Origin of the sequence: Lentzea roselyniae, assembly GCF_039537795.1 — a bacterium.
GTDB lineage: Bacteria > Actinomycetota > Actinomycetes > Mycobacteriales > Pseudonocardiaceae > Lentzea > Lentzea atacamensis.
This window is the reverse complement of the sequence record NZ_BAABBE010000035.1, coordinates 1-87,268: the sequence shown is the minus strand read 5'-3', so window position 1 is coordinate 87,268 and position 87,268 is coordinate 1. Positions and strand designations below refer to the sequence as shown.

The 87,268-nt window shown below is 69.3% G+C and carries 88 protein-coding genes, 1 tRNA gene and 3 pseudogenes; 34 read left to right on the top strand and 58 right to left on the bottom strand.

The features are described 5' to 3' along the window. Window positions 1-129: 129 nt before the first annotated feature. From ABFX45_RS39305 to ABFX45_RS39275, 7 genes are read right to left on the bottom strand one after another with little or no spacing between them, the layout of a single operon-like run. On the bottom strand, window positions 130-522 hold the full coding sequence (locus tag ABFX45_RS39305) for a hypothetical protein (RefSeq protein ID WP_109641346.1): 393 nt from the start codon (window positions 520-522) through the stop codon (window positions 130-132). A 43-nt stretch (window positions 523-565) separates the two neighbouring features. Continuing rightward, window positions 566-751, bottom strand: a complete 186-nt coding sequence (locus tag ABFX45_RS39300) for a zinc transporter Slc39a7 (RefSeq protein WP_112225614.1) — start codon at window positions 749-751, stop codon at window positions 566-568. Between the two features lie 56 nt (window positions 752-807). After that, window positions 808-1,332 carry a class F sortase gene (locus ABFX45_RS39295; protein WP_346135858.1) on the bottom strand — a complete coding sequence of 175 codons (525 nt, stop codon included), beginning with the start codon at window positions 1,330-1,332 and terminating at the stop codon, window positions 808-810. A gap of 1 nt (window position 1,333) precedes the next feature. Beyond that, window positions 1,334-2,077, bottom strand: coding sequence for a DUF4397 domain-containing protein (locus ABFX45_RS39290; RefSeq protein WP_346135856.1), 744 nt, complete (start codon window positions 2,075-2,077; stop codon window positions 1,334-1,336). Between the two features lie 43 nt (window positions 2,078-2,120). Further along, window positions 2,121-2,984, bottom strand: coding sequence for a PfkB family carbohydrate kinase (locus tag ABFX45_RS39285; RefSeq protein ID WP_346135855.1), 864 nt, complete (start codon window positions 2,982-2,984; stop codon window positions 2,121-2,123). Window positions 2,985-3,018: 34 nt separating this feature from the next. Then, on the bottom strand, window positions 3,019-3,768 hold the full coding sequence (locus tag ABFX45_RS39280; RefSeq protein WP_346135853.1) for a hypothetical protein: 750 nt from the start codon (window positions 3,766-3,768) through the stop codon (window positions 3,019-3,021). Window positions 3,769-3,791: 23 nt separating this feature from the next. Then, window positions 3,792-4,946 carry a GAF domain-containing protein gene (locus ABFX45_RS39275; protein ID WP_109641352.1) on the bottom strand — a complete coding sequence of 385 codons (1,155 nt, stop codon included), beginning with the start codon at window positions 4,944-4,946 and terminating at the stop codon, window positions 3,792-3,794. Window positions 4,947-5,033: 87 nt separating this feature from the next. Between ABFX45_RS39275 and adh the strand changes: the two genes are divergently transcribed. Genes adh through ABFX45_RS39260 form a run of 3 tightly spaced genes read left to right on the top strand, consistent with a single transcriptional unit; the run spans window position 5,034 to window position 7,792 of the window. Next, entirely contained in the window at window positions 5,034-6,557 is a 1,524-nt protein-coding gene (gene adh, locus ABFX45_RS39270) for an aldehyde dehydrogenase (RefSeq protein ID WP_346135850.1), read from the top strand. Continuing rightward, window positions 6,557-6,907, top strand: coding sequence for a DUF779 domain-containing protein (locus tag ABFX45_RS39265; protein ID WP_170155295.1), 351 nt, complete (start codon window positions 6,557-6,559; stop codon window positions 6,905-6,907). Before adh ends, ABFX45_RS39265 begins: the two co-directional genes overlap by 1 nt. Before the next feature lie 9 nt (window positions 6,908-6,916). Next, window positions 6,917-7,792, top strand: a complete 876-nt coding sequence (locus tag ABFX45_RS39260) for a hypothetical protein (protein ID WP_109641354.1) — start codon at window positions 6,917-6,919, stop codon at window positions 7,790-7,792. On the opposite strand, the gene ABFX45_RS39255 is transcribed toward ABFX45_RS39260, so the two are convergent. After that, window positions 7,770-8,351 (bottom strand): acetoacetate decarboxylase family protein, encoded by a 582-nt coding sequence (locus tag ABFX45_RS39255; protein WP_109641355.1) that lies wholly within the window; start codon window positions 8,349-8,351, stop codon window positions 7,770-7,772. The two genes, ABFX45_RS39260 and ABFX45_RS39255, sit on opposite strands and share 23 nt — an antisense overlap. Before the next feature lie 122 nt (window positions 8,352-8,473). On the opposite strand from ABFX45_RS39255, the gene ABFX45_RS39250 reads away from it, so the two are divergent. Continuing rightward, window positions 8,474-9,745 (top strand): alpha/beta hydrolase, encoded by a 1,272-nt coding sequence (locus ABFX45_RS39250; protein ID WP_346135847.1) that lies wholly within the window; start codon window positions 8,474-8,476, stop codon window positions 9,743-9,745. Here ABFX45_RS39250 and ABFX45_RS39245 read toward each other — a convergent pair. Further along, a complete protein-coding gene (locus ABFX45_RS39245; protein ID WP_346135845.1) occupies window positions 9,722-10,558 on the bottom strand; it encodes an alpha/beta fold hydrolase in 837 nt (278 codons plus the stop codon). The two genes, ABFX45_RS39250 and ABFX45_RS39245, sit on opposite strands and share 24 nt — an antisense overlap. Window positions 10,559-10,649: 91 nt before the next feature. On the opposite strand from ABFX45_RS39245, the gene ABFX45_RS39240 reads away from it, so the two are divergent. Next, complete coding sequence (locus ABFX45_RS39240) at window positions 10,650-11,036, top strand: SgcJ/EcaC family oxidoreductase (protein ID WP_346135843.1); 387 nt, start codon at window positions 10,650-10,652, stop codon at window positions 11,034-11,036. On the opposite strand, the gene ABFX45_RS39235 is transcribed toward ABFX45_RS39240, so the two are convergent. Beyond that, window positions 11,033-12,067 carry a chitinase gene (locus ABFX45_RS39235; RefSeq protein WP_346135841.1) on the bottom strand — a complete coding sequence of 345 codons (1,035 nt, stop codon included), beginning with the start codon at window positions 12,065-12,067 and terminating at the stop codon, window positions 11,033-11,035. The genes ABFX45_RS39240 and ABFX45_RS39235 overlap by 4 nt on opposite strands. Before the next feature lie 111 nt (window positions 12,068-12,178). On the opposite strand from ABFX45_RS39235, the gene ABFX45_RS39230 reads away from it, so the two are divergent. Continuing rightward, window positions 12,179-12,610 carry an undecaprenyl-diphosphate phosphatase gene (locus tag ABFX45_RS39230; RefSeq protein ID WP_346135839.1) on the top strand — a complete coding sequence of 144 codons (432 nt, stop codon included), beginning with the start codon at window positions 12,179-12,181 and terminating at the stop codon, window positions 12,608-12,610. A gap of 29 nt (window positions 12,611-12,639) precedes the next feature. Here ABFX45_RS39230 and ABFX45_RS39225 read toward each other — a convergent pair whose 3' ends face one another. Together ABFX45_RS39225 and ABFX45_RS39220 are read right to left on the bottom strand one after the other, a co-directional pair. Further along, entirely contained in the window at window positions 12,640-13,569 is a 930-nt protein-coding gene (locus tag ABFX45_RS39225; RefSeq protein ID WP_346135837.1) for an SDR family NAD(P)-dependent oxidoreductase, read from the bottom strand. Continuing rightward, window positions 13,566-14,519, bottom strand: coding sequence for an SDR family NAD(P)-dependent oxidoreductase (locus ABFX45_RS39220; RefSeq protein ID WP_346135835.1), 954 nt, complete (start codon window positions 14,517-14,519; stop codon window positions 13,566-13,568). Before ABFX45_RS39220 ends, ABFX45_RS39225 begins: the two co-directional genes overlap by 4 nt. A 111-nt stretch (window positions 14,520-14,630) precedes the next feature. Between ABFX45_RS39220 and ABFX45_RS39215 the strand changes: the two genes are divergently transcribed. Then, window positions 14,631-15,161: a TetR/AcrR family transcriptional regulator gene (locus tag ABFX45_RS39215; RefSeq protein WP_346135833.1), complete on the top strand. Its 531-nt coding sequence runs from the start codon at window positions 14,631-14,633 to the stop codon at window positions 15,159-15,161. Here ABFX45_RS39215 and ABFX45_RS39210 read toward each other — a convergent pair. Next, a complete protein-coding gene (locus ABFX45_RS39210) occupies window positions 15,118-15,600 on the bottom strand; it encodes a GbsR/MarR family transcriptional regulator (RefSeq protein ID WP_346135831.1) in 483 nt (160 codons plus the stop codon). The genes ABFX45_RS39215 and ABFX45_RS39210 overlap by 44 nt on opposite strands. Before the next feature lie 69 nt (window positions 15,601-15,669). Between ABFX45_RS39210 and ABFX45_RS39205 the strand changes: the two genes are divergently transcribed. Genes ABFX45_RS39205 through ABFX45_RS39195 form a run of 3 tightly spaced genes read left to right on the top strand, consistent with a single transcriptional unit; the run spans window position 15,670 to window position 18,832 of the window. After that, window positions 15,670-16,188 (top strand): FAD-dependent oxidoreductase, encoded by a 519-nt coding sequence (locus tag ABFX45_RS39205; protein ID WP_346135829.1) that lies wholly within the window; start codon window positions 15,670-15,672, stop codon window positions 16,186-16,188. Between the two features lie 11 nt (window positions 16,189-16,199). Next, window positions 16,200-17,714: an alkaline phosphatase D family protein gene (locus ABFX45_RS39200; protein WP_346135827.1), complete on the top strand. Its 1,515-nt coding sequence runs from the start codon at window positions 16,200-16,202 to the stop codon at window positions 17,712-17,714. Next, on the top strand, window positions 17,711-18,832 hold the full coding sequence (locus ABFX45_RS39195) for a hypothetical protein (protein ID WP_346135824.1): 1,122 nt from the start codon (window positions 17,711-17,713) through the stop codon (window positions 18,830-18,832). The genes ABFX45_RS39200 and ABFX45_RS39195 overlap by 4 nt, the downstream gene beginning before the upstream one ends. Before the next feature lie 15 nt (window positions 18,833-18,847). Here the strand turns inward: ABFX45_RS39195 and ABFX45_RS39190 are convergent, their stop codons facing one another. Next, a complete protein-coding gene (locus ABFX45_RS39190; protein ID WP_112226262.1) occupies window positions 18,848-19,882 on the bottom strand; it encodes an aldo/keto reductase in 1,035 nt (344 codons plus the stop codon). 61 nt (window positions 19,883-19,943) lie between these two features. On the opposite strand from ABFX45_RS39190, the gene ABFX45_RS39185 reads away from it, so the two are divergent. Together ABFX45_RS39185 and ABFX45_RS39180 are read left to right on the top strand one after the other, a co-directional pair. Then, a complete protein-coding gene (locus tag ABFX45_RS39185; RefSeq protein ID WP_109641367.1) occupies window positions 19,944-20,333 on the top strand; it encodes a MerR family transcriptional regulator in 390 nt (129 codons plus the stop codon). Between the two features lie 10 nt (window positions 20,334-20,343). After that, entirely contained in the window at window positions 20,344-21,012 is a 669-nt protein-coding gene (locus ABFX45_RS39180; RefSeq protein WP_346135822.1) for an MOSC domain-containing protein, read from the top strand. Between the two features lie 48 nt (window positions 21,013-21,060). Here ABFX45_RS39180 and ABFX45_RS39175 read toward each other — a convergent pair whose 3' ends face one another. The 3 genes from ABFX45_RS39175 to ABFX45_RS39165 are packed head-to-tail and all read right to left on the bottom strand — an operon-like array spanning window position 21,061 to window position 22,308. Then, a complete protein-coding gene (locus ABFX45_RS39175) occupies window positions 21,061-21,462 on the bottom strand; it encodes a protein-tyrosine phosphatase family protein (RefSeq protein ID WP_215732242.1) in 402 nt (133 codons plus the stop codon). Window positions 21,463-21,517: 55 nt separating this feature from the next. Then, entirely contained in the window at window positions 21,518-21,907 is a 390-nt protein-coding gene (locus tag ABFX45_RS39170; protein ID WP_112225628.1) for a DUF1304 family protein, read from the bottom strand. Continuing rightward, window positions 21,904-22,308, bottom strand: coding sequence for a cupin domain-containing protein (locus ABFX45_RS39165; protein ID WP_170166302.1), 405 nt, complete (start codon window positions 22,306-22,308; stop codon window positions 21,904-21,906). Before ABFX45_RS39165 ends, ABFX45_RS39170 begins: the two co-directional genes overlap by 4 nt. Before the next feature lie 90 nt (window positions 22,309-22,398). Between ABFX45_RS39165 and ABFX45_RS39160 the strand changes: the two genes are divergently transcribed. Then, a complete protein-coding gene (locus tag ABFX45_RS39160) occupies window positions 22,399-23,385 on the top strand; it encodes a response regulator transcription factor (RefSeq protein WP_112225629.1) in 987 nt (328 codons plus the stop codon). A 74-nt stretch (window positions 23,386-23,459) separates the two neighbouring features. Then, the gene (locus ABFX45_RS39155; RefSeq protein ID WP_346135819.1) at window positions 23,460-24,791 is read left to right on the top strand and encodes an FAD-dependent oxidoreductase; all 1,332 of its coding nucleotides are present in this window, start codon (window positions 23,460-23,462) and stop codon (window positions 24,789-24,791) included. Here ABFX45_RS39155 and ABFX45_RS39150 read toward each other — a convergent pair. Continuing rightward, the gene (locus ABFX45_RS39150) at window positions 24,757-25,227 is read right to left on the bottom strand and encodes a hypothetical protein (protein WP_346135817.1); all 471 of its coding nucleotides are present in this window, start codon (window positions 25,225-25,227) and stop codon (window positions 24,757-24,759) included. The two genes, ABFX45_RS39155 and ABFX45_RS39150, sit on opposite strands and share 35 nt — an antisense overlap. Before the next feature lie 67 nt (window positions 25,228-25,294). After that, window positions 25,295-25,708: a VOC family protein gene (locus ABFX45_RS39145; protein ID WP_233441895.1), complete on the bottom strand. Its 414-nt coding sequence runs from the start codon at window positions 25,706-25,708 to the stop codon at window positions 25,295-25,297. Window positions 25,709-25,813: 105 nt separating this feature from the next. Between ABFX45_RS39145 and ABFX45_RS39140 the strand changes: the two genes are divergently transcribed. Further along, entirely contained in the window at window positions 25,814-26,782 is a 969-nt protein-coding gene (locus tag ABFX45_RS39140) for a helix-turn-helix transcriptional regulator (RefSeq protein ID WP_346135814.1), read from the top strand. On the opposite strand, the gene ABFX45_RS39135 is transcribed toward ABFX45_RS39140, so the two are convergent. Next, entirely contained in the window at window positions 26,736-27,386 is a 651-nt protein-coding gene (locus ABFX45_RS39135; RefSeq protein ID WP_346135812.1) for a Clp protease N-terminal domain-containing protein, read from the bottom strand. The genes ABFX45_RS39140 and ABFX45_RS39135 overlap by 47 nt on opposite strands. Window positions 27,387-27,452: 66 nt before the next feature. On the opposite strand from ABFX45_RS39135, the gene ABFX45_RS39130 reads away from it, so the two are divergent. From ABFX45_RS39130 to ABFX45_RS39110, 5 genes are all read left to right on the top strand, one after another. Further along, entirely contained in the window at window positions 27,453-29,186 is a 1,734-nt protein-coding gene (locus tag ABFX45_RS39130; RefSeq protein ID WP_346135810.1) for a protein kinase domain-containing protein, read from the top strand. Then, on the top strand, window positions 29,183-29,920 hold the full coding sequence (locus tag ABFX45_RS39125) for an SDR family NAD(P)-dependent oxidoreductase (RefSeq protein ID WP_346135808.1): 738 nt from the start codon (window positions 29,183-29,185) through the stop codon (window positions 29,918-29,920). Before ABFX45_RS39130 ends, ABFX45_RS39125 begins: the two co-directional genes overlap by 4 nt. 113 nt (window positions 29,921-30,033) lie before the next feature. Then, window positions 30,034-31,368: a glycosyl hydrolase family 18 protein gene (locus ABFX45_RS39120; protein ID WP_346135806.1), complete on the top strand. Its 1,335-nt coding sequence runs from the start codon at window positions 30,034-30,036 to the stop codon at window positions 31,366-31,368. 67 nt (window positions 31,369-31,435) lie between these two features. Continuing rightward, entirely contained in the window at window positions 31,436-32,311 is an 876-nt protein-coding gene (locus tag ABFX45_RS39115; RefSeq protein ID WP_346135804.1) for a 5'-nucleotidase, read from the top strand. A gap of 59 nt (window positions 32,312-32,370) precedes the next feature. After that, window positions 32,371-32,667 (top strand): YiaA/YiaB family inner membrane protein, encoded by a 297-nt coding sequence (locus tag ABFX45_RS39110; protein WP_109641380.1) that lies wholly within the window; start codon window positions 32,371-32,373, stop codon window positions 32,665-32,667. A gap of 76 nt (window positions 32,668-32,743) precedes the next feature. On the opposite strand, the gene ABFX45_RS39105 is transcribed toward ABFX45_RS39110, so the two are convergent. The 5 genes from ABFX45_RS39105 to ABFX45_RS39085 all read right to left on the bottom strand — a co-directional run bounded on the left by ABFX45_RS39105 (window position 32,744) and on the right by ABFX45_RS39085 (window position 40,686). Next, complete coding sequence (locus ABFX45_RS39105; protein WP_346135803.1) at window positions 32,744-33,013, bottom strand: DUF2625 family protein; 270 nt, start codon at window positions 33,011-33,013, stop codon at window positions 32,744-32,746. Between the two features lie 162 nt (window positions 33,014-33,175). Further along, window positions 33,176-38,641, bottom strand: coding sequence for an ATP-binding protein (locus tag ABFX45_RS39100; RefSeq protein ID WP_346135801.1), 5,466 nt, complete (start codon window positions 38,639-38,641; stop codon window positions 33,176-33,178). Between the two features lie 160 nt (window positions 38,642-38,801). Continuing rightward, window positions 38,802-40,025 carry an MFS transporter gene (locus tag ABFX45_RS39095; RefSeq protein WP_109641382.1) on the bottom strand — a complete coding sequence of 408 codons (1,224 nt, stop codon included), beginning with the start codon at window positions 40,023-40,025 and terminating at the stop codon, window positions 38,802-38,804. A 4-nt stretch (window positions 40,026-40,029) separates the two neighbouring features. Continuing rightward, a complete protein-coding gene (locus ABFX45_RS39090) occupies window positions 40,030-40,521 on the bottom strand; it encodes a Gmad2 immunoglobulin-like domain-containing protein (protein WP_109641383.1) in 492 nt (163 codons plus the stop codon). A gap of 82 nt (window positions 40,522-40,603) precedes the next feature. After that, window positions 40,604-40,686 (bottom strand) — tRNA-Tyr (locus tag ABFX45_RS39085). A gap of 122 nt (window positions 40,687-40,808) precedes the next feature. Between ABFX45_RS39085 and ABFX45_RS39080 the strand changes: the two genes are divergently transcribed. Genes ABFX45_RS39080 through ABFX45_RS39070 form a run of 3 tightly spaced genes read left to right on the top strand, consistent with a single transcriptional unit; the run spans window position 40,809 to window position 44,149 of the window. Further along, window positions 40,809-43,379 carry an ATP-binding protein gene (locus tag ABFX45_RS39080; protein ID WP_346135798.1) on the top strand — a complete coding sequence of 857 codons (2,571 nt, stop codon included), beginning with the start codon at window positions 40,809-40,811 and terminating at the stop codon, window positions 43,377-43,379. Window positions 43,380-43,429: 50 nt separating this feature from the next. Further along, window positions 43,430-43,711: a hypothetical protein gene (locus tag ABFX45_RS39075; protein ID WP_109641385.1), complete on the top strand. Its 282-nt coding sequence runs from the start codon at window positions 43,430-43,432 to the stop codon at window positions 43,709-43,711. Between the two features lie 9 nt (window positions 43,712-43,720). Beyond that, the gene (locus tag ABFX45_RS39070; protein WP_109641386.1) at window positions 43,721-44,149 is read left to right on the top strand and encodes a DUF4383 domain-containing protein; all 429 of its coding nucleotides are present in this window, start codon (window positions 43,721-43,723) and stop codon (window positions 44,147-44,149) included. Here ABFX45_RS39070 and ABFX45_RS39065 read toward each other — a convergent pair. The 4 genes from ABFX45_RS39065 to lnt all read right to left on the bottom strand — a co-directional run bounded on the left by ABFX45_RS39065 (window position 44,142) and on the right by lnt (window position 47,938). After that, window positions 44,142-44,678 (bottom strand): TspO/MBR family protein, encoded by a 537-nt coding sequence (locus tag ABFX45_RS39065; RefSeq protein ID WP_346135796.1) that lies wholly within the window; start codon window positions 44,676-44,678, stop codon window positions 44,142-44,144. The two genes, ABFX45_RS39070 and ABFX45_RS39065, sit on opposite strands and share 8 nt — an antisense overlap. Before the next feature lie 10 nt (window positions 44,679-44,688). Beyond that, window positions 44,689-45,471 (bottom strand): MerR family transcriptional regulator, encoded by a 783-nt coding sequence (locus tag ABFX45_RS39060; RefSeq protein ID WP_346135794.1) that lies wholly within the window; start codon window positions 45,469-45,471, stop codon window positions 44,689-44,691. Window positions 45,472-45,639: 168 nt separating this feature from the next. Then, window positions 45,640-46,407, bottom strand: coding sequence for a polyprenol monophosphomannose synthase (locus ABFX45_RS39055; protein ID WP_109641388.1), 768 nt, complete (start codon window positions 46,405-46,407; stop codon window positions 45,640-45,642). Continuing rightward, window positions 46,391-47,938: an apolipoprotein N-acyltransferase gene (gene lnt / locus ABFX45_RS39050; protein WP_233440182.1), complete on the bottom strand. Its 1,548-nt coding sequence runs from the start codon at window positions 47,936-47,938 to the stop codon at window positions 46,391-46,393. The genes ABFX45_RS39055 and lnt overlap by 17 nt, the downstream gene beginning before the upstream one ends. Before the next feature lie 169 nt (window positions 47,939-48,107). Here lnt and ABFX45_RS39045 point away from each other — a divergent pair, with 169 nt between their 5' ends. Continuing rightward, entirely contained in the window at window positions 48,108-48,713 is a 606-nt protein-coding gene (locus ABFX45_RS39045; protein WP_109641389.1) for a TetR/AcrR family transcriptional regulator, read from the top strand. Here the strand turns inward: ABFX45_RS39045 and ABFX45_RS39040 are convergent. Beyond that, window positions 48,617-49,873, bottom strand: coding sequence for a hypothetical protein (locus ABFX45_RS39040; protein ID WP_146231853.1), 1,257 nt, complete (start codon window positions 49,871-49,873; stop codon window positions 48,617-48,619). The two genes, ABFX45_RS39045 and ABFX45_RS39040, sit on opposite strands and share 97 nt — an antisense overlap. A gap of 134 nt (window positions 49,874-50,007) precedes the next feature. Here ABFX45_RS39040 and ABFX45_RS39035 point away from each other — a divergent pair, with 134 nt between their 5' ends. Continuing rightward, window positions 50,008-50,202, top strand: coding sequence for a PspC domain-containing protein (locus tag ABFX45_RS39035; RefSeq protein ID WP_109641433.1), 195 nt, complete (start codon window positions 50,008-50,010; stop codon window positions 50,200-50,202). A 72-nt stretch (window positions 50,203-50,274) separates the two neighbouring features. On the opposite strand, the pseudogene ABFX45_RS46665 reads toward ABFX45_RS39035, so the two are convergent. Both ABFX45_RS46665 and ABFX45_RS39030 read right to left on the bottom strand, forming a co-directional pair. After that, window positions 50,275-50,451 (bottom strand): annotated as a pseudogene (locus ABFX45_RS46665) (Scr1 family TA system antitoxin-like transcriptional regulator); the annotation flags it as partial. A 69-nt stretch (window positions 50,452-50,520) separates the two neighbouring features. Further along, on the bottom strand, window positions 50,521-50,850 hold the full coding sequence (locus ABFX45_RS39030) for a hypothetical protein (RefSeq protein WP_346135790.1): 330 nt from the start codon (window positions 50,848-50,850) through the stop codon (window positions 50,521-50,523). A gap of 70 nt (window positions 50,851-50,920) precedes the next feature. Between ABFX45_RS39030 and ABFX45_RS39025 the strand changes: the two genes are divergently transcribed. From ABFX45_RS39025 to ABFX45_RS39010, 4 genes are read left to right on the top strand one after another with little or no spacing between them, the layout of a single operon-like run. Beyond that, window positions 50,921-52,132 (top strand): COG1361 family protein, encoded by a 1,212-nt coding sequence (locus tag ABFX45_RS39025; protein WP_346135788.1) that lies wholly within the window; start codon window positions 50,921-50,923, stop codon window positions 52,130-52,132. Between the two features lie 44 nt (window positions 52,133-52,176). Then, on the top strand, window positions 52,177-52,731 hold the full coding sequence (locus ABFX45_RS39020; RefSeq protein ID WP_346135786.1) for an EF-hand domain-containing protein: 555 nt from the start codon (window positions 52,177-52,179) through the stop codon (window positions 52,729-52,731). A gap of 1 nt (window position 52,732) precedes the next feature. Next, a complete protein-coding gene (locus ABFX45_RS39015; protein WP_346135784.1) occupies window positions 52,733-53,506 on the top strand; it encodes a GNAT family N-acetyltransferase in 774 nt (257 codons plus the stop codon). Further along, complete coding sequence (locus ABFX45_RS39010) at window positions 53,503-55,899, top strand: ATP-binding cassette domain-containing protein (protein WP_346135782.1); 2,397 nt, start codon at window positions 53,503-53,505, stop codon at window positions 55,897-55,899. The genes ABFX45_RS39015 and ABFX45_RS39010 overlap by 4 nt, the downstream gene beginning before the upstream one ends. On the opposite strand, the gene ABFX45_RS39005 is transcribed toward ABFX45_RS39010, so the two are convergent. From ABFX45_RS39005 to ABFX45_RS38990, 4 genes are all read right to left on the bottom strand, one after another. Beyond that, complete coding sequence (locus ABFX45_RS39005) at window positions 55,896-56,480, bottom strand: DUF1062 domain-containing protein (RefSeq protein ID WP_346135780.1); 585 nt, start codon at window positions 56,478-56,480, stop codon at window positions 55,896-55,898. The genes ABFX45_RS39010 and ABFX45_RS39005 overlap by 4 nt on opposite strands. A 147-nt stretch (window positions 56,481-56,627) precedes the next feature. Further along, window positions 56,628-56,957 (bottom strand): hypothetical protein, encoded by a 330-nt coding sequence (locus tag ABFX45_RS39000; RefSeq protein ID WP_346135778.1) that lies wholly within the window; start codon window positions 56,955-56,957, stop codon window positions 56,628-56,630. A 5-nt stretch (window positions 56,958-56,962) separates the two neighbouring features. Continuing rightward, complete coding sequence (locus tag ABFX45_RS38995) at window positions 56,963-57,466, bottom strand: hypothetical protein (RefSeq protein WP_346135776.1); 504 nt, start codon at window positions 57,464-57,466, stop codon at window positions 56,963-56,965. 68 nt (window positions 57,467-57,534) lie between these two features. Continuing rightward, a complete protein-coding gene (locus tag ABFX45_RS38990) occupies window positions 57,535-58,665 on the bottom strand; it encodes a Glu/Leu/Phe/Val dehydrogenase dimerization domain-containing protein (protein WP_346135774.1) in 1,131 nt (376 codons plus the stop codon). Between the two features lie 92 nt (window positions 58,666-58,757). On the opposite strand from ABFX45_RS38990, the gene ABFX45_RS38985 reads away from it, so the two are divergent. Further along, window positions 58,758-60,254 carry an APC family permease gene (locus tag ABFX45_RS38985; protein ID WP_346135772.1) on the top strand — a complete coding sequence of 499 codons (1,497 nt, stop codon included), beginning with the start codon at window positions 58,758-58,760 and terminating at the stop codon, window positions 60,252-60,254. Here the strand turns inward: ABFX45_RS38985 and rho are convergent. The 6 genes and pseudogenes from rho to ABFX45_RS38955 all read right to left on the bottom strand — a co-directional run. After that, a pseudogene (gene rho, locus ABFX45_RS38980) lies at window positions 60,235-61,251 on the bottom strand (transcription termination factor Rho); the annotation flags it as partial. The gene ABFX45_RS38985 and the pseudogene rho sit on opposite strands and share 20 nt — an antisense overlap. Before the next feature lie 269 nt (window positions 61,252-61,520). Then, window positions 61,521-62,084, bottom strand: coding sequence for a DUF4360 domain-containing protein (locus ABFX45_RS38975; protein ID WP_346135770.1), 564 nt, complete (start codon window positions 62,082-62,084; stop codon window positions 61,521-61,523). 575 nt (window positions 62,085-62,659) lie between these two features. Further along, on the bottom strand, window positions 62,660-63,805 hold the full coding sequence (locus tag ABFX45_RS38970) for a thiamine pyrophosphate-dependent enzyme (protein ID WP_346135768.1): 1,146 nt from the start codon (window positions 63,803-63,805) through the stop codon (window positions 62,660-62,662). Then, window positions 63,802-64,266 carry a thiamine pyrophosphate-binding protein gene (locus ABFX45_RS38965; RefSeq protein ID WP_346135766.1) on the bottom strand — a complete coding sequence of 155 codons (465 nt, stop codon included), beginning with the start codon at window positions 64,264-64,266 and terminating at the stop codon, window positions 63,802-63,804. The genes ABFX45_RS38970 and ABFX45_RS38965 overlap by 4 nt, the downstream gene beginning before the upstream one ends. Continuing rightward, complete coding sequence (locus ABFX45_RS38960) at window positions 64,263-66,314, bottom strand: acetate--CoA ligase family protein (protein WP_346135765.1); 2,052 nt, start codon at window positions 66,312-66,314, stop codon at window positions 64,263-64,265. The genes ABFX45_RS38965 and ABFX45_RS38960 overlap by 4 nt, the downstream gene beginning before the upstream one ends. Continuing rightward, complete coding sequence (locus tag ABFX45_RS38955; protein WP_109641404.1) at window positions 66,311-67,477, bottom strand: acyl-CoA dehydrogenase family protein; 1,167 nt, start codon at window positions 67,475-67,477, stop codon at window positions 66,311-66,313. The genes ABFX45_RS38960 and ABFX45_RS38955 overlap by 4 nt, the downstream gene beginning before the upstream one ends. A 246-nt stretch (window positions 67,478-67,723) precedes the next feature. On the opposite strand from ABFX45_RS38955, the pseudogene ABFX45_RS46660 reads away from it, so the two are divergent. Both ABFX45_RS46660 and ABFX45_RS38950 read left to right on the top strand, forming a co-directional pair. Then, window positions 67,724-67,843 (top strand): annotated as a pseudogene (locus ABFX45_RS46660) (nSTAND1 domain-containing NTPase); the annotation flags it as partial. After that, entirely contained in the window at window positions 67,843-68,121 is a 279-nt protein-coding gene (locus ABFX45_RS38950; RefSeq protein WP_346135763.1) for a hypothetical protein, read from the top strand. The pseudogene ABFX45_RS46660 and the gene ABFX45_RS38950, both read left to right, overlap by 1 nt. A gap of 386 nt (window positions 68,122-68,507) precedes the next feature. On the opposite strand, the gene ABFX45_RS38945 is transcribed toward ABFX45_RS38950, so the two are convergent. The 14 genes from ABFX45_RS38945 to ABFX45_RS38880 all read right to left on the bottom strand — a co-directional run bounded on the left by ABFX45_RS38945 (window position 68,508) and on the right by ABFX45_RS38880 (window position 83,715). Then, window positions 68,508-69,557: a hypothetical protein gene (locus ABFX45_RS38945; protein WP_346135761.1), complete on the bottom strand. Its 1,050-nt coding sequence runs from the start codon at window positions 69,555-69,557 to the stop codon at window positions 68,508-68,510. A gap of 475 nt (window positions 69,558-70,032) precedes the next feature. Further along, window positions 70,033-71,286, bottom strand: a complete 1,254-nt coding sequence (locus tag ABFX45_RS38940; RefSeq protein ID WP_346135759.1) for a M48 family metalloprotease — start codon at window positions 71,284-71,286, stop codon at window positions 70,033-70,035. A 90-nt stretch (window positions 71,287-71,376) separates the two neighbouring features. Further along, the gene (locus ABFX45_RS38935; protein ID WP_109641406.1) at window positions 71,377-71,730 is read right to left on the bottom strand and encodes a GntR family transcriptional regulator; all 354 of its coding nucleotides are present in this window, start codon (window positions 71,728-71,730) and stop codon (window positions 71,377-71,379) included. Window positions 71,731-71,806: 76 nt separating this feature from the next. Then, the gene (locus ABFX45_RS38930) at window positions 71,807-72,112 is read right to left on the bottom strand and encodes a hypothetical protein (protein WP_109641407.1); all 306 of its coding nucleotides are present in this window, start codon (window positions 72,110-72,112) and stop codon (window positions 71,807-71,809) included. Window positions 72,113-72,127: 15 nt separating this feature from the next. Continuing rightward, window positions 72,128-73,465: a nickel/cobalt transporter gene (locus ABFX45_RS38925; protein WP_346135756.1), complete on the bottom strand. Its 1,338-nt coding sequence runs from the start codon at window positions 73,463-73,465 to the stop codon at window positions 72,128-72,130. Beyond that, a complete protein-coding gene (locus ABFX45_RS38920; protein WP_346135754.1) occupies window positions 73,416-74,447 on the bottom strand; it encodes a tetratricopeptide repeat protein in 1,032 nt (343 codons plus the stop codon). Before ABFX45_RS38920 ends, ABFX45_RS38925 begins: the two co-directional genes overlap by 50 nt. A 15-nt stretch (window positions 74,448-74,462) precedes the next feature. Next, on the bottom strand, window positions 74,463-75,872 hold the full coding sequence (locus tag ABFX45_RS38915; RefSeq protein WP_346135752.1) for a DUF4331 domain-containing protein: 1,410 nt from the start codon (window positions 75,870-75,872) through the stop codon (window positions 74,463-74,465). Window positions 75,873-75,929: 57 nt separating this feature from the next. Next, entirely contained in the window at window positions 75,930-76,328 is a 399-nt protein-coding gene (gene kal, locus ABFX45_RS38910) for a 3-aminobutyryl-CoA ammonia lyase (RefSeq protein ID WP_109641409.1), read from the bottom strand. Beyond that, window positions 76,325-77,077 carry a lysine 5,6-aminomutase subunit beta gene (gene kamE, locus ABFX45_RS38905; protein WP_109641410.1) on the bottom strand — a complete coding sequence of 251 codons (753 nt, stop codon included), beginning with the start codon at window positions 77,075-77,077 and terminating at the stop codon, window positions 76,325-76,327. Before kamE ends, kal begins: the two co-directional genes overlap by 4 nt. Next, the gene (gene kamD / locus ABFX45_RS38900; protein ID WP_346135749.1) at window positions 77,070-78,641 is read right to left on the bottom strand and encodes a lysine 5,6-aminomutase subunit alpha; all 1,572 of its coding nucleotides are present in this window, start codon (window positions 78,639-78,641) and stop codon (window positions 77,070-77,072) included. Before kamD ends, kamE begins: the two co-directional genes overlap by 8 nt. A 3-nt stretch (window positions 78,642-78,644) precedes the next feature. Continuing rightward, on the bottom strand, window positions 78,645-80,192 hold the full coding sequence (locus tag ABFX45_RS38895; protein WP_346135861.1) for an amidohydrolase: 1,548 nt from the start codon (window positions 80,190-80,192) through the stop codon (window positions 78,645-78,647). Beyond that, on the bottom strand, window positions 80,185-81,195 hold the full coding sequence (kdd, locus tag ABFX45_RS38890; RefSeq protein ID WP_109641413.1) for an L-erythro-3,5-diaminohexanoate dehydrogenase: 1,011 nt from the start codon (window positions 81,193-81,195) through the stop codon (window positions 80,185-80,187). Before kdd ends, ABFX45_RS38895 begins: the two co-directional genes overlap by 8 nt. 70 nt (window positions 81,196-81,265) lie before the next feature. After that, window positions 81,266-82,759, bottom strand: a complete 1,494-nt coding sequence (locus ABFX45_RS38885) for an alpha-amylase family protein (RefSeq protein WP_346135747.1) — start codon at window positions 82,757-82,759, stop codon at window positions 81,266-81,268. Next, window positions 82,756-83,715: a TIGR03885 family FMN-dependent LLM class oxidoreductase gene (locus ABFX45_RS38880; protein WP_109641415.1), complete on the bottom strand. Its 960-nt coding sequence runs from the start codon at window positions 83,713-83,715 to the stop codon at window positions 82,756-82,758. The genes ABFX45_RS38885 and ABFX45_RS38880 overlap by 4 nt, the downstream gene beginning before the upstream one ends. 173 nt (window positions 83,716-83,888) lie before the next feature. Between ABFX45_RS38880 and ABFX45_RS38875 the strand changes: the two genes are divergently transcribed. Further along, window positions 83,889-84,212: an SsgA family sporulation/cell division regulator gene (locus ABFX45_RS38875; protein ID WP_346135744.1), complete on the top strand. Its 324-nt coding sequence runs from the start codon at window positions 83,889-83,891 to the stop codon at window positions 84,210-84,212. Here ABFX45_RS38875 and ABFX45_RS38870 read toward each other — a convergent pair. Together ABFX45_RS38870 and ABFX45_RS38865 are read right to left on the bottom strand one after the other, a co-directional pair. Next, complete coding sequence (locus tag ABFX45_RS38870; protein ID WP_346135742.1) at window positions 84,209-84,769, bottom strand: GNAT family N-acetyltransferase; 561 nt, start codon at window positions 84,767-84,769, stop codon at window positions 84,209-84,211. The genes ABFX45_RS38875 and ABFX45_RS38870 overlap by 4 nt on opposite strands. Next, complete coding sequence (locus ABFX45_RS38865; protein WP_109641418.1) at window positions 84,766-85,224, bottom strand: FxsA family protein; 459 nt, start codon at window positions 85,222-85,224, stop codon at window positions 84,766-84,768. Before ABFX45_RS38865 ends, ABFX45_RS38870 begins: the two co-directional genes overlap by 4 nt. Before the next feature lie 130 nt (window positions 85,225-85,354). Between ABFX45_RS38865 and ABFX45_RS38860 the strand changes: the two genes are divergently transcribed. Continuing rightward, window positions 85,355-86,737 (top strand): KamA family radical SAM protein, encoded by a 1,383-nt coding sequence (locus ABFX45_RS38860; protein WP_109641419.1) that lies wholly within the window; start codon window positions 85,355-85,357, stop codon window positions 86,735-86,737. The last annotated feature ends 531 nt before the right edge of the window (window positions 86,738-87,268 follow it).

The window sequence follows — 87,268 nt, the reverse complement described above, 5'->3', positions numbered from 1 at the left end:
CCAGCACGTACAGTGCGGTAAGGAGGGTGTTCAGGTCTTTCGTCACACATTGATCTTGAACACCCTCCTCCCATGCCCCGGCACCGGGCCGACTTCACCCGAACTTCACGGAATCAGTCATCTAGCCCGTCAGGCGGCGTCCAGGGACGGCCACCGATTTTTCGCCCCCGCCCACAGGACGAACCCCGCGACGAGCACTTCCAAGACGCCGTACACGCCGATCTGCACGTCCGCCCTCGCGCTTTCTTCGACCAGCAACGACACGACGTACCCGATCCCCTTCGCGGCGAGCATCCCGAGGATGGAACCGAGCGCTGCCAGCCGGAGCCGCTGGACGAAGTCCGTCGTGAAGGTCAGGCCGCCGCACCAGATGCTGAACGCGACCATGCCGGGGATCAGGCCAGACACCACGAAGTCCAGCGACAGCGACACGTCCCAGCCCCCGAGCTTCACCGCCGCGATCGTCGCCCCGAAGGGCAGTGCGACCACGGCGCACACCCGCAGCACGATCCTGGTGACCACGCGTCCCCTCCCCCACGACGGCGGAAGGGGACTTTAACTCTTTTCAGCCGTGCGAGTGCTCGTGTTCCTCCAGGTGACCCGCGTCGTGGACGTGGGTGTGCGAGTGCGTTTCGCCGCCGTGCGTGTGGGTGTGCTCGTGCTCGACGTGGTCGTGGGCGTGCGACCCGTGCGGATGCGTGTGGGTCGTGTCGCCGTGGCTGTGCTCGTGGCTGTGGACACCATTGGTCATGCACCGGATGCTGGCACGGCCCCGGGCAGGCTGCAGTTGTTGCAACCTCCTGGCTGTCAGGTCTTCAGCACCGCTTCCACGATGACGTTGTTGCGATAACTGCCCGCGACGCGGTCGAAGTCGCCGCCGCAGGTCACCAGGCGCAGCTCTGACAGCGGTGTCGGGCCGTAGACGACGGCGGTCGGGAACGCGGTCTTCTCGGTCGAGTACGTGTGGTTCACGACGAACGTGAGCTTGCTGCCGTCCTCGCGCTCCACCAGGACCTCGGCACCGGGCCGCAGCTCGGGCAGCCGGTAGAACACGCCGGGTCCGGTCTTCGAGTCGACGTGGCCCGCGATCACGGCGGGACCGGCGTCGCCCGGCGCGACACCCTTGGCGTACCAGCCGGCCTTGTCGGCCCGCGTCGGCGGCTCCAGCACGCCCGCCGAGTCCACCTTGAGAGCTTCCAGCGAGGTCTCGACGCCGATCGACGGGATCCGCACCGTCACCGGCTCCGGCACCTCGTCGCCGCCGGGGCCCTTGACGACGTAGATCAGCGTGACCACGATGGCCGCGCCCATCACGAGCTTGCCCTTGCTCATCTCAGCCGAACCGGAAGAGCCTGCCGCGCACCGAGAACATCGCGACGCCCACGATGAGCGCGATGACCAGCGCGGTCACCCAGTCCCAGCCGCCCGCCATGCCGCCGAAGCCCGTCTCCTGGCCGCCGCCCGGGACGACCGCTGCGCCCTTCGCGTCGGTGCGCAGCTCGATGCGCAGCGCGCTGACCAGCAACGTGTAGACCGCGCCGGATTCGATCGTGGCCTCGAGGCGCGTGGAGTCCTTGCCGCGCGGCAGCACCTGCAGGGCGTTCGAGCCGGGCTGCAGGAGCGCATAGCCGGTCGTGGAGTTCGCCTGGACGTTGCGGTGCACGAACCCGCCGTCGCGCACCAGGTCCATCTCGGCGTCACCGGCGTTGATCACGCGCAGGCGGGCCTGGCCGCTGGGCGGCAGGCTGACGTCGTCCTCCAGCACCTTCATCGCCGAGGCGATGTCGATCACCGTGTACGCCCTGCCCACGCCCGCCCGCACCCCCACGGACCTCAGCACCGGCGACCCCGGATCGGAGCCCGCGATCCTGAACTCGATGACGTGGTCGCCCTGCTCGACCCGGCGGTAGTCGTAGAGCTGGGCCTGGTCGAGGGTGCCGAGCCGGACGCCGTCCAGGGTGGCGTCGACACGGGCGTGGTCCGCCGAGAAGTGTCCGAGGCGCACGTACGTGCCTGTCGCGGCGTGCGCGGGAGCGGCAGAGAGCAGCAGGAGCACCACGACGGCGAGCACTCGCACGCAGACCTCCCCTCATCGGACGCAACAACGATAACGCTCCTGATCAGCATCCGGTGAGGTCCGGCCGTCCACCTGGGCGCGTGACGGTGTCCCCGGAGGCCTTCACCGCGAGCCTGGCGGCCTCCGCGGGCCCGCCCCCACGGCTGAGCGCGAAGGTCAGCGCCGCCACGAACGCGTCGCCGCCCCCGGTCGTGTCCACCACCTCGACGTCCCCCAGCGGCACCACGAACTCACCGTCGTCCCACGCGAACACGTTGCCCACGTCGTCCACGGCGAACGCCACGAACCCAGGGCCGCGCTCCATCACCTCACGCGCCGCCCGCACGGCGTCGTCCGCGCCGGTGATCTTCCGGCCGGACAGCAGCTCGGCCTCCTGGTGGTCGGCGCGCACCACGTCCGCACACGCCAGCAGTTCGTCTCGCAGCCGTTCCGGCGACCCGTCGAGAACGACGCGCCCCCGCGCCGCCCGTGCCGCCTTCAGCGCCACCTCCGGCGGCTGCTGCAGCTGCAGGACGACGGCCCCGGCCTGAGCCATCACGTCCGGGTCGATGTCGCTCTCGGTGAGCAGGACGCCGTCCGGGAGGTCTTCGAGGTATCGCCACCCGCCGGCCACCACGTCGACGATCAGCCCGGTCGCACAGTCCGGCCGCCGCACGACGGAGCCGGTGTCGATCCCGTCCGCCGCCGCCCGCGCGATCAGCCGCTCGCCGACGTCGTCGTCGCCGACCACGCCCACGAGCCGCACCGGCGCGCCGAGCTGGGCCAGGCCGACCGCGATGTTCGCGCCCTTGCCGCCGAGCATCTCGCGGCGCTCGCGGACCGGCGCCGTGCCACCCGGACCCGGCACCTCGTCGACGACGAGGACCAGGTCCCGCGCTATCTGTCCCACCACGACGATCTCGTCCATCGCGGTGGAGTACCCCGAATCGCCGGACGAGACCTCAGCCCGGTGTGCACCGATCGGTGACGTCCTGTCCGTCCGGCAGCACAGCGAACAGGTCCACCGGCGTGCGCATCGACACCATCTCCGTGCGGTGCAAGCGTTTCAGGCGATCCCGGGCGACGACGACCTCCTGGCTGGAGGCGGTGAGCACGAGCACCGGCACGGCGCCCAGCTCGACGTGGGCTGCGACGCGGTGCGAGTTGCCGCGCCCGAACTTGAGCACCTTCCCGTACCGCACCAGGTAGAGCAGGTTCTCCTCGCCGCGCGAGTGCCTGAGCAGCGCCACCTCGCCGGTCTCCGCGTTGCGCCCCCAGGTCCCGTGGGACTTCGTGAGCCACCGGAAGCCGGTCCACGGCAGGCCGTGCACGTCGGTCGCGAGCACGGTCCAGCCCGGCTGGAAGTACTTCGCGAGCCTGATCTTCACGGTCGTCGCGGCGATGAACTCCGAGTTCTCCCGCCAGGTTCCGTCGAGCTCGAGCCGGCGCGCGATCTTCTGCACGGCCGGGTCCGGCACAGACCTGTCGTCCAGGCACACCTGGCACCGCGTCCGCCAGCCGACGCCGCACGAGCGTGCGACACCGCACCAGCCGCACCGGTAGATCTGCACGGCGGCGCCACCTGGCCGGTCGTGCACCAGCTTCATCTGATCCGACACGACCTGCAGGCACGGCGCGCACAAGGCGCACCACGCAACCTCGGTGACCTCCTTGCGCGGCAACCTGGTCATGCAGTTGATGCACTGCTTCACTTCGCCCTCCCCCGCAGGGAAGCCTATTCCAACGCCCTTCGCAGGCGCGAGGAGACAAGAGCGTGACGGGGATCGGTGACCGGGAGCATCAGGTGCAGCCGTTCGAGCACCTCGGCGTCCTCCGCGCTGTCCGCGAACGACAGCAGCGAGTCGACGTCTCCGGTGTCCAGCACGCCTCTTCGCACCGCGGCGGCGAGATCTGCCCGTTCCTCCCGCACGACCGGCGCGTCCGAACGGGGCAGCAGATCGCCGCTGTAGTGCCGGGTGGCCCGCCGCGCGTCGCCTGATCTCAGCGCCGTGCGCACGTCGAGGAAGTCGCCTCTGACCACCGCGTCCAGCCGGTACGGTCTGGTCAGCAGCACACCAGCGAGCTGAGCGCGCAACCTGTGCAGCTCGGCGCGGACCGTGGTCGGGTTCCCGCGTTCACCGTAGAGCAGCAAGGCGAGTTGTTCGGCGGTGAGCCCCTTGGGATGCAACGCGAGCGCCGTCAGCACCTCGGCGTTGCGCAGCGTCAGGACCAGCGGCCGCCCGTCCAGGTCGGCGTGCGGCCCGCCGAGGAAGTTCAGCGTCAGCACGTGCTCGCGCCGCACCAGGTGCTGCCGCAGGTGGTGCTCGGCCAGCGCGGCGGCGGCCGACACGAGCTGCGCGACGGCAGGGTGCATGGTCTTGAGCGGCCCGCTCACGTCGACCACGCCCAGCAGCAGTCCGCTGTGGGGGTCGTGGACGGGGCTCGCCGCGCACGTCCAGCCGTGGTAGGTCCGCACGAGGTGCTCGCGCGAGTGCACCGTGACGGGTTTGCCGGTGGCGAGGGCCGTGCCCATCGCGTTGGTGCCGATGGCGTCCTCGCTCCAGCGCGACCCCTCGGTGAGGTGGACGCGTTCGGCCTTGTGCCGCACCCGGTTGTCGCCCTCGCACCACAGGATGTGCCCGCGGGTGTCGGTGACGATCATGATCGTGTCGTCCATCGACAGGGTGTGCCGCAGCAGCGGCACCGTCGTCGCCAGCGGGTGCGTGCCGCGCAGGTCCGCGATCTCGTCGGGCGCGTAGACCACCGGCGCCTCGTGCCGGTCGGGGTCGACGCGCGCCGCGAGGGACCGCCGCCACGACTCGGCGATCACCGGCCGCGTTGCTTCGCCGAGGTCCGTCACCACTCCAGGATGACGGGCCTTCTGCGCCAAGCCGTTACTCCTTTCGGATGCAACGTGCGTGAAACGTTGCACTACCTAGCGTCGCCGTCAGTTCGCAACGATGCGGGAGGCGAGACAATGGGCAAGTACGCGGCTCCAGGACAACCCGGCAGCGTGGTGACGTACCGCGACCGGTACGACCACTTCATCGGGGGCGAGCACGTGCCGCCCGCCAAGGGCGAGTACTTCGCCAACCCCACCCCGGTCACCGGTGAGGAGTTCACCGAGATCGCCCGCGGCACCGCGGAGGACGTCGACCGCGCGCTCGACGCGGCCCACGGCGCCGCCCGCGCATGGGGCAGGACCTCCCCCGCCGACCGCGCCAACGTGCTCAACAAGGTCGCCGACCGCATAGAGGCCAACCTCGAGGCCCTGGCCGTCGCCGAGACGTGGGAGAACGGCAAGCCGATCCGCGAGACGCTGGCCGCCGACCTGCCGCTCGCGGTCGACCACTTCCGCTACTTCGCGGGCGTCATCCGCGCGCAGGAGGGCGGCATCTCGCAGATCGACGAAGACCTGGTGGCGTACCACTTCCAGGAGCCGCTCGGCGTCGTCGGCCAGATCATCCCGTGGAACTTCCCGTTGCTCATGGCGGTCTGGAAGCTCGCGCCGGCGCTCGCCGCGGGCAACGCGGTGGTCCTGAAGCCCGCCGAGCAGACGCCGGCGTCGATCCACGTGCTGATGGACCTGATCGCCGACCTGCTGCCACCGGGCGTCGTGAACGTGGTCAACGGTTTCGGCGTCGAGGCGGGCAAACCGCTGGCGTCCTCGCGGCGCGTGGCGAAGGTGGCGTTCACCGGCGAGACGACCACCGGCCGGTTGATCATGCAGTACGCCAGCGAGAACATCATCCCGGTCACGCTGGAGCTCGGCGGCAAGTCGCCGAACCTGTTCTTCTCCGACGTGGCGGCGCAGCGGGATGCCTTCTACGACAAGGCCCTCGAAGGCTTCACGATGTTCGCGCTGAACCAGGGTGAGGTCTGCACGTGCCCGTCGCGCGCGCTGATCCAGAGCGAGATCTACGACCAGTTCCTGGGCGACGCCCTGGAGCGCACCCGCGCCATCAAGCAGGGCAACCCGCTCGACACGGAGACGATGATCGGCGCGCAGGCGTCCAACGACCAGCTCGAGAAGATCCTTTCGTACATCGACATCGGCAAGCAGGAGGGCGCCCGCGTGCTCACCGGCGGCGAGCGCGCGGACCTCGGCGGCGAGCTGTCCGGCGGCTACTACGTGACGCCGACCGTCTTCGAGGGCCACAACAAGATGCGGATCTTCCAGGAGGAGATCTTCGGCCCGGTCGTCGCCGTCACGTCGTTCTCCGACTACGACGACGCCCTGAAAACCGCGAACGGCACCCTCTACGGCCTCGGCGCGGGCGTGTGGTCCCGCGACGGCTCCGTCGCCTACCGCGCGGGCCGCGACATCCAGGCGGGCCGCGTGTGGGTGAACAACTACCACGCCTACCCGGCACACGCGGCGTTCGGCGGCTACAAGCAGTCCGGCATCGGCCGCGAGAACCACCGCGTGATGCTCGACCACTACCAGCAGACCAAGAACCTGCTCGTCAGCTACTCCCCGAACGCCCTGGGCTTCTTCTGATGCCCCGCGTGGCACTGACCCGGGAGGCGGCGGACGTGCTCCGCCGCCTCCTGGCGGACCACGGCGACCTGATGTTCCACCAGTCCGGCGGCTGCTGCGACGGTTCCGCGCCCATGTGTTATCCCGCCGGGGAGTTCCGGACCGGTTCGTCGGACGTGCACCTCGGGGATCTCACGGTGGACTCGTCGGTCGTTCCTGTGTGGATGTCCGCGGCGCAGTTCGAGTACTGGAGCCACACGCATCTGACGATCGACGTGGTGCCGGGTCGTGGGAGCGGGTTCTCCTTGGAGGCGCCACTTGGAATGCGTTTCTTGGTGCGTTCACGACTTCTTGATGAGGTTGAGCTCTAGCATTCCCGCATGACCGTCCAATGCGGATGCTGCGGAGCCGAGATCACGACCACGGGCCGCATCGACTACCGGTTGAACCGCCCGGAGCAGCTGATCGGCGTGCCGGCTGAGCAACTCGGCGCGCCGACCGGCGGCCTGCTGGTCGGACCGGACGGCGACTCGTACCTCCGTTGCCTGCTCCCCGTTCGGCTGACCGGCGGAACCGAACTGGTGTTCGGCGCGTGGATGCAGATCAGCAAGGTCGACGCCATGTACGCGCATGCTGTGTGGGACAACGACAGTGAGTACGCGAACCTGCGCGTCGCCGGCACGTTCGCGAACTTCATCGCGCCGTGGGACCTGCTCGGCACCCCGGTCGAGGCGGCGGTCCTCAACGCCGACGAGCTGCCGTACTACACCTCGCACCCGCTGCTGGAGCGGGAATGGGACCGCGACGAGGTGCTGAGCTGCATCCGGCAGCCGCTGCCGATCCCCGTCCGCGAGACGCTGGGCGAGGTGTGGACCATCGAGCGGACCGCGGGCATGCGCTGCACGGTCGAAAACCTCACGGTGCACTTCACGAGCCCCGGCCGCCGGGTCAGCCTCGACGTCTACGCCGACCGCACCGGGGGCAGCTCGAGTGACTTCCTGGGCGCGGTTCTGGAGGGCTACCCCGCGAGCGCCGAGCACTCCGTCGAGCACATCGGTGCGGAGCTGCGGCACGCGTTCTGGCTCAGCGAGGTCATCGACGGCCACGAGGAGCAGGTGTTCCACGGGCACGTCGTCCGTCCCGGCACGATGCTGTCCGTGCGCATCGTCCACCGCTTCCCGGCTGACCGGGCGTGGGCGCAGCACGTGCTCAACAGCGTCCAGTACGTCGGCGCTACGAGGCCTGCCCGAAGGTGAGCCGCATGTCCCGCGTCGCGAAGCTGACCAGCGGCGTGCGGCCGGTGAGGTAGCCGAGCGGCCCGCCGGCCGGGAACATCCACGCGGCCCGCACCAGCCGGTACCGCCCGGACAGGCGCATCCTCGCGCGCACGTCGCGGCCGTCCAGCCGCTGTGCCGTCCAGCCCGCCGTGCTCCAGGTGCCGGGCAATGCCACGCCACCGGTCGCGGCCACGCACGCGATCGACGAGCCTTCACCGAACCGGGCTAGCCGCTTCGGGATCGCCCACAGCTCGCGGCCGCCCTGCCTGGACGCCTCGCTGTCGACCCAGATCTGCGGCACCGACACGGCCACTCCACCCCGGTCCCACACCGGCGTGGCCACCAGCAGCTCGTCGTAGGTGAGAGCGCTGCCCGGCTCGTACGACACGAACGCCACGGCCACGAACGCGTTGCCCGCCAAGGTGATCATCCGCGCACCCTCGGGCAGGTGGACATCGGGCACCAGCTCGCGCGGCACCCGGAAGACGGAGATCACGAGAGAGCCCCGCATGTGCCACGGTTCGGCTGGATACTGCACACCGACGACCGTACCGGGTCAGGCGGCGGCCCACCTGAGCCACCGGGACCCAACGTCAGGGCAATCCCAAGTTTGCGGGCGTGACCTGGACCACTAGTAGAGCCGGGCTCACGATTCCCGCCATGAACGTCCTGCTGGCATTCGCACTGGCCGCGAGCGTCACGACGCCCGCGCATCTGCCGCCAACGGCACCGTGCCCGGCGAACGTCCCCGCCGGCACCACCTGTTACGAGGGCAGGGACGCCAACGGCGCGTACTACACGATCGCCGTGCCGAAGAAGTGGAACAAGACGCTGGTCGTGCACTCGCACGGCGGTCCTGACCTGGGCGATCCCACGCCCGAGCGCACGCGTGACGACCTGAACCGCTGGGCCGTCATGGTCAAGGAGGGCTACGCCTGGGCGGGCACCTCGTACCGGCGCGGCGGTTACGGCACGCGGATGGCCGCGGAGGACACCGACAACCTGCGCAAGATGGTCAGCACGATGCTCAAGCCGCACAAGGTCTACCTCCACGGCCAGTCGTGGGGCGGCAACGTCGCGGCCAAGACCATCGAGCTGTACCAGGGCTACGACGCCGCACTGCTCACCAACGGCGTCATGGCGGGCGGCACCCGCGGCTACGACTACCGCGTCGACCTGCGCGTGGTCTACCAGTACTACTGCGGCAACCACCCGCGCCCGGCCGAGGTGCAGTACCCGCTGTGGCAGGGCCTGCGCGCCGGCTCCACGATGACCACGGCCGGGTTGCGCAGCCGCATCGAGGAATGCCTTGGCACAGCGGGCAACCGCACGCCCGAGCAGCAGCAGAAGCTCACCGACATCCTGACGGTGACGAAGATTCCCGAGGAGACGCTGAACTCGCACCTGAACTTCGCGACGTTCACGTTCCGCGACATCGTCCACAACCGCCTGGGCGGCAAGAACCCGTGGAGCAACACCGGCGTGACGTACCAGGGCTCGCACGACGACGCGGCCCTGAACGCCGGCGTGGAACGGTTCGCCGCCGACCCCGGGGCACGCGCCGCGCTCGCCCACGACAGCGACCTCACCGGGAAGATCGAGATTCCGGTGCTGTCGCTGCACGCGATCGGCGACCCCACGGCGTTCGTGGAGCACGAGTCCGCCTACCGGGACACGGTGCGCAAGGCCGGGCGGTGGTGGAACCTCGTGCAGACGTTCACGAACGAGGCCACGCACAGCACCCTCAGCGACTCCGAGTACGCCACGGCCATGCAGGCGTTGCAGGCGTGGGAGAAGCGGGGGCTGCGCGCCAACCCCTACCTGATCGCGGCCGCCTGTCCGCGCCACGACGGCAAGTACGGCACGGGCTGCTACTTCAACCCCGGCTACAAGCCCGCACCGTACGAGTCACGGGTGCTGCCCAGGGCTTGAGCGCAGGAAGCTCCGCACGAGATCGAGCACCGGGCCGGGCGCGTCGAGCTGCACGAGGTGCCCGGCGCCCGGCACCAGGTGCAGGCCCGCCCCGGGAATCGCGCCGGCCAGCTGCTCGCCCCTGGCCGGCGGGATCCACTCGTCGTCCGCGCCCCAGCACACGGTCACCGGGATCGTGATGTCGCCGTACCGGGGTTCGATCTCGTCGGTGTACCGCTGGTCGGCCTGCGCGATCTGGCGGTAGAAGGCGGGCTGCCCCGCCGCGCCGGTCCACGGCGTCACCAGTCCGTCGAGCACCTCGGGGGCGATCCCGGGACTGCTGGCCGAGCGCACGTACTCACGCACCAACGCCTCGTGCAGGTTGCCCGGCAACCGTTCGAACACCGCGGCGTGCTCGTGCACCAGCCGGAAGAACGGCGACCCCCACGGCGCCACGGCGACCGGGTCGAGCAACGCGAGCGCGGCGTATTCGGCGCCGTGCACCAGATGTGCGCGCAAGGCGACCGCACCGCCGAAGTCGTGGGCCACCACGTGCGGCCGGGCGAGCCCCCACTCGGTCAGCAGATCGGCGAAGATCCGGCCCTGGGCCCGCAACGAGACGTCCTGTCCCTGTCTCATCTCCGAGCGGCCGTAACCGAGCATGTCCCAGACGAACACCTCGTGGTCGGCGGCCAGGTCCGCGGCCACGTCCCGCCACACGAACGAACTGAACGGCGTGCCGTGCAGGAGCACCACCGGCCGCCCCGCGCCGATCCTGGCCCAGCGCACCACGCCGTTCGGGGTGACGAACTCCTCTGGCAGGTTCCAGTTCATCAGCCCGACGCTACCCAAGATCGCCCGGTGTCGCGAAGGTCACCGGAAAACCCTTGACCTCTACCAAAGTCGAGGTACGACGATCTTGGACATGACCGACACCGCGGAAATCGAGAAGCTCGTCGCCACCGTCCAGCACGCCCAGCAGAACGAGCTCCCTGAAGAGTTCATCGGCCTCTTCAGAGAGGACGCGATCTGGACCACCGCGCACGGCAAGCGGCTCACGGGCCGCGACGAGATCGCCTCCTTCACCCGCAAGGTCCTGCCCGGCGCGATGAAGGAAGCGCTCGCCACCTACGAGGTGACGCACGTGCTGTTCATCCGGCCCGACGTCGCGGCGGTGAAGATCCGCCAGCGTCCGGTCAAGCTGGACGGCACGCCCATCACCGACCAGAACGAGGGATCGCCGCTCTACGTCCTGTCCAAAGAGGATGGTGAGTGGAAGATCGCCGCCGGGCAGAACACCGTTGTGCTCTAGCGGTTCTGCAGGCGCTTCACGTTGTCACCGAACGTCCAGCTCTTCGAACCGTCCCAGTTGATCGACCAGGTCATCAGGCCCTTGAGCTGGCCGCCGAAGCTGTTCCACGCCTGCCCGACCAGCGAGGGGCTCATGTAGCCGCCACCGGCACCCGGCTGCGCGGGCAGGCCCGGCACCTGCTTGTCGTAGGGCACCCTGATCGTGGTGCCCTGCACGACCAGGCCGCGGTTGAGGCACTGGGTCTGGGCGACGAAGCCCTGCACGGTGCCCGCCTGGTAGCTGTCACCGGAACAGCCGTACATGGAACCGTTGTAGTACTGCATGTTCAGCCACCAGAGACGGCCGTTGTCCGCGTACTTCTTGATGATCGGCAGATACGCGCCCCAGATGGAGCCGTAGACGATGCTGCCACCCGTCACGTACGCGGTCTCCGGCGCCATCGTCAGGCCGAAGCCCGGCGGCATCGCGGCGAGGACACCGTCGATGATGCGGATCAGGTTGGCCTGCGAGGCGGACAGCTGGCTGATGTTGCCACTGCCCACCAGGCCCGTCTCGATGTCGATGTCGATGCCGTCGAAGTTGTACTTCTTCAGGATCGGCACGACCGTGGCGACGAACCGGTTGGCCACCGTGGCCGAGCTCAGGTCGATACCCGCCGTCGCGCCACCGATCGACAGCAGGATCGTCGCGCCCGCCGCCTTCGCCGCGCACATCTCGGCGGGCGTCGCGACCTTGACGCCGGTGTCCATGCCGTCCTCCCAGAGCACGGTGCCGTCGGAACGGATGACGGGGAACGCCGCGTTGATCACGTTGTAGCCGTGCTGCTTGATGCGGCTGTCGGTGATCGGGGTCCAGCCGAACGGCGGGTGGACCCCGTTCGCCGCGCCGTCCCAGTTCTCCCAGTACCCGTGCAGGACCTTGCCCGCCGGGCGGGGCTTGAGCGCGCACGTGTCGGCGGCCTGCGCGGCAGACGGGACGAGCACGACGGAAATGAGCAGAAGCAGGGCTGTCAGTGCCGATCGGGCAGACATTCGCTCACCTTTCGCGTTCAGGCGGCGACCCGATGTCATTGAAGCACGAAATGGTCCAGACCTCTAGCCGTCGCCCGTAACGGAACGTGGCCGGGTGACGACTCTCCCGGCATGCATCGCGAACGGGGGCGCCCGATGCCCGGCAAGCCGGCGGAGGCGGTCACGATCACCGTCGACGGCCACCGGAGCACAGCGCTCCCCGGTACGCCGTCGCTCGGTGCCGCCCTCGCCGCCGGTCTGCTGCTCGGGTTCACCCGCTCTGCCGCGCTCAGACTCGCCCTGTTGTTCGCGGTCGCCTCCTCCGTGACAGCGGAGGTGATCGGCCTGACGCTCAACGGCGCTTCCTCGATCAAAAGCACGGGACCGACCACGGTGCAGATGCTCGTCGGCACGCTCATCGCGTACGCGCTCGCCCTGGCTGTGATCGCCGGGTTTCTCCGGTACGCCGGGCGCCACTCGCTCTACCCGTTCACCGCCTACCTGCTGGTGCTCTGCGGGCTCGTGGTCACCGCGGTCGCGACGGGCGTCCTCTCGGCCTCCTGACCAGCTCCACCACGCGTGGAAGCCGGGCCTCAGAACCCTAGGGCCTCCTCCGAGACCTTCCACAGCTGGGCCGCGGACTCCGGGTCCTGGGCGTACGGCGCCACGCCGGAGAGCACGCCACCGGTGTGCGGCAGCGCCTCGTTGCAGTCCTCGAAGTACTTGCCGGACAAGCCCTCCAGCAGCGGCGTGGTCGCTACCACCAGGGTGGTGGCGGCGCCCTGCTCCGGCGTCTTCACCCGGCGCTTGGTCTCGGCGTCGTTCCGGCGGATGACCTCCTGCAGCTGTTCCGCGGTGAGGTGGCGCTGCAGGTTGGTGGCGATGCTGCCGGGCATCAGCGCGTTCATCGTGACGCCCTCGGAGGCCCAGCGCCGGCCGGCCTCGACGCCGAACAGGATGTTCGCCGTCTTGGACTGGCCGTACGCCTGCCAGCGGTCGTACTCGCGGTGCTCGTAGTGGATGTCCTCGAACACGACGTCGCCCATGAGGTGTGCGGACGAGCTCACGTTGACCACGCGGGCGCCCTCGGCGCGCAGGGAGTTGAACAGGCCCAGGGTCAGCGTGAAGTGGCCGAAGTGGTTCGTGGCGAACTGGAGCTCCCAGCCCTCCGGTGTGCGGGTCAACGGGGTGGCCATGACTCCCGCGTTGTTGACCAGCAGGTGCAGCGGGCCGTCCCAGATGCGCACGAACGCCTTCACCGACTCCTGCGACGCCAGGTCGAGGCGTGCGACCGAGATCTTCTTGTTGCCCGTGGCGGTGGTCAGCGACGACGCCACGCGCTGGCCCGCGTCGATGTCGCGCGCCGCGATGGTGACTTCGGCGCCCGCCGTGGCGAGCGCGCGGACGGTCTCGACGCCGATGCCCGACGCCCCGCCGGTGACGACGGCGCGGCGGCCGGAGAGGTCGACTCCCTCCACCACGTCCAGCGCGGTGGTCTCGAAGCCGTAGCCGGTGGTGATCATGCGGGTTCCCCGATCTTGAGCGTTTCCTCGGAGACCTGCCACAACTGGGCCGCGGCCTCCTGGTCGTGTGCGTAGACGGCGAGGCCGTTGGGCATGCCGTCGGCGTGGGGCAGCGCCTCCTCGCAGTCTTCGAAGTAGAGGCCGGAACGGCCCTCGACGAGCGGGGAGACGGCGAGCACCAGCGTGGTGGCCGCGCCCTGCTCGGGCGTCTTGAGCTGCATCGGCTTGCCGGCGGCGCCACGCAGCCGGCGGCGCTCCTCGAGGTCCTCCCGCGTGATGTGCCGCTGCAGAGCCGTCAGGATCCCGCCCGGCATCAGCGCGTTCATCGTGATGCCCTCGCCGGCCCAGCGCTTGCCCGCCTCGACGCCGAACAGGACGTTCGCCGTCTTGGACTGGCCGTACGCCTGCCAGCGGTCGTACTCGCGGCGCTCGAAGTGGATGTCGTCGAACACCACGGGGCTCGACAGGTGAGCGGCCGAGCTGACGTTCACGACGCGGGCTCCCTCGGCGCGCAGCGCGCCGAACAGGCCCAGCGTCAGGGCGAAGTGGCCGAAGTGGTTCGTGGCGAACTGGAGCTCCCAGCCCTCCGGGGTGCGGGTCAGCGGCGTGGCCATGACGCCCGCGTTGTTGATCAGCAGGTGCAGCGGGCCGTCCCACGAGCGGACGAACTCCTGCACCGAGTCCTGCGAGGTCAGCTCCAGCGGAGCGACGAAGATCCGGTCGTTGCCGGTGGCGGCGGACAGTTCCGCGGCGACCTTCCGGCCCGCCTCGGCGTTGCGCGCCGCGATGGTGACCTCGGCGCCCGCGGCGGCCAGCGCCCGCACGGTCTCGACGCCGATGCCCGACGCCCCACCGGTGACCACGGCGCGACGGCCCGAGAGGTCGACGCCCTCGACGACCTCGAGAGCGGTGGTCTCGAAACCGAACGGGGTGGTGATGCGCTCACTCATCGAATTCCCCAACCTGTGTCGTACACTGAAACGGAGGTTCCTCCGGTTCGAGTTCCACAGTAAACGGAGGAGCCTCCGGTTAGCAAGTGGCGTGACCCACAGGAGTTGAAAGTGCGTGCTGACGCTGTCCGCAACCGCGAGTTGCTGCTCGAGGTGGCGCTCGACGCGTTCACCCACGAGAAGGACGTGACGCTCGGCGCCATCGCCAAGAAGGCCGGCGTCGGCATCGGCACGCTCTACCGGCACTTCCCCACCCGCGAGGCGCTGATCGAGGCCGTCTACCGCACCGAGCTGGAAAAGCTCTGCGACGCAGCCCTCGAGCTGCTGGAAACCCTCGGCCCGGAGGCGGCCCTGCGAGAGTGGATGGACCGCTTCATCGCCTACGCCGCAACGAAGCGCGACCTCAAGGAAGCGCTGCAGGCCGTGATCGCGCTGGGCATCAACCCGTTCGAGCAGAGCCGCGCGAAGATGACGGAGGCGGTGTCACTGCTGCTGAAACCGCTGGGCGCCACGACGGATCCCATGGACCTGTTGGCGCTGCTCGTCGGCGTCGCCCAGAACGGCGACCAGGATCAGGCCAGGCGAATGCTGGACCTGATCATGGCCGGGGTCCTGCACGGCGCTGCTCGAACCGCTCGATGAGCGACGGCACCTCACCCAGCAGGAACTCGTAGAAGTCCCGCATGTAGATCAACCGCTCACGCGCCGGCCCCGGCTCGACGGTGGCGACGCCCCGCGCCACGGCCGACAGGATGTCGTCGATCGGGGCGTGCTGCCTGCCGTAGAGCGTGGTCCACGCGCGATCGCGCATCCGGTAGTGCTCACGACGGCTGCCCGGCGCCGCCACCCGCTCGATCAGCCCCATCTGCATGACCGTCTTGACGGCACCGGACACGGACCCCGCGCTCGCGCCCAGCTCCGCGCCCAGGTCACCCGCGGTCAGCGACGGCTCGTCGGTGAACAGGAACGCCGCCAGCACCCGCGCCGCCATCCGCTGCATCCCCGCACCGACCAGGGTGAGCGCCAGGTGCTCCGCGGCGTCCTTGCGGGCCGCCCGCTTCCGCTCTGTCTCGCCCGTCACACCAAACCTGTCTGCCTTCAGAAATTTCTGAACGTTCGCTAGCCTCAATCCTAGGGGAAGGGGCTGGACATGGCCACGGCACTCGTGGTGGGCGCCGGAATCGCGGGCCTCGCGACCGCGCTCCGGCTGACCCGCAGCGCATGGGACGTCGTCGTGCTCGACCACGGCAAACATCACGACCCCGTGCCGCTGCGAGGCCCGGACCGGCACGCCGCCCGCCGGTTGGCCGCCCTGCCCTACCCGCTGCACTACGAGACGCGCCACAGCACCGTCATCGCGCTGCAGCCCGACCGGTTCGGCGTCACGGTCGCGTTCAACGACCACGACGACGAGTGGTTCGACATCGTCGTGTGCGCCCAGCCGTGCTGCCAGGCCGACCGATTACCCGGACTGCGCCTCGAGTCCTGGTCCCGCGACCACGTGGCACTGCTCTACCGGGCCGTGCGCGACACCGGAATCCCGCTGTCCGCGGCCGAGTTGCTCGCCGACGCGTTCGACCTCCACCACGACGACCACGCGGCGTTTTCTTGGTGGGAGACCACCTTGAGGCCACACGCGATTAGGCGGGCCTTTACCGGCGTTCGGTAGATCTGCTGGTCATGACCACGTTACGGAGACGTACCTTCATCGTGGGCGGCCTCGCGGGAGCGAGCGCTGGAGTCCTCGTTCCCAGGCTGGCCAACGCGATCAGCTACCCCTTCACGCTGGGTGTCGCGTCCGGCGAGCCGGCTGCCGACGGGTTCGTGATCTGGACCCGCCTCGCCCCCAACCCGTTGAACGCCGACGGCCTGGGCGGCATGCCGAACACCAACACCGCCGTCGACTGGCAGGTCGCCACCGACGAACGCTTCACGAGCATCGCCCGCACCGGCACGTTCACGACGACGCAGGCGAGTGCCCACTCCGTCCACGTCACCCTCACCGGCCTGGAACCGGGCCGCGAGTACTGGTACCGCTTCCGCACCGGTGGCCACATCTCCCCCGTCGGCCGCGCCCTCACCGCACCGGCCGTCGGCACCTCGCCCGAGCTGAGCATGCTCTTCGCCTCGTGCTCGCACTACGAGGAGGGCTACTTCACCGCCTACCGCAGGATGGCGGAAGAGCACCCCGACCTGATCCTGCACCTCGGCGACTACATCTACGAGGGCGCCGCCACGACCACGAAGGTCCGCGAGTTCGCGCCCGCCGCCGAGATCAGCACGCTGGCCAACTACCGCGTCCGCCACGCCCAGTACAAGACCGACCCGGACCTGCAGGCCGCGCACGCCACCGCGCCCTGGCTGGTCGTCTGGGACGACCACGAGGTCGAGAACAACTACGCCAACCTGATCCGCAACGACACCAACCCCGCAGGCGACTTCAAGGCCCGCCGCGCGGCCGCGTACAAGGCCTACTACGAGCACATGCCGCTGCGCAGCGCACAGGCCCCCACCGCGGAGAACATGTTGCTGCACCGCAGGGTCCGCTGGGGCAGCCTCGCCACGTTCCACATGCTCGACACCCGCCAGTACCGCACCGACCAGGCGTGCGGTGACGGCTCGAAGGTCTGCCCGGAAGCCGACAATCCCTCACGAACCCTCACCGGCACCTCGCAGGAGACGTGGCTGATCGACGGCCTCCGCCAGAAGCTCGGCACCTGGGACTTCCTGGGCCAGCAGGTGTTCTTCGCCCAGAGGCTCAACAGCGCTGACGGCGCGAGGAGCATGGACGCGTGGGACGGCTACACCGCCAACCGCACCCGCATCCAGAACGCGTGGGACACCAACGGCAACAAGGGCACCGTCGTGCTCACCGGCGACGTGCACCGCAGCTGGGCCGCGAACCTCATGCAGAACTACGGCACGCAGAACCGGATCATCGGCACCGAGCTCGTCACCACGTCGATCACGTCCGGCGGTGACGGCAACGCGGCCGACAACAGCCTCAACCCGACGCTGAACCCGCACGTGAAGTACTTCAAGAACCTGCGCGGCTACGTCCGCACCCGCACCACCTCCACGCAGATGAACGTGGACTTCCGCGCCGTCGACAGGGTCACCGTCCGCGACTACCCGGTGAAGACGGTCGGCAGCTACGTCGTCGAAGCCACCAACCCCGGATTGCAGGCGCCGTGAAGACACTGCTGATCGCGAGCCTCCTGCTCGCCCCCGCGCCCATCACGTGGTCCACGGTCAACAGCGAGTCGAGCGGCGACCAGGACAACGCGTCCGTCTCGGCCACCCGCAACGGCTACACGGCCGTCGTGTGGGAGGACGACCGCGACTCCACCAACCCCGAGGACCCGATCCACTCCGACATCTGGATCCGCCTCTACAAGGAGGGCACCTCCCTCTACGAGAAGAAGCTGAGCACCGGCGGCACCGGCAACTGGCGTCACTGGCAGCCCGACGTGTCGCTGCACGAGAACGGCACCGCCGTCGTCGTGTGGTCGGAAGACCCGGACGGCAACGGTTACTACAACATCGCGGTCCGCTCGGTCAGCGCCGGCGGCACCGTGTCGGGCTCCGGCACGGCCAACGCGAGCTCCGACGGCCAGCAGCACTTCCCCAGCGTCGCGGCCGACCCGGACACCGGCGGCTTCGCGGTGACGTGGGAGGACAAGCAGGGCACCAACCCGCCCACCGTGCGCGTGAGCGGGTTCGCGTCCATCTCGTCCAAGACCTACGAGGCCCAGGTCAACAACGCGGGCGGCACCCACGCCAAGCCCCAGGTGGCCATGGGCGCCGCGGGCAACGCGATCGTGGTGTGGGAGGCCGACGCCAACGTCGCCCGCAAGATCCTCACCCCGTCCGGCGGCGTGAAGCAGGCGCAGACCACGACGGGGCAAGGCAAGCGCCCCGCCGTGGCGGCCAACTTCAACGGCGACTTCGCGGTCGCCTGGGAGCAGTCCGGTGTCCGCACCCAGTCCTTCACCGCGGCCGGGGCATCGCGTGGCGCCGTCGCCCAGACCACCGGCACCGACCCGCAGATCGGCATCGACGACCAGCTCGGCGTCGCGGTGACCACGGCGGAGGCACAGGACGTCTACACCCACGTCTACAACCCCGACGGCACCACCACCGGCCGCCCCGCGCGGCAGCTCACCGTCTCGAACGCCACCGGCAGGCAGGACGAGCCCGCCGTCGGCGTCGATCCGTGGGGCCGAGTCAGCATCGTCTACACCGACGACAACGACGGCAACGGGCACGACCAGATCTACCTCGGCACCGGCCTGACCACCCAGGCCTGGTAGCTCAGCGCAGACAGTTCAGCGCTGGTCGAGTGGCCGGCGTCGCTGGTGGACATCCGCCAGCGACGCCGGCTTCCACCACCCCTGCACGTCGTAGGTGTCCACGCCCGGCGGCACGATCTCGTCGATCCGGTCCAGCACGTCGTCTGTCAGCACCAGCGAAGCGCCCTCCAGCAACGACTCCAGCTGCTCCATCGTGCGCGGCCCGGTGATCGCCGAGGTCACCGCCGGATGCGTGGTCGCGAACGCGATCGCCAGCGCAGGCAGCGACACCCCCATCTCGTCGGCGAGCTTCGCGAACTGCTCCACCGCGTCGAACTTCGCCGCGTTCTCCGGCAACGTCTCGTCGAACCGCCGCGGGTGCAACGTGGACCGGAACGCCTCAGCCGCCGCGCCACGCCGGTGCTTGCCCGTCAGGAACCCACCCGCCAGCGGGCTCCACACCAGCACCCCCATCCCGAGTCGCCGGCACGTCGGCAGCACAGACCGCTCGATCCCTCTCGCCAGCAACGAGTACGGCGGCTGCTCGGTCCGGAACCGCAGGAACCCGCGGTTCATCGACACGTGGTACGCCTCGACGATCTCCTCCGCCGGGAACGTCGAACACCCGAACGCCCGGATCTTCCCGTCCCGCACCAGATCCGTCAGCACCGACAGCGTTTCCTCGATGTCGGTCGTGTAGTCCGGCCGGTGCACCTGGTACAGGTCGATCCAGTCGGTGCCGAGCCGGCGCAGGCTGTCCTCGACGGCCCTGACGACGTACCGGCGCGAGTTGCCGCTGCGGTTGCGGCCTTCACCCAGCGGGAAGTGCACCTTGGTGGCGAGCACGACGTCGTCCCTGCGGTCCTTCAACGCCTTGCCGACGATCTCCTCGGACTCCCCGGCCGAGTACATGTCGGCGGTGTCGACGAAGTTGATGCCGGCGTCGAGTGCGCGGTGGATGATCCGCACGCCCTCGTCGTGGTCCTTGTTGGCGACATCTCCGAACATCATGGCACCGAGGCAGTGGTGGCTGACCTCGATGCCGGTTCCCCCGAGTACGCGATAACGCATGGTCATGCCGCAAAACCTAGGAACTAGAGTCGCCTCTAGGTCAAGAACCTATGCTCGGGGCATGAGCTTGAGCATCGGGCAGGTGGCCGAACGCACCGGGCTGAGCGTGCACGCGCTGCGGTTCTACGAGAAGGAGGGCATCCTCGCCAACGAGGTCCACAGAGGACCGGGCGGGCGCCGGGTCTACACGCAGCAGGACGTCGACTGGCTGCGCATGTGCATCATGCTGCGGATGTCCGGAATGCCGGTGCCGGAGATCCGCCGCTACACCGAGCTGGTCCGCCAGGGCGACGGCAACGAGCTGCAGCGCCTCGAGATCCTCAAGGAACACCAGGAGCGCGTGCGTCAGCAGATGGCGCAGCTCCAGGAGTGCATGGACCTGATCACCTACAAGGTGGGCATCTACGAGGATTACGTCAATTCGATCGCCACCAGAGCGGTCGGCCAATAATCTCGGGCGCATGCCCGTCGTGCTCTCGCTGAACATCGCCCAGAAGACGATCCCGGTCGACTACGCCAAGACGGGCGCGACCGCGATCGACAAACGCCCGGTGGACGGGCCGCTGGAGGTGAGCCCGCCCGGACCGAAGGGCACAGCGGGCAGCGGCGTCCAGGGCGACCAGATCGGCGACTGGAACCACCACGGCGGCGACTACCAGGCCGTTTACGGCTACGCCCGTGAAGACCTCGACTTCTGGCAGGCCGAGCTGGGCGTCGACCTCCACAACGGCCAGTTCGGCGAGAACCTGACGACGCAGGGCATCGACCACACGCACGCCCTCGTGGGCGAGCGGTGGCGGGTCGGCACCGCGTTGCTGGAGGTCTCCGCGCCACGCGTGCCGTGCCGCACGTTCGCGGGCTTTCTCGGGCAGAGCGGCTGGGTGAAGCGGTTCACGCAGGAGGCGCGGCCCGGCGCGTACTTCCGCGTGATCGAGGCGGGACTGATTGCGCCAGGCGACGAGATCACCGTCGTCCACCGGCCCGGCCACGACGTCACGGTCGAGATGTTCTTCCGCGCCGTCACCACGGACGCGGACCTGCTCCCCCGCCTTCTGGAGGCGGGTGACTCGGTGCCGCCCGACGTGATCGAGCTGGTGCACAGGCGCAGGGTCGTCGAGCTCGACTCCTGACGACCGGATGTGGGCACCGCTCCGCGAAAGGAACGGCGCCCACGAGCACTACTGGACGGGGAAGCGCCTCACCCACCGCTTCTGCCACGGTGTTTCCACCGCGCGCCGGTGGTAGTTCGCGCGTGTCCACGCCACGGCTTCGTCCGCCGGCACGCCCGCCAGGACGGCGAGGCACGAGATGACCGTGCCGGTGCGTCCGACGCCACCGCTGCAGGCGACCTCGACGCGTTCGCCGGACAGTGCGCGGGCGTGCAGGGCGCGAATCACCCTGATCGCGGCGTCGTGATCACGCGGAAGACGGAAGTCCGGCCAGTCGATCCAGTCGTGCGGCCACGGCATGTCGACAGGTCGTGGCTGCAGGTACACCCCGTACTGGGGGTGCGGGTCCACGATCTTGCCGTCGCGCAGGCCACGCCCGGTGATCACGGCCCCGTCGGGCAGTTCGACGATCTTCACGAACAGTTCCCCCAAACAGTCTTCGTTTCGTGAAGTGTAGGAAAGCCCGTCAGACGGACAGCAGCACGACCAGCGGCGGGACACCTTCCGCCGCCACGCCTCCCCACGCCTGGTTGCGCGGCCTGCTCATCGCCAGCTGATCGGCCACCGCCAGCACGACGCTGCCCAGCAGCATGAACCACGACACGTAGATCACCAGCGTGCGCCCGACCAGCTCGTGCCCCGAATGCACGGCGATGAGCCCGGCGATCAGGCCACCGGCCAGGAACAGGTTGTAGAACCCCACCCCGAACGCCCACAGCCGGATCGCCGGCACGTCCTGCGCGGGCTGCCGGAACACCGAGTAGTGCACGCGGTGGATCAGAAACGCCTCCCACACCCACACGACCAGGTGCACGAGCACGGCCACCCCCGCCGCGACCTGCGCCACGACGCTCATTGCGTCACCCCGTGGCGTCCCAAAGCCTCCAGCCCGTGCGAAGACAGGTCGCGGAAGAACGCGCTCATCACGTCACCCACGGCGAACGCCAGGAACTGCACCGAGGGCGTGTGCACGGTGAACGTGTGCGGTGCGTTGGGTGGGATGACGATGGCGGAGCCCGGCGAAAGGTCGTGCAGCTCGCCGTCGAGCAACACGGCCATGCGCCCGTGCACCACGTAGTAGGCCTTGGGCCACGGCGTGCGGTGCGGTGGCGCAGCCTCGCCTCGCGGCGCGTCCACCTCGAACAGCTCGAACGCGCCGCCGGTGTGCTTCCCGGAGATCCGGACGGTGATCGTCGCGTCGGGCGAGGTCAGTTCCTCGCCCTCGCCTGCGGTGCTCACAACACGGGTGCTCATCATGCCGAGCAGCGTCCGTCTCCCCGGGCAACCCCGGACATCCCGCAAATCTGGGATGCCCGGACCACACGACGGCGGCGCATACTGCGAACCATGTGGGAAGGCCGGGCGCAGGGCGTGCGGCGCGAGGTGACAGCGCTGGCGAGCGCCGGGCTGGACGTCGCGCAGCTGCACGCGGCGGCCATCGCCCTGGTCGACCGGGTGGTTCCGTGCGAGCTCGCCTGCTGGGCCTCCATGGACCCCGACTCGGGCGCGATCAGCTCGATGACCAGCGGCGCCAACCGCATCCCGCAGCAGTACGAGCCACTCCTCGCGAGCGTCGAGCACACACCGGGCGAGCCACACACGTTCGCGGCCCTCGCCCAGCGCGGCGACACCGTGGCAAGGCTGGGGGACAAGCGCTCGACGCGGCTCAACGAGGTCTGGCGCCCGCTCGGGCTCAGCCACGAGCTGCGCGCGCTGTTCCGCGCCGACGACACGTGCTGGGGAGCGGCGGGCATGGTGCGCACGAGCGACTTCAGCGAGCGCGAGCTGGAGTTCATCGCGTCGGTGGCACCCGCGCTGGGATCGGCGACCAGGGTCGCAGCGCGAACAGCGGCCAGACGGGACGGCGCACCCGCCATCGTCGTCGTGGCGGAGGACGGCACGATCCGCGCGACGACCGCCTCCGCGACACGGTGGCGCGAAGAGCTGGAGGAGATCGCGCCGGGCAGGTTCGCCGTGATGATGCGCGCCGCCGCGGCCGGCACCCGCGCCGGGACGTTCAAGGCGCGAGTCCGCGACGCGCACGGCGGCTGGATCCTCCTCGAGGCCAGCGAGCTCGTCAGCACCGACGGCGTGGAGGCCGCGGTGACGATCAGCCGGGCGTCCGGCACGGAGCTGACCGGGTTGCTGCTGAAGGCCCACGGGGTGACCGCGCGCGAGCGGGACATCTGCCACGAGGTGCTGGCCGGCCAGTCGACGGCGGAGATAGCGGCACGGCTCGCCATCTCGCCGTACACCGTCCAGGACCATCTCAAATCGGTCTTCGCGAAGTTCGGCGTGCGCAGCCGGGCAGAGCTCGTCGCGAAGCTGTCGTAGCAGCTGCCGGGAGGCTCTCAGAGGGGACCTTCGGGGGATCGATCCGGGAGCCGCGCTCTGCCAGCATGAGCGCCATGTACTCCGACCGCGCCCTAGTCATCGGCGCCGGCTTCGCGGGACTGCTGGCGGCCAGGGTGTTGTCCGAGTCGTACGGCGACGTCGTGCTCGTGGAGCGCGATCAGATCACCGTGGACACCGAACACCGCGCAGGCATCCCGCAGGCCCACCACCCGCACGCGCTGCTGGCCCGCGGCGCCGAGGCGCTGGAAGCTCTCTTCCCCAAGCTGGGCGCGGAACTCGCGGCCGCGGGCGCGGTCGAGGCCGACCTCGGCAGCGACTTCATGAGCCGCGCCCCCGCCGGGTGGGCACCGCGCGACCCCATCGGCCTGAAGGTCCACTCGATGACACGGGTGACGATCGAACAGATCATCCGGCGCAGGGTGCTCAAGCTGCCCAACGTGTCCCTTGTGGACGGTGTCACGATCGACGGCCTGCTGCACGACCGCGGCACGGTCACCGGCGTGCATGGCAGGCGGGCCGACGAGCCCTACACCGACTACGCGGACCTCGTGGTCGACGCGTCCGGCCGCACCAGCAAGCTCGTCTCGTGGCTCGCGGAGTTCGGCGTGCACTGCCCGGCGCCGATGATCGTGAACGGCCACCTCGCCTACACCTCACGCCTCTACCACGTGAACCACGACCTCAAGCTCGACTGGAAGACCGCCTACGAGATCACGCACGCCCCCACCACCAGACGCGGCGGCGCGGTGTCCACAGTGGACGACGGTCTGTGGTTCGTGACCCTGTTCGGCGCGGGCGGCGACGCCGCCCCGACCGACGAGGACGGCTTCCTCGCCTACGCCACCACGCTCGAGTGCCAGGACATCGCCGAGATCATCAAGACGGCGACCCCGGCGTCAGCGATCCACCACGCCCCCAACCTGCGCAGCCGCTGGAACCGCTTTCACAAGGTCCCGAACTGGCCGCGCGGCCTGCTCGCCCTCGGTGACTCGGTCGTCTCGCTCAACCCCGTCTACGGCCACGGCATGACCCTCGCCGCCCTCAACTGCACCGACCTGCGAAACCTGCTCGAGGACCACGACCTGGCCAACGAGCCGCTCGTCTTCCAGCGCGCGGTCGCCAAGTCCGCCCAGATCCCGTGGACCTCCGCGACCACCACCGACCTCGGCTGGAGCCAGCGGAAACTGCCGCGGAGCACGCGGTTCACGCAGTGGTACGCCCGCCACCTGTTCGAGGTCATCCCCGGCAACCCGCAGGTCTACCGCGCCTTCATCCGCGTCTCGCAGATGGTCGACCACCCGGCGGCACTCTTCCGGCCCGCCGTTCTGCGCCGAGTGCTGTGGAGCGCCCTCAGCGGATCGCGCCCTCGGGCCAGAGAACGGTGACCGGCACACCTCGCGACCGCGCATAGGCGACCACATCAGCAGTGCCACCGGGTCCGCGGCCGGGCTGCCCGTCCCACACGGCCAGCAACGCGTCGGACTCGTCGACCATCCGTTTGCCCGCCTCCATGTACGCGTGCGGGTCGGGCGTGACGAACGGCAGTTGCACGACCTTGGCCGCCTGCGTGAGCAACCTGTCGTAGACGGGCCGGTAATCCTCAGGCAGCGACTCGCGATACCTCACCGCGGGCAGCACGGCAACGAGCGCACCGCCGGCGTCCAGCACAGCCTGCGCGAACACGGCGTCGGCGCCGTCTGCCAGGCACGACACACCACCGACATCGCCGCTCTCGGCCACGGCGGCACGGATCATCCGATCAATCTCCGCCTCCAGCTCGGCCGAGAGGCCGCGATGTCCTGTGATGGCGAGCTGCGTCATCTGGGCAGGATAGGCGGCCACCACGAGATCAGGCCGCCGGACACAGCGCACTTGGCGGCTGAGCCTCTCAGCCGCGCTTCCGCTCTGCGAATTCCTTTGCGACAGCCGTGTAGTGGACGTTCGTCATGATCCCGAGGATGTTCCCGAACGGGTCCACGACGGACGCCGTCACGTACCCCTCACCGCGCACCCGCGGCTCGTCGTGCGTCTTCGCACCGAGCTCGTGCAGCCGGGCGAACGTCGCCTCGAGATCGTCGACCGCCCAGAACAGGATCGCACCGGCCGGACCGTCCGACGGCGTCACCTCGAACTTCCGCTGTGCCAGCCCCAGCTCGGCCAGGTAGTCGCCGAGACGGAACTCGACGTACCCGAGCTCCCCCTCCGGCGTGCGCCCCTCGAAGTAGGCCTCGATCCCGAGGAACGACGTGTACCAGGCGCGCGCCGCCTCCAGGTCGTCGGCGTAGTAGGTCACAGTCGACATGCCTCGCAACATCGCGAATCCCTTCAGAAAAAATCTCGGTGTCGGGATTCAGCCTCGGCCGTAAAGTGCTCATCTGGTGAGCACTTTGATGAGGAACCTCGGAACATGCGCGCAGACCGTCTCGTCGCCACGTTGCTGCTGATGCAGGCCAGAGGCCGCATCACCGCCGCTGAGCTGGCAAAAGAGCTCGAAGTGTCCACCGCCACCGCCCGCCGCGACCTCGAGGCGCTGTCCACCGCGGGTGTCCCCGTGTACCCCCAGCCGGGCCGCGGCGGCGGCTGGTCGCTCATCGGCGGGGCCCGCACCGACCTGAGCGGGCTGACCGCGGCGGAGGCGCAGGCGTTGTTCCTGATCGCCGGACCGGCCGCTTCCGTTGCGCCGCAGGTGAAATCGGCACTGAGGAAGCTGGTGCGCGCACTGCCGCAGACGTTCCGCGCCGAAGCGGAAGCCGCGGCGTCCGCCGTCGTCGTCGACACCGCGGGCTGGGGCGACGACACGAAGGACCGGCCGGTGCTGGTGTCGGTGCTGCAACAGGCCGTGGTGCAGCAGATCAAGGTCCGCCTGACCTACCAGAAGCGCGGCTCGGCACCCACCGGGCGCGTGGTCGACCCGTGGGGACTCGTCGACAAGGACGGCATCTGGTACTTCGTCGCCGGCACCCCGGACGGCCAGCGGACGTTCCGGATCGACCGGATCCTCGGTGCGACCCTGACCGGCACGCCGTCGACGAAGCCGCCCGACTTCGAGCTGACGAAGGCGTGGGACTCGGTCGTCACGGAGGTCGAGCAACGCCGTTCGGAGACCGCGGCGATCATGCTGGTGCCCGCCCGGTTCGTGAAGATCTTCCAGCACATGCACGGCCGCCACTGCACGGTGCTCGCGAACATCGGCGAGCACGTCCGGGTGCAGCTGACCGCACCGCGCCCGCTCGACATCGCCCGCAACGTCGCCGGGTGGGGCGGCCTGATCACCGTCGAGTCACCGGACTCGGTGCAGGAGCACCTCGCACGCATCGGCGCCGAGCTGGTCAGCCGATACCCACCTGCTTCTCCAGCCGGTCCAGCCGAGTCATGATCATCTGCAGCACCTTGGCCGCGTCCGGCGCGGCCTGCTGCTGCTTCTTCAGGTGCACGATGCCGGCGAGCGCGGTCTGCACGGCACGGCGCGTGCCCTTGAGGTCGGCGCCGTGCTCGCGGAGCACCTCGCCGCCCTTGCCGTCGGGTTCGGCGATGATGCCGAGCAGAAGGTGCTCGCAGCCCACGTAGTTGTGCCCCAGCGACATCGCCTCGACCACGGCCAGTTCCAGCGCGTTGACCGCGTCCTGGGCGAAGCCGGTCCCCTCGCCGGGCGAGGACGGAAAACTCAGCGTCCGCGGGTCGATGTCGATCGCGCGCAGCACGTCCAGACCGAGGTTGGCGCCCTCCTCGACGAGCGCCCGCCCCAGCTCCGCGGTGGTCACCACGGGCGACTCGGCCGCGCGACGGATCACGGTGCGCAGCCGCTCGGTGAGCTGCGAGCCCCGGTCGCCGTCGAGATCCGCGACCGTGAGCCCGCGCACCGAGGTGAGCCGCTTGACCGACACCTCGAGCGCGCGCTGACAGATCGCCGAGACCGGAATGTTCAGTTCCTTCACCGTTTCGGCCAGGTCATCGGGCAGGTACACGTTGATTTTCGGCATAACCCTATATGTACCCCCATGTAGGGTTACAGTCAATGGCAAACGCGGCAACCGTCACACTTGCGGGTGATCAAAGGTGACGGGAGCGCGGGCGTGGAGGAGAAGAGCAGGCTCATCGGGAGCCGCTACCGGTTGCAGGAGAAGATCGGTCAGGGGGCGATGGGAGTCGTCTGGCAGGCCTACGACGAGCAACTGCATCGCGTGGTCGCGGCAAAGGAGCTGCTCGCGCTCGACGGCCTCGACGACGCCAAGATCGAACGCGCCAAGGCCAGGGCCATGCGCGAGGCCCGGCTGGCCGCGCGGCTCGAACACCCGAACGCCATCCGCGTCTACGACGTCGTGGAGGAGGACGGTCAGCCCTGGCTGATCATGGAGTACCTCCCCTCCCGCAGTCTCGCCGCCGTGATCGCCGAACAGGGCTCGCTGCCGCCCCGCGAGGTCGCCCGCATCGGCTGCTACACCGCCGCCGCCCTCGCCGCCGCGCACCGCCACGGCATCCAGCACCGCGACGTGAAGCCCGGCAACATCCTGATCGGCGACCAGGAAGTCAAGATCACGGACTTCGGCATCTCCCGCGCCACCGACGACGGCACCGCCACCGCGACCGGCACCGTCGGCACGCCCGCCTTCTTCTCCCCCGAGGTCGCCCGCGGCGACGACGCCGGTTTCCCCTCCGACGTCTTCTCGCTCGGCGCCACGCTCTACAACGCCGTCGAGGGCGCCCCTCCGTTCGGCGCCGCGGACAACCACATCGCGATGCTCCACCGGGTGGCGAGCGGTTCGTTCATGCCGCCGGCCAGTGCCGGGCCGCTGCTGTCCCCCGTGCTGTTCCGGCTGCTGGCCAACGACCCGGAGCGGCGGCCGACCATGGAGGAGGCCGTGCACCTGCTGGCCGCCGTGGTGAACGAGTCGCCGCAGGTGTCCGAGGCGACCGCCGTCATTCCGGCCACGGTCGAGCTTCCGGTCGAGGCCCAGCCGGAGGAGAAGGCCAAGCAGGAGGCGAGCGCGGCCGCCGCCGGGCTGGTGGCCGGAGCCGCTGCCGCCGAGGCCGCCAAGCTCACGGCGCCCGAGCCGCAGCCAGAGCCGCAGCCAGAGCCGGAGCCCGAGCCGCAGCCGGAACCCGAGCCCGAGCCCGAGCCCGCGGTGGCAGCACCCGTAGAACCTGTTGCCACACAAGAGGAACCGGCACCCGTCGCCCCGATCCCCGCCCAGCCGGAACCCGAGGAGAAGCGGCGCAAGTTCCCGCTGGTCCCCATCGGGATCGTGATCCTCGTGCTGGCCGTGGGCATCGGCTCGTTCCTGTTGTGGCCCAAGGGCGGCAACCAGAACAACGCGGCCACCCCGCCGACCTCCGGCACCTCGAACGCGCCCACCACGAGCCAGTCCCAGCCGCAGTCGCAGTCGCCGACGGAAACGCCGGCACAGCCCACGACCCAGCCCCAGCCAAACCCTCAGACGAGCACGCCGAACCCCGGCCAGACGCCTCCGCCGGCCCCTCAGACCGCACAGCAGGCCATCGAGGCGTACTACGCGCTGATCCCCAACGACCTGCAGACCGGCTGGTCGCTGCTCACCGACAGCTTCAAGGCCAGCCGCCGCAACCTGACCTTCGAGGGCTACCAGTCGTTCTGGCGCCAGTACACGGGCGTCCAGGTGTCGAACCCGGAACCGCAGGGCGACAACGTCGTGACGGTGACAGTGCAGTACATGCAAGGCGGCAGTGTCGCCATGACCGAGCGCCACACGTACACGCTCGTTCAGCAGAACGGCAAGTGGATGATCGACAGGCAGGTGCCATGACCCGGCACGCACTCGTCACCGGAGCCTCGCGCGGCATCGGTGCCGCCATCGCCCACGCCCTCGCGGACAAGGGCCACCGGATCGCCGTCCACTTCCGGTCCGACCCGGCCGCGGCGGAAGCAGTCGCCGCGAACCTGCCAGGAGACGGTCACGTCACCGTGCAGGGCGATCTCGGTGCCGGCCAGGCCGAGCAGATCGTCGGCGAGACGGTCGAGAAGCTCGGCGGGCTCGACGTCCTGGTCAACAACGCGGGCATCTACTTCCACCACCCGATCACGACGACCAGCTTCGGCGAATGGCAGGAAGCCTGGCGCCGCACCATCGAGCTCAACCTGTTCGGCCCCGCCGACCTCGCCTGGCACGCGGTCCGGCAGATGACCGAGGGTGGCCGGATCATCAACATCGGCTCCAGGGGCGCCTACCGCGGCGAACCCGACGCCCCGGCGTACGGGGCGGCGAAGGCCGGGCTGCACGCGATGACCCAGTCGCTCGCGCAATCCCTTGCGCCGCAGGGCATCGCGGTCGCCGGTGTCGCGCCGGGCTTCGTCCGCACCGAGATGGTCACCGATTTCCTCGCCGGCCCCGAGGGCGACGCGATCCGGGCGCAGAGCCCGTTCCACCGCGTCGCCGAGCCCGAGGAGGTGGCCGCGGCGGTCGCGTGGCTCGCGCAACCGGAAGCGGTGTGGGCCAGCGGCACGATCATCGACGTGAACGGCGCGTCCTACCTCCGCTGATTCCCCGGAAGGCGACCGGAACTGGTTCCGGTCGCTTGTTGATCTTCCCGGCAACCGGTCTAGACCACTAACGTCGCGGTGGGCGCACGACGAAGTGGAAGGCAACCCCTGCAATGCGTTCACTCCGATCTCGCCTCGGCGCCGTCAGCCACGCGCTGGCCGCGACCGCGGCGACACTGACGGTCATCGCGCCGGCCGCGCAGGCCGCGTATCCCCCGGGTTTCAAGAGCGTCGGCTACCAGCCGTCGTGGTCCAGCAACGTCAGCACCATCCCGTACAACAAGCTCACGCACATCAACTACGCGTTCGTGCTGCCGAACGCGAACGGCACGCTCCAAGGCGTCCCTGAGCCCGGCAGGCTGCAGCAGCTGGTGAGCCTCGGCCACCAGAACGGTGTGAAGGTCTCGATCGCGGTCGGCGGCTGGAACAACGGCAACGACGACAACTTCGAGATCCTGGCCGCCAACGCGAACAGCCGCACCACGTTCGTGAACGCCCTGATCAACGTCGTCAACCAGTACAACCTCGACGGCGTCGACATGGACTGGGAGTACCCGGACCCCGGCGTCGAGGGCGACAACTTCACCCTGCTGATGCGGCAGCTTGGCGACGCACTGCACAGCAGGGGCAAGCTGCTCACGGCCGCGGTCGTCAGCGAGGGCTCCGTGGCGAACGGTGTGCAGCCCGCGGTGTTCGGCATCGTCGACTGGCTGAACATCATGGCCTACGACGGCGGCAGCCCGCACGCGAACTACGACTGGTCGATCAACAGCGTCAACTTCTGGAAGAACCGCGGTCTGCCGGCGAGCAAGGCGGTTCTGGGCGTGCCCTTCTACAGCCGTCCGACCTACATCTCCTACCGCGACCTCGTCGCGCAGGACCCGGCCAACGCCAACCGCGACTGCTACAACGGCAACTGCTACAACGGCCTGCCGACGATCCGCCGCAAGACCACGTGGGCGATGTCGAACGCGGGCGGCGTCATGAACTGGGAGCTCTCCCAGGACACCACCAACAGCACCAGCCTGCTCAACGCCATCTGGGAAACCGCGTCCGGAGGCAACCCGAACCCGCCCACCGGCGGCACGATCACCGGCTACGGCGGCAAGTGCGTCGACGTGGCGGGCGCGAACTCCGCCAACGGCACCGCGGTTCAGCTCTGGACGTGCAACGGCACCAACGCCCAGCAGTGGACCCGCAACGGCAACACGGTGCGCGCCCTGGGCAAGTGCCTCGACGCGTCCGGCACGGCCAACGGCGCCGTGACACAGATCTGGGACTGCACCGGCGCGCCGAACCAGCAGTGGACCTCCGAGGCCAACGGCCAGCTGCGCAACGTGGGGTCGGGCAGATGCCTCGACGCCACCGGCCCCAGCTCGGCGGACGGCACCAGGCTCCAGCTCTGGGACTGCGCCGGCACCGCCAACCAGCAGTGGCGCTTCAACTGAGTCTCCGGCCCGATGACGCGGGCGATGATCCCTCACCGGGATCATCGCCCGCCGTACGATCTGTGCCGTGGCACCCAGCCTGGAAAACCTGCTGGTCGTGGGCATCGCGTCGAGCGCGCTGTTCGACCTCTCCGCGTCCGACGCCGTCTTCCACTCCGAAGGCGAGCACGCCTACCGCGCCTACCAGGAAGCGCACCTCGACGAGCCGTTCGCGCCGGGGGTAGCGTTCCCGTTCATCCGCCGGCTGCTGCAGCTCAACTCGTTGGGACCGCTGGTCGAGGTCATCGTGCTGTCGCGCAACTCCCCCGACACGGGCCTGCGCATCCTCCGCTCGGCCGCCCACCACGGGCTCACGATCACGCGCGCGATCTTCACCGAGGGACGCGCACCTCACGAGTTCATGCCGGCGCTGAACATGTCGCTGTTCCTGTCCGCTCACGAGAACGACGTCCGCAAGGCGACTCTGGCCGGCATGCCCGCCGGTCAGGTCCTCAAGTCGTCGTTCAAGGACGACGACGACCCGGCGTTGAGGATCGCGTTCGACTTCGACGGCGTGCTGGCGGACGACGCGGCGGAGCGGGTCTACCAGAGCGGCGGGCTCGACCAGTTCCAGGAACACGAGGCCACGAACGTCGTCACGCCGCTCGATCCCGGTCCACTGAGGAACTTCCTCGCGGGCATCAACCGGATCCAGCGGCAGGCCGAGAACCGGATCCGCGTCTCGGTGGTCACGGCCAGGTCGGCACCGGCACACGAGCGCGCGATCAACAGCCTCAAGGCGTGGGGACTGACGGTGAACGACGCGTTCTTCCTGGGAGGCCTCAGGAAGGCCCCGATCCTCGACGTCCTCAAGCCGCACATCTTCTTCGACGACCAGCGCGGGCACCTGATCCAGACCGTGCCGTGCGTGCACATCCCCTTCGGGGTCACCAACGAAACGTGACCTCGACATGAGTAGCTGTACTCATGACAGTCCGGGTGTGACGCAGGACTCTCAGGATCATGACTACTTCTACGCCCCCGCACACGCCGACGACCGGTGCCTTCTACATGCAGGCGGTCCTCTCGTTCGGGCTCTCGCTGACCGCCGTCGGCATCGGAGTCGTCTTCCTGCCCGTCGACGGATGGGTGCGCGCATTCCTGGGAATCGCGATGCTCTACACGGTCACGTCGGCGTTCACGCTGGCCAAGGTGATCAGGGACCGGCAGGAGGACACCTACATCACGAGCCGGGTGGACAGAGCGCGGCTGGACAAGCTGCTGGCCGAGCACGACCCGTTCAAACTCGACGCGGCCTGATCAGAGGAGGCCGAGCGGGCCGGGGGCGGGGAGGCCGAACTGCCCGGCGAAGTCCACAACGAGGCGGGGAACCCGTTCACCGCAGCCAGACTCGGCAACGCACCGCCGGATCCGCCGTACACGCGCACCAGCCGTGGTGCAGCAGCATCCCGCCACTGTTCAGCACGACCGCGCCCAGCAGAGACCGCGCTGTCACCTGCAGCTGCAGCAGCGTCGTGCGACACGCCGAACTGACCGGCGGCGGCACCACGCACTCGGTGGCGCCCTTCGGCGATGCCTCGCACAAGGTCCCCAGGAACGCAGAAGAGCCCGGCCACACCGTGACCGGGCCCTCCCGTCCAACCACCAGTGCCGCGACAGCCAGCCTTCGCCGCGTCTTCGACGCTCAGCGGGCCACCTCGCGGCACCGGTCCCGCGCCCCGGTACAACCAGTACAGGGACGCGGGGCCGGCACCACGATGCGGCCGTCTGACCGCCGAACACGGGGCAAAGGCCGACTGCCACGGCACTAGCGAGCGATACCGTCCTCGATCGCCTTGATGATCGCCGGCCTCAGCTCGGCAGCCGAGATGATCGCGTCGACCGACCCGACCTCGACCGCGCGCTGCACGCTGTGCACCCGGTCGAACTCGGCGGCCATCTCGTTCAGCTTCTCCGTCCGCACCGACTGACGCGTCGCCGTCAGCTCGGCGGTCAGGGCCGCCCGCTCGGCACCGGTGGCCTCGGCGACCGAGGCCTCCAGCTTCTTCACGCGCGGGTCGTTGGCGGTGCGGCCGTCGACCTCGCGGGCGAACACCACGGCCGCGGCGGGTGCGCCGCCGATGACCGAGGCGTACGAGCCCTCGACCGCGAGCACCGTCATGGACGGGTTCAGGGCCTTGGAGAAGACCACGAACGCGCCGCCGTGGTAGCGCGAGATCACGCAGAACACGATCGGGCCGACGAAGTTGACGATCGCGCGGCCGATCTCCGCGCCGTACTCCAGCTGGAGTTCGCGCATCGACTCCGGGGAGCCGTCGAAGCCGGACAGGTTCGCGAGCACCACGAGCGGCCGGTTGCCCGAGGCCGCGTTGATCGCGCGGGCCGCCTTCTTCGACGACTTCGGGAACAGCGTGCCGGCGGTGTAGGTGTCCGGGCCGTCGGTGGGCGGGAAGCCGGTGCGGGGCACGCCGCGCGACTCGATGCCCAGCAGCGTCACGGGAATGCCGCCGAGGTGCACGTCCTGGACGACCGCGGTGTCGGCCTCCGCCATGCCCGCCCAGCGCTCCAGCACGTCGTGGTCCTGGTCGGACAGCGCGCGCATGACCGTGCGGATGTCGAACGGCTTCTTGCGGTCCGGGTTCGCCTCGATCGAGAAGATCTCGCCGACCGTCGCGAAAGGACTGTCACCGACGACGTGCGGGTAGGAGGAGACGTCACGGGAAACGGGGTCCGAAGTCGGCACCCGGCGCGGGCCCGGCTCGCCCGGCGCGATGTAGCTGTGCTCGTAGTGAGCCAGCAGCACGTCGAACGCGGCGCGGAGGTTCGGTGCCCAGTACTGCGCCTGGCCGTTCGGGCCCATGACGCGGTCGTAGCCGCCGATGCCGTAGTTGTCCTCGGCCGAGACACCGCCGGAGAAGTCCAGCGCCTGCTTGCCGGTCAGCACCATGGCCGAGTCCGGAGTCATGACGAGGATGCCCTTGGTGTGCATGAGCATCGTGGCCTCGGCGTTCCAGTACGGCTGGGCGCCGACGTTGATGCCGTTGACCACCACGTTGATCTCGCCACCGGCCTGGGTGAACTCGACGATCCGCTTCAGAGCGGCGGCGACCCAGTCCATGTTCTCGACGCCGGAGCTCATCGAGATCTTGGCGCCGGAGGACAGCGAGAACCACTCCAGCGGAACGGAGAGCTCCGAGGCCAGGTCCAGGGCGTGGATCACGCGGGTGCACTCGGGCTCGGCCAGCGCACCCAGCGACTTGGTCGGGTCGCCGAGCAGCACGACGCGCTTCATGCCTTCTGGGTAAGCGGGGGTGGGCGTCGTCACCACACCGACGACGATGCCCGCCTTGTTGCCGCCGCGCGGGCGGTCGACCGGCACGAGAGCGCCGTCGACGAGGTCGTGCTCCACGAAGGACCCGCCGTCGCCGGCGAGCATGTCGACCAGCTCGTACGGGTAGATCGTGCCGCGCGACTGGGCGCGCAGGACGTTCTGGCGGTAGTCGTCGAGCGGCTGGATCGGCTCGGCCGGCGGCTGCACGAACGAGAACGACACACCGGCGCCCGCGTCGTTGGCGATGCGCACTCCGATGTCGGTGAGCTCACCGGAGACGGGATCCTTGCGGCGCGCCAGGAACAGGACCTCTTCCAGGTCCAGGCCCGTGGTCGTCGGCAGCACGCGCGAGCCGACCGCGTCGAGGTCCTTCGAGGACAGGTCGGTCGGCGGCCACGCGTACAGCACGACCCGGTTGGTGGCCAGGCGAGTCCGGCCACCCGCCTGCGCACGAGCGCGCCTGATTCCGTCGAGACACGTGGCCAGCACGTCCTCGGCGGCGGGCAGAGCCACGATCCGGCCGTCGTCGTCCCGCAGCGGCGTGAGGTCGCGCACCTGGCCCAGAGCGACGAGCCGCTCGTCGGACTTGTTCGCCTTGGCGACCGCGCGGAACAGGTAGACGTCCTCGTCCAGCGACGGCAGGCGGGTGAGGTCGAACTCCCGCAACCGCTCCAGCTGCATGCGTTCGGCGATGCGCGGGTGCAGCCCGCGCACCAGCCTCTCCTCGGCGAACCCGTTGGAAGACGGGCGGAACGTGAAGTGGTGGTGCATCGACTCGCCACGGCGGCCCGCCACCGTGGTGGTGATGCGGGTGATCGTCGGCGGGAGCTGGTGCGCGGCCAGCGCCGCGCCCAGGCCGGCGGCCATCTCGTCCTGGTCGGTCGGGCCGTCGGGCCAGTTGACGTAGAGGTCGGCGACGACGGGGCGTCCGTCGGCGTGCTTCACCACGTCGCCGATGGCCTCCGACAGCGCGGGGAACTCCACGGCGGACGAGACGAGGCGGGTCTGCTCCGGCTCGTTCTCCGCGATGAAGAACGCACCGTTCACGCGCGGGTTCTCCAGCGCCTTCTTGGTGTAGTAGCGGCGCGCCAGCACCTCCAGCAACGGGGTGTTGTCCGCGCCGGGCTTGCCGATGCGCTGGCCGAGCAGGCGCACCAGCGGTTCCGCGGACGCCACCATCGCCGCGATCCGCTCCTCGCGGTCGGCGGCCTGGGGCTGCGCGTCGAGGTGGATCAGGTGCCTGCGGACCTCGCTGTGCACGCGGGCGCGGTTGCGGCGCACCAGCGGCTGCGCGAACCACGTGAACACGACGCTGCGGGCCAGGTCGGCCACGGCCGGGTAGCGGACCTGCGTCGCGGCGACGATGTGCTCCAGCACCAGGCCGACCTGCACCCGCTCGGACTCGACCGGCGGCGCCTCCTGCACCCACTGGCGCAGCAGGGTCGTCGCGACGGCCGCGTCGAACACACCGCGGCGCAGCGCCACGAAGATGCGGAAGACGGCCTGCTCCAGCTCCGGCGTGCGCTCCAGCTCGGCGATGCCGTAGTGGCCGAGCACGTTCCGCAGCCGGGCGCGGAAGCTCTCCGGCAGCGCGGCGCGGTCGGCGTCCAGCGTCTTCAGGTACGTGTGGAAGTGCTCGCGCGGCGAGTGGATGTGGTTCTCCGGCTTGCTCTCCTCGCCGGCCGGGCGGTTGCGCGAGAGGTCGCACAGGTCGGCGAAGATGCCGAGCAGCTTGGCCTCGGCGACGAGCGGCCGCTCCGGCAGGTCGTGCCGCGCGCCCATGTAGTCCGCCAGCACGCGCTCGGTGTCGGCGGCCGTGGTGTCGAAGCCCAGCAACAGGTTGCGCAGGTCTTCGAGACCGCGCGCGGCGAGCTCCTCCGGCTGGACGTCGGTGCGCGGGGCGGGCAGCTCCAGCTCGACGGAGGACTCGGACTTCTGCACCTCGACGGCGCCGTCCGCGTCCTCGATCTCCTCCAGCTTCAGCAGCGCGCCACCGGCGGGCACCTGGGTGCCTACGACGACGTTGAGCTCCTTGAGGCGGGCGCGGAACGGCGCGCGCAGCACCGTCTCCATCTTCATCGCCTCGAGCACCAGAACCGGTGCGCCGGCCTCAACCTCGGCACCGACCTCCAGCGGGGTCGCGACTACCAGCGCCGGCATCGGCGAGCGGAGCACACCGCCCTCGTCGCGGGTGACGCGGTGCGTGACACCGTCGACCTCGACCTGGTGGACCGGGCCCGAAGTGCCGGTGACGACACGGAATCGCGTGCCGTTCACGGTGATCTGGCCGACGTGGTGGTCGAAGCGCTCGACGTCGACGTCACCGGTCAGCACGGCATCGGAGTCCGCAGCGGACACACCCACGCGGTACTTGGTGGCACCGATGCGGGCGACCCGCACCACGTACGGCTGGCCGCGCAGCACGAACTCCAGCTTGCGCGCGCCCTCGTGGTTCGTGCGCGGCTGGCCACCGTGCGCGGACGCCAGCAGCTCGGTGCGGTTGATCTGCTCCTCGTCCTCGTACACCTCGATGCCAGCCGCCGCGAGGGCGATCGCGGAGTGGCGGTGCGAGATCAGGCCGCCGTCGGCGCGGACGCGGTCGATCCAGGAGGTGTCGGCGGAGCCGTCGATCACGGCGGGCTCGTCGAGCAGGTCCAGCACGAAGCTCTTGTTGGTCGTGCCGCCCTCGATGATGACGGTCGTCTCGGCCATGGCGCGGCGCAGCTTGCCGAGCGCCTCGTCGCGGTTGCGGCCGTACGCGATGATCTTCGCGATCATCGAGTCGAAGTCGGCGGGGATCTGCGAGCCCTCCGCGACACCGGTGTCGACGCGGATGCCTGGGCCCGCGGGCAGCTCGAGACGGACGATCTTGCCGGGGCACGGCGCGAAGTCGCGGTCCGGGTCCTCCGCGTTCAGCCGGGCCTCGACGGCGTGGCCGAGCTCGGCCGGCTTGGCGCCTTCGAGCCTGCCGCCGCCCGCGACGTGCAGCTGTGCCTTGACCAGGTCGAAGCCCGTGGTGATCTCGGTGATCGGGTGCTCGACCTGCAGGCGGGTGTTGACCTCCAGGAACGCGAAGAGCTTCTCACCGGGGTGGTAGAGGAACTCGACGGTGCAGGCGCCGCGGTAGCCGACCGCGTTCGCGAGCCGCTCCGCCGACGCCTTGAGGTCCTCGACCTGATGCGGCTCCAGCACGCAGGACGCCGACTCCTCGATGATCTTCTGGTTGCGCCGCTGCACCGAGCAGTCGCGAACGCCGAGCGCCCACGCCGTGCCCTGGCCGTCGGCGATGACCTGCACCTCGACGTGGCGGGCGCCGGTGACGAGGCGCTCCAGGAACATCACGCCGGAGCCGAACGCGCGCTCGGCCTCCATGCTGGTGCGGTCGAAGTTCTCCTCCAGCTCCTCCGGCGAGGTGATCTTGCGGATGCCTCGGCCGCCACCACCGGCGGTCGCCTTCAGCATCAACGGGTAGGTGACCTCCTCGGCCACCTTCAGGGCGTGCTCGAGGTTCTCGACGGCACCGCGGCTCCACGGCGCGACGGGAACGCCGACCTCCTCGGCGATCAGCTTCGAGCCGATCTTGTCACCGAGCTTGCGCATGGCCTCGGCCGACGGGCCGACGAACGTGACGCCGACCTTCTCGCACAGCTCGGCGAACTCCGGGATCTCTGCGACGAAGCCCCAGCCGACCCACGCGGCGTCGGCCTTCGTCTCGACGAGCGCGGTCTCCAGCACCTTCAGGTTGAGGTACGGACGGTCCGCCGCCAGGCCGAGGTTGTAGGCGAGGTCGGCTTCCCTCACGAAGGGCGCCGACTTGTCGACATCGGTGTACAGGGCGACGGTCTCGATCCGTTCCCCTGACTCGGCGGCGAGCTCACGGACGGCGTGGATCAGCCGCATTGCGGCTTCCCCGCGGTTGACGATCGCTACACGACTGAACAACGACTTGACTCCTCGCGGACGCACAAACCTCAGCGGCAGTCGCCGCCCAATCGATGTACACACTCTCGTCTACTACCCGGTAGGAAAACCGCTGGATCGAAGCGAGTTGAGCAGCGTGCTTTGTATGAAACCAACAAGCAACCAGGTCCTCGGCACAGGATCACTTGAGTCCGTGTCCCAGCTCACGGTCCGGTCCCGCCTTCACCTTCGACCACCCGACCCCGGCGGCGAACACGAGCGGTAACGCCGTGATCACCAGGGCGGCCTGCACCGACCACGCGTCGGCCAGCACTCCCCCGGCCAGCGCACCGGTCGGCTGCCCCACCCCGAAGGTCACCATGCGTCCCACCAGGTTGACCCTGCCCTGCAGGTGATCAGGGGTCGCGAGCTGGCGCACCGTCAGCCCGTTGACGATGACGACCGTCGAGGTCAGTCCCCACAACGCGGTGCCGGCGACCGCGAGCCACCACTGATCCACCCCCACCAGCAACGCCATGACACCCGCGCCGGCGGACAGCCCGATCGTCGTGACGTGCCGGGGCTCGCAGGCGCCACTGATCCTCGGCATGAGGACGATCGCGGCGAACGACCCGGCGGCCAGGGCGCTGAACAACACCCCGATCCGCGCGTCGGTGCCGGGCACACCGAAGACCCGGAAGGCGTAGACGACGATGAGCCCGGACACCGCGCCGCCCGCGATCGCCTGACCGATCCCCAGGGCGGTGAAGAGCCGGACTGTGGGTTCCCTCCACAGGAACTCGAGCCCTTCTCTGATGTCGGCCCAGAGCGTGCTCCGCGGTTTCCCGGTTTTGCTGAGAGGTCTCAGAATCATTCGGACGAGCGCCGCGGACACGGCGAAGCTGACGGCGTCGAGCGCCATGGCTCCCGCCGGTCCGATGACGACGATCAGCACGCCGGCCGCCGACGGCGCGACGATGTGCACGGCGGTGGCGGCACTCCAGATCGCGCTGTTGGCACGGACGAGGTTGCGGCAGCCGACGAGCGCGGGCACGGCCCCGAAGTTGGCCGCGTCGAACCACACCCCGACGCTCGCCACGCCCGCGGCGACCAGCAGCAGGTGCAGCGGGGTCAGCGCGTCCAGAGCGGCCGCCACCGGCACGCTCGCGAGGAGCCCGGCGCTGACGAGGTCCGTGCAGACCATGACCGTGCGCCGGTCCGTCCGGTCGACGAGGGCACCCGCGAACAGACCGAACACGAGGTAGGGCGCGGCCGTGAGAGCCGCCAGCGCACCCGTGTACACGGCGCTGCCGGTGAGCGAGTACATGAGGACGGGCAGCGCGACGCCCGACACCGCGGACCCCGCGGTCGAGATCACCCTGGCGAGCCAGAGCTTCCCGAACTCGCGGTCGGTCCACAGCGTCAACCGGTCAGGCTTGCGGAACTCGGATCACGCTCCCCGGATGGATCACGTTGGGGTCCGTGATGACGTGCGGGTTGGCGCGCACCAGCCGCGTGTAGAGGTTGCCGGAGCCGTAGAACTGCGTGGCGATCCCCCACAGGGTGTCGCCCGGCTGGATCGTGTACTCCTGGTAGACGCGGTACCCCGGCACGATCCGCGGCCCGTAGACGACGGGCACGATCACCTTGTCGAGCTCCGCGCCGTCCTTCGGCGACACCCAGAACACCTCGACGAAGAGCCGGTCGAGCGCGAACGAGGCGCCCGACACGTCCGCACTCACCTGGAACTGGCCGTGGCCACCGGTCCCGTCACCGGCCATGAACCCGCCGACGACCTCGTCGTGACCCTCGTGGATCCGGTAGTTGAACTGCGCCTCGAACGCCCCGCCGGCGGTACCGGCGATCTGGACGTGGCTCCCGACCAGGCCGAGGGGCCGTGGCTGCTGGACATCGATCGACATCGCTGTTCCCCCTTCCTCTCCCCTGGTAAGTCGCGGGGAGGAAGGGGGTCGTTGCCAGGGGTCACCCCGGTGGCGCAACGGCTGGTGGTGGAGGACGGAGTCGAACCGCCTTTGCCGGAGCTCCCGTTTTACAGACGGGCGGGGCTCCACAGCCCCATCTCCACCATTGTGCAAACCTATTTTCTGACCGTCTGAGCTGCGCAGACACCGATATGTTGACGTCACCCGCCAGGCTCATCAACCTGTTTTCACGAAACGAGTTCCGACACGGGCGCGATATCCGGGACGTGAAGGTGGTGGGACGCGGCCGCGAGCTCGCGCTGGTGAGGTCGTGGCTGGCGGCGGAGACGGGCGGGCTGGTGCTGTGCGGCGGTGAGCCCGGCATCGGCAAGACCCGGCTGGCCCAGGAGCTCGCCGGGCACGCGCTCGCGCTGGGCCGTGAGGTCGTGTGGGGACACTGCGTCGAAACCGAAGGCGCACCGGCGTTCTGGCCGTGGCGGCAGGTCCTGAAGGCGGCGGGCGCCGGCCCGGACGACGTGCTCGCCCACGACGCCGAGGTGCCGCAGGACAGGTTCCGCGTGTTCGACGCGATCGCGACCGCGCTGGACCGCGACGGCCTCGTGATCATCGTCGAGGACGTCCACTGGGCCGACCAGGCGTCGCTGCTGGTGCTCGCCCACCTCGCCACACAGCTCCGCACCGTGCTGATCTTCGCGACGTTCCGCGATCCGTGCCCGGCCGTCGCGGACCTCATGCGCTCCGCCGTCCGCATCGACCTGCACGGCCTGTCCGCCGACGAGGTGGCCGAGCTGGTCGGGCCTGAGCACGCGGCTGCCGTCACCTCGTTGACCGGCGGAAACCCGTTGTTCGTCACGGAGATCGCCCGCGCGGTCGGTGACGGCACGTGGCGGCAGGACCAGCCGCCACGCAGCGTCCGCGACATCGTCACCGCCCGGCTCGCCCGGCTCAGCCCGCCCGCGCGGGAGCTGATCAAGACCGCCGCCCTGATCGGCCGCGACTTCGACCTCGATCTCGCGGCGGGGGCTTCCGGCCTGCCGATCAGCGTGCTGGACGAGGCGGCGACGCTGATCGACGCCACCGGCCACCGGTTCGTGCACGCGCTGACCCGTGACGCCGTCGAGGCGTCCCTCACCACCGCCGAACGCCGCGCGATCCACCGCCGGATCGCCGAGGTGATGACGGCCAGCACGCACTACGCCGACGTCGCCCGGCACTGGAACGCTTGCGGCGCAACGGAAGAAGCTCGTGTGTGGACGATTCGCGCCGCCGAGGACGCGGTACGGCGGCTGGCCTACGAGGAAGGCGCGCGGCTCTACCGCGTGGCGGCGTCCATCGAGGACAGCTGCGAGGTTCAGGTCGCGCTGGGCAGAGCCGCGTGCTTCGCCGGTGATCTCGCGGAGTGCGTGCGGGCCGCCCAGCGCGCGGCCGAGCTGGCGGTGACACCGGAGCAGATCGCCGAAGCTGCCCTGGTCCTCGAAGCCGCACCAGGCGCCGGCGTCAACGCGGTGGCGACCCCGTTGTGCGACAACGCACTCCGCCACGAGGTCAGCCCCGCCACCCGCGCCCGGTTGCTCGCCCAGCGCAGTCACCTCGCGTTCTACCGCGGCGAACAGCACCGCCTCGACGAGCTCAGCCGGGAGGCCCTCGGCCTGGCGCGGCGCAGCGGCGACGACCGCGCGCTCGCCGAGGCCCTGCACGCCCGGCAGGAGGCCTGCCCCGGTCCGGCGGGCCGCGCGGAACGGCTCGTGCTCGCCACCGAGATGATCGACCTCGCTCACCGCACCCGCAGCCCGCGCGGGGCGATGTGGGGCTCGCTGTGGCGCATCCACGCGCTGATCGAGAGCGGGGAACTCGCCGCGGCGCAGGAAGAACTGCCCGCGCTGGCGCTGGCGTGCGACCGGGTCGGCGGTCAGGTGCCGGTCTGGCACCTGGAGGTCGTGACGGCCTGCCTCGCTCAGGCACAGGGCCGGTTCGCCGAGGCCCAGGAGGTCGGGCGGCGGGCCTACGACCGCATGCGGGTGATCGAACGCGAACCGGCGTCCGGCGCGTACTTCGCGTTGCAGTGCGGGCTGGCGTGCCACCTCGGCGTCTCCGAGGACGGTCTCGCCCTCGCCCGTCACTTCCACGACCCGCCACCCCGCTTCCACCTGATGTCGAAGGTGACGCGGGCGTTCCTGTTGCTGCGCGCGCGTTTCCCGGAGGAGGCCGCCGAGTGGTACAGCCGCGCCGGGCCGGTGCGGGAGTGGGACCTGCCGGCGTTCTTCGTGGTTCCCGGCCTGGTCGACGCCGTGCTCGTCACCTCAGGGCTGGGCCTGCTCGACGACCTCGCCGAGGTCCTGCCTCGCCTGGAGACGTTCCGCGGCGAGCACGCCGCCGGCAACGGCGTCGCCTACATGGGCCCGGTGTCGCTGGCGCTCGGCCGCGGGCAGCTCGCGCTGGGCCGTCCGGCGGAAGCGGCTGCCGACCTCGCCCGGGCCGTGGACGAGGCGTCGAAGGCGGGTGCCCCGGCGTTCGCGGCCGAGGCCCGCCGGCTCCTCGCCACCGCGTTGCGCGCACTGGGCGAGGACGCAGACGCCGTGCAGCGCGCCGCCGACCGCGCCATCCGCGACCTCGGCATGACCGCCTTCACGACGACCGAGCTGAGCAGCCGCGAGCACGAGGTCGCCCGCCTCGTCACCGACGGCATGACCAACCGTCAGATCGCGAAGCGGCTCGTCATCTCCGAGCGCACCGCGCAGAACCACGTCCAGCACATCCTCACCGAGCTCGGTTTCAGCACCCGCAGCCAGATCGCGGCGTGGATGAGTACCCGTCCGAGTACTCCGGCGGATGGCTGACCAGCTGGAACTTCCTAGGTTCGTGAGCACACGACCTCAGGAGGAACACCATGTGGCTCACCATCGCGACCCCGCCCATCAAGTCGCTCGAGCAGCTCGACAAGGCGATGAGCTCGGGCGTCCCGGACGGCCTCAGGGCCCGCTACGCCTGCCAGACCGACGGGGAGTTCCGGGTCATCGCCGTCTGGCAGTCCAAGGAGCACGCCGACCGCTTCTTCCGCGAGGTGCTGGGCCCCGTCCTCGCCCGCGTGCTCGGCCCGGAACCCGCCGGCGCGCCCAGCGTCACCGGCATGGAGGTGCTCCGGGAGTTCATCCCGGCCAACGCGGGGTAACCGCCCTGCATGCGACCAGTACAAAAGGCTGCGGCAGTGGTCGGCGCGGCGTTTCTGCTCGTCGGAGTGCTCGGGTTCATTCCGGGCATCACCTCGGACTACGACGAGATGAGCTTCGCCGGCCATTCCGGCGCCCTTCTCCTCGGCGTCTTCGCCGTCTCCGTGCTGCACAACCTCGTGCACCTGCTGTTCGGCGTCCTCGGCCTGTTCTCGGCAAAGCTCCGCGGCACGGCGAGGCTGTTCCTGATGGCCGGCGGCGGCCTCTACGTGCTGCTGTGGGTGTGGGGTTCGGCGATCGGCGAGCACACGCGCGCGAACTTCCTGCCGGTCAACACCGCCGACAACTGGCTGCACCTCGGCCTCGGCGCCGGGATGATCCTGCTCGGCATCGCGGTGACCGCGACCGAACGCGCCCGCAGCGACTCACCCGTCAATTGAGCGTGGCGATCGAGATGTTCAAGGCCCCCGCGAAGCTCACCCACGCCAGGTAGGGCACCAGCAGCAGCGCGGCGGCCTTGCTGCGCCACCAGAACACGACCACCAACGACGCGATCGACAGCCACAGCACCACGATCTCGGCGAACGCGGCCTCGTGCCAGCCGAGCCCGAAGAACAACGGCGTCCACGCCGCGTTCAGCACCAGCTGCACACCGAACAGCGTCAGTTCGGCCTTCGTGGCACCACGCCGCCACGCCAGCCAGCCGGACAACGCGATCAGCCCGTACAGCACCGTCCACACCGGACCGAACAACGACGCGGGCGGTGCCCACGACGGCCGGCGCAGCGCCAGGTACTCCGCTCCCGCCGACACCGAGAACAACGACCCGACCACGGCGGTCACGACGACCGCCGCGAGGAACACGAGCAGCACCCGCACAGGGTGATGGCGCAACGGCAACGCGGTCATGAGGTACTCCCGGCAGACAGGGCGCGGACAACGGCGAGCACCGCGGTCGGCGAGGCCCATGCCCCGGAGTCTAGATTCGATTCAAAATCGTTTCAACAGCGGTGCTGAGCGTGCCCACCCGCTCGACGCCGTCCGGCAGCGGCACACCGTCCCACCCCGGCCCGCCGACCAGCACACCGGACAGCTCCGCCAACGGCACCTGCTCCGCGTACGCCTGGACGTGCGCCCACACGAACAAGACCCGCGGCTGCACCCGGTTCGCCGCGCTCACCAGCGCGGTGGCCGGAACGCGGGCACCGAGGTTGCGGGACACGCACCCCTGTTCGGCGAGCGCCGCCGCGAGCACGTCCAGCGGCAGGCTGTGCTGCTCGTCAGGTGCACACGCCAGCAACACCGCCGGCTTCCCCAGCGCCACCCCGGACACCCGCATCGCGTCGGAGATGCTGCTGCTGGCGACGTGTTCGACCTCGATCCCGCAGGCGGTCGACGAGATCTCGTCGCCGAGCGCGATCAGGAACGGCATCAGCACCGCGTCCCACGTGTGCACGACGCCGTGGCGGGCGATCAGGCCGACCGCGACCCTGCGCATCCGCGCCGCGTCGAGCAGATCCGCGGCGGCCTCGAAGTCCAGGTCCCCCGACGGCAGCAGCGAGGCGGCCGCCGACGCGGGAGCGACCCCGGACGCGGTCAGCTCGACCATGCGCTTCAGGCGCTCGACGTCGTCCTCGCTGTAGCGGCGGTGCTTGCCCTCGTGCCGCGTGCTGGGCCCGAGGCCGTACCGACGGTCCCACGTGCGCAGGGTCGTCGGCGAGATGCCGAGCATCCGCGCGACCGCGCCCGCACTCCACTCCACCGCTCACCTCCACCGCATCGATTTTGAATCGTATGCGGGCGGGAGTCAGTTCGTGGCGGCAGGTAGGGCCGCGTCGTCGAGCCGCTGCCGCCGTCGTCGGGGAACCGGTCGTTCCCCCCCAGAACGAGCCTCGGACCGCCCGATGTGGACGGTCCAAGGCGGACGGTGCTACTTCTTCTTGCCGGAGAACAGCTCCTTGAGCTGCGTGCCGCGGCGGCGCAGGCCCCACTTCGTCACGCGGATCAGCGCCTCGCGGACGATGTTGCCGCTCATCTTCGACTCGCCGAACTCCCGCTCCTGGAACGTGATCGGCACCTCGCGCACCCGGAAGCCGAGCTCCAGCGTCCGCCACAGCAGGTCGATCTGGAAGCAGTACCCGGCAGACGCGACCGAGGCGAGGTTCAGCTTGCGCAGGGTGTCCGCGCGGAACGCCCGGTAGCCGCCCGTCATGTCGCGGATGCTCGCGCCCAGCGCCAGCCGCGAGTACAGCGAGCCGCCCAGCGACAGCAGCTTGCGCTGCGTCGGCCAGTTCACGACCTCGCCACCGGGCACCCAGCGCGAGCCGAGCACCAGGTCGGCCTGCGGCAGCGCGTCCAGCAGCCGGTGCAGCTGCTCCGGCGCGTGCGAGCCGTCAGCGTCCATTTCGCACACAACGCCGTAGTCGCGTTCGAGCGCCCACTGGAAGCCCGCGACGTAGGCGGCGCCCAGTCCGGCCTTCTCGGTGCGGTGCATGACGTGGACGCGCTCGTCGGCGGCCGCCATCTCGTCGGCGAGCTGGCCGGTGCCATCGGGGCTGCCGTCGTCGACCACCAGCACGTGCACGTCGGGCAGTGCCGTGTGCAGTCTCTTGACGATCTTTCCGATGTTGTCCCGTTCGTTGTACGTCGGGATCACCACCAGCACCTGCCCGAGTTCCTGGTCAGGCTGCTGCGCCATTCGAGTCCTTCCGTCGTCGTGTGAAGCCCAGCGCCAACGCGACAAGGCCCGCAGCGGTCAGCACCCACTCGGGCCAGGCTCCTAGCCAAGTCGCCAGCGTAGTCTGTGACCGGAGCGGCAGTGTCGCGACCAGGGCACCCGGCTCGAAAAGCCCAGTCTTCTGAGTGACGGAACCGTCGGGTTCGACGATGGCGCTGACCCCCGAGGTGGCCGCCACGACGACCGCCCGTCCGTGCTCCACGGCACGCACGCGTGACATGGAAAGCTGCTGGTAGGTCATCTCCGTGTAGCCGAACGTGGCGTTGTTCGTGGGGATCGCGATGATCGTCGCGCCGGCCGTCACCGTGTCGCGCACCACTGAGTCGAACGCCACTTCGTAACACGTGTCAATCGCGACCTTCGCGGGTCCCATGACGAAACCGTCCGGGTCCGAACCGGGCTGGAACACCCCCGCGCGGTCGACCGTGGACGTGAACAGCCGGAAGAACGACCGCATCGGCATCGTCTCGCCGAACGGCTGCAGCTTGCGCTTCGTGTAGGTGTCCGTCGGCCCCTTGCCGGGCTCCCACAGCACCACGGTGTTGCGCGGCAGCCCGTCGCCCCGGTCGACCACCACGGCACCCACCGCGATCGGCGCCTTGATCGCGTCCGCGGCGGCGTCGATCACCGCGGCGGCGTCGCGGTTGCGGAACGGGTCGATGTCGGACGAGTTCTCCGGCCAGATCACGATGTCGGGCTGCTTCACCTTGCCGGCGGCGACGTCGTCCGCGAGCTGCAGCGTCCTCTTCGCGTGGTTGTCGAGCACGGCGCGGCGCTGGGCGTTGAAGTCGAGCCCGGCGCGCGGCACGTTGCCCTGGATCGCGGCGACGGTCACCGTCCCGGCGGACGGGTCGACCCCCACCGGCACCACGAACCCGATCAGCAGCGGCGCCACGACCAGCGGGACCCCGAGCTTCCAGTTCTTCAAGATCCAGAACAGCCCGAACCCGGTCAGCACCACCGCGAACGACACCAGCGGCGCGCCGCCCAGTGACGCCAGCGGCAGGAACCAGCCCTCCGGCTGCCCGAACGCGACCTTGCCCCAGGTGAAGCCGCCGAACGGGAACACCCCGCGCAACGCCTCGTCCGCCACCCACAGGCACGCCGCCCACAACGGCCACCCCGGCACACGCGAGACGGCGGCCATCGCGGTCGTGCCGATGGAGATCATCAGCGCGCACGCCAGCGCCAGCGGCAGCCAGGCGATCAGCCCGACGAACTCCCCGGTCCACCGCAGCAGCGGCACCATGAACCCGAGCCCGAACAGCACGCCGTAGCCGAACCCGGCCCGCGCCCGTCGTTCGAATATCACCTGTGCCAGCAGCGCGAACCCGACCGGCGCCAGGAACCACAGCGGCCGCGGCGGGAAGCTCAGGTAGACCAGCACGCCACCGGCGACGGCGAGTGCCATGCGCAACAGCACCGGACGGCTCAGGCGCCGCCTGCGGGCGGGCAGTTCCGGCGATTCCGGCGCGACGGGGGGTGCGACCACCCGATCAGCCTACGAGGCGACGCTGTGCACAGGACGTGCTGGGCGCGCTTCACCAGCCCGGAAGCGTCACGATCGGGCCTCCGCGCCCTCTGATGACGATGAGAAAGACCGACAAGCGCAAGCTCCGCTCCCCGTTTCGGTAAGGTTCGGGGTAATCAGGAGGTGACGGATGCCCCGTCCAAGCGTGGAAGCCGAACGCAAGGCGCAGATCCTCGCGTCCACCTGCAAGGTGATCGCGGCCGAGGGCTTCCGCCACCTCCGGGTGTCCGACGTCGCCAAGGACGCGGGCGTCTCAGGTGGCACGGTCCACTACTACTTCGAGACCAAGCGCGAGCTGACCGACGCCGCGTTCGAACACTGCTTCGAACAGTCGGTCTCACGCCGCCGCTGGATCCTCGAGTCCGACGAGCCGCCGCTCTCGCGCCTGCGCATGGTCGTCGAGTCCTACCTGCCGGAAGGCGCCGAGACCGTCGAGGCGTGGAAGGTCTGGGCCGAGCTGTGGGTCGAGGCCATCCGCAGCCCCGAGCTGCAGGAGCTCAACGAGCGCTTCTACGGCGAGTGGCGCGACATCGTGGCGAGCATCTTCCGCGACGGCCAGGAGTCCGGCGACATCCACGCCCCCGGCGACCCGGTCGAGCTGGCGAACATGATGGTGAGCATGCTCGACGGCCTCGCGCTTCAGGTGCTGGCCGGCTCGAAGGCGATGACCGTCGACGTGATGCGCACGACCTGCCTGAGGTTCGTCGACCAGCTCTCCACGGCGTCCGTCGGATAGCTCAACCCGCTCGCCAGCACGCAGAGAGCGATCAGCAACGCCACCGGCGTGCGCGTGAACCCGAGGAACAGCAACCCCTTCGGCACGGGCACGGTCTCGGCGAACCGCTGCGCCTCGCTCAGCAGCAACCCTGCGAACATCAGGAACACCACCGCCAACGGCAACGAGCGCCCGATCGCGCCCACCGTGACGAGCGACGCCGCGGACACCGTCACGATCCCGGCCGTGAACCACCAGTGATGCGGCGTGTGCCAGGGCCCCTTGGCGCTGCGAGCCATCAGCCAGTCGCCGAACAACACCGAGACCCCGCACAGCACCAGCACCCGCATCGCCGTCAACGTGTTCTGCCCGTCGTACGCCATGGGCAGGTATGCCGCGACGAGCGCGCACAGCGGCGTAACCGCAAGCCCGCGCGCCACCCTCATCACCGCGGGCCGCTGCTCCTGGCTGGGCCTCATCGCGGACCGGGCTCTGATCCGGTCGGCCTCACCGAGCTTGCTCTTCGCCGCCTCGGTGTCCTCCAGTTCCCAGACCACCCACACCAGCCCGAGCAACACGACCAGCCCGAGCACCACCGCGTACGCCGTCAGCTCCCGAGGCCCGTAAACCCACCCGACGACCCCGACCAGAACGCACAGCGCCAGCCTGATGAGCGCCCCCAGCTCCGGCCGCGAGCTGCGCCAGGTCTTCTGCGGCCACGACGTCAGCACCAGCCTGCGCGCGACGAACCAGACGCTGGCTCCCAGCGCGAGCGTCGCGATCCACATCGCCAGCCCGATCCCGGCGTCTCGCAACGACCTCGTGTCGCCGAACAACAACATCGCCGCGACGAGCGCCACCACCACGACCGGAACCCTGAGGCGCCCCAACGCCCACAGGTGCTGCCGCACCCACCGGTCCCGGTTGCGCCAGGCCGACTCCACGGCAACGAGCGCCAGAAACCCGATCGCGATGAACCCGACCGGGTTGCCCGCGAGATGCGCCACCGCCAGGACCGTGATCGGCACGGCGCGCGGGTAAGGGCTCTCGGCCAGCGTGAGGCTTCTGAGCGGCGACGGCGGCCCTTGGCGCTCTTTCGTGCGCAGCCACTGCCAGGCGTGCCACAGCAGCGGCGCGTAGACCGCGATGAACACCGTGTCGACGAGAAGATCAACGCGCATCTCGGCTCCCCAAGGTTCGGGACAACCGTGACGTCGCAGGTCAGAGGCTCGGGGTTACGTGCTGTAACTCGTCCGGGTGAAATCAGGGTTCATCCCCGATGCAACAGATGGACTATCGCGGGCATTCTGGGTATATGACCACGACAGTTGCTTTGAGCAGGCCCAGGACCAACCGGATGATCGCGGGTGTCTGCGCGGGGCTCGCCCAGCGCTGGGGATGGAAGCCGGGCACCGTCCGCCTTCTGTTCCTGCTGTCCTGCCTTCTGCCGGGACCGCAGTTCGTCGTCTACCTCGTGCTCTGGGTGATCATGCCCGACCGCGGTTACTGACAAACCGCAGGAACGCCTCCCGCGCTGCCGGCTCGACCGGCACGTGGGCGGCGGGCGCTTTCGAAGCAGCTCGTGGAGTTGCTCGGCCGGCACGTCGGCGCCACCCACCGGCGAGTACAGCACAGGTTCGTAGATGTAGAAGACGAACTTCTTGTGCCCCGCCACGATGCCTCGACGGTCGATCCGAGCAGAGACCCGCTCACCGATGTTCTCGTCCTTGACGAAGGGCGAGTCCTCAGCCCGCCCCACACCCGAACAGGCCGGACCGGATCCCGAGTACCCGCCACAGTCCTGTGTGGACGCCCAGAACCGTCGAGGTCACGGCCCGGCGGCGCAGAACAACGGCCACCGCATGACGTGGACCGACGTGGACAACGACCCGAGAACGTTCAACTCCTCCGCGCCACGCTCACCCTCCCCGACAAGGCCGCGATCGCCTACGCCAAACCGGACCGGGCCGGCAGCGCGACCTGCCACCACGCCGCAGAACCGCCCGGCAAGCCCCAGGACCCGGTCACCCTCAACGGCACGGGCGTCAGCGCTGACCGGTTCGTCATCGACAGCGATCTCTCCGACACCGACACCGCTTTCCACAGCGCCGAGACCGATCGCCACGTCTTGGTGCACGGCGGCCACGTCCGCCTGCACACGAGGACGCCCACCCTCCGCACCCCGATCGCCCCACGCATTCCGCGGGCGGCGCCGCGAACCCGACAACATGAGTGTCGACGCCCGCACGCTGACCATCACCGAGGACGTGCTGAAGCCAGGCACCAAGAGCGCGAAGCTGGCGTTCAACCGGACCGAGGACGCCTACCTCGTCCAGAACATCGCGTGGTCGTTCCCACTGCCCGAACTCACCCTGGCCGTTGACCCGAAACATCCCACGGCGTACCCGAAGGCCACCGTCACCCAAACCGCGACCGTCACCAACGCCGGTGACGCCGCAGCGGCGAACGTGTCGGTGTGCGGGCAGAAAATCGGCACAATTCCCCCACGCGCGAAAGCCACCCGCGCCTGCACGACACAAGCGGCGGACGACGACTACCAGACCACGGTCACCGCAAACGGCATCAGCGAAGCCGGCGACCCGCTCGCTGCACAGAAGAGCGCACGGGTCGACGTGCTTCATCCGGCATTGCGCGCAACCACGGCAACAGAGCCGATGACCGCCCTCCCCGGACAGAAAGTCAAATTCTCAACAACTGTCACGAACACCGGCGACACACCGTTGTTCGACCTCAGGGCGCGCACAACAACTGACGGCTGCAACACCACGCAAGGCCGGCTCGCCCCCGGCGCAACCGCCACCGCGGACTGCGCAACGCAGGCGGGCGACGAATCCGGCATGCCCACGTCGACCGTCACCGCCACCGACAAGCTCGGCAAGAAGGCGGAAACCAGCACCTCCGTGCAGGTCAAGGTGATCAACCCCCGGCTGACCATCACCGCGCTCTGGTCGAAGGACCGCGTGGAGGACGGCGAGCTGGTCACGATCACCGTCACGGTCGGGAACCCGTCCGCCCAGCCGATCAGCGACGTCGAAGTGGCAGGTGAGCCCGCCGCGTGCCGCCGGACGTTGCCCGTCCTGCAGCCCCGCGAGCGCCTCACCCGCACGTGCCGGGCGGCTGCCCCGGTGAATTCCCGGTTGACGGTGTCCGGCGCGGGCGCGGGTAACGTCATCGGTGAAAGCGCCATCGTTCGAATCGAATCGACCACCACACCACTGCCGCCGAAACCCGCTTCCACAGATTCGCCGTGTGACGAACCGCCGTCGCCGCGCCCCGTCGCACACGTGCAGCAAGTGTCGAAACCGGCGGTAGGTGGCGTCGCGGCGGTAATGGGCGTCATCGGCATGGTGATCGTCGCGAGCGCGTTTCCGGGCTGGGCAAACGGTAGGCCCCGTAAACGGTTGCAATTCGGTTGTTGAGACAGGCGTGTTCCCAGGGCCCGGAATGCGGTAGAAGGAACTTCATGGAGATCACCGCCTTCCTGGATCGCAAGCTGGCCCGTCGGTTCCGGACGTACGACTCCGACGGTGACGGTTTCATCGAGCGCGAGGACTTCACACAGGCGGGCGAGCGGACCACGAAGGCGTTCGGGCTGGCGGACGACGATCCGAAGGCCGTCCGGTTCCACAGCATGCTGATCGGGCTCTGGGAGCAGCTCTCGTCCGTCGCCGACCAGGACCACAGCGGGCGCATCAGCATCGACGAGTACAAGAAGGCGTTCGCGAACGGGCTGCTGGAGACGCCGGAGTCGTTCGAGGAGGGCTACGTGCCGTTCCTGGACGCGGTGATGGCGATCGCGGACGAGGACGGCGACGGCAAGCTGACCGTCGAGGAGCACGTCGCGTGGACGGGCGCGCTGATGAACCTGTCGGAGGCGGACGCGCGGATGATCCACGACATCCTGTCCGGAGACGACGAGCTGATGCCCGCCGATGCGCTGCTGGATGCGATCCGGGAGTTCTACTTCTCCGGGGATCCCGCGGCGGCCGACAACTGGCTGCTGGGGTCGTTGGACTGACGTGCTGCTCAGGACGCTCCAGGAGCACGCGGCACGCGCCCAGCCCGCCGCACACGTGCAAGAAGAAGGTGGCTGGTGGTTGCGCCACTCCCCCGGTGACGCCTGGTGGGTGAGCGCCGTGCTGCCGCACGACCGCGAGGACCGGGTCGCCCGCGCCGAGGAGTTCTGCGCCGAACGCGGGTCCGGGGTGCGGTTCCAGATCACGCCGGGCGTGTGCGCGGACGATCTCGACGCGCGGCTGGACGGCCGGGGCTACGCGCGGGGGCACGACATGTCCCTGCAGATCGCCTCGACCGCGGAGGTCATCCGGCAGGCCCACGCCGACGCCGGCGAGGTGACCGCGCGTCCCACCGACGAGTGGCTCGCGGCGTGGCAGGCGGTGACCACGCGGGACGTGAGCGCCGAACGCGACCTCCTCAGCCGCGTCGAGCACCCGAGCGCGTACGCGTACGCCGAGGTCGACGGCCAGGTGGTGGCGGTCGGGCGGGCCGTGGCCGAGCAGGGCTGGGCCGGGGTGTTCGGGATGGCGACGTTGCCCCACGCACGAGGTCAGGGCGCCGCACGGTCCGTGCTCGCGGCACTGGCCTCGTGGGCGGCCGCGCGCGAGGCGAACCACATGTACCTGCAGATGGAGAAGGCGAACAGCTCGGCGTTCCGGCTGTACGAGCGGACGGGGTTCCGCGAGGTCTGCACCTACCACTACCGGATCCGTCCACAACCAATCAGGAATCAAGAAGGCACGAGCAGGGGCGCGGAGTTAGGTTTTGCGCCATGACCAGGACAGCAGCCGCGGCGCACGAAGCCGACACCCACGATCTGATCCGCGTGCAGGGCGCGCGGGTGAACAACCTTCGCGACGTCGACGTCGAGATCCCCAAGCGGCGTCTGACTGTCTTCACCGGAGTCTCCGGTTCCGGCAAGAGCTCGCTGGTGTTCGGCACGATCGCCGCGGAGTCGCAGCGGCTGATCAACGAGACGTACAGCGCGTTCATCCAGGGCTTCATGCCGACGCTGCCGCGCCCCGAGGTGTACCTCCTGGAGGGCATCACCACGGCGATCCTCGTCGACCAGCAGCGGATGGGCGCCGACCCGCGCTCGACCGTCGGCACCGCGACCGACGTGAACGCGATGCTGCGGATCCTGTTCAGCAGACTCGGCACACCGCACATCGGTGGCCCGCAGGCGTTCTCGTTCAACGTCGCCTCGATCTCCGGCGCGGGTGCCGTGACGATCGAGAAGGGCGGCCAGAAGGTCAAGGAGCGCCGGGAGTTCTCCATCACCGGCGGCATGTGCCCGCGGTGCGAGGGCCGCGGCCAGGTCTCCGACATCGACCTCACCGAGGTCTTCGACGACTCGAAGTCGATCCTCGAGGGCGCGATCAAGGTACCCGGCTACAACGTCGACAACCAGTGGACCGTGCAGACGTTCGCGCAGTCCGGTTTCATCGACCCGGCGAAGCCGATCCGCAAGTACACCAAGCGGGAACTGCACGACTTCCTGTACAAGGGCCCGGTCAAGATCAAGGTCAACGGCATCAACCTGACCTACGAGGGTCTGATCCCGAAGCTGCAGAAGTCCATGCTGTCCAAGGACCGCGAGGCGCTGCAGCCGCACATCCGGGCGTTCGTGGACCGCGCGGCGACGTTCGGCACCTGCCCCGAGTGCGACGGCACGCGCCTGACCGAGGCCGCCAGGTCGTCGAAGATCAAGGGCCTCTCGATCGCGGACCTGTGCGACATGCAGATCACCGATCTCGCCGACTGGATCCGCGGCCTGAAGGAGAAGTCCGTCGCGCCGCTGCTGGACAAGCTCGCGCACACGCTGGACTCGTTCGTGGAGATCGGTCTCGGCTACCTGTCGCTGAACCGTCCCGCCGGGACGTTGTCCGGTGGTGAGGCGCAGCGCGTGAAGATGATCCGGCACCTCGGATCGGCCCTGACCGACGTGACGTACGTGTTCGACGAGCCGACGATCGGGCTGCACCCGCACGACATCCAGCGGATGAACAACCTGCTGCTCCGCCTGCGGGACAAGGGGAACACCGTCCTCGTCGTCGAGCACAAGCCGGAGACGATCGCGATCGCCGACCACATCGTCGACCTCGGTCCTGGCGCCGGCCGCAACGGCGGCACGATCTGCTTCGAGGGCACCCTCGCCGAGCTGCGCAAGAGCGACACCGTGACCGGGCGGCACCTGGACGACCGGGCGTCGCTGAAGGACTCCGTGCGTTCGAAGACCGGTGTCCTGGAGATCCGCGGCGCTTCGGCGAACAACCTGCGCGACGTGGACGTCGACATCCCGCTCGGTGTGCTGACCGTGGTCACGGGTGTGGCGGGTTCCGGCAAGTCCTCGCTGATCCACCAGTCGATGCCGCGCGACGCCGGCGCGATCGTGGTCGACCAGACCCCGATCAAGGGCTCGCGGCGGTCCAACCCCGCGACCTACACCGGTCTGCTGGAGCCGATCCGCAAGGCGTTCGCCAAGGCCAACGGCGTGAAGCCGGCGTTGTTCAGCGCGAACTCCGAGGGCGCGTGCCCGAACTGCAACGGCGCGGGCGTGGTGTTCACCGACCTCGGGATCATGGCGACGATCGAGTCTCCGTGCGACGTCTGTGAGGGCAAGCGGTTCGACCAGGCCGTGCTGGAGTTCAAGTTCGGCGGCAAGGACATCTCCCAGGTGCTGGCGATGCCGGTGTCCGAGGCCGTCGAGTTCTTCGGCGCCGGTGAGGCCAAAACGCCTGCCGCACACGCGATCCTGGCACGCCTGGCCGACGTCGGCCTCGGCTACCTGTCGCTGGGCCAGCCCCTGACCACTTTGTCCGGTGGTGAGCGCCAGCGCCTGAAGCTCGCCACGCACATGGCGGACAAGGGCGGCATCTACGTCCTCGACGAGCCGACCACGGGTCTGCACCTGGCCGACGTCGAGCAGCTGCTGGGCCTGCTGGACCGGCTGGTCGACTCGGGCAAGTCGGTCATCGTGATCGAGCACCACCAGGCCGTGATGGCCCACGCCGACTGGATCATCGACCTGGGCCCCGGCGCCGGTCACGACGGCGGCAAGATCGTGTTCGAGGGCACGCCCGCCGACCTGGTGGCCGACCGGTCGACACTGACCGGCGAGCACCTGGCCGACTACGTGGGCGCGCCCTCGAAGCGCAAGAAGCGCTAACCGCCGATCACGAAGGCGAAGTCGGCGCGAACCCTCGCGTCGACCGCCGTCGGCAGCCGGATCCGGCCTGAGTCGACCGCGTTCCTCACCGCGGACCGGCTCAGGCCGAGTCCGGCCATCAGCAGTTTCCCGACCCGGATCGGTGCCGGGAGCTCAAACCTGACGATGACGTCCAATGGTTCGAGATCCTTCTCGATCTCGTAGAACGGCATGTCGGTCTCCAGCGCCCACGTGCCGGTCCAATCGAGACGGTGCCCGGCCCGGCCCGCGAGAGCCGCGTCCATGGCCAGTTCCCGCACGACGGCCGGATCGTTGGTCTCGAACATCACCAGCCGGTCGTGGTCGAGCGTCTGCACGTGAACGCGTTCGTGGACGGGGATCTTCGACGTGCGGCCGCACCGCTCGCAGCCGATCAGCAGCCAGACGTCGAGGATCTTGCCGTTCGCGTTCACCCGGACCTTGCCGGTCGGATGGTGCCGCGTGGTCCTGCACGAGACACAGGTTTTGACGATGGCCGGCAGTCCGAGCTCGCGGACCAGCCACAGTGATTTGCGGTCGACGAATTCAGCCTTGCGATTCAACGATGCCCCAGGGGTCAGTGGCGTACGGAAGAACCCGCACCGTCCCCACGGTGCGGGTCAGCTGTTGGGCACGCTCATGACCACATGATCGTCACAATGGCGAACGACCGGTCCGCCTCGCAACGCATTTTCCTGGCTGTCCGCTGATCACCGGTCCACACACACGACCCGTGCGATCGCGTACCAGTCGTGGGCGAAGCCGTCGTCGTCCTCCCACGCCTGCAGTTCGAACCACGACGTCCCGGACCCCCAGATGGTCGGCAGCACCTGACCGGCCGGTGACACGCCGGCCGTTCCGATGAACGACCAGCCCGCCGACAGCCGCCGCTGGTCCGACTCGCAACGCACGTCGAACAGCTTGTCCGACCGGTCCACCACCGACGTGGCCGTGCGCATCTCCTGGCCCGGCAACGGATCCGAGCACACCGCGTAGGTGGTCAGCCGCCAGTCCCGCGCGTACCCGTCCGGGTCCTCCATGCCGGTCACCGCCACCGAGGCCAGGTCCGCTGACTGAGCGATCTGGTTGACGTGGACCTGACCGGCCCCTGGGTGTTCCACCCGGCCGTGAGGAGCTTCTTGCCAGGCGGACACGTGGCGCGCACCTGCTTGTTCGAGGAAGTCGTGTCCGAGGAGGCGGTGACGATCATGTGGCCCGGCACAGGCAGTGCGCACACGGCTTCCACGATCAGGCCCCACTCGTCGTCGGTGCCGTCCTCGTCCTCGCTGGCCATCGCCACGACCGAGGTCGCCGACGGGATGAGCGCGGTGACCAGGACGTCCCGTCTGTTGCCGCGCGGATAGGCGAAGGCGCCGATCACCTGCTTGCCCGCCGGGCAGGACACCGAGCCGATCCGGTTGTGGTAGGACGTCCAGCCACCGCTCGACACGATCAGCTCGTCGCCGGGGACGGCGGCGGACGCCGGTGGTGCGACGGCCAGGACTGTGGCAGCGGCCAGGAGCAGGGACAGCTTGGGGCGCAACGGCATCGTGAACCTCACAGGGCGACGGCGGGCGGCTACATCGTCGGAGACGCCTCATCGCCGCGCAGGTTGCGCTAGAACTTCTGCTCGATCTCCTTCACCGCATCGGCAGCGATCTGCGCGGCCGCCCGGCGCGGCGACCCGGCGTCGACGATCTTCGCGACCAACCTGCGCATGTTCGTGCCGATCTTGGCGAACGCGGACTCCGCGGTGGCCTCGATGTCGCCGAACAGCGTCCACCACCACCAGGAGTTCGTGGCGGAGTTCGCGACGACGTCCGGGATGATCAGCGCGTCGATGGCCTCTTCCGCCTCCGCGGTCACCGGCATGTTCGCGGCCTCGACGATCAGCTTGGCACGCACGGACTTCGCGTTGCTCGCGTTGATCGCGTAGCTCGTGGCGGCCGGCACGAGCACGTCCGCCTCGACGTCGAGCCACTTGCCGCCGTCGAGCTGGACGTCGGCCTCGCGGAGTTTCGTCCGATCGATGCCGCCGTGCGAATCCCTGGACAACAAAAGGGTTTCCACGTCGAGCCCTGCGGGGTTGGTCACGACCCCGTGGACGTCGGCGAGCCCGACGATCGTGACGCCCGCCTTGGCGAGGTAACGGGCCGTGGCGCCGCCCATCGAACCGAAGCCCTGGATCATCGCGGTGGGATTGCGCAGCTGGAGGTGTTCGATGCCGGCGAGCGCCGCTTCCGCGACGCCGTAGCCGCCGACCAGTTCGTCGAGGCTGACGCCGTCGACGGTGACGTTGAAGGCGTCCGCGAGGCGTTGGCGCGCCTTCTGCTCGTCGTCCAGCAGCGGGTACACGGCCTGGATGGACGACTGCAGGCCGATCTTCGCGATGGCTTTGTCGATCGTGGACTGCCGGAGCCCGAGGTCCTCCCCCATCGTCCAGAACCGCTCGATGTAGGGCGACATGGCGTACAGGTACGCCGTGAGAACCTCTTCCGCCTTCGGGTCGTAGGGGTCGAAGTCGATGCCGCCCTTGGCGCCTCCGAGCGGCACGTAGCGGGCCTCGGGGTCGTAGTTGAGGGCCTCCTTGGCGGTCATCCCCTCGGCCAGCCCGCGCACCTCGTCGAGCGTGCAGCCCGCCCGCATCCGCAGTCCGCCGCTGCTCACCCCGCGCACCAGCCGGTCGATGACGAGGTAGCCGCGCGCGCCCGTGGCCGGATCGGTCCAGGTGACCTGGAGATAACTCATCGAACACACCCCTTGACTTCAGCGTATGACCGCGGTCACATGGTCCGTCCAAATAACTGACTGACGGATCAGTTAACCATCTGGAGGGTCCCGTGAGCGAGGTACAGCCTCTCAGCGGCAACTGGCTGGGTGAACGAACCCACCTGCGCAAGTCGCTCCGCCGGGTGGACGTGACGTTCTACCTGCTCTGCACCCTCGTCGGCCTCGACACGATCGGCAGCGTCGCCGCCAACGGTCCCCAGGGCCTCGTCTGGATGGCGATCCTGGCGGTGGTGTTCTTCCTGCCGTACGGGTTCCTGACCACGGAGCTGGGCACGGCGTTCCCGATCGAGGGCGGCCCGTACGTGTGGACCAAGCTCGCGTTCGGGCGCCTCGCCGCCGGCGTGAACCAGGTCCTGTACTGGCTGTCCAACCCGCTGTGGATGGGCGGCACGCTGGCGATCATCGCCGTGACCACGTTCGAGACCTTCTTCCTGCCGCTGGGCATGGTTGGCAAGCACATCGCGGGTCTGGCGTTCATCTGGGTCGGCGTTCTCGCCGTCGCGGCGTCGTTGCGGATCGGCAAGTGGGTGCCCATCGCGGGTGCGTTCGCGCGGATCGTGCTGCTGGGCTTCTTCACGGTGTCCGTGGTCGTCTACGCGGTGAAGAACGGCGTACAACCTTTGGCCGGCGGGGACTTCGTGCCCACGTGGGCCGGGTTTGTGGCGCTGGTGCCGGTGCTGATCTTCAACTACGTCGGCTTCGAGCTGCCGTCGACCGCGACCGAGGAGATGACCGACCCGCAGCGCACCGTGCCGTTCGCGATCCTGCGCGCCGGCTGCGCGGCCTTCTTGTTGTACGGCGGGCCGATTCTCGGGATTCTGCTGGTGGTTCCCGCGTCGCAGATCCAGGGCCTGGGCGGGTTCATCGACGCCGCCAAGCAGGTCCTGACCGTGTACGGCGGCTCCGTGGCACCTGATGGGACCGTGACGCTGACCGGCGCGGGCGCGGTTCTCGGAACTGTCTGCGCGGCCGGTCTGATCATCGGCGTGCTGACTTCCGGTGTCTCCTGGGCGATCGGGGCGCACCGAGCGCAGGCGGTCGCCTGTGCCGACGGCGCCGGACCCGCGTACCTGGGCCGGTTGTCCTCGCGTCACGGCACGCCGATCCGCGTGAACGTCCTTTCCGGACTGCTGGCTTCCGTCGTCCTGGTGACGGCGTTGAACCTCACCGGCGGCAACTCCGAGAAGTACTTCACGGCCGGGCTCGCCCTGGTGATCTCGACGACGTTCATCAGCTACCTGCTCACGTTCCCGTCGATGCTGGTGCTGCGCCGCCGCCTGCCAGACGCTCCACGCCCGTTCCGCGCGCCTTTCGCCTTGCTGACAACGGTTCTGACGACCGGACTGGTCGCTTTCACCGTGGTCGTGCTGATCTGGCCGCTGGAGCTGCCTTCCGCGTTCGCCGGCGAGCGAACCGCTTACACGCTGTCGCAGGTGCTGCCGCTGCTGATCGTGATCGGCATCGGTTTCCTGTTCTACGCGCTGGGTGGGCCCACCCGTGCGCTGGACCGGGAACCGCGGCACGACTTCATTTCGACATCTGGATGAGGAACTCGGCGTTGCTCCGGGTCTTGCGCAGTCCTTCGAGAAGCACGTCGATGTCGCGCTCCGCCATGGCCCTGCGCACCGCGTCGGTGATGGCGAGTTCTTGTGCCCCAACCAGAAGCTCCGCCTTGCGCGTGCTGGACTGGTGCAGGTCGACCGCCGGGTAGACCCGCTTCTGCGCGGCCCTGCGGTCGAGCTTGAGCTCGGCGTTGCCCGTGCTCTTGAGCTCTTCGAAGATCACCGTGTCCGCCGTGGAGCCCGTCTCGACGAGCGCGGTGGCGAAGATCGTGAGCGAGCCACCTTCCTCGATGTTCCTGGCGGCACCGAGGAACTTCTTCGGCGGCGTGAGGGCTGTCGCGTCCACGCCACCGCTGAGGATGCGGCCACCGTTGGGCGCGGCGAGGTTGTAGGCACGGCCGAGGCGCGTGAGGGAATCCAGCAGGATCACGACGTCCTGCCCGTCCTCGACGAGCCGCTTGGCCCTCTCCACCGCGAGCTCGGCCACGGCGATGTGCTCCTTGGGGTGCTCGTCGAACGTCGAGGTGAACATCTCGCCGGGGATGGTGGTCCGCATGTCCGTGACCTCCTCCGGCCGTTCGCCGACGAGCGTGACGATCAGGTGGACCTCCGGGTTGTTCTTGGCGATCGCCTGCGCGAGGTGCTGCAGCACCATCGTCTTGCCGGCCTTGGGAGGCGCCACGACGAGCGCCCGCTGCCCCTTGCCGACCGGCATGACCAGGTCGATCACGCGGCTGGTCAGCTCTTCGGGGTCGTGTTCGAGCCTCAGCCGCTCGTTGGGGTAGAGCGGCGTCAGGTCCTCGAACCTGGGCCTGGGGTGCGGCTTCTGCCCGTTGACGGTGTCGACGGTGACGAGCTTGTCGTTCTCCGCCTGCCCGCTGATCTGGTCGCCGCGACGCAGGTCGTGCTGCCGCACGAGGTGCTGCGGAACCTGCGGCCCGTCAACGAGGAATGCCTTGTTGTTACGTATGTCGAGTACACCGATGTGCATCGGGTCTGTCCTTTCAGGAGGGTTGTTTGAGATGCGCCTCATCGGCTCCACACACGACGGGCTCGTGCCCGTGCTCGTGCCGGAGGGAAGCGCCGCAGATGCTCTTGCGGAGGCATCTGATGTAGGGCCGCCAGCGTGAGAAACTGGGGGGCGTCGCTGCGGATTGAAGAACGTCCAGCAGCTGGTCGGAACTTACGTGCGCTGACCGCGCACCGCCGGTTACAAGCGAACTGTAGCAGACAACGCCAGAGGCGCGCTTGTTATTCCGCGCACTTCTTCCACGACAGCCGGAACGTGGTGCTCACGGCCGAATCGGTCGAGTCCATGGTCATGAAGCTGGTGTTCCCCTTGCCGGTGACCTTGAGCTCGGCCTCGATCGTCAACGGCTTGCGATCCTTGCACGGCCCGTGCGCCACCCCGTCGGGCCTGTCGGTGACCTGCCAGTTGTCACTCATCGGACTCTGATACGTGTGCATCCGGTTCCGCGTGGGAAACCCCGGAAAGTGGTAGCTGTTGCGGACAACGCCGCGTGCCCCGTCCGTCAGATGAGCGAACCCGCGGTAATCCGTGGCCGCGATGCCGTACGTGTACCCCGGAGCGTGGTTCAGCTTGAGCGCGATCGTGCAGCTCTTCTTGGCCTCTTTACCGTTGCCCTGCACCAGGAAGTCGCTGTAGGTCACCGTGAACGCCTCGTTGTCCTGCGACATGGCGACGGTCGTCGAACCCTTCGGACAGCCCGAGCCGCCGACGCTCACCACCTCGACGGTGACCGGGCCGGGAGGTGGGACGATCGAAGCAGCCAGCAGTGCCACCACGGCGAACATCGAGGCCTCCTCACATCGCTGTGGGACAACCTATCGAGCCGCACAATCACGCAAACGGACGAGCAGTTCCCGCGCGGCTGCACGGCACTCGTCACTCCACTCGGCGAGACAACCCGCCACCACCACCCTCACGTGCCGCGGTACTTCCGGATCGGTGGCGATCTCGCGCGCCACCACCGCGGCACGGCTTCGTTGGTCACGTCGCAACGAAAGGAGGCAGCCGACGGCTCTCATCCGGACCAGAGCGCCTGTCCGTGTTCGTCGAGCTTCGGCGTGGCCGGTTGGTCCGCCGGTGCCTCGTCGAGATCGTTGCCCACGTCCTGGCGCACGTAGACGGTGCCCAGCGACGGCCTGCGAGCGCCGGGAAGCTGGTACGGCAGGAGACCCGCGGCCTGTTCCTGGGCCCACAGCAGGTCCTTGATCTCGGTGGGCAGCGCTCTGACCGACGTCCATCCGTTCCGGGTGACTCGTGGGACTCCACGCTGCCGCGGGCTTGGATGGTGATCTTCAGGTCATCCTCCGCCATCGGGGGATGGCTCACGTCACAGCGGCCCATTTTGTGCCAAATCAAGGACTCATGCGCCCGCCAGTTCGCCCACCACGTGGAGCACCGTCGGCCGATCGGCGGTGAAGGCCTTGCGCAGGGCCATGGCGAACCTGTCCTCGTCGTCCACCGTTAGCCCGTGGCAGTTGAGGCCCTTGGCGACCATGGCGAAGTCGACGCCGGGAAGGTTCACGCCGTGCACGGGTTCGCTGCGGTCGACCATCTCCCGGCGGATCTCGCCGTAGCCGCCGTTGTCGCAGATGATCACGGGCAGGGGCAGGCGTTCCTGGGCCGCGGTGGCCAGCTCGGGGAGCGTGAACATCACGCCACCATCGCCGTGCAGGGCAACGACTTGACGGTCCGGGGCGCCCATCTTGGCGCCGATGGCCGCCGGCAACCCATAGCCGAGCGTGCCGAAACCGGTGGGATACAGGAAGCTTGCCGGGCCTTCGAGCGGGAGGTTGGACAAAGTGCCGTAGTAGCAGGCCATTGCGCTGTCGCCGGCGATGACGGCGCCTGGCGCGAGGACTTCCTTCATGGCCTCGACCAGGGGAAGCCAGGCAGCGCCCTGAGTCCTGGCGTGTTTGCGGAAGAGCTTTTGCCAGCGTTGGGCGCGTTTTGCGGCTTCTTGACTCGCGTGAGCCTTGCCGAGGCGTTGGTTCAGGGCGGTGACGGTGGCCTGGGCGTCGCCCACCAGGCAGTAGTCCGGGAGGGCGTTGGTGATCATCTGGGCCGGGTCGACGTCGATGCGGATCAGGTCGCCGGGGAACTTCAGCGGGCCGTTCCAGAGGTCGGTGGAGGCGAGCTCGGTGCCGATGGCGAGGACCACGTCGCATTCGGCGACGAACTCGGCCACGGCTTTGTGGTGCAGGCCCGCGCCTATGGAGAGCTGGTGGTGTTCGGAGAAGGTGCCCTTGCCGTTGGCGGTGGCGACCACCGGGGCGCCCAGGCGCTCGGCCAGCGCGGTGATCTCCTCGGCGGCTCCCCTGGCGCCGCCGCCGATGATCAGGCCGGGGCGCGTGGCCGTGTTGAGGCGGCCGGCTGCCGCGGCGATGGTGACGGCGTCGGCCGGTGGGTGGGCGACGAGGACCGGGGCGACCTCGTTGACCTTGTCGACGGCGTCGATCAGGTCCAGCGGGATTTCGAGGTGGGCCGGGCGGGGGCGGCCGGAAGTCATGTGGGCGAACGCTTGCGCCACGGCCAGCGGGATCTCGGCGACGCTGTGGACGCGGTTGGAGTAGCCGATGGCGGCTTCCAGGGCGGCGCTCTGGTTGCGGACCTCGTGGAGGGTGCCGTTGCCCGGCCGGGGTGGCGCAGGGGCATGCCCGGGGAGATCAGGAGGACTGGGATCGAGTCGGAGTACGACTGGGTCACGGCGGTCAGCGCGTTGAGCACGGCCGGGCCGCTCGTGGTGAGGCAGACGCCCGGTTTGCCGGTGACGCGGGCGTAGCCGTCGGCGGCGAATCCCGCGCCCTGCTCGTGGCGGGGCGTGACGTGGTTGACGTCGTGCTCGGCGAGGTGGCGGTAGATGCCGAGGTTGTGGGTGCCGGGGATGCCGAACACCAGCTCGGTGCCGTGCGCGACGAGTGCGCGCACCAGCGCGTCACCCCCGCTGACGCGAGGAACGGTCATGCTCATGCCACGCGCTGTCCGCTCGTATCGTTCAACGTGTCCCCCGAAGGGATGATCAGCGCGTCCACGGCCAGTACGCCGTCCGGGCCCACGCGCACGGGGTTCAGCTCGATCTCCGCCAGGTCCGGTCTGGCCGCGAGCGTTGCGGAGACCTGGGCTATGAGCTCGGCCAACGCTGCCAGGTCGACCGGTTCCGCGCCGCGCCAGCCGGACAGGAGCGGGGCAGAGGCGAGGCGGGCCAGCATGTCCCGCGCGGTGGCCGGAGTCACCGGGGCGAGCTCGATCGCGGTGTCCTTGAACAACTCTGCGTGAGTGCCGCCCGCGCCGACGAGCGCGACTGGGCCGAAGGAGTGGTCCCGCTTGGCGCCGATGATCAGTTCCACGGTGTTCTCGCGCGTGTCCATCTCTTCGAGCACATAGGTGCCGGGGCCCAGACTGGCTTCCATCTCGTCGAAGGCGGTGGCCGGGTCGGTCAGGTTGATCCGGACGCCGCCGTGCTCGCTCTTGTGGGGCAGCCAGTCGGCTTTGAGCGCGTACGGGCCTTCCAGAGTGGTGGCCTCGACCTCGGTCACGCTCGTCACGGCGTGGGCCTTGGGGAACCTCACGAAGCTGAGGAGCTCGCGGGCGGCGAGGTAGCCGGGCTGGTACGGCAGGCTCGCGCAGAGGTCCCCCCTGAAGGGGTCCCCTGATTCAATTCTCCCAGCCGGCACCGACAGTCCCGGGCCGCTCACAGCACCAACGGACCGTTGATCAAGCGCCCCTAGACGAGCCGCGTCACCCACCGCAGCCACAACTCGCTCGATCGTGTGCTGCACCGGCACCCCGTCCGCACGCAACGCGCGTACCGCCGCGGAGTCCGCGCACATGCTGTGCACCGCCACAGGCACACCGGTTTCCCTTGCCAGGAACCCGACCCGAGACGCCACCGCAACCTCGGCGGCTTCCAGCGACGGCGTGTCCGCGCCGTAACTGCCGAAGTAACCGGACAACACGACGGTGTCGACCTCGCCGGAACGCACGAGCACCTCGACCGCGCGGGCGTAGTTCCACAGGTCCCGCTCCCCCGCGCCGGCGAGGTCGATCGGGTTCCGCGAGGACGCGCCCGCCGGAAGTCCGTCCACAGAGGACAGAGCAGGCACCGACAACCCGGCCGCCGAAGCGAGGTCCGCCGCGATCGCCCCCTGCCCACCGGAGTCCGAGATGATGCCGATCCGACGTCCGCGCGGCACACCGGACGACACGACAGTCGCCAGATCGACCAGCGCGGCAGGCGTCGCCACCCGCACCGCCCCGGCACGACGACAGGCCGCGTCCACAACGTCCGAAGTGGACGTCAGCGCTCCGGTGTGCGAACGAGCGGCTTCGCGAGCCGCCGTCGACGACCCCACCGTCAGCAGCACAACAGGTTTCCCCGCCGCACACAGCTCCGACATCGCCAAAACGATCCCCGGCCCGAAGCTCTCCAGATAGACCCCGACGACCTTGGTCATGTCGTGGGACACCAAGTCCAGCAACGCTTCCGTCGCCGTCACGTCCGCCTGGTTGCCGACCGAGACGAACCGCGACACCCCGATCCCCGACGCCGCCAGCCCGGCGATCTCCAGACCCACCTGCCCGCTCTGCGACACCACGCCGAGCGAACCGGGCTGGAACCGCCCCCAGGCGAGGTGCAACGACGTCGCCGCGTCGAACACGCCCAGGCAGTTCGGGCCGAGCAGTCGCGCGCCCGCCGAACGAATCCGGTTGATCACCCCGTCGTCGATGCCCGACGGGATGCCGACGAACCCGCGCACGCCCACCGCGAGCGCCTCGTCGACGACCGCGGGCACGTGCGCGGCAGGTACGGCCAGCACCACCAGTTCCGGCGCTTCGGACAACTCCGAGAGAGACCGCACGGTCGGTTCCGACAGCACGGAGCCGCCGCCGCGGTTCACCAGGTGCACGGCGCGACGGTCACGGCCGACCAGGGCACCGCGCGCGAGCCAGTGGCCCCACTTCGCGGGGTCGTCGCTGGCACCCACCACCGCGACGGACGCGGGATCGGAGAAGATCATCTCGCACCGAGACCGCGGGAGATGATGAGGCGCTGGATGTCCGAGGTGCCTTCCTCGATCTCCTCCAGCTTGGCGTCACGCATCCAGCGCTCCACGGGATACTCGCGTGAATAGCCGTAGCCGCCCAACGTCTGCACGGCGGCGTGTGTGCACCACATGGCGTTCTCCGAGCCGACGAGCTTGGCCATGGCCGACTCCTGCGCCACGGCGTGCCCCGCGTCGTACAGCGTCGCCGCGCGCACGGTCAGCAGGTGCGACGTGTCGACGCGCGTGGCCATGTCCGCGAGCCGGAACGCCACCGCCTGGTGCTGGATGATCGGCACACCGAACTGCACCCGTTGCCGCGCGTAGTCGGCCGCGAAGTCCAGTGCAGCCCGCGCAAGGCCCGTCGTGGCGGCGCCGATGAGGATGCGCGAGGCGTCGAACGTGCGCATCAGACCCGCGAAGCCCTGACCTTCGTCGCCGAGCCGGTTCTCGACAGGCACGCGCACGTCGTCGAGGAACACCTCCGCGTTGACGATCGCGCGCTGCCCCATCTTCTGGAACGGCGGCCCGACCGTGAGGCCCGCGGCGTCACGCGGCACCACGAACGCGGTGACCCCGCGGGAGCGCCGAGTGGGATCCACGGTCGCGAAGATCACGAACTGCGAGGCGTAAGGAGCGTTGGAGATCCAGGTCTTCTGTCCGTTGAGGACATAGGAGTCGCCGTCACGCCGAGCCGACGTCTGGATGCTCGCCGCGTCCGACCCGCTGCCGGGTTCGGTGACCGCGACGGCGGTGAGCGGCGGCCGCTCGGTCGTGAGCGGACCGAGGAAGCGCTCCTGCTGCTCAGGCGTGCCGAGGTGCTCGACGGGCGCGCTGAAGAAGCCGTTGGACGTGATCAGGTTGCCGATGCCGATGTCGCCGTGGCAGAGCTCCTGCTGGACGAGCACCTGGGTGAGCAGGTCGGTGACGCCGCCGCCACCGAACTTCTCGGGAATCATGAACGAGGTCAGCCCGAGCCGGGAGGCCTTCTCCCACACGTCGAGCGGCGACTCGGTATCCGCCTCGTCGACGGCACGCGCGCGCGGGCGGATCTCCTCAGCGGCGAACTCCGCGGCCAGTGAGACGAACTGCTCCTGTTCGGCCGTGAGCCGCAGGCCGTCCCTGACGGTCCGCCCCATCTCGCACTCCTAAATTGACTGACGAATCAGTTATTCACGATCCATCGGGCAGCCTAGCTGTGTCAAGACGCATCAGGAGGTGCGCGAACGGGTGACTGGCGGGGAAACGCGGCGGTTGACGTATCGAGCCGCCCCGTGGTCATTCTTGATCAGTGCCGGTCCGCGTCGGGGAGCCGCGTGAGCCGCTACCCAGGACTTCACCCGTTCGGGGTTGAGGATGCCGCGGTGTTCCACGGGCGCGAGCGGATGGCCGGCGAGCTCAGAGCGGCGGCCGCGGGACCGGGGCTGCTGGTCCTCGTCGGCCCGTCCGGGTCGGGGAAGACGTCCCTGCTGCACGCCGGGTTGCTGGCCACCGAGGAACGGCGATGGCTCGTCACGACCCCACGCACGCCCTGGAGCCGGGACACGGCCGAGCTCGCTGGTCGTCGACCGGCTGGAAGAGCTGTTCACGCTCGACCTGCCCGCACGCGAACAGCATCGACCTCACCGATCCCGCGAGCCCTGCCGAGCTGTGGCGCAAACCGCTGCCGGCCGGGCTCACCACCGATTTCGCCTACAGCCCAGACGGATCGCTCTTCGCAGCGTTCGACAGCACGCAGACGCTGCGCCTGTGGCGGGTGCGGGACCGCAAGCCCGCGGGGTGATCCGGTGAAAGCCGCCGTGGGTGGCCGGAACGCGAACGGCAAGATGGCGTTCAGCCCGGACGGCAAGCGCATCGCGTTGACCGCCGTGGAGCGACGCGGGTCGGACTTCGTCACCCGCCCGGAGATCTGGGACGTCTCCGACCCCGACACCCCGTCCAGCAGTTCTACCTGCCGGGCGGCGACTCGTCGTCCTTCTACGACCTCGACTTCAGCCAGGACGGGAGCACGCTCGCGATCGTCCGCGCCTCCGCCGGAGTCGACCTGCGGGACACCGACCAGGAGCGGATCGTCGCCGGCCTCTGCGACGCACCCGGCGATCCGATCACCGAGCAGCAGTGGCAGCGTTGTCTGCCCGGCAAGGACTACCGGCCACCTTGTGGCTGAGCCTAGGCCGAGATCCGCGACAACCGGTCCAACGCCGAGTTCGCCTCCGACGCGGCGTTCGTGAGCTCCTCCAGCGACCGCAGCAACAGCCGATCCGGCCCCGTCTCCAACGCGGCCAGGCAGTTGGCGCTGCCCCGGTTCGCCAGTGCCGTGAAACGACTCCAGTGCTGCTGCGCCACCTCGTCCGGGATGCGGAAGTACCGTTGCGCGTCCCGTGCGATCTGCCCGAACTCCGCGCAGCTGGTCCTCAGCGGCGAGAAGTCGACCGGCCCGGTGGCGGACCCGAGAGTCTGCAACGTTTCCGAGTGGCGCGTCATGGTGTCGAGGAGGCGCTGATTCAGGTCGAATCCACCGAACCGCTTCCACGCGGCCTGCTGGGCGGCGCGCGTGCGGGCCGGGAGCTGCGCGACCACGGGAGCTGCGAACATTTGCGCCACCTTGTCGTCGGACGCCTCGCCTCTCGACTGGTCCCACAACGCCAGCCCGGAGGCGGAGACCGCGACCCCCGCCACGCAGAGAACCGCGACGACCCGACGGCGTACCGCCGGCCTGCCCGGCGCCCGCGCGGGAACCGCGGGTGCGCGCCGGACGATCGCCACGACAGCCGCGGCGGCGAAGGCCGCGATCGCGGCGACCACGAACACCGGAGCGAGCAAGGTCAGCAGCGCCAGACCGGACATGGTGAAGTGCGGACCGCAGGTCGACTCCATCACCCGCAACGACTCCACACAGCCGTCGGCGGACATCGCCGTCAACGCCAGCGCGAAACCCAGCATCGCCGCCGTCTGCGCGGCGACCAGGGCGACCGGCAACGGGTAGCGCCCGGCCCACCCGGCTGCGACGAACGCGGCCATCACCGTCGCGGCGACGACCACCGCGAACGTGCCGGTCTGGTACGTCAGCGCGAACAGCGCGCCCGATCCCGGAGGCAGCGGGCGCCACGTGTGCAGGTAGGCCTGCAACCCCACCACCGAGGCACCCGCCACGACACCGCCGGCCAGGCCGGGCAGCAGCGCCCGGCGCAGCGGCGGCAAGGGTGGCGCGCTGACCACGACCGCACCCGAGTCGTCGAGAGCCGCCGCAGCCAGCGCGGCGTGCCGTCCGCCGGGCGCACGATCCAGGCCGGCAGGGGCACGATCCACAGCGCGATCATCGACGCGACGGACAGCGCCGGGATCGACATGCCGTGCATCAGGGGAAAGAAGGAGGCGAAGGCGGACAGCACCAGCGCGTGGTCCGCGGCCGGCCCGCCCAGGCCGTGCGCGAGCACCTCCCGGACCTGGCCGGTGTCGACCATCGTGCCGAGCGTGTACAACGTGCCGTCGCTCTGCCACCAGATGAACCACGACGACAACGCCAGCCAGGCCGCGCCCAGTACGGCGGCCATCACCGGCAGGGTCGTACGTCCCGCGGTGGCCCAGAGGTGCGCGCATTGGCCGATCCACCAGGCGATCGCCGTGCCCGCGAGCACGACGAGCAGCAGGAACTCGGGGTGCGGCGGCAGCCATTCCAGAACCGCCACCCGGTTCAGGAACAGCTCCCCGCGGCGAGCCCGAACCCGAGCCACAGGCCGGCACGCCACGCCGGCGGCACGGGCCGTGACGTCCGCACCCCGTGCACCACGGCCCTCCACAGCGCGATCCCGACCACGCCGACGACGAGGCCGGACGGGACCAGCGTCAGCGCCTGACTCATCCACTCGCGGAGCAGGCCGTCCCTGACCAGATAAGCCTGCACGGGCTCGCGCACCTGCGCGTTCACCAGGGTCGCGGCCACACCGGTGAGGAACATCGGCAGTGCCCGCAACCCGAACAGCTCCCCGGTACCCGCCACCGCCGCCCGGCGCAGATCCAGCCGCGGATGGGTGCGCCACAACTCGGCGAACGCCGACCACCGCCGCGCTGGTGCCGCGGCGGCCCAGATGTGCGGGGACGCGCCCCACCGGACCGCGGCGAGATCAGCGCACACCTCCCGGCTGCGCAGCACGTCCGCTCGCGCCAGGTAGACCAGCAGCACGAGCAGCACGAGCAGGAGAACCCGGCGCACCTGGCTCGGCTCGTCACCCGACCACCAGGACGGCTGGACCAGCGACACGACCGCCCACACCGCGTACGGCGTCAGGACCGCGGCGAGGAACATGCGCCACAGCGCGGTGGTGACGTAGTACAGCGTGACGTCACCGTTGCGGATGTGCGCCAGTTCGTGGAGCACCACGCCACGGAATTGCTCGGGATCGGTGGTGGCGCTGTGCAGCAGGTCGGCGCTCAGCCGCAGGGTGGGCCGCCTGTTGCTGCCGTAGACGACCACGCTCGCGGTCGGATCGACCACCACTCGCGGCGGCCTGGCCACTCCCGCGGTCGCCGCCGCCTCGGCGACCAGCCGGTGCGCGTCGTGAGTGCTGTCGAGTGGTGACGCCCAGCGCGCCCGCCTGCGCCATCGGGGTATCGCCCGGAACAGGACGGCGGCGCCGAGCAGCACGACGACCGGCCAGCCCAGCACCACCCACCACGGCGGCCCCGGTTGATGACGGGCCATGCACTCGTCGAACGCCGATGTCTGCTGGAGCAGCACCAGCTGAACCCGGAGGGTGCTCGCGTCGGGGTCGGCACCGGCCGCCAGCTGGCACCCCACGCCGTTCGCACCCGAGATACCGCTGACGACATCGCGCATCATCGAGCCGCTGGCCACGAACAACAGCACCATCAGCAGCACGAAGCGGACCGTGGTGCCTGCGCCGATCACCCGTTCGTCCACGCGTGGCGGGACCGGCTCCACCGTCACACTCGCCCCCCGCGATCAGTCACCCTGCGAGTCAGTGTGCGGTCCGCGCGACCCCGACGAGCTCGTTCGGGGCCAGAACACCCGGATGGATCAGAACCCTCGCAACGCCGCGCGGACGATCTCCAGGGCTTCCTGCGACGAGAGGCCCAGGTCCGCGGACATCGACGCGTACTGCGCCGCCGCCGCACGGACGCGCTCGCGGTTGTTGTCGCCGTTCGCGCTCACCACGGTGCCCGCGCGGCCCCGCGTCTCGACGAGGCCGGCTTCCTCGAGCTCGCGGTAGGCGCGGGCCACCGTGTTGACCGCCAGACCCAGGTCTTTCGCCAGCGCGCGCACGGTGGGCAGCTTGGCGCCCACCGGCAGTTCGCGGTTCGAAATCGCGTGCGCGTAGTGCACCCGCACCTGCTCGTACGGCGGTGTGTCCCCGTGGTGGTCGATCTTCACTGCGCCCCATCCCTCCCCGACATGTAACTACCTCTGTATTGACCAACGGAGGAGTGGGGCGGAGGTTGCGGTCGATTCAGCGGATATTGGTCTGGTCCGCGCCCATCTGCACGTAGAGCTTGCGCCATCCCTGGTCTGCCGCGGTGGCTTCTTTGCCGTCACAGTAGGGCTTTGAGCCGTTCGAGGTGTAGTAGCGCAGGATCGACAACGAGACGACGGTGTCCCAGTTGCCTTCGTCGAAGTACTCCTCCCCCGGTGTCTGCTCCTGGTGCTTCATGCAGGAGACGTCGGACTGACCCTCGTCGTCGAACTGGGCGGTGGCCGCGGGTTCCGCCGAGCACGCGGCCAGCGCGAGCACCGCCAACACGATGAGCTTCTTCATGACTCCTTCTTCCAGCTAACCGGCCAGCGCACGCGTGGCCAGACCGACTCCGACGAGCATCACCAGCGCCGCGGTGCCCAGCGGCGTGATGTCCGCGAACTTGCGGAAGCGGGCCAGGCGCGGGCCAAGGCGGTCCCGCAGCGAGACCAGCAGCAGCCCCGCGGCGGTCAGCGTCGCCGCCATGCCGAGGCCGTACGCCAGCACCAGGACCACGCCGAACCACGTCCGGCCCAGTGCGATCGCCCCGAGCAGGACGACCAGCGCGGACGGCGACGGCACCAGGCCGCCCGCGACTCCCATTCCGACGAGCCCCGCCCGGCGGTGCCCATGACCGTGTCCGTGGCCATGTCCGCGGTCGTGCCGCATACGACCCCGGTTCCGCACCGCCGAGCGGAGCAGCACCCCTCCGATCACCGCGACCAGCAGACCGCTCACCACGCCGAGCCAGCGCAGAACCGACTCGCCGGCGATCACGCTGGACACGCTGAGCAGCAGCCCCAGCACCAAGACCCCCGCCGTGTGGGTGATGGTGACCGTGGCGCCGACGAGGAGTGCGTCGCGGCGGGTTCCCCTCGAACCCGCCAGGTAGGCGGCCATCACGGTCTTGCCGTGGCCGGGCAGCGCCGCATGTGACGCGCCCAGCACCAGAGACAGCAGGACCGCACCGATCCCGACCACCGGGGTGAGATCACCCACCAGGCCGACGGCCGCCTTCGTGGCCTCTCCCAACGCTCCAGGCGGGGTGACAGCGCTTCCCTCACCTGGTTGTGCGACGAACCGCACCGCCCGCACGTCCAGAGGAGAGGACAGCAGGTCTTCCGGATAGCTGCGCAGCTCGTTGGTGATCGACTCCGCCGGCGCGCCCGACACCGCGACGTCGACACCGACGACGGTGATCTCGCGCCACCCCGGCTTCTCGCCGAGGTAGGAGTCGCTGAACGTCACCTCGACCTCGCCGCGCACCTGCAGTGAGACCGTGTACTCGCAGGTCAAACGCATGGTCGGCAGGCCTGCCTCACCGGGAGGGCGCACGACCTCCGCGTCGCGCACCTCGAACTGGAGCTCCCGCTCGTCCGCCATGGCGTCCAGCGACTTCGCCCGTTCCGCGCACCGCTTGCGCGCGTCGACGAACTCGCGGTCCTGCAGGGTCGGGATCTCCGCACTGTCCACAACGGACCGCAGCTCGATCCGGTCGGGGAACACGCGCAGCCCGTCGTAGTGGTTCACGCTGAGGTTGCTCAACGGGTGTGCTTGAGCGACTCCGCCCATCAGCAGCAGTCCGAACAACGTGAGCAGCAGGACTTCATCGCAGACTCCCCAGAATCGCCTCGCGGTGCCGGAGAACCTCCGCATCCCGCCAGCCCAGCGCGACGGCCTTGTCCGAGTACGGCAACGCCTCCGCGGAACGCTCGTTGACGTGCAGAGCCCACGCCATCGCGTCCGCGGTGAACACGCTCTGCCTCTTCGCCCATTCCTTCTCGGCGAACCGCAACGCCTCCGCGGGGTCACCGTGGTCGGCGGCGATCAGGGCGGCGGTGAGGTCGTCTCCGCCCAGAGCACGTGACTGCCGCAGCGCGAGGTCGTACTGCGCCCGCGCTTCCTGCGGCTTGCCCGCCTTGTCCAGTGCCCTGCCGTACCTGACGAGGTGCTCCGGCGACGGCACCCTCGACACGAGCTCGCGATAAGTCTTCAGTTCCTCCTCATCGGTCCGCCCCTTCAGCTCATCCAGCTGGAAGCGGCAGAACGCGGCCTCCTCGGGCGAGGAAGCGGACTCCAGCGCCCGCTCCAGAGCCCCGCGCGCCTCGTCCAGACGGCCGTGCAGCTCGAAGTGGTAGGCAGCGCGGGTGAACGACGCGACACCCGGCTGCAGGTCCAGCATGCGTTGCAGCGCAACGGAAGCACCAGCGTCGTCGCCGAGCTGCGTCAGCGCGTCGACCACTACTCCCTGAGCCTGCGCGGAGTGCGGAAGTGCCGCGACCGCGCGCTGACCCCAGTCACGGGCACCGGCGAAGTCGTGACGAGCGTTGGCGAGCGCACCGCGGCCGATGTACGCCTCACCGTTGCCCTCAGGCTTGAGGCGCAACGACTCTGTCAGCGCACGCTCGGCACGCGGGTAATGCTGCGGATCGAAGGTGACGCGGGCGAGCTCGACGTGCGTGGCACCGAGCTGTGCCCAGGCGGCGGGGTCATCGGGGGTTCTGCGGAGCTTGGCCTGCAACGACTCGGCGTTGCGCTGCAGGGAAGAGGTCTGCGTGGCGGCGGGTGTTGCCGCCTGCGGGGAGGCGCAGGCGGCAACGGCGAGCGCGGCTGCCAGCAGCGGAATGGTTTTCCACATGTCAGGCACCCTCACTCAGCGGGAGTTGACCGCCCGGTTGCTCGGCAGGCCGACGTACGGGAAGCGGTCGCCGAAGCGGACGTCGTTGGCGTTCACCCGGTCGCCCTTGGCGAGCGCCGGCACGAGCTTGCCGGTCTGCGCCGCGCCGACCACGGCCTGGATCTCGATGTCCACGACGTCGTCGGTGAGCCTGCGGCCGTTCGGGAACCCCTGCAGGTCACCGCCGAGGACGCCGAGCCGGTTCGGGTTCTTCGCCACCGGCGTGGACATGTTGAGCCGCAGCATCTCCGACGGTGCGAACCTCTTCGGGTCCACGTCGGTGTTGTTCAGCTGCGAGTTGAGATCGGCCTTGATCGGGCCGCCCGCCTTCGTGGTGATCCCGGTCAGGAAGATCTCCACCAGGTCGGACCGCGGTGTCTTCGGTGCCGGGATGCCGTAGATCGCCTGGATGAGCCGGGCGAGCTCCGGGTCGTTCACCCGGTCCAGCAACGCCTGGACCGACGCGTCGCCAACGGGTTCGAGCCCGTTGAACGCGTCCTTGATGGCCGCCGACGACACGACCTCGTTCACCAGCGGGTTGCCCAGCCGCGACACCTGCACGAACGGGCCCTGCGGGGTCGCCTTGCCGGGGTCGAGCCTCAGCGTGCGGCGCTCGGTGTCGCTCCACACGCCGATCACGGGGTTGCGCTTCGGGTCGCCTTTGAGGGCCAGCATCGTCTTGGGCACCTGGATGGCGATGGTGTTGACGTTGTAGCCCATCAGGGTGTCCTGGTTGACCTCTTTCAGATTTCCGCCGTAGAGGAGGTCGAACACCCTCAGGTCCAGGAAGAACGAGTCCTCCGACGGTCCCATGTAGACCTGACCGCCACCGGGGATCTTCACCGTCGCCTGGTCGCGGATCGCCGCGAAGTCCGGGAACGACGCGGGTCCGGTGTTGGACGGCGCCGCCCTCCCGTTGCGCACCAGGGTCGTGGTCTTGCCCGGCTCTATGAGCTCGAGGCTGTAGTTCTGCCGGAACAACAGGTTGTCGTCGTTGATCGAGGTGACGGGCCCGTTGTTGTAGAGAAAGGTGTTCTTGCCGCGCCGGTCGTCGGTGCTGAACGTGAACCGGAACGTCTTGTCCGGCACCGCGTCCCCGTCGGCGTCGATGTTGAGGTCGTACCTCGCGTCCGTGGCCCACGGGTAGAAGTTGGGGCCACCGTTGGGTTCCTGCAGCCCGAACCAGTTCGCGATGAGCGTGACGGTGTCGGGCTTGTCAGGGCTGGTGAAGGCGTAGACATCGGTGTTGTCGACCGCCGGGTCCGCCGCGATCAGCGGTGCCTCGCGGTGGCTGGACGCTTCCGCTGCCGGGATCGCCGCGGCCGCCGCGACCACGGCCGCGGCGATCGCACCGCGGCGTAATCGCTGTTTGTTGCTGGTTGGCATGGTCCTGCTCCCTTCCCACGGCGGGGATTCGGAAGCAGGACGCCTGCCGGTTCGAACTCATTCAGCGGATTTTGGCGCCACAACCGTTCCTCGGGCACGCGTTACGACGATCGGCTCAGCGAGCACGTCCGCCGCCGAAGGTCCGCGATCGGGCGCCGACCGGCACACCACGCGCGCCTCGAACTCGATCTCACGCGAGCGTTTTCCTATGCGCACCAACGTTGCCGTGGCCTCGATGACGTCACCGGCCTGGATCGGCGCCGCGAACTCGACCGAGCTGTACCCCGCGAACAGCCCTTCGTCGGAGTCCGTGTGGATGAGCAGTTCGGTGGCGACGTCACCGAACATGCCCAGCCCGTACGCGCCGTCGACGAGGTTGCCCCCGTAGTGCGCGTGCGAGTGCGGTACGTACCGGCGGTGCGTCACCGAGAAGCCTTCGACCAAAGCCCCGCTCACGCGGCGACCCCCTTCTTTGCCTGCATCGCGTGCACCAGATAGCTCGCGACCTCACCCGGAGTGGTCCCCCGGGAGAACACTCGATCCACGCCCAGCTCCGCCGCCATCAGCGGATCGAACCGCGGGCCGCCGGCGACGAGCAGTGGCCGCCTGTCCCCCATCGCCTCGCGGAACGCCGCGGACATCTCCTGCGTGTTGAGGATGTGCGCGTCCCGCTGCGTGACGACCTGGGAGATCAGCACCGCGTCGGCCTTCTCGGTCCGCGCGCGCCGCACCAGTTCCGGAACGCTCACCTGCGCGCCGAGGTTCACGACCTTCAGCTCGCGGTAGTACTCCAGGCCCTTCTCGCCCGCGAAGCCCTTGATGTTGAGGATCGCGTCGATGCCGACGGTGTGAGCGTCCGTGCCGATGCAGCCGCCGACCACGACCAGCTTGCGCCGCAACACCTTCTTGAGCGTCGTGTTCACCTCCGCCGGCGACAGCAACGGGTACTCGCGCTCGACGACCTTGACCTCGTCGAGGTCCACGAGGTGCTTCACCGAGCCGTAGACGACGAAGAACGTGAAGTCGTCGCCGATCGGGTGCGAGTGGACCACCATCGCGGGGTCCATGCCCATCTTGTTCGCGAGCTGCTGCGCCGCGCCGTCCGCCTTGGGGCCGAAGGGGATCGGCAGCGTGAACGACGTCTGGATCATGCCGTCGCCGGTGGTGTCGCCGTACGGCCTCACATACCTCTTGGAGTCAGTCATTCGAGGCCTCCAGCATCTCGCTCGCGGGGTTGAAGTACGCCTCCGCCTTCTCGACGACGCCGTCCGCGCCCTTGCCCTGGTCCGCGGGGCGCTTCATCAGGCCGAAGGTGCCGTCCGCGATCGCGTTGAGCAGGCCGTCGTCGACGATGCGCTCCAGCAGGTCCACGGCCTCGCCGAGCACCTGGTGGGCGCGCTTGACGATGAGCCCGTCCGGCGCGGGCCGGAAGTCCTCCGCGAGGTTGCCCGCGGCGTTGAGCACGTACCTGACGTTCTGCAGGGCGAGGTCGCGGTCGGACAGGAACGGCGTCACGACGGCTTCCGTCATCATGCCGACGAGCAGAATGGACTGTCCGGTCAGGACACCGGCGAGGTTGAAGAACCCGTCCAGCAGATAGCCGTTGAAGACGTCGCCGGTCATGTGCTTGGTGGGCGGCATCCACTTCAGCGGCGCGTCGGGGAAGAGCTCGCGCGCGAGGAGCGCGTGGGCGAGCTCCAGGCGGAACGAGTCGGGCACCTTCGGGTTGATCTCGAAGGCGTGGCCGAGGCCCAGCAGGTGGTCGGGCAGTCCCGCCTCGTGGGCGAAGTGCTCGTTGAGGAGCTGGGAGACCGTGACCGTGTGCGCGGCGTCGACGGCGTCCGCGGTGGTGAGGTAGTTGTCCTCGCCGGTGTTGATGATGATTCCCGCGCGTGCGTGGACCTGGCGGGAGAAGCGCTGGTCGACGAACGTGCGGATGGGGTTGATGTCGCGGAACAGGATGCCGTACATCGAGTCGTTCAGCATCATGTCGAGTCGCTGCAGTCCCGCCAGCACCGCGATCTCCGGCATGCACAGGCCGGACGCGTAGTTGGTCAGCCGCACGTACCGGCCGACCTCCTTCGACACGTCGTCCAGCGCCGCCCGCATGATCCGGAAGTTCTCCTGGGTGGCGTAGGTGCCCGCGAACCCGTGGTGGGTGGCGCCTTCTGGCACGTAGTCGAGGAGCGACTGCCCGGTCGAGCGGATCACCGCGATGATGTCGGCACCTGCGCGGGCCGCGTTCTGGGCCTGGACGACGTCCTCGTCGATGTCACCGGTCGCGACGATCAGGTAGATCCACGGCCGCTGCGCGGGGTCGCCGAGCCTGGTGATCAGCTTGTCGCGCTGGGCCCGGTTGCGGTCCACCGTCCTGATGCCCTTGGCGACGGCCGACGTGGCTGCTTTCCTGGCCGCCGTCAGGTCCTTGCCGGTGGGGACCTTGAACTGGATCTGGCCCGCCGCGGTGGCCTCCGCGAGCTCGGTGAGGGTGCCGAGGTTGTGTTGTTTCAGGGCGTGGAACGCCGGGAGCACCACGCCGTGCTCCAGCCCGCACTGCTCGCGCACCGTGTCGATGACGCGGTTGACCCACGGCACGTCACCGGCGCGGTGGGTGGAGTCCGCGCCGGTGATGCCGGCCAGGCGAAGTGTGGCGCGCTCGACGGCAACGGTGGTGTGCGCCTTCGCGATGGACACCACCGGTTCGGCCGCCCGCGCCGCGAGTTCGCGCGCGGTGGCGACGACCTTGGGGTCGAGGTCGAGCAACGCCATGAGTCACTTCCTCTCGTAGATAGTCCGGCCGTTCAGCACGGTCCGCACGCAGACGGGCGCGGGACCGGTGAGATCAGGCAGTCCGGGCACGCCGGAACGGGGATCGGTGGACCACCGCTGCACCCGCGAGTCGCTCCCGGCGACCACGAGGTCGCCGGTCTCCCACACGGCGTAGGTCGCGGGCGCACCGGGCTGCAACGTGCCGGTCAGCCCGTCGTCCACGCCCGCAGCACGCCAGCCACCACGCGTGTGGGCCGTGAACGCCGCTCGTGGGGAGATGCCGTGACCATCGGTCTTGTGGTGCACCGCGGCGCGCACGGCAGCCCACGGGTCGATGGCGGTCACCGGGGCGTCCGAGCCGAACGCGAGCACGACCCCTGCCGCGGCCAGGCGTGAGAAGGGGTTGAGCCCCACTCCGCGCTCGGCCCCGAGGCGCTGGACGTACATTCCGGCCGATCCGCCCCACTCGGCGTCGAAAAGCGGCTGAACAGAGGCGATGACGCCCCACCCCGCCAGCTTCTGGGCCTGCTCGGCGCCGACCATCTCGACGTGCTCGAGGCGGTGGCGCGCGGAGGCGAGAGCGGGCGTGCCGAGGGCCTTCTCGGCGATCTCGAAGCCCTCGATCACGGCGGTCATGGCGGCGTCGCCGATGACGTGGAAGCCCGCCTGCACGTCCAGTTCGGTGCACTTGATCAGGTGGTCGGCGATCTGCCGGCCGTCCAGGTAGAGCGCGCCGGACGTGTCCGCGTCGGCGTAGGGCTCGGTCAGCGCGGCGGTGCGGGAGCCGAGCGCGCCGTCCACGAAGTGGTCCCCGGCGAGGCCGCGGACGGGGACGTCCGGCAGGTCGTGGGCGCCCCAGTAGGCCACCACCTCTGGGCCCTCGGTGTGCGCGAGGAGTTCTCGCAGGTCGTCCTCGCCGGAGATGTCCGGGCCGGCGCACTCGTGCACCGACGCGATGCCCATCGAGGCGGCGTGTCGGAGGAAGGCCAGCTGGGCGGCCTGGCGTTGCGCCGGCGTGATGGCGGACTTGGCGGCGCCGCGCACGTGGTGGTGGGCGGCGCGAGAGAGAGGGCCGTCGGCCGAGTAGCCGTCGGCCTCGCGGGCCTCGTCGGTGATCAGGTTCGAGGAGACGATCGCCGAGTGCACGTCGATGCGCGACAGGTAGACCGTCTTGCCCGCAGCTGCGTCGTCGATCTCCGCGCGCGTGGGCGGGCGGTTCTCCGGCCAGCGCGTCTCGTCCCACCCGTGTCCCCACACGAGCGGGCCCTCGGCGTCACGCACCTGCTGCAGCAAGTCGTCCACAGAGGACGTGCGGGTCAGGTCGAGACCGGTCAGCAGCAGACCGGCGCTCGTGGCGTGGACGTGGGCGTCGACGAACGCGGGCGCGACGAAGGCGCCGTGCAGCTCGATGACCTCGGCGTCGGGGTGCAGCGCACGGCCGACCGAGTCCTGTCCGATCCACACGACGACGCCGTCCGTGACGGCCATGGCCGTCGCATCCGGTGCGTAGATGCGTCCGCCGACCAAAAGTTGCGTACTCACGTCACGCAGTCTGCCGTTGCTCGAACAGCGCCCGCACACCCGGCTGCGTCCGGACCAGGTCCAAGGCGAACGCGGCGTGACCGGGCACATAACCGTTGCCGACCAGCATCTCCACGTCCGCGGCGAGTCCTTCAGCTCCGAGTGCCGCGGCGCTGAACGACGTGGCCATCGAGAAGAAGATCACGGTGCCGCCGTCCCCGGTCGCGAGGATGGCGCCGTGCTCGCACCCCGGCACGTCCACACACACGACCGTGACATCGACCTGCTTGCCGACCGCCTCAGCCACAGCCACCGGGTTGCGCGCGTCCGCGATGACGACCTCGTCCGCGAGACCGGCCTTGCGAACCTGTTCCGCCTCACGCTCGGTCGGCACCAACGCGACGAGGCGCGACGCACCGGCCTGACGTGCGGCCGCGAGAGAGAGCGACCCGGACTTGCCGCCACCGCCGAGCACCAGCACCGACCCACCGGGGTGCTTCCGCACCACGCGGTCGGTCAGCGCCGGAGCACCACACACGTCGAGAACGGACAGCGCCAGCTCGTCGGACATGTCGTCGGGCAGCACGGCCGCGATGGACCGCCCGAACAGCACCGCGGTCCCCCGGCACGGCACCTGCTCGTCCTCGCCGTCCCAGTCCTGCAGGCCGTCGTTGATCTTCAGCGGCGTGAGGGTGAGGCTGACCAGCGTCGCGATCCGGTCGCCCGCCTTCAGGCCGAGCGGCGACTCCGGTCCGACCTCCAGCACCGTGCCGAGCAGCATGCCGCCGGAGCCGGTGACCGGGTTCTGCATCTTGCCGCGCTCTTCGACGATGTCCAGCACCGCCTGCCGGACCGCCGCGCCGCTGCCGTGCTGCTCCCTGAGCTGCCGGAACGACGCCGCGTCCAGGTTGAGCCGCTCGACCGCGACGATCACCTCGTCGGGGGCGGGGACGGGCTCCGCGTCCAGCCGCCACGCCTGCTGGGGCAGGACGCCCTGCGGCTCGAGGACACGGTGCAGTCCGTACGCGCTCACCTGAAAATCCTTCGGTCGACGACGCTGTCTCGACAATATCTTCACGTAGCGCGTAAAGATCCCGCAAGCTTCACTTGTCAGTCAGGCGGAACCACCGGCAGTCGTACGGGCCCAGCTCCAGCTTCGCGTCGCACCCGTCGCCGGTCAGGACGTCGGTGAGCACGCCCTTCACCTTCAGCTCCACCGGGACCGCGCGGTCGGCGAAGTTGTGCACGGCGATGACCGTGCCACCGTCGCAGTCAGCGCGGTGGGCGAACACGCACGGGTCACCGACGTCCAGCACCTGGTAGGTGCCCCACGCCAGTTCGGGGCATTCCCGGTAGCTCTCGATCAGCCGGCGCATCCAGGTGAGCAGCGAGTCGGGAGAGTGGCGTTGCCGGCCGGCCGCCTCCCAGTCCATCGGCACCCGGACCGCGAGCCTTCCTTCCAGCGACAGGTCCTCGACCAGGCCGATCTCCTCGCCGTAGAACAGGACGGGCGTACCCGGCAGGCTGAAGAGCAGGCTGTAGACCATGCGGATGCGGCGGTAGTCGCCGTTCAGCATCGACGGCAGGCGGCGGCGCAGGCCACGGCCGTAGAGCTGCATCGACGGGTCGGGACCGAAGGCGTCGAACACCTCCTGGCGCTCGTCCTCGGGCAGCTTGTCGAGGGTCAGCTCGTCGTGGTTGCGCACGAACGTCGCCCAATGGCCGTCCCGTGGCGGCTGCGGGCGTTCCTGCAGGGCCTTGGCCAGCGGACCGCTCGACTGCCGCGCCAACGCCAGGTACATCGCCTGCATGCCCACGAAGTCGAAGCACATCGTCAGCTCGTCGCCGACTCCTTGGCCGTAGTAGGCCATCGTGTCCTTGTACGGCAGGTTCACCTCGCCCAGCAGCACGCCTTCGCCGTTGCGGCGGTTGATGAACGCGCGCAGGTCGGTCAGGTAGTCGTGCGGGTTGGGCAGCGACATGGCGTCCGCGGCGTCGTTGTGCTCCAGCAGGAACGGGACGGCGTCCACGCGGAAGCCGCTCAGGCCCAGCTCCATCCAGAAGCCCATGATCCGGGCGATCTCGTCGCGCACCTCGGGGTTGGCGACGTTGAGGTCGGGCTGGTGCTTGTAGAAGCGGTGCAGGTAGTACTTGCCGACCTCCTCCGAATACTCCCAGAGGCTGTTCTCCTTGTCCGGGAAGGTGATGCCCTGCGGGCCGTCGGTCTGCGGTTCGTCGGCCCAGACGTACCAGTCGCGCTTGGTCGGATCGTGGAACCACGGGTGCTGGTCGGACGTGTGGTTGACGACGAGGTCGGCGATCACCCGCATGCCCCGGTCGCGGGCGGAGCGGACGAACTCCACGAAGTCACCCAGCGAGCCCAGCCGCGGGTCCACCGCGTAGAAGTCGGTGATGTCGTAGCCGTCGTCGCGTTCCGGGGTCGGGTAGAACGGCATCAGCCAGACGCAGGTGACGCCCAACGCGTGGAGGTGGTCGATGCGTTCGGTGCAGCCGCGGAAACCCTTGTCGGAGAAGGTCTCCACGTCCAGGCAGTAGAGGACGGCGTTCTTCCACCAGACGTCCGACGTGCGGATCACCTCGCCACCTCCGGCAGCACGTGCTCGCCGAACGCGTCGACGAACGGGATCAGGTCCTGGCCCACGTGGTGCAGATAGATCTCCTCGAAGCCGAGCGACGCGTAGGTGTGCAGGTTCTCGACGTGCCACTTGAGGTCCGAGGACACGTTGACGACCTCGGCGACCTGCTCCGGCGTGACGCGCTCGGCGACGACGTCGAAGTGCTCGGCGAGCTCCAGGTCCCAGCAGACGGGTGGTCGGAACACGTTGGTGCGCCACTGTTCGTGCGCGATCCTGAGTGCGGTGTCGTCGTCCTGCGCCCAGCTCAGGTGCACCTGCAGGTGCAGCTTGCCCCGGCCACCCGCGTCGCGATAGGCGCCGGCCACCTCGCGCAACCGGTCGGGCGGGGCGCTCACGGTGATCAGCCCGTCGGCCCACTCGGCGCACCAGCGGGCGGTCTGGGGGCTCACGGCGGCGCCGATCAGCAACGGCACCTCCTGCGGTCTCGTCCACAACCTCGCGCGGTCAACCCGGACCAGGCCGTCGTGGCTGACCTCGTCGCCCTGGAGCAGCGCGCGGATCACGTCCACGCACTCGCGCAGGCGGGCGTTGCGGACGTCCTTGCGCGGCCAGCCGTCGCCGGTGATGTGCTCGTTGCTGGCCTCGCCGGTGCCCAGGGCCGCCCAGAACCGGCCGGGGTACATCGCGGCGAGGGTGCTGATCGCCTGGGCGGTGATCGCCGGGTGGTAGCGCTGGCCCGGGGCCGTGACCACGCCGAACGGCAGGGTCGTCGCCTGCAGCGCGGCGCCGAGCCACGACCAGGCGAACCCCGAGTGGCCCTGGCGCGAACTCCACGGTGAGAAGTGGTCGGAGCTCATCGCCGCGGTGAAGCCGGCCTCCTCGGCCCTGCACACTGCGGTCAGCAGGTCGGTGGGGTGGAGCTGCTCGTGCGACGCGTGGATGCCGTAGACGGTCATGCGACTTCAGGTACCCAGCGAGCAGTTTGAGAATGCGTTGAACCGATCCCGAACGGCATCCGTGTGGATGACAGCACCCTCGGAGCGGAGGAGGAACGGCGATGTTCAACGAGACACGCGTCGGGACCGTCACTGTCGTTGAGTTCATTCGGCCGGATGGCACTGTCGAGCCGATGAACGTCGATCTCCAATACCGCTCAGACGATCCGCACGCCGTCACGCTGCGGTTTCAGGCCAGGGACCAGGAGTCGACCTGGCTCGTCGGGCGGGAGCTGCTGGCGGACGGACTGCTGTCGCCCGCGGGGATCGGCGACGTGCAGTTGCGGCCCGGCCACGGCGACGTGCTGGTGCTGGAGCTCTTCACCGAGGACTCGCACGCCGTGTTCCACCTGTCGGCCGATGACCTGCAGCGGTTCCTCGACTCCACCTACGCGGCCGTGCCTGCGGGGCGTGAGGTCGTCGACTTCGACCTGCTGCTGAAGGACCTGCTCGCCTAAAGGCGCAGGCCCAGGACCAGCTTGTCCGCGGAGTCGACCACGCGAAAGCCGATGTGCTCCCAGAAGCCGACCGCGTGTCTGTTGTGGTGCCGCACGTGCACGTGAACACCCTTCTCAAGGCGTTCGAGCACCGTGCGGACGAGCCTGCCGCCGTAGCCCTTGCCCTTCGCGCGCGGCAGCAGGTTGGCGTGCATGTGCGCCGGATAGTCCAGGGCCAGCCGGTGGTCGACCCGCGCCGGATGGTGGATGTGCTGCACCACGCGGTTCGGGTCGTCGGTGAGCGGGTAGCGAATGCGCAGGTCAGGCCACCAGTCGTGCTCCAGGCGGTCTTCGAAGGCCTCGCTGTCCGACGCCGCGATCACGTAGCCGCAGATCCCCTCGTCGTCCTCCACGACGAACGCCAGATCCGGTTCGAACGCCACGTACGGCCCCACGTAGGCGTGACCGAGCAGGCGCGGGTCGTCGAACAGGTGCCGCGCGCCCCGGCCACCGTCGCCGGTGTCGAGGCAGATGTCGTAGAGCGCGTCCAGGTCAGCGGGCCGGTACGCGCGGATCACGTCAGCTCGCGCCGATCCGTGATCACCACCGGGTCGACGTCGACAACTTCCCCTTCGACGACCTGACCGGGCCCGAAGCGACGGTCGTGCTCGAACTTCAGCGCGGCCGCCTCGGCCTTGCGCGCGATCCGCCGGCTGACGAGCCTGCGCGTCGGCGGGAACAGCAGGAACAACGCCGCCACGTCGCTGATGAAGCCAGGCACCATGATCAACGCCCCGGCCGCGGCGATCAGCACGCCGTCGGCCATCTCCTGGTGCGGCTGCTGCCGCTTCCACACGGCCTCGGAGAACGCGGCCATCGTCTGCGCCCCCTGCCTGCGCACCAGCTGCAGACCGACGAGGGTGCCGACCAGCAGCAGCGCGATCATCCACAGCCCGCCGATGGCGTTGCCAACGGCGATCATGACCGCGATCTCGGCGAACATCCCCAAGAGCACCAGGGCGAAGACAGGCATACCCCCTCAACGCACGAGCTCGCCCAATTGCTCCCGCACCCTCCTCCACCAGGCGTTGATCTGAAATATTTACGGCGAGCTAGCGGTGTGACAGGATATCTTTACGCGACCTCGACGCTGAGGAGTACGGATGACTGCGCTGCACGACGCCCCCACGGCGCTGGAGCGACTGGACCGCCAGCCGTACACGTACGTCCGCCGTGAGCTGGTCGAACCCGACTGGCGACGCTTCCCCGGCTGGGCGCACGTGACCGAGGCGCAGTGGCGCGACGCCCAGTGGCAGCGGGTGAACTGCGTCAAGAACGTCAAGCAGCTCCGCAAGGTCACCGGCGACCTGCTGAGCGAGAAGTTCTACGACGACCTGGCCGCGGACCAGGAAACCTTCGCGACCATGTCGATGCTGATCCCACCCCAGATGCTCAACACGATGGCGGTGGACGCGGCACCCGCGGAGTTCACCGACGCCTTCCTGGCCGACCCGGTCCGCCGCTACATGCTGCCGGTGAAGTCCGACCGCGACCCGCGGTGGCCGTCGCACCCGCACTCCCAGCGCGACTCGCTGCACGAGGCCGAGATGTGGGTCGTCGAGGGGCTGACCCACCGCTATCCGACCAAGGTCCTGGCCGAAATGGTCTCGACCTGCCCGCAGTACTGCGGCCACTGCACCCGCATGGACCTGGTGGGCAACTCGACCCCGCTCATCGACAAGCACAAGCTGTCGCTGAAGCCGGTCGACCGCCAGGACCAGATGATCGACTACCTGAAGAAGACCCCTGGCGTCCGCGACGTCGTCGTCTCGGGCGGCGACGTGGCCAACGTCCCGTGGCCCCAGCTCGAGTCGTTCCTGATGCGCCTGCTGGACATCGAGACCGTCCGCGACATCCGCCTGGCGACCAAGGCCCTGGCCGGCCTGCCCCAGCACTGGCTCCAGCCGCGCGTCGTCGAGGGCCTGGAGCGAGTCGCCCGCACGGCCTCGCGCCGCGGCGTGAACCTGGCGATCCACACCCACGTAAACCACGCCCAGTCGGTGACACCTCTCGTCGCCGAGGCGGCGCGGACGGCGCTGGAGGTCGGCGTCCGCGACGTCCGCAACCAGGGCGTGCTGATGAAGGGCGTCAACGCCACGTCGGACGACCTGCTGGACCTTTGCTTTGCGCTGCAAGGGGAAGCGAACATCCTGCCGTACTACTTCTACATGTGCGACATGATCCCCAACGCCGAGCACTGGCGGGTGGCGGTGTGGGAAGCGCAGGAGTTGCAGCACGCGATCATGGGCTACCTGCCTGGGTATGCGACGCCGCGGATTGTGTGCGACGTGCCGTACGTCGGGAAGCGGTGGGTGCACCAGCTCGCCGAGTACGACCGTGAGCTGGGGATTTCGTACTGGACGAAGAACTACCGGACCGGGATCGAGCTGGAGGACCCGGAGGCGCTCGACCGCCGCTACCCCTACTACGACCCGATCTCCACCCTGGGCGAGGCCGGCCAGAAGTGGTGGTCCGACCAGACCTGACACACCACGACGGGGCCGTTTTCGGGACATCTTCCGAATGCGGCCCCAACGGCATGTTTTGCCTGGTCAGCACCCATAGAGTCTCATTAGGTCTCAACGTCAAGGGGCCCAGAAGGGGCCCAGAAAGTCCAAAGTGGATGAAGCTTTGCATCCTCAGTGGACACCCGTGTCAGGCATTGGTACAGCATCGAGTAGACACTTGCCTTTACGACCGGACTGGGCCATCGCCCCTCCTGCGACCCGATCTCCACCTTCGGCGAAACCAGTCAGGCGTCAATGACGATTGCTACCGCCCACGTCGCAACTGCAGAAAAATCGCACCGCTGAACGACACGGAGAGTCCAGTGGAATCATAACCGTGATAAACAAGTTCAGCGACGTGCTGCACCGATTTAGCGCCGGATCTAGTACTACAGCCGCATGGCGTGATCTTGGTCGATGGCGTGGTGACGTGAGACGGCCACCGTGATCAACTTCGAGGTGTGTTGGGACTCGAAGCGAAACGGTGGCCGCGTTGCCGATCTTAGACCT

Bases quoted from the DNA above. Each gene is read 5' to 3' on its own strand.
- ABFX45_RS39300 (WP_112225614.1), bottom strand. From the start codon at position 751: ATGACCAATGGTGTCCACAGCCACGAGCACAGCCACGGCGACACGACC.
- ABFX45_RS39295 (WP_346135858.1), bottom strand. From the start codon at position 1,332: ATGAGCAAGGGCAAGCTCGTGATGGGCGCGGCCATCGTGGTCACGCTG.
- ABFX45_RS39285 (WP_346135855.1), bottom strand. From the start codon at position 2,984: ATGGACGAGATCGTCGTGGTGGGACAGATAGCGCGGGACCTGGTCCTC.
- adh (WP_346135850.1), top strand. From the start codon at position 5,034: ATGGGCAAGTACGCGGCTCCAGGACAACCCGGCAGCGTGGTGACGTAC.
- ABFX45_RS39265 (WP_170155295.1), top strand. From the start codon at position 6,557: ATGCCCCGCGTGGCACTGACCCGGGAGGCGGCGGACGTGCTCCGCCGC.
- ABFX45_RS39260 (WP_109641354.1), top strand. From the start codon at position 6,917: ATGACCGTCCAATGCGGATGCTGCGGAGCCGAGATCACGACCACGGGC.
- ABFX45_RS39250 (WP_346135847.1), top strand. From the start codon at position 8,474: ATGAACGTCCTGCTGGCATTCGCACTGGCCGCGAGCGTCACGACGCCC.
- ABFX45_RS39245 (WP_346135845.1), bottom strand. From the start codon at position 10,558: ATGAACTGGAACCTGCCAGAGGAGTTCGTCACCCCGAACGGCGTGGTG.
- ABFX45_RS39240 (WP_346135843.1), top strand. From the start codon at position 10,650: ATGACCGACACCGCGGAAATCGAGAAGCTCGTCGCCACCGTCCAGCAC.
- ABFX45_RS39235 (WP_346135841.1), bottom strand. From the start codon at position 12,067: ATGTCTGCCCGATCGGCACTGACAGCCCTGCTTCTGCTCATTTCCGTC.
- ABFX45_RS39230 (WP_346135839.1), top strand. From the start codon at position 12,179: ATGCATCGCGAACGGGGGCGCCCGATGCCCGGCAAGCCGGCGGAGGCG.
- ABFX45_RS39225 (WP_346135837.1), bottom strand. From the start codon at position 13,569: ATGATCACCACCGGCTACGGCTTCGAGACCACCGCGCTGGACGTGGTG.
- ABFX45_RS39220 (WP_346135835.1), bottom strand. From the start codon at position 14,519: ATGAGTGAGCGCATCACCACCCCGTTCGGTTTCGAGACCACCGCTCTC.
- ABFX45_RS39205 (WP_346135829.1), top strand. From the start codon at position 15,670: ATGGCCACGGCACTCGTGGTGGGCGCCGGAATCGCGGGCCTCGCGACC.
- ABFX45_RS39200 (WP_346135827.1), top strand. From the start codon at position 16,200: ATGACCACGTTACGGAGACGTACCTTCATCGTGGGCGGCCTCGCGGGA.
- ABFX45_RS39190 (WP_112226262.1), bottom strand. From the start codon at position 19,882: ATGCGTTATCGCGTACTCGGGGGAACCGGCATCGAGGTCAGCCACCAC.
- ABFX45_RS39185 (WP_109641367.1), top strand. From the start codon at position 19,944: ATGAGCTTGAGCATCGGGCAGGTGGCCGAACGCACCGGGCTGAGCGTG.
- ABFX45_RS39180 (WP_346135822.1), top strand. From the start codon at position 20,344: ATGCCCGTCGTGCTCTCGCTGAACATCGCCCAGAAGACGATCCCGGTC.
- ABFX45_RS39170 (WP_112225628.1), bottom strand. From the start codon at position 21,907: ATGAGCGTCGTGGCGCAGGTCGCGGCGGGGGTGGCCGTGCTCGTGCAC.
- ABFX45_RS39165 (WP_170166302.1), bottom strand. From the start codon at position 22,308: ATGATGAGCACCCGTGTTGTGAGCACCGCAGGCGAGGGCGAGGAACTG.
- ABFX45_RS39160 (WP_112225629.1), top strand. From the start codon at position 22,399: ATGTGGGAAGGCCGGGCGCAGGGCGTGCGGCGCGAGGTGACAGCGCTG.
- ABFX45_RS39155 (WP_346135819.1), top strand. From the start codon at position 23,460: ATGTACTCCGACCGCGCCCTAGTCATCGGCGCCGGCTTCGCGGGACTG.
- ABFX45_RS39150 (WP_346135817.1), bottom strand. From the start codon at position 25,227: ATGACGCAGCTCGCCATCACAGGACATCGCGGCCTCTCGGCCGAGCTG.
- ABFX45_RS39145 (WP_233441895.1), bottom strand. From the start codon at position 25,708: ATGTCGACTGTGACCTACTACGCCGACGACCTGGAGGCGGCGCGCGCC.
- ABFX45_RS39140 (WP_346135814.1), top strand. From the start codon at position 25,814: ATGCGCGCAGACCGTCTCGTCGCCACGTTGCTGCTGATGCAGGCCAGA.
- ABFX45_RS39135 (WP_346135812.1), bottom strand. From the start codon at position 27,386: ATGCCGAAAATCAACGTGTACCTGCCCGATGACCTGGCCGAAACGGTG.
- ABFX45_RS39125 (WP_346135808.1), top strand. From the start codon at position 29,183: ATGACCCGGCACGCACTCGTCACCGGAGCCTCGCGCGGCATCGGTGCC.
- ABFX45_RS39120 (WP_346135806.1), top strand. From the start codon at position 30,034: ATGCGTTCACTCCGATCTCGCCTCGGCGCCGTCAGCCACGCGCTGGCC.
- ABFX45_RS39110 (WP_109641380.1), top strand. From the start codon at position 32,371: ATGACTACTTCTACGCCCCCGCACACGCCGACGACCGGTGCCTTCTAC.
- ABFX45_RS39090 (WP_109641383.1), bottom strand. From the start codon at position 40,521: ATGTCGATCGATGTCCAGCAGCCACGGCCCCTCGGCCTGGTCGGGAGC.
- ABFX45_RS39075 (WP_109641385.1), top strand. From the start codon at position 43,430: ATGTGGCTCACCATCGCGACCCCGCCCATCAAGTCGCTCGAGCAGCTC.
- ABFX45_RS39070 (WP_109641386.1), top strand. From the start codon at position 43,721: ATGCGACCAGTACAAAAGGCTGCGGCAGTGGTCGGCGCGGCGTTTCTG.
- ABFX45_RS39065 (WP_346135796.1), bottom strand. From the start codon at position 44,678: ATGGGCCTCGCCGACCGCGGTGCTCGCCGTTGTCCGCGCCCTGTCTGC.
- ABFX45_RS39055 (WP_109641388.1), bottom strand. From the start codon at position 46,407: ATGGCGCAGCAGCCTGACCAGGAACTCGGGCAGGTGCTGGTGGTGATC.
- ABFX45_RS39045 (WP_109641389.1), top strand. From the start codon at position 48,108: ATGCCCCGTCCAAGCGTGGAAGCCGAACGCAAGGCGCAGATCCTCGCG.
- ABFX45_RS39040 (WP_146231853.1), bottom strand. From the start codon at position 49,873: ATGCGCGTTGATCTTCTCGTCGACACGGTGTTCATCGCGGTCTACGCG.
- ABFX45_RS39035 (WP_109641433.1), top strand. From the start codon at position 50,008: ATGACCACGACAGTTGCTTTGAGCAGGCCCAGGACCAACCGGATGATC.
- ABFX45_RS39025 (WP_346135788.1), top strand. From the start codon at position 50,921: ATGAGTGTCGACGCCCGCACGCTGACCATCACCGAGGACGTGCTGAAG.
- ABFX45_RS39020 (WP_346135786.1), top strand. From the start codon at position 52,177: ATGGAGATCACCGCCTTCCTGGATCGCAAGCTGGCCCGTCGGTTCCGG.
- ABFX45_RS39010 (WP_346135782.1), top strand. From the start codon at position 53,503: ATGACCAGGACAGCAGCCGCGGCGCACGAAGCCGACACCCACGATCTG.
- ABFX45_RS39000 (WP_346135778.1), bottom strand. From the start codon at position 56,957: ATGGAGGACCCGGACGGGTACGCGCGGGACTGGCGGCTGACCACCTAC.
- ABFX45_RS38995 (WP_346135776.1), bottom strand. From the start codon at position 57,466: ATGCCGTTGCGCCCCAAGCTGTCCCTGCTCCTGGCCGCTGCCACAGTC.
- ABFX45_RS38990 (WP_346135774.1), bottom strand. From the start codon at position 58,665: ATGAGTTATCTCCAGGTCACCTGGACCGATCCGGCCACGGGCGCGCGC.
- ABFX45_RS38975 (WP_346135770.1), bottom strand. From the start codon at position 62,084: ATGTTCGCCGTGGTGGCACTGCTGGCTGCTTCGATCGTCCCACCTCCC.
- ABFX45_RS38970 (WP_346135768.1), bottom strand. From the start codon at position 63,805: ATGACTTCCGGCCGCCCCCGCCCGGCCCACCTCGAAATCCCGCTGGAC.
- ABFX45_RS38965 (WP_346135766.1), bottom strand. From the start codon at position 64,266: ATGAGCATGACCGTTCCTCGCGTCAGCGGGGGTGACGCGCTGGTGCGC.
- ABFX45_RS38960 (WP_346135765.1), bottom strand. From the start codon at position 66,314: ATGATCTTCTCCGATCCCGCGTCCGTCGCGGTGGTGGGTGCCAGCGAC.
- ABFX45_RS38955 (WP_109641404.1), bottom strand. From the start codon at position 67,477: ATGGGGCGGACCGTCAGGGACGGCCTGCGGCTCACGGCCGAACAGGAG.
- ABFX45_RS38950 (WP_346135763.1), top strand. From the start codon at position 67,843: ATGGCTCGTCACGACCCCACGCACGCCCTGGAGCCGGGACACGGCCGA.
- ABFX45_RS38930 (WP_109641407.1), bottom strand. From the start codon at position 72,112: ATGAAGAAGCTCATCGTGTTGGCGGTGCTCGCGCTGGCCGCGTGCTCG.
- ABFX45_RS38925 (WP_346135756.1), bottom strand. From the start codon at position 73,465: ATGCGGAGGTTCTCCGGCACCGCGAGGCGATTCTGGGGAGTCTGCGAT.
- ABFX45_RS38920 (WP_346135754.1), bottom strand. From the start codon at position 74,447: ATGTGGAAAACCATTCCGCTGCTGGCAGCCGCGCTCGCCGTTGCCGCC.
- ABFX45_RS38915 (WP_346135752.1), bottom strand. From the start codon at position 75,872: ATGCCAACCAGCAACAAACAGCGATTACGCCGCGGTGCGATCGCCGCG.
- kamE (WP_109641410.1), bottom strand. From the start codon at position 77,077: ATGACTGACTCCAAGAGGTATGTGAGGCCGTACGGCGACACCACCGGC.
- kamD (WP_346135749.1), bottom strand. From the start codon at position 78,641: ATGGCGTTGCTCGACCTCGACCCCAAGGTCGTCGCCACCGCGCGCGAA.
- ABFX45_RS38880 (WP_109641415.1), bottom strand. From the start codon at position 83,715: ATGACCGTCTACGGCATCCACGCGTCGCACGAGCAGCTCCACCCCACC.
- ABFX45_RS38875 (WP_346135744.1), top strand. From the start codon at position 83,889: ATGAACGTCGATCTCCAATACCGCTCAGACGATCCGCACGCCGTCACG.
- ABFX45_RS38865 (WP_109641418.1), bottom strand. From the start codon at position 85,224: ATGCCTGTCTTCGCCCTGGTGCTCTTGGGGATGTTCGCCGAGATCGCG.
- ABFX45_RS38860 (WP_109641419.1), top strand. From the start codon at position 85,355: ATGACTGCGCTGCACGACGCCCCCACGGCGCTGGAGCGACTGGACCGC.